This is a genomic window from Hominenteromicrobium sp. (assembly GCF_046974225.1).
Lineage (GTDB): Bacteria > Bacillota > Clostridia > Oscillospirales > Acutalibacteraceae > Hominenteromicrobium > Hominenteromicrobium mulieris.
In genome coordinates this window covers 56,818-160,365 of the sequence record NZ_JBKWAE010000006.1, presented here as the reverse complement: position 1 = coordinate 160,365, position 103,548 = coordinate 56,818, and the positions used below count along the sequence as shown (strand labels likewise).

The 103,548-nt window shown below is 53.5% G+C and carries 100 protein-coding genes, 1 tRNA gene, 1 other RNA gene and 1 other annotated feature (1 of these 103 only partly in view); of the genes, 88 read left to right on the top strand and 14 right to left on the bottom strand.

Annotation, left to right across the window (positions count from 1 at the left end):
- The 5 genes from ACLTX1_RS06725 to ACLTX1_RS06705 all read left to right on the top strand — a co-directional run.
- On the top strand, nt 1–1,131 hold a 1,131-nt coding region (locus ACLTX1_RS06725; protein WP_412330654.1), incomplete at its 5' end, for a CTP synthase.
- 56 nt (nt 1,132–1,187) lie between these two features.
- A complete protein-coding gene (locus ACLTX1_RS06720; RefSeq protein WP_308448184.1) occupies nt 1,188–2,372 on the top strand; it encodes an LL-diaminopimelate aminotransferase in 1,185 nt (394 codons plus the stop codon).
- 115 nt (nt 2,373–2,487) lie between these two features.
- Nucleotides 2,488–3,774 carry a glycoside hydrolase family 27 protein gene (locus tag ACLTX1_RS06715; protein WP_308448185.1) on the top strand — a complete coding sequence of 429 codons (1,287 nt, stop codon included), beginning with the start codon at nt 2,488–2,490 and terminating at the stop codon, nt 3,772–3,774.
- Nucleotides 3,775–3,796: 22 nt separating this feature from the next.
- On the top strand, nt 3,797–4,492 hold the full coding sequence (gene araD, locus ACLTX1_RS06710) for an L-ribulose-5-phosphate 4-epimerase (RefSeq protein ID WP_308448186.1): 696 nt from the start codon (nt 3,797–3,799) through the stop codon (nt 4,490–4,492).
- Nucleotides 4,476–5,714 carry a hypothetical protein gene (locus ACLTX1_RS06705; RefSeq protein WP_412330653.1) on the top strand — a complete coding sequence of 413 codons (1,239 nt, stop codon included), beginning with the start codon at nt 4,476–4,478 and terminating at the stop codon, nt 5,712–5,714. Before araD ends, ACLTX1_RS06705 begins: the two co-directional genes overlap by 17 nt.
- Before the next feature lie 49 nt (nt 5,715–5,763).
- On the opposite strand, the gene ACLTX1_RS06700 is transcribed toward ACLTX1_RS06705, so the two are convergent.
- The gene (locus ACLTX1_RS06700) at nt 5,764–6,252 is read right to left on the bottom strand and encodes an HD domain-containing protein (RefSeq protein WP_412330652.1); all 489 of its coding nucleotides are present in this window, start codon (nt 6,250–6,252) and stop codon (nt 5,764–5,766) included.
- A gap of 99 nt (nt 6,253–6,351) precedes the next feature.
- On the opposite strand from ACLTX1_RS06700, the gene ACLTX1_RS06695 reads away from it, so the two are divergent.
- Nucleotides 6,352–7,764, top strand: coding sequence for a PLP-dependent aminotransferase family protein (locus ACLTX1_RS06695; RefSeq protein ID WP_316686094.1), 1,413 nt, complete (start codon nt 6,352–6,354; stop codon nt 7,762–7,764).
- A gap of 264 nt (nt 7,765–8,028) precedes the next feature.
- On the opposite strand, the gene ACLTX1_RS06690 is transcribed toward ACLTX1_RS06695, so the two are convergent.
- The 3 genes from ACLTX1_RS06690 to ACLTX1_RS06680 form a co-directional block, all read right to left on the bottom strand.
- Nucleotides 8,029–8,115: transfer RNA gene (locus ACLTX1_RS06690), tRNA-Leu, on the bottom strand.
- 81 nt (nt 8,116–8,196) lie between these two features.
- Nucleotides 8,197–8,841, bottom strand: a complete 645-nt coding sequence (locus ACLTX1_RS06685) for a redox-sensing transcriptional repressor Rex (protein WP_176821283.1) — start codon at nt 8,839–8,841, stop codon at nt 8,197–8,199.
- A gap of 137 nt (nt 8,842–8,978) precedes the next feature.
- Nucleotides 8,979–10,199, bottom strand: coding sequence for an NADP-dependent isocitrate dehydrogenase (locus ACLTX1_RS06680; protein WP_308448190.1), 1,221 nt, complete (start codon nt 10,197–10,199; stop codon nt 8,979–8,981).
- Between the two features lie 328 nt (nt 10,200–10,527).
- Between ACLTX1_RS06680 and ACLTX1_RS06675 the strand changes: the two genes are divergently transcribed.
- From ACLTX1_RS06675 to ACLTX1_RS06650, 6 genes are all read left to right on the top strand, one after another.
- The gene (locus ACLTX1_RS06675; RefSeq protein ID WP_373367761.1) at nt 10,528–11,295 is read left to right on the top strand and encodes a ClpP family protease; all 768 of its coding nucleotides are present in this window, start codon (nt 10,528–10,530) and stop codon (nt 11,293–11,295) included.
- A gap of 98 nt (nt 11,296–11,393) precedes the next feature.
- Nucleotides 11,394–12,335: an undecaprenyl-diphosphate phosphatase gene (locus tag ACLTX1_RS06670; protein WP_308448191.1), complete on the top strand. Its 942-nt coding sequence runs from the start codon at nt 11,394–11,396 to the stop codon at nt 12,333–12,335.
- A 29-nt stretch (nt 12,336–12,364) separates the two neighbouring features.
- Nucleotides 12,365–15,259, top strand: coding sequence for a DNA translocase FtsK (locus tag ACLTX1_RS06665; protein ID WP_308448192.1), 2,895 nt, complete (start codon nt 12,365–12,367; stop codon nt 15,257–15,259).
- Nucleotides 15,252–16,154: a ComEC/Rec2 family competence protein gene (locus ACLTX1_RS06660; RefSeq protein WP_308448193.1), complete on the top strand. Its 903-nt coding sequence runs from the start codon at nt 15,252–15,254 to the stop codon at nt 16,152–16,154. Before ACLTX1_RS06665 ends, ACLTX1_RS06660 begins: the two co-directional genes overlap by 8 nt.
- A 42-nt stretch (nt 16,155–16,196) precedes the next feature.
- Nucleotides 16,197–16,418: a DUF3006 domain-containing protein gene (locus tag ACLTX1_RS06655; RefSeq protein WP_308448194.1), complete on the top strand. Its 222-nt coding sequence runs from the start codon at nt 16,197–16,199 to the stop codon at nt 16,416–16,418.
- Nucleotides 16,419–16,431: 13 nt separating this feature from the next.
- A complete protein-coding gene (locus ACLTX1_RS06650; protein ID WP_308448195.1) occupies nt 16,432–17,445 on the top strand; it encodes a sugar-transfer associated ATP-grasp domain-containing protein in 1,014 nt (337 codons plus the stop codon).
- Here the strand turns inward: ACLTX1_RS06650 and ACLTX1_RS06645 are convergent.
- Nucleotides 17,432–17,884 (bottom strand): putative ABC transporter permease, encoded by a 453-nt coding sequence (locus ACLTX1_RS06645; RefSeq protein ID WP_176821289.1) that lies wholly within the window; start codon nt 17,882–17,884, stop codon nt 17,432–17,434. The genes ACLTX1_RS06650 and ACLTX1_RS06645 overlap by 14 nt on opposite strands.
- A 160-nt stretch (nt 17,885–18,044) precedes the next feature.
- Between ACLTX1_RS06645 and galE the strand changes: the two genes are divergently transcribed.
- The 35 genes from galE (at nt 18,045) to ACLTX1_RS06470 (ending at nt 55,436) form a co-directional block, all read left to right on the top strand.
- On the top strand, nt 18,045–19,064 hold the full coding sequence (galE, locus tag ACLTX1_RS06640; RefSeq protein WP_176821290.1) for a UDP-glucose 4-epimerase GalE: 1,020 nt from the start codon (nt 18,045–18,047) through the stop codon (nt 19,062–19,064).
- Complete coding sequence (locus tag ACLTX1_RS06635; RefSeq protein WP_308448196.1) at nt 19,064–19,636, top strand: Maf family protein; 573 nt, start codon at nt 19,064–19,066, stop codon at nt 19,634–19,636. Before galE ends, ACLTX1_RS06635 begins: the two co-directional genes overlap by 1 nt.
- A gap of 59 nt (nt 19,637–19,695) precedes the next feature.
- Nucleotides 19,696–20,289 carry a sporulation protein YunB gene (locus tag ACLTX1_RS06630; RefSeq protein ID WP_308448197.1) on the top strand — a complete coding sequence of 198 codons (594 nt, stop codon included), beginning with the start codon at nt 19,696–19,698 and terminating at the stop codon, nt 20,287–20,289.
- A gap of 92 nt (nt 20,290–20,381) precedes the next feature.
- A complete protein-coding gene (ligA, locus tag ACLTX1_RS06625) occupies nt 20,382–22,391 on the top strand; it encodes an NAD-dependent DNA ligase LigA (RefSeq protein ID WP_412330651.1) in 2,010 nt (669 codons plus the stop codon).
- Nucleotides 22,391–23,062 (top strand): hypothetical protein, encoded by a 672-nt coding sequence (locus ACLTX1_RS06620; RefSeq protein WP_412265020.1) that lies wholly within the window; start codon nt 22,391–22,393, stop codon nt 23,060–23,062. The genes ligA and ACLTX1_RS06620 overlap by 1 nt, the downstream gene beginning before the upstream one ends.
- 18 nt (nt 23,063–23,080) lie before the next feature.
- Nucleotides 23,081–24,319, top strand: coding sequence for a galactokinase (locus ACLTX1_RS06615; protein WP_412330650.1), 1,239 nt, complete (start codon nt 23,081–23,083; stop codon nt 24,317–24,319).
- A gap of 194 nt (nt 24,320–24,513) precedes the next feature.
- Nucleotides 24,514–25,932, top strand: coding sequence for a tRNA (N6-isopentenyl adenosine(37)-C2)-methylthiotransferase MiaB (gene miaB / locus ACLTX1_RS06610; RefSeq protein WP_412330649.1), 1,419 nt, complete (start codon nt 24,514–24,516; stop codon nt 25,930–25,932).
- A 73-nt stretch (nt 25,933–26,005) separates the two neighbouring features.
- Nucleotides 26,006–26,416: a YlbF family regulator gene (locus ACLTX1_RS06605; RefSeq protein WP_308448202.1), complete on the top strand. Its 411-nt coding sequence runs from the start codon at nt 26,006–26,008 to the stop codon at nt 26,414–26,416.
- A gap of 223 nt (nt 26,417–26,639) precedes the next feature.
- Nucleotides 26,640–29,258, top strand: coding sequence for a DNA mismatch repair protein MutS (mutS, locus tag ACLTX1_RS06600; RefSeq protein ID WP_412330648.1), 2,619 nt, complete (start codon nt 26,640–26,642; stop codon nt 29,256–29,258).
- A gap of 27 nt (nt 29,259–29,285) precedes the next feature.
- A complete protein-coding gene (gene mutL, locus ACLTX1_RS06595; protein WP_412330647.1) occupies nt 29,286–31,346 on the top strand; it encodes a DNA mismatch repair endonuclease MutL in 2,061 nt (686 codons plus the stop codon).
- Between the two features lie 70 nt (nt 31,347–31,416).
- Nucleotides 31,417–32,376, top strand: a complete 960-nt coding sequence (gene miaA, locus ACLTX1_RS06590; RefSeq protein WP_308448205.1) for a tRNA (adenosine(37)-N6)-dimethylallyltransferase MiaA — start codon at nt 31,417–31,419, stop codon at nt 32,374–32,376.
- 14 nt (nt 32,377–32,390) lie between these two features.
- On the top strand, nt 32,391–33,701 hold the full coding sequence (locus tag ACLTX1_RS06585) for an HlyD family efflux transporter periplasmic adaptor subunit (RefSeq protein ID WP_308448206.1): 1,311 nt from the start codon (nt 32,391–32,393) through the stop codon (nt 33,699–33,701).
- A complete protein-coding gene (locus ACLTX1_RS06580; protein ID WP_308448207.1) occupies nt 33,682–34,413 on the top strand; it encodes a YggS family pyridoxal phosphate-dependent enzyme in 732 nt (243 codons plus the stop codon). Before ACLTX1_RS06585 ends, ACLTX1_RS06580 begins: the two co-directional genes overlap by 20 nt.
- A 35-nt stretch (nt 34,414–34,448) precedes the next feature.
- Entirely contained in the window at nt 34,449–34,910 is a 462-nt protein-coding gene (locus ACLTX1_RS06575; RefSeq protein ID WP_308448208.1) for a cell division protein SepF, read from the top strand.
- 1 nt (nt 34,911) lies between these two features.
- A complete protein-coding gene (locus ACLTX1_RS06570) occupies nt 34,912–35,658 on the top strand; it encodes a YlmH/Sll1252 family protein (protein WP_308448209.1) in 747 nt (248 codons plus the stop codon).
- Between the two features lie 13 nt (nt 35,659–35,671).
- Nucleotides 35,672–36,610: a DivIVA domain-containing protein gene (locus ACLTX1_RS06565; protein WP_395590585.1), complete on the top strand. Its 939-nt coding sequence runs from the start codon at nt 35,672–35,674 to the stop codon at nt 36,608–36,610.
- Nucleotides 36,611–36,637: 27 nt separating this feature from the next.
- The gene (gene ileS / locus ACLTX1_RS06560; protein ID WP_412330646.1) at nt 36,638–39,439 is read left to right on the top strand and encodes an isoleucine--tRNA ligase; all 2,802 of its coding nucleotides are present in this window, start codon (nt 36,638–36,640) and stop codon (nt 39,437–39,439) included.
- 134 nt (nt 39,440–39,573) lie between these two features.
- Complete coding sequence (gene lspA, locus ACLTX1_RS06555; RefSeq protein ID WP_343284270.1) at nt 39,574–40,083, top strand: signal peptidase II; 510 nt, start codon at nt 39,574–39,576, stop codon at nt 40,081–40,083.
- Nucleotides 40,084–40,085: 2 nt separating this feature from the next.
- On the top strand, nt 40,086–41,006 hold the full coding sequence (locus ACLTX1_RS06550) for an RluA family pseudouridine synthase (RefSeq protein WP_412330645.1): 921 nt from the start codon (nt 40,086–40,088) through the stop codon (nt 41,004–41,006).
- Between the two features lie 12 nt (nt 41,007–41,018).
- Nucleotides 41,019–41,384 (top strand): ComEA family DNA-binding protein, encoded by a 366-nt coding sequence (locus ACLTX1_RS06545; RefSeq protein WP_412330644.1) that lies wholly within the window; start codon nt 41,019–41,021, stop codon nt 41,382–41,384.
- A gap of 57 nt (nt 41,385–41,441) precedes the next feature.
- Nucleotides 41,442–41,612, top strand: a complete 171-nt coding sequence (locus tag ACLTX1_RS06540; protein ID WP_373367762.1) for an integrase core domain-containing protein — start codon at nt 41,442–41,444, stop codon at nt 41,610–41,612.
- A 180-nt stretch (nt 41,613–41,792) separates the two neighbouring features.
- Nucleotides 41,793–42,920 (top strand): dTDP-4-amino-4,6-dideoxygalactose transaminase, encoded by a 1,128-nt coding sequence (rffA, locus tag ACLTX1_RS06535; RefSeq protein ID WP_308448215.1) that lies wholly within the window; start codon nt 41,793–41,795, stop codon nt 42,918–42,920.
- Between the two features lie 101 nt (nt 42,921–43,021).
- Nucleotides 43,022–43,966, top strand: a complete 945-nt coding sequence (locus ACLTX1_RS06530) for a glycosyltransferase (RefSeq protein WP_308448216.1) — start codon at nt 43,022–43,024, stop codon at nt 43,964–43,966.
- Complete coding sequence (locus ACLTX1_RS06525; RefSeq protein ID WP_308448217.1) at nt 43,963–45,735, top strand: hypothetical protein; 1,773 nt, start codon at nt 43,963–43,965, stop codon at nt 45,733–45,735. The genes ACLTX1_RS06530 and ACLTX1_RS06525 overlap by 4 nt, the downstream gene beginning before the upstream one ends.
- 31 nt (nt 45,736–45,766) lie before the next feature.
- Nucleotides 45,767–47,059: a hypothetical protein gene (locus tag ACLTX1_RS06520; RefSeq protein ID WP_308448218.1), complete on the top strand. Its 1,293-nt coding sequence runs from the start codon at nt 45,767–45,769 to the stop codon at nt 47,057–47,059.
- Between the two features lie 24 nt (nt 47,060–47,083).
- On the top strand, nt 47,084–47,920 hold the full coding sequence (locus ACLTX1_RS06515) for a transketolase (RefSeq protein ID WP_308448219.1): 837 nt from the start codon (nt 47,084–47,086) through the stop codon (nt 47,918–47,920).
- On the top strand, nt 47,917–48,861 hold the full coding sequence (locus ACLTX1_RS06510) for a transketolase family protein (protein ID WP_308448220.1): 945 nt from the start codon (nt 47,917–47,919) through the stop codon (nt 48,859–48,861). Before ACLTX1_RS06515 ends, ACLTX1_RS06510 begins: the two co-directional genes overlap by 4 nt.
- Nucleotides 48,858–49,745, top strand: coding sequence for an NAD(P)-dependent oxidoreductase (locus ACLTX1_RS06505; RefSeq protein ID WP_308448221.1), 888 nt, complete (start codon nt 48,858–48,860; stop codon nt 49,743–49,745). Before ACLTX1_RS06510 ends, ACLTX1_RS06505 begins: the two co-directional genes overlap by 4 nt.
- A 69-nt stretch (nt 49,746–49,814) precedes the next feature.
- Nucleotides 49,815–50,174, top strand: coding sequence for an EamA family transporter (locus ACLTX1_RS06500; RefSeq protein WP_308448222.1), 360 nt, complete (start codon nt 49,815–49,817; stop codon nt 50,172–50,174).
- Nucleotide 50,175: 1 nt separating this feature from the next.
- Nucleotides 50,176–50,520, top strand: coding sequence for an EamA family transporter (locus ACLTX1_RS06495; RefSeq protein WP_308448223.1), 345 nt, complete (start codon nt 50,176–50,178; stop codon nt 50,518–50,520).
- 48 nt (nt 50,521–50,568) lie between these two features.
- Nucleotides 50,569–51,480 carry a glucose-1-phosphate thymidylyltransferase RfbA gene (rfbA, locus tag ACLTX1_RS06490; RefSeq protein ID WP_308448224.1) on the top strand — a complete coding sequence of 304 codons (912 nt, stop codon included), beginning with the start codon at nt 50,569–50,571 and terminating at the stop codon, nt 51,478–51,480.
- A gap of 25 nt (nt 51,481–51,505) precedes the next feature.
- Nucleotides 51,506–52,525 (top strand): dTDP-glucose 4,6-dehydratase, encoded by a 1,020-nt coding sequence (gene rfbB, locus ACLTX1_RS06485; RefSeq protein ID WP_308448225.1) that lies wholly within the window; start codon nt 51,506–51,508, stop codon nt 52,523–52,525.
- A complete protein-coding gene (locus tag ACLTX1_RS06480) occupies nt 52,525–54,327 on the top strand; it encodes a hypothetical protein (protein WP_308448226.1) in 1,803 nt (600 codons plus the stop codon). Before rfbB ends, ACLTX1_RS06480 begins: the two co-directional genes overlap by 1 nt.
- Before the next feature lie 18 nt (nt 54,328–54,345).
- Nucleotides 54,346–54,999 carry a hypothetical protein gene (locus tag ACLTX1_RS06475; protein ID WP_395506437.1) on the top strand — a complete coding sequence of 218 codons (654 nt, stop codon included), beginning with the start codon at nt 54,346–54,348 and terminating at the stop codon, nt 54,997–54,999.
- Nucleotides 55,000–55,010: 11 nt separating this feature from the next.
- Nucleotides 55,011–55,436 (top strand): hypothetical protein, encoded by a 426-nt coding sequence (locus ACLTX1_RS06470; protein ID WP_395506436.1) that lies wholly within the window; start codon nt 55,011–55,013, stop codon nt 55,434–55,436.
- 191 nt (nt 55,437–55,627) lie between these two features.
- Here the strand turns inward: ACLTX1_RS06470 and tyrS are convergent, their stop codons facing one another.
- The 6 genes from tyrS to ACLTX1_RS06440 form a co-directional block, all read right to left on the bottom strand.
- Nucleotides 55,628–56,854: a tyrosine--tRNA ligase gene (gene tyrS / locus ACLTX1_RS06465; RefSeq protein WP_308448228.1), complete on the bottom strand. Its 1,227-nt coding sequence runs from the start codon at nt 56,852–56,854 to the stop codon at nt 55,628–55,630.
- Between the two features lie 111 nt (nt 56,855–56,965).
- Nucleotides 56,966–57,215: a binding site (T-box leader), on the bottom strand.
- Nucleotides 57,216–57,244: 29 nt separating this feature from the next.
- Complete coding sequence (locus ACLTX1_RS06460; RefSeq protein ID WP_343284277.1) at nt 57,245–57,838, bottom strand: toprim domain-containing protein; 594 nt, start codon at nt 57,836–57,838, stop codon at nt 57,245–57,247.
- A gap of 10 nt (nt 57,839–57,848) precedes the next feature.
- Nucleotides 57,849–58,901, bottom strand: coding sequence for a DNA polymerase III subunit delta (gene holA, locus ACLTX1_RS06455; protein ID WP_343284278.1), 1,053 nt, complete (start codon nt 58,899–58,901; stop codon nt 57,849–57,851).
- Nucleotides 58,902–58,923: 22 nt separating this feature from the next.
- Nucleotides 58,924–61,089 (bottom strand): ComEC/Rec2 family competence protein, encoded by a 2,166-nt coding sequence (locus tag ACLTX1_RS06450; protein ID WP_412265017.1) that lies wholly within the window; start codon nt 61,087–61,089, stop codon nt 58,924–58,926.
- Between the two features lie 9 nt (nt 61,090–61,098).
- On the bottom strand, nt 61,099–61,803 hold the full coding sequence (locus ACLTX1_RS06445; protein WP_412265016.1) for a YjjG family noncanonical pyrimidine nucleotidase: 705 nt from the start codon (nt 61,801–61,803) through the stop codon (nt 61,099–61,101).
- A gap of 11 nt (nt 61,804–61,814) precedes the next feature.
- On the bottom strand, nt 61,815–62,105 hold the full coding sequence (locus ACLTX1_RS06440) for a DUF1294 domain-containing protein (RefSeq protein WP_316686135.1): 291 nt from the start codon (nt 62,103–62,105) through the stop codon (nt 61,815–61,817).
- An 87-nt stretch (nt 62,106–62,192) separates the two neighbouring features.
- On the opposite strand from ACLTX1_RS06440, the gene ACLTX1_RS06435 reads away from it, so the two are divergent.
- The 24 genes from ACLTX1_RS06435 (at nt 62,193) to ACLTX1_RS06320 (ending at nt 88,586) form a co-directional block, all read left to right on the top strand.
- Nucleotides 62,193–63,476 carry a glycoside hydrolase family 10 protein gene (locus tag ACLTX1_RS06435; protein ID WP_412265015.1) on the top strand — a complete coding sequence of 428 codons (1,284 nt, stop codon included), beginning with the start codon at nt 62,193–62,195 and terminating at the stop codon, nt 63,474–63,476.
- Nucleotides 63,477–64,118: 642 nt separating this feature from the next.
- Nucleotides 64,119–65,384, top strand: a complete 1,266-nt coding sequence (gene yfmF / locus ACLTX1_RS06430; RefSeq protein ID WP_308448235.1) for an EF-P 5-aminopentanol modification-associated protein YfmF — start codon at nt 64,119–64,121, stop codon at nt 65,382–65,384.
- Nucleotides 65,381–66,679, top strand: a complete 1,299-nt coding sequence (yfmH, locus tag ACLTX1_RS06425) for an EF-P 5-aminopentanol modification-associated protein YfmH (protein WP_308448236.1) — start codon at nt 65,381–65,383, stop codon at nt 66,677–66,679. The genes yfmF and yfmH overlap by 4 nt, the downstream gene beginning before the upstream one ends.
- Before the next feature lie 18 nt (nt 66,680–66,697).
- Nucleotides 66,698–67,801 carry a prolipoprotein diacylglyceryl transferase gene (gene lgt, locus ACLTX1_RS06420; RefSeq protein ID WP_308448237.1) on the top strand — a complete coding sequence of 368 codons (1,104 nt, stop codon included), beginning with the start codon at nt 66,698–66,700 and terminating at the stop codon, nt 67,799–67,801.
- Nucleotides 67,785–68,639, top strand: coding sequence for a bifunctional methylenetetrahydrofolate dehydrogenase/methenyltetrahydrofolate cyclohydrolase FolD (gene folD / locus ACLTX1_RS06415; protein ID WP_308448238.1), 855 nt, complete (start codon nt 67,785–67,787; stop codon nt 68,637–68,639). Before lgt ends, folD begins: the two co-directional genes overlap by 17 nt.
- 2 nt (nt 68,640–68,641) lie before the next feature.
- Nucleotides 68,642–70,534, top strand: a complete 1,893-nt coding sequence (gene dxs, locus ACLTX1_RS06410; RefSeq protein WP_412330643.1) for a 1-deoxy-D-xylulose-5-phosphate synthase — start codon at nt 68,642–68,644, stop codon at nt 70,532–70,534.
- Complete coding sequence (locus ACLTX1_RS06405; protein ID WP_412330642.1) at nt 70,531–71,340, top strand: TlyA family RNA methyltransferase; 810 nt, start codon at nt 70,531–70,533, stop codon at nt 71,338–71,340. The genes dxs and ACLTX1_RS06405 overlap by 4 nt, the downstream gene beginning before the upstream one ends.
- 5 nt (nt 71,341–71,345) lie before the next feature.
- The gene (locus ACLTX1_RS06400; protein WP_316518837.1) at nt 71,346–72,194 is read left to right on the top strand and encodes an NAD(+)/NADH kinase; all 849 of its coding nucleotides are present in this window, start codon (nt 71,346–71,348) and stop codon (nt 72,192–72,194) included.
- A gap of 24 nt (nt 72,195–72,218) precedes the next feature.
- Nucleotides 72,219–72,674 (top strand): arginine repressor, encoded by a 456-nt coding sequence (argR, locus tag ACLTX1_RS06395; protein WP_176820049.1) that lies wholly within the window; start codon nt 72,219–72,221, stop codon nt 72,672–72,674.
- 1 nt (nt 72,675) lies between these two features.
- Nucleotides 72,676–74,352 carry a DNA repair protein RecN gene (gene recN / locus ACLTX1_RS06390; protein ID WP_412330641.1) on the top strand — a complete coding sequence of 559 codons (1,677 nt, stop codon included), beginning with the start codon at nt 72,676–72,678 and terminating at the stop codon, nt 74,350–74,352.
- 71 nt (nt 74,353–74,423) lie between these two features.
- A complete protein-coding gene (locus ACLTX1_RS06385; protein ID WP_412330640.1) occupies nt 74,424–74,888 on the top strand; it encodes a hypothetical protein in 465 nt (154 codons plus the stop codon).
- Nucleotides 74,872–75,126, top strand: a complete 255-nt coding sequence (locus ACLTX1_RS06380) for a DivIVA domain-containing protein (RefSeq protein ID WP_395506425.1) — start codon at nt 74,872–74,874, stop codon at nt 75,124–75,126. The genes ACLTX1_RS06385 and ACLTX1_RS06380 overlap by 17 nt, the downstream gene beginning before the upstream one ends.
- A gap of 122 nt (nt 75,127–75,248) precedes the next feature.
- On the top strand, nt 75,249–76,202 hold the full coding sequence (locus tag ACLTX1_RS06375) for a LysR family transcriptional regulator (protein ID WP_395506424.1): 954 nt from the start codon (nt 75,249–75,251) through the stop codon (nt 76,200–76,202).
- A gap of 190 nt (nt 76,203–76,392) precedes the next feature.
- Nucleotides 76,393–77,034: a redox-sensing transcriptional repressor Rex gene (locus ACLTX1_RS06370; protein WP_316686154.1), complete on the top strand. Its 642-nt coding sequence runs from the start codon at nt 76,393–76,395 to the stop codon at nt 77,032–77,034.
- 92 nt (nt 77,035–77,126) lie between these two features.
- Nucleotides 77,127–77,369 carry a (2Fe-2S) ferredoxin domain-containing protein gene (locus ACLTX1_RS06365; protein ID WP_176820043.1) on the top strand — a complete coding sequence of 81 codons (243 nt, stop codon included), beginning with the start codon at nt 77,127–77,129 and terminating at the stop codon, nt 77,367–77,369.
- A 113-nt stretch (nt 77,370–77,482) separates the two neighbouring features.
- On the top strand, nt 77,483–77,869 hold the full coding sequence (locus ACLTX1_RS06360) for a thioesterase family protein (protein WP_308448246.1): 387 nt from the start codon (nt 77,483–77,485) through the stop codon (nt 77,867–77,869).
- A gap of 22 nt (nt 77,870–77,891) precedes the next feature.
- Nucleotides 77,892–79,565: a [Fe-Fe] hydrogenase large subunit C-terminal domain-containing protein gene (locus tag ACLTX1_RS06355; RefSeq protein WP_308448247.1), complete on the top strand. Its 1,674-nt coding sequence runs from the start codon at nt 77,892–77,894 to the stop codon at nt 79,563–79,565.
- Complete coding sequence (locus tag ACLTX1_RS06350) at nt 79,558–80,730, top strand: SpoIIE family protein phosphatase (protein ID WP_176820040.1); 1,173 nt, start codon at nt 79,558–79,560, stop codon at nt 80,728–80,730. Before ACLTX1_RS06355 ends, ACLTX1_RS06350 begins: the two co-directional genes overlap by 8 nt.
- A gap of 105 nt (nt 80,731–80,835) precedes the next feature.
- Nucleotides 80,836–82,284: a 4Fe-4S dicluster domain-containing protein gene (locus tag ACLTX1_RS06345; protein ID WP_308448248.1), complete on the top strand. Its 1,449-nt coding sequence runs from the start codon at nt 80,836–80,838 to the stop codon at nt 82,282–82,284.
- A 313-nt stretch (nt 82,285–82,597) separates the two neighbouring features.
- Nucleotides 82,598–84,058: a nicotinate phosphoribosyltransferase gene (locus ACLTX1_RS06340; RefSeq protein WP_308448249.1), complete on the top strand. Its 1,461-nt coding sequence runs from the start codon at nt 82,598–82,600 to the stop codon at nt 84,056–84,058.
- Between the two features lie 24 nt (nt 84,059–84,082).
- Nucleotides 84,083–84,426: RNase P RNA component class A (rnpB, locus tag ACLTX1_RS06335), an RNA gene on the top strand.
- 515 nt (nt 84,427–84,941) lie between these two features.
- Nucleotides 84,942–85,493 carry a GNAT family N-acetyltransferase gene (locus tag ACLTX1_RS06330; RefSeq protein WP_412330639.1) on the top strand — a complete coding sequence of 184 codons (552 nt, stop codon included), beginning with the start codon at nt 84,942–84,944 and terminating at the stop codon, nt 85,491–85,493.
- Nucleotides 85,494–85,651: 158 nt separating this feature from the next.
- The gene (asnS, locus tag ACLTX1_RS06325) at nt 85,652–87,046 is read left to right on the top strand and encodes an asparagine--tRNA ligase (RefSeq protein WP_176820035.1); all 1,395 of its coding nucleotides are present in this window, start codon (nt 85,652–85,654) and stop codon (nt 87,044–87,046) included.
- Nucleotides 87,047–87,308: 262 nt separating this feature from the next.
- Complete coding sequence (locus tag ACLTX1_RS06320; RefSeq protein WP_316518845.1) at nt 87,309–88,586, top strand: aminotransferase class I/II-fold pyridoxal phosphate-dependent enzyme; 1,278 nt, start codon at nt 87,309–87,311, stop codon at nt 88,584–88,586.
- A gap of 439 nt (nt 88,587–89,025) precedes the next feature.
- Here ACLTX1_RS06320 and ACLTX1_RS06315 read toward each other — a convergent pair whose 3' ends face one another.
- On the bottom strand, nt 89,026–90,072 hold the full coding sequence (locus ACLTX1_RS06315) for an AI-2E family transporter (RefSeq protein ID WP_308448253.1): 1,047 nt from the start codon (nt 90,070–90,072) through the stop codon (nt 89,026–89,028).
- Between the two features lie 181 nt (nt 90,073–90,253).
- Between ACLTX1_RS06315 and ACLTX1_RS06310 the strand changes: the two genes are divergently transcribed.
- The 16 genes from ACLTX1_RS06310 to ACLTX1_RS06235 all read left to right on the top strand — a co-directional run bounded on the left by ACLTX1_RS06310 (nt 90,254) and on the right by ACLTX1_RS06235 (nt 102,317).
- A complete protein-coding gene (locus tag ACLTX1_RS06310) occupies nt 90,254–91,768 on the top strand; it encodes a glycoside hydrolase family 32 protein (RefSeq protein WP_308448254.1) in 1,515 nt (504 codons plus the stop codon).
- Between the two features lie 8 nt (nt 91,769–91,776).
- On the top strand, nt 91,777–92,577 hold the full coding sequence (gene thiD / locus ACLTX1_RS06305; RefSeq protein ID WP_308448491.1) for a bifunctional hydroxymethylpyrimidine kinase/phosphomethylpyrimidine kinase: 801 nt from the start codon (nt 91,777–91,779) through the stop codon (nt 92,575–92,577).
- 215 nt (nt 92,578–92,792) lie between these two features.
- Complete coding sequence (locus ACLTX1_RS06300) at nt 92,793–93,770, top strand: ATPase, T2SS/T4P/T4SS family (RefSeq protein WP_308448255.1); 978 nt, start codon at nt 92,793–92,795, stop codon at nt 93,768–93,770.
- Nucleotides 93,679–94,164, top strand: coding sequence for a stage III sporulation protein AB (locus ACLTX1_RS06295; protein ID WP_308448256.1), 486 nt, complete (start codon nt 93,679–93,681; stop codon nt 94,162–94,164). The genes ACLTX1_RS06300 and ACLTX1_RS06295 overlap by 92 nt, the downstream gene beginning before the upstream one ends.
- A gap of 23 nt (nt 94,165–94,187) precedes the next feature.
- A complete protein-coding gene (gene spoIIIAC / locus ACLTX1_RS06290) occupies nt 94,188–94,382 on the top strand; it encodes a stage III sporulation protein AC (RefSeq protein ID WP_176820026.1) in 195 nt (64 codons plus the stop codon).
- Complete coding sequence (locus tag ACLTX1_RS06285) at nt 94,379–94,768, top strand: SpoIIIAC/SpoIIIAD family protein (RefSeq protein WP_176820025.1); 390 nt, start codon at nt 94,379–94,381, stop codon at nt 94,766–94,768. Before spoIIIAC ends, ACLTX1_RS06285 begins: the two co-directional genes overlap by 4 nt.
- Nucleotides 94,765–95,874: a stage III sporulation protein AE gene (locus ACLTX1_RS06280; protein WP_308448257.1), complete on the top strand. Its 1,110-nt coding sequence runs from the start codon at nt 94,765–94,767 to the stop codon at nt 95,872–95,874. Before ACLTX1_RS06285 ends, ACLTX1_RS06280 begins: the two co-directional genes overlap by 4 nt.
- Entirely contained in the window at nt 95,867–96,325 is a 459-nt protein-coding gene (locus ACLTX1_RS06275) for a hypothetical protein (protein ID WP_308448258.1), read from the top strand. Before ACLTX1_RS06280 ends, ACLTX1_RS06275 begins: the two co-directional genes overlap by 8 nt.
- A 34-nt stretch (nt 96,326–96,359) precedes the next feature.
- Nucleotides 96,360–96,908 (top strand): hypothetical protein, encoded by a 549-nt coding sequence (locus ACLTX1_RS06270; RefSeq protein ID WP_412265005.1) that lies wholly within the window; start codon nt 96,360–96,362, stop codon nt 96,906–96,908.
- 31 nt (nt 96,909–96,939) lie between these two features.
- Complete coding sequence (locus ACLTX1_RS06265; protein WP_412265004.1) at nt 96,940–97,578, top strand: SpoIIIAH-like family protein; 639 nt, start codon at nt 96,940–96,942, stop codon at nt 97,576–97,578.
- Between the two features lie 223 nt (nt 97,579–97,801).
- The gene (nusB, locus tag ACLTX1_RS06260; RefSeq protein WP_316686180.1) at nt 97,802–98,239 is read left to right on the top strand and encodes a transcription antitermination factor NusB; all 438 of its coding nucleotides are present in this window, start codon (nt 97,802–97,804) and stop codon (nt 98,237–98,239) included.
- Nucleotides 98,232–99,167, top strand: a complete 936-nt coding sequence (locus ACLTX1_RS06255) for a peptidase M22 (protein ID WP_412265003.1) — start codon at nt 98,232–98,234, stop codon at nt 99,165–99,167. The genes nusB and ACLTX1_RS06255 overlap by 8 nt, the downstream gene beginning before the upstream one ends.
- A gap of 1 nt (nt 99,168) precedes the next feature.
- Nucleotides 99,169–100,386 carry an exodeoxyribonuclease VII large subunit gene (gene xseA / locus ACLTX1_RS06250; RefSeq protein WP_412265002.1) on the top strand — a complete coding sequence of 406 codons (1,218 nt, stop codon included), beginning with the start codon at nt 99,169–99,171 and terminating at the stop codon, nt 100,384–100,386.
- Nucleotides 100,379–100,582 carry an exodeoxyribonuclease VII small subunit gene (xseB, locus tag ACLTX1_RS06245; RefSeq protein ID WP_308448264.1) on the top strand — a complete coding sequence of 68 codons (204 nt, stop codon included), beginning with the start codon at nt 100,379–100,381 and terminating at the stop codon, nt 100,580–100,582. The genes xseA and xseB overlap by 8 nt, the downstream gene beginning before the upstream one ends.
- Nucleotides 100,583–100,584: 2 nt before the next feature.
- Nucleotides 100,585–101,460: a polyprenyl synthetase family protein gene (locus ACLTX1_RS06240; protein WP_412265001.1), complete on the top strand. Its 876-nt coding sequence runs from the start codon at nt 100,585–100,587 to the stop codon at nt 101,458–101,460.
- Nucleotides 101,460–102,317 (top strand): RluA family pseudouridine synthase, encoded by an 858-nt coding sequence (locus tag ACLTX1_RS06235; RefSeq protein WP_412265000.1) that lies wholly within the window; start codon nt 101,460–101,462, stop codon nt 102,315–102,317. The genes ACLTX1_RS06240 and ACLTX1_RS06235 overlap by 1 nt, the downstream gene beginning before the upstream one ends.
- A gap of 51 nt (nt 102,318–102,368) precedes the next feature.
- Here the strand turns inward: ACLTX1_RS06235 and ACLTX1_RS06230 are convergent, their stop codons facing one another.
- Nucleotides 102,369–102,836 carry a MarR family winged helix-turn-helix transcriptional regulator gene (locus ACLTX1_RS06230; RefSeq protein ID WP_308448267.1) on the bottom strand — a complete coding sequence of 156 codons (468 nt, stop codon included), beginning with the start codon at nt 102,834–102,836 and terminating at the stop codon, nt 102,369–102,371.
- 71 nt (nt 102,837–102,907) lie between these two features.
- Entirely contained in the window at nt 102,908–103,492 is a 585-nt protein-coding gene (locus tag ACLTX1_RS06225; protein WP_308448268.1) for a GNAT family N-acetyltransferase, read from the bottom strand.
- 47 nt (nt 103,493–103,539) lie between these two features.
- Here ACLTX1_RS06225 and ACLTX1_RS06220 point away from each other — a divergent pair, with 47 nt between their 5' ends.
- Nucleotides 103,540–103,548, top strand: partial view of a TIGR01212 family radical SAM protein gene (locus ACLTX1_RS06220; protein ID WP_308448269.1) — the 5' end (the start) only. The gene runs 960 nt beyond the window's last position; 9 of the gene's 969 nt are visible here — the first part of the coding sequence; its start codon is at nt 103,540–103,542; its stop codon lies beyond the right edge, outside the window.

Sequence of the window (103,548 nt, the reverse complement as noted above, 5' to 3'; positions counted from 1 at the left end):
GTTTCGCTCGAGGTCGGTAAGGAAAACTCCCTTTTCATTCACGTCACACTTGTGCCGTACCTCAAAAGCTCCGGCGAGCATAAGTCGAAACCGACCCAGCACTCTGTAAAAGAAATGCAGGGTATGGGCATCTCCCCGGACATCATTGTCCTGCGCTGCGATGAGCCGATCGATCCGAGCATTTTCCACAAGATTGCCCTGTTCTGCAACGTAAAGCCGGACTGTGTTATTGAAAACATGACGATCCCGGTGCTGTACGAAGCACCGATTATGCTGGAGAAAAACAATTTCTCCAGCGTTGTCTGCCGCGAGCTGAACCTCAAGACAAAAGAGCCGGATATGGCCGAGTGGAGCCGCATGGTAGAGAAGATCCGCAGCCGCAAAAAGACCGTCACCATCGGCCTTGTCGGCAAATATATCAAACTGCATGACGCATACCTTTCCGTCGTCGAAGCACTCAACCATGCCGGCTATGAGCACGGCACGAAGGTCGAAATCAATTGGATCGATTCCGAGCTCATCACGCAGGAAAACGCTGCCGAAATGCTCAAGGGCTGCGATGGTATCCTTGTGCCGGGCGGCTTCGGCAACCGCGGTATCGAGGGTATGATCTATGCCGCACAGTACGCAAGAGAGAGCAATGTCCCGTACCTCGGCATTTGCCTCGGTATGCAGATTGCCGTCATCGAGTATGCCCGCCACGTGTGCGGCATCGCGGATGCAAACTCCGGTGAATTCGACGAGTACGGCCTCAATAAGGTTATCGATTTCATGCCGGACCAGTCCAGCACCATCAATATGGGCGGCACACTGCGCCTCGGCAGCTACCCGTGCGAGATCGCGGAGGGCACGCAAATGGCGCGCTGCTATGGCGTTTCCCATATTGATGAACGCCACCGCCACCGCTATGAGTTCAATAACGATTACAGAGAGACGCTCACAAAAGCAGGCATGGTCATCAGCGGCACCTCGCCGGACGGCAGGATCGTTGAGACCGTGGAAGTGCCGCAGAACGACTTCTGCATCGGCGTGCAGTTCCACCCGGAATTCAAGTCCCGCCCGAATAAGGCGCATCCGTTATTCCTCGGCTTTGTCGGCGCATCACTCAATAAGAGGGAAAAGAACGCATAAGAGACGGTAATGAAAATAAAAAAGGTCCAAGTATAAAAAGAAGGGAAGAAACCGGCATGAAACTCAACCAAAACTACGCAAACCTTCAGGAAAGCTATTTGTTTCTGACCATTGCAAAGAAAGTCGCCGCCTATACAGAGGCGCATCCGGATAACCACATCATCCGCATGGGCATCGGCGATGTCACTCAGCCGCTCGTTCCGGCCGTCATCGAAGCCATGCACAAAGCAACGGATGAAATGGCACACAAGGAGACATTCCACGGCTATTCGCCGGATCAGGGCTATGATTTCCTGCGTGAAGCCATTCAAGGCTATTACGCAAAGCGCGGCGTGGCGTTAAAGCTCAGTGAAATTTTCGTCGGCGACGGCGCAAAGAGCGACGTCGGCAATATCGTCGATATCTTCGCAGACGATAACACCGTCCTCATCCCGGACCCGGTCTATCCCGTGTATGTCGATACGAACGTCATGTCCGGCAGAAAGGTGATCTACCTCGACGCAAACGAGCAGAACGGCTTCCTCGGTATGCCGGATGAAAACGTCAAGGCCGACATTATCTATCTCTGCTCGCCGAATAACCCCACCGGCGCCGTGTATAACAGAGCACAGCTCAAAGCGTGGGTCGATTACGCGCTCAAAAACAACGCGGTCATCCTGTTTGATGCCGCATATGAGTCGTTCATCACGCATGACGATCTCCCGCACAGCATTTTCGAGATTGAGGGCGCGAAAAAGTGCGCCATCGAGTTCTGCTCGTTCTCGAAGACCGCAGGCTTCACCGGTGTGCGCTGCGGCTATACCGTTATCTGCGATGAGCTTGTTTCGGACGGCACCAAGGTCAATACGCTGTGGGCGCGCCGTCAGGCCACAAAGTTCAACGGCGTCAACTACATCACCCAGCGCGCCGCCGAGGCCGTCTTCACGGACGAAGGCCAGCAGCAGGTGAAGGACGTCATCAACTACTACCGTGCGAACGCCAAGGTCATGGTCGATGCGTTCAAGGAGATGGGCGTGTGGTTCACCGGCGGCGAAAACTCCCCGTACATCTGGCATAAGGTGCCGGACGGCATGACCTCCTGGGAGTTCTTCGATTATCTCTTGAACGAAGCCGAGGTCGTCGGCACGCCGGGCAGCGGCTTCGGCAAAAACGGCGAAGGCTTCTTCCGCCTTACCGCGTTCGGTACGCTGGAAAAGACACAGGAAGCCATGGAGCGCCTCAAAAAGCTGCTTAAAAAGTAATTCAAACGAAGGCAAAGGGGACTGTGCAAAACCTGCGCAGTCTCTTTTTTGCTCTTGACTTGTGCAGACAAGTTGCTATAATGAAACTGAGCTTATTTCCTACGGAGGATACACTATGCATTACAAAAAAGATCGCGTCGCTTTAAAGCCGCCGCTTGGCTGGAACAGCTGGGATTGCTACGGCCCCGCCGTCAATGAAGTACAGCTTTTGGGCAATGCGCGTTATATGGCAGAGCACTTAAAAGCGCACGGTTGGCAGTATGTCGTGTGCGACATTCAGTGGTACGAGCAGCCGGAGGCCGGGCAGCGCCACTGGGAGTATAACCGTTTCGCAGAGCTGTGCATGGACGGATTCGGCCGCCTCATCCCGGCGGAAAACCGTTTCCCTTCCGCTGCAAACGGCGCGGGCTTTAAGCCCATCGCCGACCAGATTCACGCACTCGGTCTGAAATTCGGCATCCACATCATGCGCGGCGTACCGCGTCTCGCCGTGCATCGCGCCCTGCCTGTAAAGGACACGAACGTCACTTGCCGCGACATCGCTCACGCAAACTCCATCTGCGCGTGGAACACCGATATGTACGGCGTTGACGCTGATCGTGACGGCGCACAAGCGTACTACGACGCTATCTTTGAGCTCTACGCTTCATGGGGCGTCGATTACGTCAAGGTCGATGACATCTGCAACGTGAAGATCACTCCGCTCGAGCCGTATTCCGCGCGCCGCGAGATCGAGATGATCCGCCGCGCCATTGACCGCTGCGGGCGCGATATGGTGCTCAGCCTTTCGCCCGGTCCGGCTGTACTGGAAGAAGCATGGCATCTTGCGAAAAACGCGAACATGTGGCGCATCACGGACGATTTCTGGGATAATTGGGACTCCCTCAAAGAAATGTTCTGGCGGTGCGAGCGCTGGCAGGCGCACGTAAAGCCCGGTCAGTTCCCGGACTGCGATATGCTGCCGCTCGGGCATATCACCATCGCGGCGGACGGCATAGGGCACAATACGAACCTGACACACGCCGAGCAGATCACCATGATGACGCTGTGGGGCATTTTCCGCTCGCCGCTCATCATGGGCGGCGAAATGCGCGATAATGACGCGTTCACGCTGAGCCTGCTCGCAAATGACGAGCTTTTAAACCTCAACCAAAACGGCACCACGCCTTTGCAGCTTTTCCGCGACGAAACAAAAGCCGCGTGGCTCAATTTCGTAGGCAGCACGCCGTATATCGCACTTTTCAACCTCACGGAAAACCGCGCCGTTGTCAGCGCCGAGCTGTCGGAATTCACCGATAAAACGCACGCAGAGGAGATCTGGAGTGGGGAGAAGACCGCATTCACAAAAACGCTTTCCGCTAAAATAGAGCCGCACGGCGCAAAGCTTTATAAACTCATTTGACCGGATACAGGAGGAGAACATCATGCTGGAAAAACTGAAAGAAGAAGTCTACAAGGCAAATATGCTGCTGCCGAAATACAAGCTCATCACGTTCACGTGGGGTAACGTCAGCGGCATCGACCGCGAAAGCGGTATCATGGCCATTAAGCCGAGCGGCGTGGAGTACGACCTTCTGCGCCCCGAGGACATGGTGCTCGTCGATGTGAACACAGGCAAAAAGGTGGAGGGCGACCTTAATCCATCGTCCGATACGCCCACACATGTTGAGCTCTACAAGGCATTCCCGAACATCGGCGGCGTTGTCCACACGCATAGCCGCTGGGCGACCGTGTTCAGCCAGTCCGGCCGCGGCATCCCGGCGCTCGGCACCACACACGGCGATTATTTCTACGGCGAAATTCCCTGCACGCGCAAAATGACGCCTGAGGAGATCGGCGGCGCTTATGAAAAGGAGACCGGCACCGTCATCATCGAGACGTTTAAGGATAAGTCCCCGGACGACATCCCCGCCGTGCTCGTCCACAGCCATGGCCCGTTCACATGGGGTACAGACCCCATGAACGCCGTGCATAACGCCGTCGTCCTCGAGGAGCTCGCGTTCATGGCATGGCACAACCTCGTGCTTGACCCCACAATCCCGCCCATGCAGCAGGAGCTTCTTGATAAGCACTACCTGCGCAAGCACGGCGCAAACGCGTATTATGGGCAGGGGAAATAAAGAGCGCAAGGCTTTTGCTGCGCTCACGCTTTCGCTTTGCCTGCTTCTTTCCGGCTGTGCGCAGCCGCCAAAGCCGGTGACGGAAGCCGAAACGCAGACGATTCTCTATACCGCCGCGGGGCATGAAACAGGGCAATTTTCGTCCTCGTGCGGCATTACGCCTGTCGGCGACATGCTCCTGTTTGACCGCCGTGCGCGGAACGACAATGGCGACGTGACGCGTGTTTCGTACTATTGCAAAGACTTAAAAACCGGCGAAGAAACGCTGCTTGGCACGTTGAACCGCATGTACTATGAGCCGACCGACAGCGCAGAAGCGGTCATCGGCAGCCACGTTTACCGCATGATTCCGCTTGGCAACTGGTGGAATATGCCCGATAAAGACGCCGAACTCGCGCTTTACGACTTCGATTTGAATGCAAAAATCATGCAGCGAATCGGCACCGAAAACTACCGCGTAACCGATACAACGACTGGCATTGGCTTAACGCTCTGCGCCTACGGAGAGCATTTGCTCCTCCAAAAAGGCAGGCAAATTTTGCTTCTCGACCCCAAAACCGCCGAGGTGAACACTGTTTACAATGCACAAAATGGCGCATGTAAAGTGCTCGGTCTTGCTGCAGACGCAAACGCGCACGGGTTTTCTGTGCTCATGCAGTCCGCGGAAACCCCATCGCAGTTGTCGGTTCACATCTATGAGGAAAGCGGTACGCTTCTAAATATTGCCGATCTGTCTGCGTGCTTGCAAAATCCTGATACCGCAAACTGGGAGAACACGAACATCAGCTTCGCTGTGCAGGGTGACTACCTGTATTTTTACGGATACGATTTCGGCGAAGACGCAGGCGAAAAACCGATTTACAGTGTACTCGCGAAAATTGACGGCGAGACCTGCACTGAAGTCGCCGATTTCGAGCAAAGCACAGCCAGTTTTGTGCCGAGTTATACCGCAAAAGCAGACGGATTTCTGTTTGCGTTCGGCGACATTGCCTACCGCTTTTCCACCCAAAACGGCTGGGAAAAGGGCACAGTCCCGCTGCAAAACGAAGCACTTACACTGCGCGAATGGTACTTTGACGGCGAACACTATTGGGTCTCGGCTGTAAACAAAGACGGCAGTGACTGCGCAGGAGACGGCGGCTATGCACAAACTACACGCTATTGCCGCGTGGCAAACGCAGACCTAAACTGGTCGCCGTGCGCCGCACCGAACGAACCATAAAGCAAGACCCGCCGGGGAATATACGCCTCGGCGGGTCAAATTATATTCGTTATTCTTTTATAAACGTGTCGAGCAGGGCGAGACCCGAAGAGGATTTAAACAGTCGCCGCACGGCTTTTGCGTGGGCAGAAGGATCATCTTCTTCCGTGCAGCCCGCAATGAGGTCGGCTTCAACGAGAAGCTGCAGATCCTTGCCGTCGATCTTGTCGTAGCAGTGGTGCAGAACAATCATCTTGGTGATGCGTGGCAGATCTTCTTCCGCGTAGCCACAAGCCGTCAGAAATTTTCGCGCCAACGCAGGTGCTTCCTTGCGCTGATTCGCGGGGCAGCCGTCATCGTACTTTTCCTTGCAAAATTTGATCGCGATATCGTGCAAAATCGCCGCCGCGCGCAGATTTTCCTGCTCGTGGGTGGGAAGATTTTCCAACTCACCCAGCATTTTCGCAAGGCCGTATACCTTTAAAATGTGCTGTGTGCGGCGCAGGTGCCCGTTCTCATACAGGAGCGCGTCATATAAAAGCTTCGCTTCGTTCAGCATGCAATTCCCTCCGTTTCTAGGTCATCATACCATGGCTTTGACATTTGTGCAAGAGTCCGCTATACTAAATTAAAACGCGACAGATCACGGAGAACCTACATGCTCACCTATTCTTTCTCAAAAATCGGCTCCGAAAGCCTTTATATGTACCTGTATAAGTGCATCCGTGAGGACATTCTGACGGGCAAGATCACGCCCGGCACAAAATTGCCCTCTAAGCGCAGCTTTGCGGAAAACCTCGGCGTCAGCGTCATCACAGTCGAAAACGCCTATGCGCAGCTTGTCTCGGAGGGGTACGTCTACGCCTTGCCGAAAAAAGGCTTCTTCGCCGCCAATCTGGAAAAAAGCACCGCGCCGCAGAAAAAAGAGAGTCCCCGGACACAAATGCCCGTACCGCCGAAATATTTTGCGGATTTTTCCAGCAGCCGCACCGACCCGCAGAATTTCCCGTTTGCCACATGGGCGAAGCTCATGCGCGAGATCATCTCGGAAAAAAGCGCCGAGCTTATGGTAAACGCCCCGTGCGGCGGCGTGTTCGAGCTAAGGTGCGCCATCGCCGAGCACCTTAGGGAGTTTCGCGGCATCGATGCCGACCCGAACTGCATCGTCGTCGGCGCCGGAACGGAGTACCTCTACGGGCTTCTCATCCAGCTTTTGGGGTTCGATAAGGTCTACGCGCTCGAAGATCCCGGCTACCGCAAAATTGCGCAGGTGTACGAGAGCTACGGCGTGCAGTACCGTTTCACGCCGATGGATAAAGAGGGGATAGACCCCAAAGCGCTCGAAAAAAGCGGCGCGGATATTCTGCACATTTCGCCGTCGCACCACTTCCCGACGGGCATCGTTACGCCCATCGCACGGCGTTACACGCTTCTCGATTGGGCCGCGCAGAGCGAAAACCGTTATATCATCGAGGACGATTACGATTCCGAGTTCCGCCTCACCGGCAAGCCTATCCCGGCGCTGCAAAGCATCGATTCCGCCGACCGCGTCATTTACATGAATACGTTTTCAAAAAGCCTTGCCAGCACCATCCGCATCAGCTACATGGTGCTGCCCACGGCGCTCGCCGAAGCATTTTACAAAAATCTTGGGTTCTACGCGTGCACGGTCTCGAACCTCGAGCAGTACACGCTCGCAAAATTCATTTCCGAGGGCTATTTTGAAAAGCACATCAACCGCATGCGCATCCGTTATAAGCAAAAAAAAGACCTCATCTTAAAAGAGATGAAGCGCTGCGGTTTGTTAAAGCTTGCAAAAATTGATGCCGAAGATGCCGGTCTGCATTTTCTCCTGCGTGTCTGCGGACCTGTGCCCGCCGAAAAGATCACCCGCCGCGCGGCGGAAAACGGCGTGCGCGTCACCGGGCTTTCGGCGTATTACCATACAGCGCCCGTAAACCCGCAGACCGCATTCGTCATCAGCTACTCCGAAATTCCCGACGCCTGCATCACCGAAGCCGTTAACCGCTTAGCTAAAGCCGTTACGGCTGCGGTGATGGGAGAGAGATGATAAAACCCCGCCGCCCGCAAAGACAAGATTTTGTCTTTATGGGCGGTGGGGTTAGTGATATATTTCGCTTTGCAAAATATGAAAGGAGTGCTACCGTATTTGTGAAGTTTTCCGCGTATGCAGAAAGTGAAAGGAATTTCGCTCTTAACGCGCGCAGCACAGCTCACTGCGAAGTAATTTCACGATAACCGAAGGTTGTTAGTTTACTCGCCGTAAGGCGAATTTCGTTGAAAAAAGACCATTGTCATTCGACAATGGTCTTTTTGGTGCAGGTAACAGGACTTGAACCTGCATGAACTTGCATTCATATGGACCTGAACCATACGCGTCTGCCAATTCCGCCATACCTGCATATTCTTTTTGCCGTCTCGTTTGACGGCTCAATTATTATAGCATGATGCAGCTGAATTGTCAACAGCTATTTTTTGACTTTTAAGAACTTTTTTCGTTTTCGGTCACGCGGTAGCACAGCGTCATCATGCTGTCGTTCAGATGCACGTTTTCCACGATCGTGTCCGGATAGCGCAGGGCAATATCGTAGTGGCTGAAATTCCAGTAGCTCTTGATGCCGATGTCATAAAGCAGCTCCACGACCGATTTCACGGCACTGTCCGGCACGCACAAAATCGCCATCAAGGGCGCGTTTTCCGAGCAGAAGCGGCGGATGCCCGCAGCGGGGAGTACGCGTAGGTCGGCAATCTGCTGGCCCACGACCTGTTCGCTGTTGTCAAAAATACCGATGAGATCAAACCCCGCGAAATTATAAGAAATGTGCGTCGCAATGGCCTTGCCCAAATTGCCTGCACCGATTAAAATGCACTTGTGTGCACGGTCCACACCCAAAATAGAGCCAATCTCCTCGCAAAGTTGGTGCACGCCGTAGCCGTAGCCCTGCTGGCCGTAGCCGCCGAAGCAGTTGAAATCCTGGCGCACCTGCGAAGCCGTGAAACCCATTTTTTCGGAAAGCTCCTTAGAGGAAATACGCGTCACTCCGCGCTTGTCCAAGTGCCGCAAAAAGCGGTAGTAGCGCGGCAGACGCCGAATGACCGGCATGGAAATATACGGTTTCTTCTGCATATCATCACCTCGTTTGACAAAATTTTAGCACATCATAAAGACCTGTGCAAGTGTTTTTTATAAATAAGAAAAGAAAAACGGGCGGCCAGACCCTAAAAAGGAGGGTGGCCGCCCACGCTTTTCAAATCCATGTCGGGTTACAGAAGTTGCTCCAAACGATCGCGGATCGCGAGGAGGAAGCCCTCGGTGTCCACTTTCTTTGCATTCGGCAGGGTAGACATCGCCGCAAGGTCGCCGGTCATGATGCCGTCCTCTTCAATCGTCTGCAAAGTTGCCTTTTCAAGCTTGTCCGCAAAGGCGCTCAGCTCCGGCAGGTCGTCCAGCGCGCCGCGCTTACGCAGCGCGCCCGTCCACGCAAACAATGTTGCGACGGAGTTTGTGGAGGTTGTTTCGCCCTTCAAATATTTGTAGTAGTGGCGCTGTACCGTGCCGTGCGCGGCTTCATACTCGTAAACGCCGTCCGGGGAGACGAGCACGGAGGTCATCATGGCAAGACTGCCGTACGCCGTCGCGATCATGTCGCTCATCACGTCGCCGTCGTAGTTTTTGCAGGCCCAAATGTAGCCGCCTTCACTGCGAATCACGCGCGCAATGGCGTCGTCGATCAGCGTGTAGAAGTATTCAATGCCGACTTTTTCAAACTTCTCTTTATATTCCGCGTCGTAAATTTCCTGGAAAATATCCTTAAAGCGGTGGTCGTAGGTCTTCGAAATCGTGTCTTTTGCCGCAAACCACAGGTCCTGCTTCATGCTCAGCGCGTAATTAAAGCAGGAGCGTGCAAAGCTCTCAATGCTCTTATCAATATTATGTAAACCTTGAATCACACCCGGCGTTTTGAATTCGTGGATGGTCACGCGCTCCTCAGTGCCGTCCGCTTTTGTCACAACAAGCTCAGCCTTTGCATTTTCCGGCACGCGCATCTCGACGTTCTTATACAGATCGCCGTACGCGTGACGCGCAATGGTAATCGGCTTTGTCCACGTCGGAATGTACGGCGTGATGCCCTTCAGCAAAATCGGCGTGCGGAACACCGTGCCGTCCAAAATGGCACGGATGGTACCGTTCGGAGATTTCCACATCTCTGTGAGGTTGTACTCCTTCACACGCGCGGCGTTTGGCGTAATGGTCGCACACTTTACAGCCACACCGTATTTTTTCGTTGCCTCGGCGGAATCAATCGTAACCTGATCTTTCGTCGCCTCGCGGTGCTCCAGACCAAGGTCATAATACTCCGTTTTCAGGTCAACATAGGGGGTCAGCAAAATATCTTTGATCATTTTCCAGATGATGCGGGTCATCTCGTCGCCGTCCATTTCCACAAGCGGCGTTTTCATGGGGATCTTTGTAAAATCGGACATTTCAAAGCCTTACCTTTCTGCGGCTGTACCGCGAAGCTCTGTGTCACGGGGGGAGAATGTGACGCTGTTTCTATCATTATCGGATATTTCGCGAGAAAAGTCAATCGTAAATTGTGAATAAACTGCATGAAATTGCAGGAAATACAGTTAAACCCTGCAAAACGTGCATACTATGTATTTACAGGACATCGGCGGACATGTTTGCGCTTTGCCCTTGCAGGATGCGTAAAAGCGTGCTATACTGATATACGTGAAAGTTTGTGCCGCGTATGATTCCGCATTTTCTGTGAAAACTAAGCGCATCTTAATTCAAAAGGAGCGCTGCGGCATGAAAAGCACAAAGAAACGCTCGTCTTTTTCCATGCAGGAAACGGACGAAGCCGAAGAAGAAAACGAAGACCTTTCCGACCGTCAGAAGCAGATCCGCGAGGGCGGCGCGGTCGTTACCAAAAACCGAAAGCACACCATCCAGTGCCTCACCGTCATCGGACAGATTGAAGGGCATTACGTCGCACCATCGCAGAACAAAACGACGAAGTACGAGCACGTGATCCCGCAGATCGTCTCCGTGGAGGAGGACCCGAACATCGACGGTCTGCTCATGATTTTAAACACGGTCGGCGGCGACGTGGAGGCCGGTCTTGCCATTGCAGAGCTTGTCGCCGGCATGCGCAAACCCACGGTGTCACTCGTTCTCGGCGGCGGACATTCCATCGGCGTGCCGCTTGCAGTGGCGGCAAAGCACTCGTTCATCGCGCCCTCGGCATCCATGACCATTCACCCGGTGCGCATGAGCGGCCTAATGCTTGGCGTGCCGCAGACGCTGGAGTATTTCCAGCGCATGCAGGACCGCATTACGAATTTCGTCACGGCAAATTCCGGCATTTCCTATGAGCGCTTTATGCAGCTCGCCATGAATACGCAGGAGCTCGTCATGGACGTGGGGACGGTGCTGGACGGCGATGAAGCCGTGGCAGAGGGGCTTATTGATACGCTCGGCAGCCTGCACGATGCCATGGATTGCCTCGACAAAATGATTGCCGCAGAGAAGAATAAGCAGCGTGCAAAGCCCAGAAAAGGCAAGAAATCACTCTAAAAACGGCATTTGCCGTTTACATAACTTTTTATTTATCGTATAATTATACCGATAAAACCGAACAAAGCCAAATTATCCGCAGAAAAGGAGATTACATAATGTCTATTTTTGAAGCAATCATTCAAGGTATTGTACAGGGCGCAACAGAGTTTCTGCCCGTCTCAAGCAGCGGTCACTTGTCGCTTGCACAGCACATCATGGGTGTAAAGGTAGACAGCTTGCTGTTTGATATTCTTTTGCACCTCGGCACGCTCATCGCCGTATGTGCCGTCTATTATAAGCTCATCTGGCGGCTCATTAAGGCGTTTATTTCGCTCGTTGCAGACGTATTCCGCGGCAAATTCAAGTGGAAAGAAATGGATCATGACCGCAGACTTTTGATGATGCTCATGATCGGCCTTATCCCGCTGTTCCTTTTGTTCCTGCCGGTTCCGGGCACGGGCATGAAGTTAAAAGATATTTCGGAGCTGTGGGCTTCGGATTCGACGATTTGGATCGAGGGCTTTGCGCTCCTCATGACAAGTGCCCTGCTGTTCCTCGGTATCCGTGCTTCCAAGGGTGCAAAGGTACATCACTTTACGCGTAAGGATGGTAAAGTCGGCGAGATTCGCGGCCGCACAAAGTTCCACACGGCAGACGCCATTTGCGTCGGTGTCACGCAGTGCGCGGCGGCGGTGTTCCCGGGCCTTTCCCGTTCCGGCTCCACCATGGCGGCAGGTCTTCTGCGCGGCATCAATCAGCAGGCAGCGCTCGATTATTCCTTCGTGCTCGGCATCCCGTCCATTTTGGCGGCAGCTGTGCTTACCATTAAAGATGCAATCGGTCAGCCGGTCGACATTGGCGTCGGTGCGATGATTGCAGGCGTTGTTACGGCGGCTGTTGTCGGCTTCCTCGCCATCAAGCTGCTCAAGTGGATTGTCACCACGAACAAATTACAGGTTTTCGCTTATTATACGCTGGTGCTCGGCGTTATAACGCTCATCGTTTCCGTTATCGAAGCGGTCACGGGCACAAATCTTTTCACCGGCATGCCGCTTTGATCCGGTGATTTATAATCCGGAGGTTTATTTTGGCGGGTAAAAAACAAAGTACAGCAAAGGGCAGTGCTTCCAAAGCAAGAAGCGGTGCGAAGTCATCGGCTGCCAAAAACACCCGGAGCTCGGGTTCTAAGTCCAATACAAAATCGCGTGCGTCTTCCGCAAAAGGGAAGAGCACGTCTTCAAAACAGAGCGCGTCCAGCGTAGAGCAGCTGCGCCAGCGCAACCAGACAGAAGCTATCCTCTGGTTCGGTGCGGCTATTTTAACGGCGTGCTTTGTACTCATTCCGGGAGGCAGCGTGTGGCTTATGGTGCACAACGTGCTGCGCGGCGTGTTCGGCGGCTGGGCTATTCTGCTTGCGGTGCTGATGGGGTATATCGCCGTCAGCAAAACGATGGAGCAGACCACCATGCTGCGCGGCGGGCGCTTGGCGCTCATGGTCGTGATTGTCGTGCTGTTTTGCACGGCGGGGCATGTGTTTGGCAGCTTTTTCCCGAAGGAAAAGAGTTTTTTTAAGCTGGTCGGCATCTTATATATGCATGGCGTAGAGCAGGGCGGGGCCGGTCTTGTCGGCGGCCTTGTCGGCGAGCTGCTCGTCAAGTGCGCGGAAGTGCTTGGCGCACGCATCATCACGGGCGTGCTGCTGTTCGTCTCCGTGCTCATCTTTACGGGCACGTCGCTCGCGAGCTTTTTTAAAAAAATTGCAAAGCCGGCGGTCGTCATTCGCGACGTCGCGCGGCAGCGCAAGGAAGAGCGCCGCATTCTGGAAGAGGAGCGCGGTAATGCGGAGGAATCGCCGTTTGAAACGGTTTTGCCGCAGCATCCGGTGCGCTCTGTCCCGGAGGATGGTAAAATGGAATCGAAAAACAAAGGAAAGACGCCGCGTGTGTATTTGGAGCAGCTTTTCGGTGTGCGCCGCACGGAGCCGGATAACGACCCCGTAGTGCTGCACGATTACACCGAAAGCTCTGCACAGATCAACGCATTGATCGACGAAAATCGCCGTGTGCCGGATTTCCGCGTGCCCGGCTTAGAGCGTGAAGCACAGCCTGCGCAAAATGTGCAGCCGACCTATACGCCGCCGGTGCAGGCGGAAGTGCGCCCCGCGCCGCAGCCCGCTGAAACGCCGGAGACCCACGTGCCGGTGGAACGCGAAACGGTGGAAGCGCCGGTGATCATGCCGCCCGTTATGCAGACGGCAAAGCCGGAGCCTGCACCTGTGCAGCAGAGTGCGTATGCACAGCCTGCGCCACAGCCGGCCACACCGACAATCCTTGTGCCGGGGTCGTCCCCGGTGACGCCCGCGCACAGCGCGGAAGCTGCCGCGGACGCGCAGAAGGCGACGGAAGAATTCATGAAAAAGAAGTTGGAAGCAGAACGCATGGAGACCCAGCTTGCGCAATCTGCACCGAAGGAGGAAGACAGCTCATATATCTTCCCACCGGTTACGATGCTCGCTTCCGGCAAAAAAGTAGATGCCGCCGTGGAGACCGAAGAGCTCCAGACAAACGGCAAGCTGCTTGTGGAAACACTGAAAAGCTTCGGTGTGCAGACCAAAATTCTCGATATTTGCCGCGGCCCGGCTGTTACGCGCTATGAATTGCAGCCTGCCGCCGGTGTGAAAATCAGCAAGATCACGAACCTCGCCGATGACCTTGCAATGAACCTTGCCGCGACGGGCGTGCGCATTGAGGCGCCGATCCCGGGCAAGGCGGCCGTCGGCATTGAGGTGCCGAACAAGGTGAAGACCATCGTACGCATGCGCGAGCTTGTGGAATCGAACAGCTTTGTGACCTCAAAAAGCCACTTGACCGTGGCGCTTGGCCGCGACATTGCCGGTCAGGTAACGGTGGCAGACCTCAGCAAAATGCCGCATATCCTCATTGCCGGTACGACCGGCTCCGGTAAATCCGTGTGCATCAACTCGCTTATCGTGAGCCTGCTGTATAAATCCGGCCCGGACGATGTGCGCTTTTTGATGATTGACCCGAAGGTCGTGGAGCTCGGCATTTATAACGGCATTCCACACCTATTGGTGCCGGTCGTCACCGACCCGCGAAAGGCAGCCGGTGCGCTGAACTGGGCCGTTACGGAAATGCTGAAGCGCTACAAAATTTTTGCCGAAAACAACGTGCGCGACTTAAAGGGCTACAACGCCCTCGCGCAGGCGAACAATTATCAGGACGAAAACGGACAGCCCATGCACAAAATGCCGCAGATCGTCATCATCATCGACGAGCTTTCCGACCTGATGATGGCCGCGCCGAACGAGGTGGAAGACGCGATCTGCCGCTTGGCGCAGATGGCGCGTGCCGCCGGCATGCACCTTGTGGTCGCAACGCAGCGCCCGTCCGTGGACGTTGTGACGGGCCTCATCAAGGCGAACATCCCGAGTCGTATCGCGTTTGCGGTGTCCTCTGCCATTGACTCCCGCACCATTTTGGACAGCGGCGGTGCGGAAAAGCTGCTCGGTCAGGGCGATATGCTGTTCTCGCCGGTCGGCGCACAGAAGCCGCTGCGTATTCAGGGCTGCTTTGTCAGCGACAGCGAGATCGAATCCGTCGTGGATTTCGTGAAGAATTCGAGAAGCGTTATTTACGACGACTCCATTGCGCAGGAGATTGAGCGCAGCGCTGTGGAGGGCTCAAAATCGAGCGACAGCGGCAGCAATGACGATGAGGGCAGCGGTGACCCGATGATGAACGAAGCCATTAAGTGCGTTGTTGAAGCGGGCCAGGCCTCCACGTCGCTTTTGCAGCGCAGACTGCGTCTCGGCTACGCCCGCGCGGGCCGTCTCATCGATGAGATGGAGCAGATGGGTATTGTGGGCCCGCACGAGGGCTCGAAGCCGCGCCAAGTACTCATCACCTATGCGCAGTGGCTGGAAATGAACATGCAAAAGCAGGATACCCCCGGTGATGCGTAACACAAAGCGCGGTGCACGGGACGGCAGAAAGCTTGTGCGCACAGGCGCTTTGGTACTTGTTTTGCTTCTTTTGGCGTTCTGTTACACGCCGCCCGGACGGGCGATGTGGACGGAGCTCCGCCGCGCATGCGGCCTGCTGCCGTTTGCACAGAGCTTGCCCGATGCCGATTTGACGGTTTATGTCATCGACGTGGGCAAGGCGGATGCAATCTTAATCGAAACGCCGGAGGGCGCAGTGCTTTCGGACTGCGCGACAGCGGAGCAGGCGAAAACCGTGCTGCGCGTTTTAAAACAGCGAAACATTCAAAAGCTGCGCGCCGTGTGGATCTCGCACGCGGACAGCGACCACGTGGGCGGGCTGACGCAAATTTTGTGGGAGGTGCCCGCAGAGGAGGTGGTCACCTCCATGTACACGGAGCTGACCGGGCTGCCGGAAGATCAAACCGTGCGAACGGTAAGCGCCGGGGAGACGGTCTCTTACGGCGAGGCGGAATTTCGGGTGCTCGCGCCTTCAGAAGATTTAGAGAGCACGAATGAGAATTCGCTTGTGTATAAGCTTTGCTACAAGAAATTTTCCGTGCTATTCTGCGGTGATATTGAGGAGAAAGCGGAAAGACTGCTGCTGGATATGTATGGCGACACGCTGCGGGCGGATGTTTTGAAGGTGCCGCACCACGGCAGCGCTTCGGCGACAAGCGATGCATTGCTTGAAGCTGTGCAGCCGCAGTATGCGGTAATCTCCTCGGGCGAAGACAGAAATTTGCTGCCGCGAAACGAGACGCTGAAACGGCTCGCCGACCACGGCATTGAAATTTTCCGCACGGACGAAAACGGCGGTATTGCGATTTTGACGGACAGCGCTGAAACGAAAATTTACACGGAAAACGGGAAATAACCCGCTGTTATATAAAAGGTATTACGGAAAGGAACAGATGATATGAAACAAATCACCATCGACCGATTTGACGGTATTTACGCGATCTGCGAAGACAAGGACAAGGCGTTTTTCGCCATTGAAACGAGCGAGCTGCCGCAGGGTGCAAAGGCCGGCGACGTGCTGAAGATTACCGATGACGGTGCGCTTTCCATCGACGTGGAGGAGACCGAGCGCCGCCGCGCACGCATTTTAGAGAAGCAGAAAAAGCTGATGGGGCTGTAAGAAGGGGCGGCTTATGGGAAGACTGAAATATATTTTTCACTGCATTCTGCACATGGATTATAAATCGCTGTTCGATACGGTGAAAACGGTGCATGAGGTGAGCGGTAAAAACCGTATTTGGCTGTTTTTTGACATCATCAAGTGCGGCTTTAAGTACGGTGCGGGCTACAAGGATTACCTTTTATGCGCGTTTTATGACCTGAGTGACAAGCAGCGTGCGACGTATGTGACGCGCGGCATCAATAACTCCATTGTAAAAAGCCTCAACGACCCCGCGTATTACCATATTTTTGACAACAAAAGCGAGTTTTACACGACGTTTGCGGAATATTTGCACCGCGAGTGGCTGCATTTTTCCAAGTGCACAAAAGAGCAGTTTTTGGACTTTATGCAGGACAAAGACGAGATCATCTGCAAGCCGGACGACGCTTCCTGCGGCGTGGGTGTGGAAAAGCTGAAAAAGGCCGACTACGCAACGCTCGACGCCATGTATGAGGACTTAAAGAAAAAGGGCGCGGACGTGATTGAAGAGGTTGTCATTCAGCACCCGGATATGAACCGCATCAATCCCGGATCCGTCAACACCATCCGCGTGTACACGGTGCTTTCCGACGGTGTGTCGAACGTGGTGTACGCGTGCATCCGCATGGGCAACAGCGACCGCCCGGTGGATAACATCAATGCCGGCGGCATGTATTCGCCGATCGACCTCGAGACCGGCAAAATCGCGTGCGCGGCGTGCGACAAGCAGCGCATCGTCTATGAGCGCCACCCGCGTTCGGGGTGCTTGCTCAAGGGCTACCAGATTCCGTACTGGGACAAGGTGATGGACATTTGCCGTGAAGCGGCACATAAGGTGCCGCAGATGGGCTACATCGGCTGGGACGTAGCGATCACAAAAGACGGCCCGCTCTTTATTGAAGCGAACAACATGCCGGGTCATGATGCGTTCCCGCAGATGCCGTTGCAGGCACCGGATAAGATCGGCATTTTGCCGGTGTTCCAAAAATATATCAAGGGTCTGTGATGACCGAGGCTGATTTTGTCTCTTTCGGGAAGGCAGAAAGGCGGCAGCAGAGCTTGCACAGGGCGCTTGCGGGGATCGTTAAAACGAACCAGATGAGCGAAAACGGCAGACAGATCTGGCCCATGATGTTGAGCGGCAGGGCGGAGTAATCCCACACATGCAGATGAAGCACGCGGTTTACGAGCAGGCCGAATAAAAATTCCACAACGGTTATGATGAGGGAGCCTATGGCGCAGCGCGCCGGAAGGCTTCTTCTTTTCATTTTTTCGCAGCATACGGCGTTGATGAGCAGCAGACAAACGCCGCCGGCAAGTGCCATGGAGGCGTGGGAGTAGCCGCGCCACAGCACTTCCAAAAGGGGATAAAGGCCGCTGCCGGCGAGGAACAACAGACTGTTTTTGCGGACGGTACGGTTCATGGAAAACGACTCCTTTTTCATGACTTTCCTTTTCAGTATGCCCGCTTTTTGTACGCCTATTGCAAAAGAAGCAACAAAATCGCAATAAATAAGCATCAAAAAAAATACGCGCGCTACTGTACAAAGCAGCGGAAACTGTGTATAATCAGTACAGACAGAAAGACAGAAAGGTCGGTTTCTTATGAAAAGAATTTTGGTTACGGGCGGCACAGGCTACATTGGCAGCCACACCTGCATTTCTCTCCTTGAAAAGGGCTACGATGTGACGATCGTGGATAACCTTGTAAACAGCAAGGCACTGGTGGTAGACCGAATTGAAAATTTGAGCGGCAAAAAAGTGAAGTTCTTTGAAGCGGACGTGTGCGACGAGGACGCGCTGCGCAAGATCTTTGCGGAGGACGAGATTTTTGCCGTTATCCATTTTGCAGGCCTGAAGGCAGTCGGCGAATCCGTGCAGATTCCGTTGCGTTACTATGAAAACAACCTCATTTCGACTTTGAGTCTTTTGAAGGTGATGGCGGAGTTTAAGGTGAACAACTTTGTGTTCAGCTCCTCGGCGACGGTGTACGGCAACCCGGCTTCCGTGCCGATCCGTGAGGATTTCCCGCTTTCGACGACGAACCCCTACGGCACGACAAAGCTGATGATTGAGCGCATCTTGAAGGACTACGCGCACGCAAACCCGGATTTTAACCCGATCATCCTGCGCTACTTCAACCCGGTGGGCGCGCACAAGAGCGGCACCATCGGCGAAGACCCGAACGGCATCCCGAACAACCTTGTGCCGTACATCACGCAGGTGGCGGTGGGCAAGCTGCGCTGCCTCGGCGTTTTCGGCGACGACTACCCGACGAAGGACGGCACCGGCGTGCGCGATTACATTCATGTCGTCGACCTTGCAGAGGGCCATGTGGCGGCGCTCAAGAAATTCGACGATCCGCACTGCGGCGTGAAGATCTACAACCTCGGTACCGGCGTGGGTTACTCTGTGCTTGACATTGTGCACGCGTTTGAAAAGTGCGTCGGCCACAAGATTCCGTATGAGATCAAGCCGCGCCGCGCGGGCGACATTCCGGAGTGCTACGCAGACTGCACGAAGGCGTATGAGGAGCTCGGCTGGAAGGCGCAGAAGACGCTGGACGACATGTGTGCGGACTCCTGGCGCTGGCAGACGCAGAACCCGAACGGCTACAACGGCTGATGGCACGCTTCGTTTTAGCCTCGTCCTCCGTGAACCGCAAGGAGATTCTGGAACGCGCGGGCATCGAGTTTACAGTGATCGTCTCGAATGCCGATGAATCGAACGGGCCGAAGGCGCCAGACGCGCTTGTAAAGGAGCTTTCCCGCCGCAAGCTGGAAGCGGTTTTGCCGAAGTGCGAAAGTGACGATCTTGTAATCGCGGCGGACACGGTGGTGTACATCGACGGCGAAATTCTCGGCAAACCGAAAGACTTAACGGATGCAAACCGTTTCATGCACCTGCTTTCCGGGCATGTGCACACGGTGTTTACCGGCGTGTGCATGGCGTATCACGGCGAGCGCGTTTCGTTCAGTCAGGAGACGAAGGTAAAGTTCTATCCCCTGACAGAAAGCGAAATCGCGGCTTACGTGCAGAGCGGCGAGCCGATGGGCAAGGCCGGCGGCTACGGCATTCAGGGCCCGGCGGCGCTGTTTGTAGAGAGTATTGAGGGCGACTACAACAACATTTTCGGTCTGCCTGCGGCGCACGTGATGCAGGAAGCGAAAAAGCTTTTAAAGGCAGACAAAATATGAGACAGGCACGATCAGTCCTTTTCGGCGTATACTGGCGTATCGGAAAGGACTGATGATTTATGTACCGGTATCGCCGAAGACGGTATAAACGCGGACGTAAACGGCGCGTGTTGGCGTTTTTGCTGCTCGTTTTCGCTTTTGTGTTTGCCGAGCTGCGACTGCCCGCGATGAAAGCGGAGCTGCGCACGGCAGCACTGACGGCGCACGCGCAAGGGTGCATCGCGAAAACGGTGCCGGAGTATCTGCCGCAGACCGTCTGCGAAAAGGACGGGGCAGAGACGGCGCTTTCTACATATGCGCTCGGCGTACTGGAAGCGGAGCTGACGGATGCTTTGCGGAAAAGCTTGAACGGCACGGCAAAGGCGTTTGTGCCGCTCGGAAATTTAACGGGGCTGATGCTTTTGAACGGGCGCGGGATGAAGATACCCGTGCGGTTTTCGGTGGAAAGTGCGGTTTCGGTGCGGTTTGAAAGCGTCTTGACGGGCGCGGGCATCAACCGCACGGCGTACCGAACGGTGCTGCATATTGAAGCGGTGCTGTTCACGGCGGAGCGAGACGGGGCGGAGCCTGTGACGGTGACGGCAGCATACCCCGTGTATGAAGCGGTGCTTGCGGGCGACGTGCCGCAGTACGGCGTGGTGCGCGCAGGATAAAAAATTGTGAATAACCGTTGGATTTTTGCGCGCTTTGTGGTAAGATACTAACAAGTATCGAAATATCTTGAAATGACACGGAGTTTTAACTTATGACGCACGAACAGGCCCGGCAGCAGATTGACGCGCTGCGGGAACAGATCGAGTACCACAATAAAAAATACTACACAGAGGACGCGCCGGAAATCAGCGACTATGCGTACGACATGCTGTACCGCCGCTTGGAAAATCTGGAAGCGGCGTTCCCGGAGCTGAAAACAGAGGACTCGCCGACGAACCGCGTGGGCGCAGCGGGGTACAACACGTTTGCGGAAGTGACGCACACCGTGCCGATGGAGAGCCTGCACGACTCGTTTTCCGAAGACGAGCTGCGCGACTTTGACCGCCGCGTGCGCGCCGTTGTGGACGACCCGGTGTATGTGGTAGAGCCGAAATTCGACGGCCTTTCCGTGGCGTTGGAATACGTGAACGGCGTATACACGCGCGGCTCTACGCGCGGCGACGGCATTACGGGTGAAGACGTGACGTTGAATATCGGTACGATCAAATCCGTACCGAAGACGCTCAAAGAGCCGCTGCCGTTTTTGGAGGTGCGCGGCGAGGTATATATGTCGGACGAAAGCTTTTTGCGGCTGTGCGAGCGGCAGGAGCTTTTGGAAGAAAAGCCGTTTAAAAACCCGCGCAACGCGGCGGCGGGGTCGCTTCGACAGAAAGACCCGAAGATTACGGCGCAGCGCACGCTGGATATTTTTGTTTTTAACATTCAGGTCATCGAGGGTGAGACCGTCACAACGCACGCGGACGCATTGAAGCGTTTGCACGAGCTTGGCTTTACGGTGTCGCCGCTTTATTGCCGCACGGGCGACATAGAGACGGTAATCGAGAAAATCCGCGAGATTGGCAACGAGCGCGGCACGTTCTCGTACCCGATTGACGGCGCTGTTGTAAAAGTGGACAGCTTCTCTCAGCGCGAGGCACTCGGAAGCACGGCGAAGTTCCCGCGCTGGGCGGAGGCGTACAAGTACCCGCCGGAGGAAAAAGAGACGACGCTCCTTGACATAGAAGTTGCTGTAGGGCGCACGGGTGTTTTGACGCCGACCGGCGTGTTTGAGCCGGTGTTCTTAGCCGGTACGACGGTCAGCCGCGCGACGCTGCACAACCAGGATTTCATCACGGAAAAGGATATCCGCATCGGCTCGCGCGTCATTATCCGAAAGGCAGGCGAGATCATCCCGGAGGTCGTTTCCGTGGTCTCGAACCCGGAGGATACCGTGCCGTACCGTTTGCCGGAAACGTGCCCCTCGTGCGGGGAAGTTATCACGCGTGTGGAGGGGGAAGCGGCAGCGCGCTGCACGAATCCGCAGTGCCCGGCACAGCTGATGCGCAATCTCATTCATTTTGCGTCGCGCGACGCGATGGACATTGACGGATTGGGCCCGGCGGCGCTGGAGCAGCTGAGCGCAGCGCTTCAGGTGCACTCGCCGGCTGATTTATACGACATTACGGCACAGGAGCTTGAAACGCTTGATCGCTTCGGCAAAAAGAGCGCGGAAAACCTCGTTGCGACGATCCAAAAATCGAAAGAAAACGATTTATCAAAGCTGCTGTTTGCGCTCGGCATTCCGCACATCGGCGCGAAGGCGGCAAAGCTGCTTGCGGGCGCGTTCGGAAATATGGATGCTTTGATTGCGGCGGACGAGGAGCAGATTGCGGCGATAGACGGCTTTGGCGGCATTATGGCGCAGGAGGTCTACGCATTTTTCAGAAGACACTCGGCGATAGAGCTCATTGACCGGCTAAAAGCGGCGGGCGTGAACATGACGGCGGAAGCGGTCACGACGGACACGAAATTCCTCGGCAAGACGTTTGTGCTGACGGGTACGCTGCCGAATTTGAAGCGCACGGAGGCCGCAGCGCTGATTGAAAAGGCGGGCGGAAAGGTGAGCGGCTCGGTCTCGAAAAAGACGAGCTATGTTGTGGCGGGCGAAGAAGCCGGCAGCAAGCTTACGAAGGCGCAGACGCTGGGCATCCCCGTATTGACGGAAGCGGAGCTTTTGGCGCTTTTAAACGGTGAGGACAACACGGAAAGGAACGAAGCATAATGGCAGAAGAAAGAAAAACGGACGAAGCGCTTGAAAAAGCCGTGGAGACCGATGAGGACATTGACCGCTATATCCGCGAGCTGACGGGAAAGGAAACGCCGAAGGACAAGGAGAAGAAAGCGGAAGAAAAGAAAGCGCCGGAAAAAGAAGAATTCCGCGTGACGAGCCAGATCGGCGAGGACGACTACAAGGCATTCATTTATTACTCTACGCTTGGGCGCTTTAAGTGGCTCATCCCGGCGTTTATCATCGTGCCGCTTGTGTTCTCGTTCCTCTTTGCGTTCAACGCGGGGCATTTTTACGTGGGCAATTTCATTTTATCGCTGCTTATCATGTATGTGGCGATTACGCTGATTATTGTCATTCGCTGCACACGCTGGCTTTCTAAAATTCGCAACAACAATCCTGCCGTGATGCACTTGACGGAAACGACGCTTATTTTCATGACGAACAGCGTCATCAACATGAAAAACGGCAACCGCATCAAGATCGATTACAAGCACATGATCGACGTGGGCGAGAGCAGACAGCACTACATCATGTATTTTGATAACGGCAAATCCATGGTATTCAGAAAAGAAGATATGGAAAAGGAAACGTTGGAAAGGTTCCGCCCGTTTATCGAATCTAAAGTACATAAATTAAAATTTACACAGATGCTCAAAAAATAAACCGGGAGGTTTTTCAACATGGTCATCGATTTGAAAACACTGTACGGCGCGGAAGCGACCGAGCAGCAGAAGCGCTATGAGGAGCTTTCCGCTTACTTTGCGGAGGAGTTCGGGGATGCTAATGCACTTTCATATTTCAGTGCGCCGGGCAGAACCGAGGTGGGCGGCAACCACACCGACCACAACAACGGCAAGGTGCTGGCGGCGGCTGTGAATCTGGACGTTATTGCGGCGGTGAAGAAGACCGAGAACGGCGTGATCCGCCTGAAATCCGTCGGGTTCCCGATGGACACGGTCGATACGGCAGACCTTAACGTGCAGGAAGCGGAAAAGGAGCGCTCGGCGTCGCTCATCCGCGGCGTGTGCGCACGCTTAAAGGCGCTCGGCTATGAAGTGGGCGGCTTTGACGCGGTGACGACCTCAAGAGTTTTAAAGGGCTCCGGCCTTTCAAGCTCCGCGGCGTTTGAGGTGCTTGTGGTGACGATTTTAAGCCACCTGTATAATAACGACGCGATCGACCCAGTGGAGGCGGCACAGATCTCAAAATTTGCCGAAAACGTGTACTTCGGCAAGCCTTCCGGCTTACTCGACCAGATGGCGGCGAGTGTGGGCGGCTTTACGACGATGGACTTTAAAGACCTTTCCGCGCCGAAGATTGAGAAGATCGATTTTGACCTTGACCGTTACGGCTATGCGCTGTGCGTCGTCGATACGGGCGGAAACCATGCTGACCTGACCGGCGAATACGCAGCCATTCCGGCGGAGATGAAGCGCGTTGCGAAGGCGCTTGGCGGCGAAGTGCTGCGCGAGGTAAGCGAGGAGGAGTTTTATAAGAAAATTCCCGAGCTCAGAAAAGAAGTCGGCGACCGCGCGATTTTGCGTGCGATTCACTTCTTCGACGACAACCGCGTGGTGGATAAGGAAGTGGCAGCGCTGAAAGCGGGTGACTTTGAGACGTTCAAGCAGTGTGTGATTGCCTCGGGTTATTCCTCGGCGATGAATTTGCAGAATGTGTTCGCAGTTGTGAATCCGCAGGAGCAGGGCTTGTCCCTTGCGTTGGCACTTATTGCGAAGATCCTCGGTGGCAAGGGCGCGTATCGCGTGCACGGCGGCGGCTTTGCCGGCACGGTGCAGGCGTATGTGCCGCTCGATATGCTGGACGCATTCAAGGCAGAGATGCAGAGCGTGTTTGGCGAAAAGAGCTGCTATGTGCTCTCCGTGCGCAGCGCGGGCGGCACGAAAGTGACAATCGAATAAGTTTAACGGCGGCTTTGGTCTTTAGAGCCGCCGTTTTTGCGTATTGCGGGAAATACGTGTTGCGAAATTGTAAATATTGGGAAACGGTGGATTTCGCCTTGCGAATCATGCCGATTTGTGGTATAGTATACTCTGTATCATTATGACAGCTTACCGCAGACAGCTTGTCTGCGTGCGATAAAGGAGAATGTTTTTTGAAGGATAAAGAAATCACCGTTACGGCAGACGAGCTGCAAAAGCAGAAGCTATACACGGCGGACGTTGCGGCGATCATGCAGGTGCGCGCGATGCACGGCACGCCGAAGGCGCTTGTGCGCACGTATGGCTGCCAGCAGAATGTGGCGGACGGCGAACGCATTAAGGGTATGCTCTCTGAAATGGGCTTTGAATTCACTGAAGATGAAGATGAAGCCGATTTTATTCTGTTCAACACCTGCGCCATTCGCGAGCACGCCGAAGACCGCGTGTTCGGCAACATCGGCGCGCTGAAAAACGTGAAGCGCCGCAACCCGTCGCTGCTCATTGCCGTATGCGGCTGCATGATGGAACAGGAGCGCGTGGCGGAGCGCATTAAGGCGTCGTTCCCGTTTGTGAACATCGTGTTCGGCACGCACGTCATCCACCGACTGCCGGAGATGATGTACACCGCCGTGACCGACTCGAAGCGCGTTTTTTTGCGCGGGCATGAGTCGAAAGAGATCATTGAAGGCCTGCCGGTGCGCCGCGACGGCAACACACGCGCGTGGGTGACCGTGATGTACGGCTGCGACAATTTCTGCTCGTACTGCATTGTGCCGTATGTGCGCGGCCGGGAAAAGAGCCGCCACCCGGATGCCATCGTTGCCGAGTGCCGCGAGCTCATTGAGCAGGGCTACAAAGAAATTACGCTGCTTGGACAGAACGTGAATTCCTACGGCAAGGGCTTGCCGGAGAAAGTGAATTTTTCGGAGCTTCTGCGCCGCATTGACGCGATTGGCGGCGACTACCGTTTGCGCTTTATGACCTCGCACCCGAAGGATGCGACGCACGAGCTGGTTGACACGATTGCGGAGAGCCGGCACATCTGCCACTACATCCACCTGCCGTGCCAGTCTGGCAGCAGCCGTGTGTTAAAGGCGATGAACCGCCACTACGACCGCGAAAAATACCTTGACCTCATCCGCTATGCGAAAGAGAAAATGCCCGATCTGTCGCTGACCTCCGACATTATCGTCGGCTTTCCGGGCGAGACGTATGAGGAGTTCTGCGAGACGCTGAGCCTCATCCGCGAGGTGGAGTTCACGTCGCTCTTTACGTTTATTTTCTCGCCGCGCCCCGGCACGAGAGCCGCCGAAATGGAAGACCCTGTTACGTACAAGGAGAAAACGCAGTGGTTCTCGGAGCTTTTGAAGACACAGGAGGAGATTGCCGCAAAGCGCTGCGCTTCCATGGTGGGCAGCACGGAGCGTGTGCTCATTGAAGAGCGCAACGAGAAAAACGGTTTGCTCAGCGGTCGCACCGCAAGCAGCATCATTGTGGAATTCCCCGGCGAAGACGAATGGATCGGCGAATTCAAAAATGTAAAAGTGACCGAAGCGCGCAACTGGATTTTGCGCGGCGAATGTGTAGACTAAGCAAAACGGGTTTTGACCCATTGCTTTTTCAAAATACAATAAAATTTATAATTTATTTTAAGGAGCTATTACTATGGATATCATGAAACTGACAAGAGAACTCGGCCGCGCTTTGCAGCAGGACCAGACCTACATCAACATGAGCGTTGCGGAGCAGCAGTGCAACGAGGACGAAGCTTTGCAGAACGCCATCGGCGAATTCAATTTAAAGCGCATGGCCATCAACAACGAGGCGGCAAAGGAAGACCGCAGCGAGGAGCTTATCGAGCAGTACAACAAAGAACTGCGCGAGATTTACGGCAGAGTGATGCAGAACGAGCACATGGCGGCGTATCAGGCGGCAAAGAACGAGTTTGATGCGCTGATGCAGCGCGTGACGGGTGTGCTTTCCATGTGCGCGGAGGGTCAGGACCCGGATGGCTGCGATCCCGATGCCTGCGGCTGCACCGGCAGCTGTGCGACCTGCGGCGGTGGCTGCCACTAAGGCAGAATTTTGCAAAGCTTGCACGTGATCTGCTTGCATCTTTTCCGCCATACCGGTCGTAAAGTCCTTGACAGGCGCCAGCCTGCCTGCGGAATTTACTACGCAAGGCGTATACGCTCATGACGAAAAATCTGACGGCGCATCTCGCGCACCTACTTTACAAAAATCTGCCTTTGGTAGTAATTCACTTGTTGACTGAATCTTAACGATATGGAGGCCGGGCATGGCTGATTATTCCCCGATGATGAAACAGTACTTTGAAGTGAAGGAAAAGTACCCGAACACGCTCCTTTTCTTTCGCCTTGGGGACTTTTACGAGATGTTCTTTAACGATGCGAAAATCGCGTCGCGTGAGCTGGAGCTGACGCTGACAGGCCGTGACTGCGGCCAGGAGGAGCGCGCGCCGATGTGCGGCGTGCCGTTCCACAGCGCGGAGACGTATATCGCGCGGCTTGTGGCAAAGGGCTACAAGGTTGCCATCTGCGAGCAGATGGAAGACCCGGCGCTTGCAAAGGGCATCGTAAAGCGCAGCGTTATCCGCGTCATCACGCCCGGCACCGTTATGGAAAGCAGCATGCTCGACGAGGCGAAGAACAACTACATCGCTTCCGCGTATTATCAGGGCGATAAGGTGGGCATCTGCTTTGCGGATATTTCAACGGGCGAGCTGGAGGCGACGACGTTGACGGCGGAGAAGGGCGAGACGCTCTCCCGCGCGGTCATCGACGCGCTGTCGCGATTTACGCCGCGCGAAATCCTCATCAACCCGGATTTTACCGATTTGACGGACGTGGCGAAATTCGTTTCCGATAAGCTTTCGGCGTCACTCGAGTGCATGGATTTTGCGGTTTACGAACCGCTGCACGCGGAAGAAACGGTGAAGGCGCAGTTTCACCCCGAGGTTTTGGAACGCTCCGACGTTTTGAATTTCCCGGAGATCACGGCGGCGCTGAGCGCTTTGCTCGAGTATCTCAGCCGCACACAAATCACGGGTTTGGAGCGCATGGAGGAAATTCGCATATATTCGCAGGCGAAGACGATGCGGCTTGATTTAAACACGCGCCGAAACCTTGAATTACTCGAGACGATGCGCAGCAAGGAGCGCCGCGGTTCGCTTTTGTGGGTGCTTGACAAGACCAAAACGGCGATGGGCAAGCGGCTTATCCGCACATGGCTCGAGCAGCCGCTTTTGAGCCCGGCGGGCATTACGCTGCGGCAAAACGCGGTGGAGGAGCTGTTTGAGAACCGCCCGCTTTTAGACGATGTGACCGAGGCGCTGACGGGCATTTTTGACCTGGAGCGCATTATGACGCGCGTGGTGTACGGTTCTGTAAACGGCAAAGACCTGCGTGCGCTGTGGTCGGCGCTGACGCGCTTGCCGCAGCTGAAAGCGCTTTCTGCGACGTTTAAAGCGACGATGCTGCGCGACATCGACAGCCGCATGGATGTGCTCTCCGATATTTGCGAACTCATCGACCGCGCCGTTGTGGAGGAGCCGCCGCACACGATCCGTGAGGGCGGCATTATCCGCGAGGGCTTCAACGCGGAGCTTGACGAAGTGAAAAGTGACATGACGAACGGCAAGCAGCTCATCGCCGAGCTGGAGGCGCGCGAGCGCGAAGCGACGGGCATTCCGAAACTGCGCGTGGGGTATAACCGCGTGTTCGGGTATTACCTTGAAGTCTCGAACGCGTTTAAGGACAAGACGCCGGAGCACTACGTGCGCAAGCAGACGCTTGCAAACGGCGAGCGGTACATCACGCAGGAATTAAAGGAGCTTGAAAACCGCATCTTAGGTGCGCACGACCGTTCTATTGCACTTGAGGGCAAGCTGTTTGAAGAAGTGCGCAGGACGATTGCGGAGCAGCTGACCCGCGTGCAGGAGACGGCGAAGGCGATTGCGGAGCTGGATGTTTTGGCATCGTTTGCGGCGGTATCTGTGCGGAACGACTACACGCGCCCGACCATTACGGCGAACGGCAGGCTGTATTTAAAGGACAGCCGTCACCCGGTGGTGGAGGCGCTGCTGACGGGCAGCGCGCCGTTTGTGCCGAACGACCTTGAGATGGACCCGAACCAGAACCGTGTGTCTATCATTACGGGCCCGAACATGGCGGGTAAATCTACATATATGCGGCAGGTGGCGGTCATTGTCATCATGGCGCAGATCGGCTGCTTTGTGCCGGCGAGCGCGGCGGAGATCGGCATTGTGGACGGCATCTACACGCGCGTGGGCGCTTCTGACGACCTTGCGGCGGGGCAGTCCACGTTCATGGTGGAAATGGCCGAGGTGGCGGAAATTTTGAAGAGCGCCACGAAGGACAGCTTGCTGATTTTAGATGAGATCGGCCGCGGCACCTCGACGTTTGACGGCATGAGCATTGCGCGGGCGGTCATCGAATACGTACACGACAAAAAGCTGTGCGGTGCGAAGACGCTGTTTGCGACGCATTACCACGAGCTGACGGAGCTGGAAGACCTTTTGCCCGGTGTGCAGAACTTCAGTATTGCGGTGAAAAAGCGCGGGGACGACATCACGTTCCTGCGGCGTATCGTGCGCGGCGGCGCGGACGACAGCTTCGGTATTGAGGTCGCGAAGCTCGCGGGCGTGCCGGACAAGGTGGTGCGGCGTGCGAAAGAGGTGTTAAAGAGCCTTGAGAGCGGCGAGATGGTGAAAAAACCGAAAAACGCAGTGAAAGTGCAGCAGGAGGAACCGATACAGCTGACGATGCTGACAAAGGACACGGAGGTTTTAAACCGCCTGAAAAGCCTGGACGTCAACACGCTGACGCCAATCGAATCCATGAACATTTTGTTTGAACTTGCAAATATGCTGAAATAAATTTAACGCGAAAGGAAGGTGCAGAAAATGCCGAAAATTCACGTTTTGGAAAAGCAGGTCGCGGAGCTGATCGCTGCCGGTGAGGTGGTGGAGCGCCCGTCTTCCGTCATTAAGGAGCTTGTGGAAAATTCCATTGACTCCGGCGCGTCGATTGTCACGGTGGAAATTCGCCGCGGCGGCGTGACGTATATCCGTGTGACGGACAATGGCTGCGGCATTGCGCGCGAGGACGTGGCGACGGCATTTCTGCGCCATGCAACGAGCAAGGTGCGCGAAAAGGACGACTTAGACGCGATTTTGACGCTCGGCTTCCGCGGTGAGGCGCTGGCGTCCATTTCGGCTGTGTCGCGCGTTGACCTCATCACGCGCACGGCGGACAGTTCAATCGGCACGCACTATTCCTCCGAGGGCGGCAGCAACGTGGAGATCGAAGACGCGGGCTGCCCACTTGGCACGACCATTACGGCGCGCGACCTGTTTTTTAACGTGCCGGCGCGTATGAAGTTTCTGAAGAAAGACACCGCAGAGGGCAACTCCGTGGCGGGACTGATGGACAAAATTGCGCTTTCGCATCCGGAGATCTCGTTCCGCCTCATTCGCGAGGGCAAGGAAGTGCTGCACACGCCGGGCGACGGCAAGCTGAACTCGGCGATTTATGCGGTGTTCGGCAAGGAGTTTTCCGGCGCTTTGCTGCCGGTGGATTATACCTTGGGCGGCATTCGCGTGCACGGGTATATCTCGTCGCCGATTGCGAGCCGACCGAACCGCAGCATGCAGAATTTCTTCATCAACGGGCGTTTTGTGCGCAGCCGCACGGCGTGTGTGGCGCTGGAGGAAGCGTACAAGGGCGCGATTATGGTGGGTAAATTCCCGGCGTGCGTGCTGCACATCGAGCTGCCGTCATCGGTCGTCGACGTGAACGTGCATCCGGCGAAGCTGGAGGTGCGCTTTGTGAACGAGCGTCCGGTGTTTGATGCGGTGTACCACGGGGTGAAATCCGCCGTGACGGCGAGCCGCGATATGAAGTCCGTTGACCTTGCGCAGCACGCAAGGCGGCCCGTTGACCCGTATAAGCCGGATGTGGTCGTAAAGCCGCAGCAAATGGTGCTGAATCCGCCGCCGAAAACGGAGACGGTGAAGCCGATGCCTGCGTCGGTCGTGAAGTCTGCGCCCGTTATCAACACGAGCAAAAAAGAGGCGGAAGCGCCGTATGAGCCGCCCGTTGATATGCCGCCGATGCCGCATACGTTTTCGGACAGCGCAGAGCGGGAGGAAAAGCCGCAGCTTGAAAGTATTCGTACGTCGATCGAGCGCGTTTTGGAGGCGGAGCCGCAGCCGATGACAAAGCCGGAAGTGATAACGGAAGAACCGCCCTTACCGCAGCCGCCCGAGACGGAGCCCGTGCCGCCGGCGTGGGAGGAAACACCCGTGCAGACGGAAGCGGTGCAGGAAAATCCGGAAAGCAACGCACAGCCGGAAACATGCATTGTGCCGGAGACGGAGCGGGATTTACCCCGCATGGCGCATAAGGTGATCGGCGAGGTGTTTGACACGTATATCATCCTTGAATACGACGCGCAGACGCTGATGTTTATTGACAAGCATGCCGCGCATGAGCGACTGCTGTACGAAAAGCTCAAACGGCGCGAAGAAGCTGCTATGGCGCAGACGCTGCTTGTGCCCGTGACGGTGACGATGGACAAAAACGAGTACACGGCGGTTTTGCAGAATTTGAGTGTTTTTGAGCAGGCGGGCTTTGACGTGGAGGATTTCGGCAGCGGTACCGTTTTGGTGCGCAGCGCGCCGCTTAATTTGAACGGTGCGGACATCAAGGACTCCGTGCTCGAAATGGCGGGATACCTTGAAGAAAACAAGACCGACGCGACGACGGAGCACATGGACTGGCTGTACCACAACATTGCGTGCCGCGCAGCCATTAAGGGTGGGAACGCCTCGAAAAAAGAGGAGCTCATTGCACTTGCGGAAGAGCTGGAAGCGAACCCCGATGTGCGCTACTGCCCGCACGGCAGGCCGATCTACGTGATGCTGAAAAAGCGAACGCTGGAAAAAGAATTCGGCAGAGTTTAACGGTTTGCTCACAAACACGGATGAAAGTTGTGTTATTATAAAGTTATGTAAACAAAAAGGGGGCGCCGGAATGACGGAAGTACAAGAGAAAATCAAGGTATTCGCGGTGTGCGGGCCGACGGCCTCCGGCAAGACCTCGCTTTCCGTAACGCTTGCGAAAAAGCTCCATGCGGAGGTGGTTTCGTGTGACTCGATGCAGATTTATAGGGGCATGGAGATCGGCACGGCAAAGCCGACCGCGGACGAGATGCAGGGTGTGCCGCACCACCTGATGGGTTTTCAGGATCCTGCGGAGCCGTTCAGCGTGAGCGACTATGTGGCGCTTGCAGGAAAGGTGATCGAAGACATACGTGCGCGTGGCAAAAACGTGTTGCTTGTCGGTGGCACGGGCTTATATGCGCGCTCGCTTTTAAAGGCGGTGCCGTTTACGGAAAACAGCCGTGACGATGAAATCCGCGGTAATTTGGAAGCGGAATTTGCGGCAGACGGCATTGAACCGCTTTATGCGCGGCTAAAAGAGCTTGACCCCGAGGGGGCCGAGGGTATCCATCCGAATAATATGCGTAGGGTCATCCGCGCACTTGAATACTGCATGGTGACGGGCGAGCCGTTCTCGAAGCAGGCGAAGGACTCGAAAGCGGTGGAATCGCCGTATGACGGGAAAATGTTGGTGCTGTCTTTCAGAGACCGCGAGACGCTTTACGGGCGTATCAACCTGCGCGTGGAGCAGATGTTTGCAGACGGCCTATTAAAAGAAGCCGAGGATTATTTTAAGCGGTATGGCACGCCGGGGCAGACCTCCGTGCAGGCCATCGGCTACAAGGAGCTGTTCCCGTATTTTGAGGGGCAGTGCTCCTTAGACGAAGCAAAGGAAAATATAAAAAGGGAAACACGGCGCTATGCCAAGCGCCAATTGACGTGGTTCCGCCGGGAGGAAGATGCCGTGTGGCTTTTTGCGGATGATTTTGATGCCCCGGCAGACCTGATAAGCGCGGCAGAGGACATAGCCCGCGCGCATTTTGAAGACTGAAAGGAAGCCCCGCTATGGGAAGCAACACATTATTTCGTAAAATCAGTTCGATCGCCGTGGCGATTTTGCTTTTGATATATGTAGGCTACCAGATTTACAGAAGCCAATACACCGGATTTAAAACGGAAACGGCCATGTACGCTGACCTTTCCGCATCCATCGACACCACGGGCTTTATTATCCGCAATGAGGAGCTTGTGTACTCGCGGTACGACGGCGTTTTGAACTACACGCTCGACGACGGAGAGAAAACGGCGTTCGGCGGCACGGTAGCAGAGCTGTACCCCGCGGAAGAGGACGCCGCCGCACACAACCGCATGCTGCGCATCGACGAGGAGCTTACGCGGCTAGCCGTGCTGGAGAACCCCACAGAGGTCGCGTCCTCGAACCCGAAGAACATCGGCAGCCAGATCAATAAAACGGTCACAGGGCTGCTTTCCGATTTGAAATCCGGTGCGTTTTCGTCGATCTCGAACGATAAAAACGACCTGTACCTCTTGATGGGCCAAAAGCAGATCGTGACGGGCGCGGAGGATTCCGCGAGCTATGTGGCGCACATTGAGAATTTGAAATCGGAACGTGCAACGCTGGAGACGACGACCTCTTCAAGCACCGGCACGGTAACGTCGCCGGCTTCCGGTTATTTTATCCATACGGTGGACGGCTACGAAAACGCGGTGGACATCGACGATGTGGAGCAGCTGACCGTAAGCGATGTGCGTGCGCTGGAGGAAGGCGAAGCGGGCAGCAATGCGGACAGCACGGTCATCGGCAAGGTGGCAAAGGAATTCAACTGGTACATTGCGTGCATCATCGATGAAAACGACCTTGTGCGGCTTGACCGCACGACGAATGTGAAGGTGGAGATGCCGTTTGCGACGGCGGAGACAATCCCGGCCGAGGTCGTGAAGATCAATAGGGACGAAGCGAGCGGGGACGCAGTGGCCATTTTGAAGTGCTCTTACATGAACACAGACCTTGCCGCCGCGCGCAAGGAGCCGCTGCGCATCGATTTACAGTCGTATGCCGGTGTGCTCGTGAACGAAAAGGCCATCCACTTTGCGGATGTGACCGTGACGGATACGGACACGGACGGCAATGTGACGGAGCATGTGGAACAGAACGTGAAGGGTGTTTACATCAAGTCCGGCAGCCGCGTGCGCTTTGTACAGGTATTCTCCGATGCGACGATCGACGGCTATGCCGTGTGCAAGCTGAACCTTTCCTCCTCGGAAAAAGAACAGCTCGTCACCTCGAGAACGATACAGCTTTACGATGAAGTCATTGTGGAAGGGACGGATCTTTATGACGGAAAAATGCTTTGAGGAGCGTTTTAGGGACGTAGAGGAAAACTATAAGGTCATCACGAACCGCATTGCGGAGGCAGCGGTGCGCTCCGGCAGAAAGCCCGAGGACATCACGTTTCTTGCGGCGACGAAGACCGTGCCGGCGGAGGTCATCAACCACGCCATCGGCTGCGGCCTGCGCTTCATCGGCGAAAACCGCGTGCAGGAATTCATGGACAAATATGAAAAGATCGATTGGGACAAGGGCGTTTCCGGCCAGATCATCGGGCGCTTGCAGACGAACAAGGTGAAATATATCATCGATAAGGTCGACTGCATCCAGTCGGTGGATTCCGTAAAGCTTGCAAAGGAAATTTCCCGCCTTGCGGAGAAAATAGGCCGCAAAATGCCGGTGCTCATTGAAGTGAATATCGGCGGGGAAGAAAGCAAGGGCGGCATCGAAAAAGCTGCGCTGCCCGAGTTATTGGAAGAAATTGCCGTGCTGCCGGGCATTCAGGTAAACGGATTGATGGCAATTCCACCAATTTGTGCGGAAAAATCCGCGCTATGCAATTATTTTTCCCAAATGCATCAATCTTTTATTGACATCCGCGCCAAAAAAATAGATAATGTATTTATGAATTGCCTTTCGATGGGTATGTCTTCCGATTACGCGGAGGCCATCGAGTGCGGCGCCACTATGGTGCGCATCGGCTCTTCGCTTTTCGGCCCGCGCGACTACACGCGCTGACCGACCCTGTTATGCAGAAAATGGAGGTATAATATATGGCAGGCATTGTAGAGAAGCTTCAGAAAATGTGGAACCCGCCCGACGACGAGTATGATGAATACTACGAGGACGAGGCCACGGAGCCCACGGCAGACAGCCGCGAGGAGCAGCCTTCCGCACGCCGTTCGTTCTCCTCTTCAAGCTCGAACCGCGTTGTGAACATTAACCACGCACGCGCAGGCGCACAGGTGGTTGTGTTTAAGCCGAACTCTTTCCGTGACGACACAAATAGCATTGCGGATGAGATCAACCAGGGCCATACGGTTGTTGTGAATTTTGAAGAGACGAACGCGAGCGAGGCGCGCTATATTCTGGCGTTCCTCAGCGGCGCTTCTTACGCGAACCACGGCGAGGTGAGACCCATCGCCGCGAAGACTTATATTTTCACGCCTGCGGGCGTGAGCCTGAGCGGTGCGGAGATTCGCGATGATCTTGCACAGAACGGCGTAACGTTCTGATATGGCCGCACAGGAAGACAAGCTTTTTGAAGCGAAAATAGAGGATTGCCTGCGCCTTGGCGAAAAAAGGCCGGCGTTCTTGGGCTTTTTGGATCTTTCCGAGCGCGCGTACGCAGAAGAATATTTGCGCCGTGCACATGCGGAAAATTACCGATTTTTCGGTGGCTTTCCCGAAGCGGAGCGAACGGTTTTGGGCGTGTTTCCTGACTACATGGAACCCTTAGATGAGGAGTTCCCGGTGACGGGGCTCACGGTGAAGTTTCGCCGGCAGGATGCGCTTTCACACCGCGATTTTATGGGCTCATTTCTGGCACAGGGCGTGGTGCGTGCATCGCTCGGCGATATTCTGGCCGAAGAAGGGCGCGCCGTGCTGTTTGTGAAAACAGAGCTTGCGCCGCACTTTCTTTCGCAGATCGATAAGATCGGTCGGGTGGGGGTGCAGATTACAAAGGGCTTTACAGATCCGCTGCCGCAGGCGCACAGCTTTCAGCCGATGGGCGGCGTGGTCGCTTCGGAACGCTTAGACTGCTTGGTTGCCTTTTTGGCGGGCACCGGCAGGGAAAAAGCCGCGCAGATGGTGCACGCGGGTTTGGTTTCCGTCAACCATAGGGAGACGGATTCCGTTTCGCACCGTGTAAATGAAGGAGACATCATCTCCATACGCCGCTGCGGGCGATTTATTGTTGATATGCTCGGCCCGGTCACGAAAAAGGGCCGTTTATCTGTGAAATGCAGAAAATACATATAGGAGGCTTACACACATGTTATCGATTAAAGACATCAATGAAGTCAGCTTCAGAAAATCAAATTTTTCCGGTTACAATTCTGATGATGTCGATCAGTTTATTGATGAAGTTTTGGAGACCGTAACGGCGCTCACAAAGGAAAACGCAGAGATTAAAACGCGCAAGACGGATGATTCCGCCGCTGTGCAGCAGTTACAGGCGAAAAACGCCGAACTGCAGGAGAAGCTTTCTATTTTGGCTGCAAAAATTGAGTCTTACCGTGCAGAGGAAGACGGTATTAAGGACGCCATTCTCAGCGCACAGCGCCTTGGCAATGCTTCCATCCGTGAGGCAAAGGCGAAGGCCGAGAAGATTGTGAACGACGCAAACGCGAAGGCAGACGCTCTTGTAAAAGATGCGAAGGGCCGCTCCGAAACGCTTGTGAAGTCCTATGAAAAGCAGATCGCCGCAAAAGAGAAAGAGCTGGAGAACATGAAGCGCGAGGTGACAAACTTCCGCGCATCGCTCTACGGCATCTATAAAGAACACCTTGCCGTGATTGAGAAGATTCCGACGTTTGACCTGCCGGAGGAAGAGCAGGAGGAAAAAGCGCCCGCCGAGGAACCGACGCCGGTATACACCGAGCCCGAAGTGATTGAGGAGCCGGAAGAAGAGATCCCGGTGCCTGCAGCACAGCAGGTCGAAGAGGAACCCGCACCGGCCCCCGCAGAGCCGAAGCCCGCTCCCGCACCTGTCCCGGAGCCGATCCCCGCACCGGCGCCGGTACAGCCGCAGCCTGTTTACGACAAGGACTCTTATATTAAGGAGCAGTTCAGCGGCATCGGTCTTGATCTGAACGCTTACGCCGACATCCCGGAATCTTTGCAGAAAGAAAAGGATGCCCTTTTCAGCACGCTGGAGTTCGGCGTTGAAGACGAAGGCGACAAGAAAAAGGGTAAATTTAAGAGAAGATAAAACCAGCAGAAAGGCACGGATCAATATATGGATTACAAAAGCACATTGAACCTCCCCAAGACCGACTTTGCCATGCAGGCCGGCCTACCGAAGCGCGAGCCGGTAATGCTCGAAAAGTGGTATGAAGACAAGGTTTACGAGACCGTTCTCGAAAAGAACGACGGTAAGCCGCTTTATGTTCTGCACGACGGCCCTCCGTATGCAAACGGCGATATCCACCTCGGCACGGCGCTGAATAAGACGCTGAAAGACTTTATCGTTCGCTACAAGAATATGTCCGGCTTTAAGGCACCGTACGTTCCTGGTTGGGATACCCACGGCTTGCCGACCGAGCTGAAGGCCAGAAAGAAAGCGGGCGTTTCGAATTCCACTGCAATCTCCGACATCGAGCTGCGCAAGCTCTGCCGCGAGTTTGCCCTCGGCTACCTCGATGAGCAGCGCAACTCCTTCAAGCGTCTTGGCGGCATCGGTGAATGGGACAACCCGTATGTCACTCTGCGCAAGGAATTTGAAGCAAAGCAGATCGAGATCTTCTCCGAAATGGCGACGAAGGGCCTCATCTATAAGGGCTTAAAGCCGGTTTACTGGTGCCCGGAGTGCGAGACTGCACTGGCGGAAGCCGAGATTGAATACGCAGAGGATCCCTGCCACTCCATCTATGTGAAGTTCCGCGTGACGGACGACAAGGGCCTTTTGACCCCGATGGGCGCAGACCTGAGTAAGACCTACTTCGTAATCTGGACGACGACGACCTGGACGCTCCCCGCGAACGTCGCGATTTGCGTCGGCCCGGAATTTGAATATGCACTTGTAAAGTCCGGCGACGAATACTATGTGATGGCAACGGCCCTGACCGAATCTGCCATGCAGGCGGCGGGCAAGACCGATTACGAGATTCTTGGCACCTTAAAGGGCAGCGATCTTGAGTATATGAAGACGGCGCACCCGTTCATCGACCGCACATCTCTCGTCATCGTGGGCGACCACGTTACGTTGGAAAGCGGTACCGGCTGCGTTCACACGGCTCCGGGCCACGGCGTCGAAGACTATGACGTCTGCCACAATCACTATCCCGAAATTCCGATTGTTGTGCCGGTGGACAGCCATGGCAAGATGACCGAGGAAGCGGGCCAGTTTGCAGGCCTGACGACCGAGGAAGCGAACAAGGCGATTGCACAGCACCTTGAGGATACAGGCGCACTGTTCGCTTTACAGAAGATCATCCACCAGTATCCGCACTGCTGGCGCTGCAAGAAGCCGGTTCTGTTCCGTGCGACCGAGCAGTGGTTCTGCTCCGTGGACGCTATCAAGGATCAGGCTATTGAAGCCATCAAGGGCGTAAAGTGGATCCCGGGTTGGGGCGAAGACCGCATTTCCTCCATGGTCCGTGACCGCAACGACTGGTGTATCTCCCGTCAGCGTCGCTGGGGTGTGCCGATTCCGATTTTCTACTGCAAGGACTGCGGCGAGCCGCTCATCGAGAAGGACGCAATGCACGCAGTTTCCGAGCTGTTCCGCGCAGAGGGCTCCGATGCTTGGTACATCAAGGAAGCGGAAGAAATTCTGCCCGCAGGCACAAAGTGCAAGAAGTGCGGCTGCACCTCCTTTACAAAAGAGCGCGACATCATGGACGTTTGGTTTGATTCCGGCGTGACCCATGCTGCCGTTTGCGATACACGCGATTATCTCCATTGGCCGGCTGACCTGTACCTTGAGGGTGCAGACCAGTACCGCGGCTGGTTCCAGTCTTCGCTGCTCACGTCCATTGCATGGCGCGGCAAAGCGCCGTACAAGGCTGTCGTCACACACGGCTGGGTTGTGGACGGTCAGGGCAGAAAGATGAGTAAGTCCCTCGGCAACGGCATTTTGCCGCAGGAGATTGTGGATAAGTACGGCGCAGATATCCTGCGTCTGTGGGTCGCTTCTTCCGACTACCATGCCGATATCCGCATCTCCCCGGAAATCCTCAAACAGCTTTCCGATGCATACAGAAAGATCCGCAACACAGCGCGCTATATGCTCGGCAACCTTTCCGATTTTAATCCGGATACCGACAGTGTAGAGGTTTCTGAGATGCTTTCCATCGATAAGTGGGCGCTGAACCGTTTGGATCGGCTGATGGTGAAGGTGCGCGAGGGCTATGAGTCCTTCGAGTTCCACCAGGCTTACCACGCCATCCATAACTTCTGCGTTGTGGATATGTCGAACTTCTATCTCGACGTCATCAAGGATCGTCTGTACACCGAGAAGAAGGACTCCGCTGCACGCCGCGCCGCACAGACTGCGATGTATATCATTCTCGATGCGATGACCCGTCTGGTCGCGCCGATCTTGGCGTTCACCTCCGACGAAATCTGGCAGAGCATGCCGCACGCTTCCGATTGCGATGCACGCCACGTTGTTTACAACGAGATGCCGAAGCCGACGAGCGAAAAGTACGGCATCGACGTGACGGAAAAATTCATCGCACGCTGGGACAGAATCCATGCAATCCGCGATGTTGTGAAGAAGGCGCTTGAAAACGCACGTGCAGAGAAGACGATCGGTGCATCGCTCGATGCAAAGGTCACGCTGTTCTGCACCGGCGAGTTGTATGCGTTCCTCAAGTCTGTGGAAGACGAGCTTGCAACCGTGTTCATCGTATCTCAGGTCGAGATCGTGGACGGCGAGGGCGGCACACTTTCCGACGATGCACTTGGTCTCTCCGTGCAGGTCGATAAGGCAGAAGGCTGCAAGTGCATGCGCTGCTGGACATATTCCTCCACGGTCGGCAAAAACCCGGCATACGTGGATCTGTGCGAGCGCTGCGCAAAAGCACTTTCCGAATAATTTCGGACACATTGAATTTGTTTTAAACGGTACGTGCTTAATGACGCCGTGCTGTTGAATAATTGAACCGAACCAAGGTGCAAACCGGTTTTGCCCGGCTTGCGCCTTTTTCGGGTTATAAGGGGATATTTCTTTTGTCCATTCTCATTCTTTTGCTGATCGCCGTGCTGACAGCTGTCGATCAGTTTATAAAAATGACGGTTATCACAAACTTAAAGCCCATCGGCAGCGTGACGTGCATTCCGGGCCTTTTGGAGTTCCGTTACCTTGAAAACAACGGCGCGGCATTCGGCTTTTTTGCCGGGCTTTCGTGGCTTTTGATCATACTGACGATAGGGCTTATGGCAGCGTTGCTCGTGTTTTTGTTCCGCTATAAGCACCACACATGGATGTCGCGCACGTCGTGCGTGCTCATCATCGCGGGCGGCATCGGTAACCTCATTGACCGTTTTATTTTCGGCTATGTGGTCGATTACATCCATGTGCTGTTTTTTCCGTATGTGTTCAACTTTGCAGACTGCTGCGTGGTGGTCGGTGCGATTTTGTTTGCCGTGTGGTACTTATTCTTTAAAGACAAAAAAGAAGCGGCAGATAAAAAAGTGAACGAGCCGACGGAAACGACTGCCGACGGGGTCGGGAAATAAGTATGGCGGAGCTGCATGAGATTGAGGTCACAGCGGCGGGCTGGCGCTCTGATAAGCTGATTGCGGAGGCGCTGCCGGAGCTTTCCCGCTCTGCGGTGCAGAATTTGATCCGCGACGGGCATGTGACCTGTGATAATAAGATTGTGCAGAAAAGCACGAAGCTTGCGCCGGGGAGCGTTTTGTGCGTGGAGGTTCCCGAAGCGCGCCCGCTCGACGTGAAGGCGGAGAACATTCCGCTTGACATCGTATATGAAGATGACGACCTACTTGTGGTGAACAAGCCGAAGGGTATGGTGGTGCACCCGGCAGCGGGCAATTATGACGGCACACTTGTGAACGCGCTGCTGTACCACTGCGGCGATTCGCTTTCGGGCATCAACGGCGTGATTCGCCCGGGCATTGTGCACCGCATTGACAAGGACACGAGCGGGCTGCTCATCGTCGCGAAGAACGACACCGCGCACCGGCACTTGGCGGAGCAGATTAAGGCGCACAGCTTTACGCGCGAATACCGCGCCGTGGTGTACGGGAAAATTCGCGAGGACGGCACGGTGGATGCGCCCATCGCACGTCATCCGCAGGATAGAAAGCGCATGGCGGTACAAAACACGCCGAACGCGAGAAACGCCGTGACGCACTATTTTGTCACAAAAAATTTTACGGGATTTACACAGCTGCGCCTGCGCCTTGAGACCGGACGCACGCACCAGATCCGTGTGCACATGGCGTATATCGGGCATCCTGTCGCGGGCGACCCGGTCTACGGACCGAAAAAAGTCATCACGCAGCTGCATGGGCAGTGCCTGCACGCGGGGCTCATCGGGTTCATACACCCGCGCACGGGCGAATATATGGAGTTTGAAGCGCCGCTGCCGCCATATTTTACGGATTTTGTGAAGACGCTGCACGCGGAGAACGAGTAAGGGGGAGCGCTTGTGCGCGCGGGAAGTCAACGGACAATTTTACTGTTCGCGCTGTTTTTAATGGCGTGTGCGGCGGTGCTGTTCTGCGTTTCCTTTGAGAATACACCGCTTGAACCGTACAGGGTGACATCGACAGGGCAAAGCGAAGCAGCCTCGAGCGCGCCGGCTGCATCCGCTTTAAGCGAAGAAAAAGTCAACATCAACAACGCGTCGAAGGAAGAGTTGATTGGCCTGAACGGCATCGGAGAGGTACTCGCCGACAGAATCATCGAATACCGCGAAGCAAAAGGTGGATACAAAGATGTGCGCGAGCTCACGAATGTAAAAGGCATCGGCGAAAAGCTGCTTGAGAAACTGCTGCCGTATGTGACGGTGTAAACAAAAAAGGCATACGTTCCACTCTGTCCGTTTGACATTGCTTTGAAGAACGCCGGTGTGCAGCACAAGCTGATTCCGCCCAGAACACCTTGGCACAACGGCAAGGTAGAGCGGAGTCATCGAAACGACCAGCGCTATTTTTACAACTGGGAAAAGTTTGTAAGTGTAAAAGATCTAAACCGAAAGTGCAAAGATCATTTGCGCTGGAGCAACAGAAAGCCCTCTTGATCTCCTCTGTGAAATTCTTTCTAACGCCTGATTCTTTTCTATCCCTCTTTTCTTTACCTTCTGTGGGTCGTATCTATCTACAACGCAGAGAAAGGCATTAAAAATACTTCATATCGGTTGCAATATGTCGAATTATATGTTAAAATGTAATTAAACAATTAATTTGGAGTGGGAAGAAACATGGTTCCTTTTAATAGACCGCCTTATATAGGCAAAGAGATGGAGTATATTTCCAAAGTAATCAGAGCGCATAAAATTTGTGGTGATGGACAGTTTACAAAGAAATGCCACCAATTGCTGGAGCAGATGACAGGAAGCCAGAAGGTGCTCCTGACTACCTCTGGCAGCCACGCACTGGAGATGGCTGCTCTTCTTTGTAATCTGGAGCCCGGGGATGAGGTGATCCTGCCCAGCTTTACTTTCTCGTCTACGGCCAATGCCTTTGTGCTGGCTGGTGCAAAGCTTGTATTTGTGGATATTCGTCCGGATACCATGAACATTGACGAGACCAAGATCGAGGCAGCCATTACCGATAAGACCCGTGTGATCGTTCCGGTTCACTATGCGGGCGTGGCCTGTGAGATGGATACCATCATGGAAATCGCCAGAAAGCACAATCTGAAGGTGGTAGAGGATGCGGCGCAGGGCGTCATGAGTACCTACCATGGCAAGGCGCTGGGCACCATTGGCGATTTTGGCTGCTTCAGCTTCCATGAGACCAAGAACTACTCTATGGGCGAGGGCGGTGCACTGCTGATCCGCGATGAAGAGAAGAATGAGGCTGCGGAGATCCTCCGGGAAAAAGGCACCAACCGGAGCCGGTTCTTGCGGGGGCAGGTGGATAAGTATACTTGGGTGGGCTATGGTTCTTCATATTTGCCCTCTGACATGAATGCGGCCTACCTGCTGGCACAGCTGGAAGAGGCCGAGAAGATCAACAACGCTCGGCTTGCCAGTTGGCACCACTATCAGGAGCGTCTTGCGCCGCTGGAGCAGCAGGGAAAGTTGGAAATCGCCCACATTCCGGAGGGCTGCGGCCACAACGCGCACATGTTCTGGATCAAGCTTCGTGATCTAGAGGAGCGTACGGCCATGATCGCCTATCTGAAGGAGCATGATATTTACTCCATGTTCCATTATGTCCCTCTGCATTCCGCCGAGGCTGGACTGAAGTTTGGCCGCTTTGCGGGCAAAGACGTTTATACCACCAAGGAGAGCAACCGGCTGACCCGCCTGCCTATGTATTACGGGCTCACGGAGGAAGAGGTCAATACAGTGGTGGAGACTGTAAAGGGGTTCTGGAGGTAAGCGCACAGCAGCGGGCTACTATTCGCTGCTGCACTGCGGCAACGAAAGCCCGCTCAAAATAAATAACGGTAAGGTAACTCGCCAAAAGGGGATTGTGATTTATGCTTGTGACTGTGGCCATACCATGTTACAAATCGGCCAAGACACTGCCGCATGTTGTGGCAGATATTCAAAATCAGTTTTCACTCCATAAGGAATATGAATATCAGCTGGTACTGGTGAATGACGGTTCTCCGGATCAAGATGCAACGTTTCAGACAATTGAGACGCTTTGCAGGGAGGATCCTCGGATCGTAGGAGTAGAATTGTCCAAAAACTTTGGTCAGGCGGCTGCAAAGATGGCTGCGCTGCGCTATGTGCAGGGTGACGTACTGGTGTATATGGATGATGATGGGCAGCATGACGCACGAGGAATTTTTCCACTGGTCCAGGCGGTTGAAGCCGGAGCTGACATGGCAATTGCGGAGTTCCATGGGAAAAAGCATACGCTGTTTAAGCGCTTTACCAGTTGGCTGAACACAGAGATGCTCTGCCTGACACTGCAAAAGCCTAAGAATATCCATACGTCTTCTTTTGCGGCGTACAGTAAATTTCTGATTGAACGATTAAAAGAATATGATACCCCGTTTGTCTCGATGTTTGGCTACGTGCTTCAGCATACAAGAAAAATTGTAAATGTTCAGCTGGAGCATCATGAGCGGCTGGAAGGCCAGTCGGGCTATACGCTGAAAAAGCTTTTGAAGCTATGGAGTGATGGCGCTTTAAGCTTTTCCACAGTGCCGCTTCGTCTGATTGGAATGTTTGGAATCGCATCCTGTGTGGTAAGCCTTGTTATGTGGACTTGCGCAGTTGTAATGGATGTAATGGGAAAGTCGGCAGCGGTCTGGGCGGTTCTTGGGGCAATGTTCTTCCTTGGGGGATGCCTTTTTTTTGCACTTTCCATTTTGGGTGCATATATTGGAAGGGTGTTCCTGATTCAATGTGAACAGCCGCAATATGTGGTTCGGACGGTGCTGAATTATGAGCGGGAAGGAGTCCGGGCGTGACAAAGACATTTGCAAGCTGGCTGAAAAAGCACAGAGAGATTTTGTGTGCGCTGGGAATAAATTTACTGTTTTTACTGATTTGCCGGTGCTTTAGCCATATGCAGTTTGGTACGAATGATGATCGTGATATCAGCAATTTGCTGGCGAATGTCTATGGCGGCGAGGACGGATACTATATTGCTTTTGTAAATGTGTTTTTATGCAAGGCATTGGCTGCACTTTACAAGATTACGAATAATGCTGCCAACTGGTATGTCATAATCTCTGTGGGAGTTTCCTTTATTTCGCTGGCAACAGCATCCTATATCCTGATGCACCGGGCAAAGCGCTTTCCGGCTGGGGCTGCGTTGACTATAATTTTTGTGGGAGCGCTTTGCGAGAGTCACTATATTGTGTTTCAGTTTACCCAGAACGCAGCGTTATATGTTGCGGTGGGGGCAGTTCTGCTGGCCGATATGCTGCAGGAGACATCGAGAAAGGGCAAACTGTTCCGTGGAATTGGCGGGTGCGTGCTCATGTTGATGGGCAGCATGCTGCGTTATCAGTCCCTATACTTTACATTGCCGTATCTTGCGATGTTTGCGGGATATGAAGTGCTGTTTGCGCACAAGGACATGCCGTTACTTTCGTGGCTGAAGAAGAACTGGAAAACACTTGCGGTTATGTGTATCAGTGTTTTGGTAGCGGTTGGAGTTCGCACGGCAAATATGGCGTATTACCGTAGTAATCCTGCTGCGCTGGATTATTATGAGGAAAATGCAATGCGTGCGGAACTGCTGGATTACGGTGTTCCAGACTATGATGAAAATGCGGAGGCATTGATGGCTTTGGGAATATCCAGAGAGGATTTGGATATGTTCGCGAACCAAAGCTATCTGGATAAAGAGGTGTTCAACCGGGATGTTGTGGAAGCACTGGTTGGTATGAAATCAGAACAGTCAGCTTCCTATTCCGCAGTGAATCTTAAAACAGAAGCAATTGCAGCGGTTTTTCAGGTACCAGATGATGTTCGGCAGCGGCAGTTTTGGCTCCTTTTCTTTGGGGTTGTGCTGTTTCTGCTGTTTTGTATGGATTGGAAGCGCTTCCTGTTGCTGCTGGGCACCCTGGTTGTGGCATTTGTGATGATGTGGTATTTTGTTTCTGTGGGACGAATGCCATACAGAGTCTGGTATTCGATCACTGCGCCGGCGCTGCTGTTCTGTATTTATCTTGGAACCCTGAGCTGGCGGAAACGAAGTGTCGTGGATCAGGCAGATAAAAATATCTGGACAACATTGGGCGGTGTTGGGCACGATATGGGCTGCACACTGCTGATTCTGACCTGCGCAGCAGTGTGTGTCCTGACGATTTGTCATGCGGCAGAAGATGACACAGCTGAGATTACCGATACCTATCAGAAAGTAATTGAGTATGCGGAATCATATCCTGATGATTTTTTCCTGCTGGACAGGCCAACGATTTCACGTCTGACCTATACCAGCACGGCAACACCATTTACCTGTTTCTCCAGAACTAGCCACCAGAATGTATGCATTCAGGGGGGGTGGGTGTGCTGGACCCCTGCCAATCTTTCTGTTTTGGAACGATGGGGGATGCCCAATGTCTATCAGGCAATTGGTGAGGGCACGGTGGTATACATGATATGTACGGTTCCGCCAGAGCGGGAACTGGCATTCATTCAGTGCCATTACAATCCCAATGTTACAATGGCGTGGGTGGACAGCGTGAATGACCTGATGGTATATGGGTTTTATATTGCGACGGAATAACGATGGAATAACAATGAAAGAAGCTGAGACTATGGAAAACCAGAAGAAGCTCCTGTTTCTTGGCGGAACAGGAGCCATGTATGATGCGGTTGAACGTGCGAAACGCATGGGTATCTATACGATTGTAGTGGATTATTATCCGAATTCACCTGCAAAGCGGATTGCGGACCGCTCATATTTGGCCAGCACGACAGATATTGATCGGGTGTTGGAAATTGCAAGGGAAAATGAGATAGACGGTGTGTTTACTGGATTTTCTGATGCGAACTTGATGCCTGCATGCCTGGTGGCGGATACGCTTGGACTTCCGTTTTATGCAACGAAAGAGCAAATCAATGTAACCACCAACAAACTGCTGTTCAAAGAGACCTGCAGAGAATATGGGATCCCGGTGGTGCCGGAGTTCCATTTGGATGGTGACCTGAAACGGGAAGATCTGGAGCTGATCCAATACCCGGTGATCGTGAAGCCATCAGATGCGTGGGCTAGCAAGGGTGTTTCAATCTGTGAAAATGAGAAAGAGCTTTGCGAAGCGGTTCCGTATGCACTGAAATTTTCGCAGAATCAGTGCGTGATCGTGGAGCGGTATATGGCTGCCTATCCGGATGTGTGCATGTACTTTAATCTTCAGAATGGTGTACTGTCGTTGTCTTCCATGTGCGAGCGTGACATGAATCAGGTGCAGGAGGGGAAGGCCATGCAGCCCAATGCGTTGTTTTACCCCTGCCGGTTTATTCCGCTCTACTATGAACAGCTGGAGGAGAAACTGAAAAATATGACAGCAGGTCTCGGCATGAAGGACGGCACGATGTTTATGCAGTGCTTTGTGGTGGATGGCATGCTGTTGCCTTTTGAAATGGGCTATCGCCTGTGCGGCGCACAGGAATATATTCTCTGCGCAGCTGAGAATGAGATTGACAGCTGTCAGATGATGCTGAATTATGCGCTGTTCGGTGCATGCACAGGCTGGAATGCGGCAGAGAAGAATAAGCCGATGTTTGACCACAGTGATGTAATTCTGCTGGCACTGATGAAGCCGGGAAAAATCACCCGGATTGATGGATTGGAAGCGCTCCGTGCAATGCCGGAAATCCTCAATATCATTCAGTTCTACTATGAAGGCGATGAGATCGGAAAAGGGTCTATGGGAACGCTGAACCAGACATTTGCAAGAATCTTCATTCAGGGGAAAGATGCAGATCGTCTGCTGGCGTTGATTGATCATGTGCAGAAAACTCTGAAAGTGCTTGATGAAAATGGCGAGCAGATGTTGATCTCGGGCTATGACTGTAAAAAGGCACATGTGCTGAAGCAGTTTGACTGATACGGGTCGGAGGGAAGAAAAGATATGGAAAAAAAGAACGAGTTTACAAATGAAGAGCTGGCACAGGCGGTCAGGTGGGATATTATTGAAATGATCTATCGGGCAGGAATGGGTCATCCGGGTTCATCGCTGTCTTGTGTGGAAATTCTTGTAGCACTCTATTTGGGCGGTGTAATGAATGTGGATCCGCAGAATCCCGATTGGCCGGAGAGAGATAGATTTGTGCTTTCAAAAGGCCATGCCTCGCCGGCATTGTATTCGGTGCTGGCACGCCGCGGATTTTTCCCCCGTGAAACGCTGTCGACATTCCGTAAAACCGGCTCTATGCTGACGGCATATCCGGATATGTCTACGCCGGGCGTAGATATGGAGTCCGGTTCTCTAGGTAATGGTATTTCCACTGCTGTTGGAATGGCGATTTCTGCAAAATTAAGAGGTTGTTCTTATAAAACTTATTGCGTTCTTGGCGATGGAGAGTTACAGGAGGGTATTGTTTGGGAGGCTGCAATGTGTGCAGCACACCATAATCTGGATAACTTGATTGCTTTTGTAGACCGGAACCGACTTCAAATCACCGGAACAGTAGCAGATGTTATGGATATTTCTCCCTTGGAGGAAAAGTGGCATGGGTTTGGGTGGAACGTCATTACCATTAATGGGCACAACTTTGATGAGATCTATGCGGCTATTGAACTAGCACAGCGCCATCAAGGCTCTCCGACGGTCATTATTGCAAACACCGTAAAGGGAAAAGGCGTTTCCTATATGGAAAATGTGCTGAAATGGCATCGGAGTGTTATTTCCGATGAGCAGTATCAGCAGGCGATTACTGAAATTCATGCAAGGGAGGAATTGATATGAGCCAGCTCCCAATCAGAATTATTTTTGGCAAGGAGATCATTCGGCTTGCCGAGGAATATGGTTATTATGCAGTGTGTGCAGATACCAAGTGCTGCTCATTTGAGGATTTTGGAGATATTTATCCGGAACGTCAGATTTCAATTGGAATCGCTGAACAAAATTTGATTGGAGTAGCCAGCGGCTTGGCCAGCTGCGGACATAAGGTTGTGCTGGCAACGTACAGCGTATTTGCAACGATGCGTGCCTGTGAACAGCTCAGAACGTATATTTGCCATCCCAAACAGGATGTTATAGTCATGGGGACTCATGCAGGGCTGCAGACTGGCTCGGAAGGCGTCAGCCATACAGCCATTGAGGACATTGCGATTCTTCGTGCCCTGCCGAATATGACCATTATTCAGCCGTCAGATGCTGTTTCTGCCAGAGTGTTGGCAAGAAAGGCACTGGAGTTCCATGGCCCGCTGTATGTCCGGCTTCCTTTTGACGCTGTAGAGGATATCAATGACGAAGCAACCTATCATGTTGAGATCGGCAAGGCAAATTGGGTAAAGCGTCGGGGAAAAGATGTTACCCTGATTGCCACGGGAATTATGCTGGACCGCACTGTAAAGGCCGCGAAAGCACTGGAAGCCCGGGGAGTCAATGCGCAGATTATGGAGATTCATACGCTCAAGCCCATTGACCGCGAGGCAGTTATTACAGCGGCCGGAGAGACCGGCGCAATTGTGACGGTCGAAGATCACTCTGTCATTGGCGGGCTTGGCGGAGCTGTAGCAGAGGTGCTGGCTACGAATTTGCCGGTTTCTATGCGTATGATTGGTATTCAGGATTGCTTTGCAAGATCCGGAGACGCAGAGGCACTGTATGAGGCAAATCATATGACGGCTGCTGACATAGTAGCGGCAGCAGAAGAACTTGTGGAGCGGAAGAAAATCAGATGAAGCAGTTAGGAATCATTGGGCTGGGGGCTATGGGAGCGCCCATGGCAGGCAAACTACAAGAATGTGGATTTCAACTTTTTACGACAGTGCGTAGTGCGTATAGTCGCCAGAAGGCAGAACGCATGGGAATCCAGGTCTTGGAGACTGCCGGAGAAATTGCGGAGCGAACGGACCGCATTTTGCTGATGGTTTCAAATTATGAGCAGTGCCGCGGTTGCCTGCAGGGGACTGATGGGGTGTTGGCTGCAATGAAAAAGGGAATAATCATTGTTTCCAGTACCATTGCGCCGGAACAAATGCGCCTGCTCAGTGAAATGTGTCCAGAGGGAATTGCACTTTTAGACGCACCGGTAAGCGGTGGCGTAACCGGTGCCGAACAGGGAAAACTTGTAACGATGGCAGCGGGTGACAGTCAGGTATTTGAGGTATGCAGGGATATATTTCAGGCCTATTCCAAGAAGATCGTTTATGTGGGCGCTAAGCTGGGACAAGGCCAGATGCTCAAGGCAGTCAATCAAATGCTGGTTGGAATCCATATTGCAGCAGCAGCGGAGGCAGTGTCTTTCAGCGAGTCTATGGGGATCGATCCGCAGGTATTGCAGGATACAATCTCTGAATGTGCAGGTAATTCTAATATGTTCCAGAGTAGAGTGCCCAAGCTGATGAAGCATGATTTTTCGTCTCGTGCGGCGCTTGAAACGATGGAAAAGGATTCAAAAATTTGTATTGATTTGGCGGAGAAGGCAGGGGTTCCGTGCTATTTGACGGAACTCTGTCATGACTTGTATAGGAAAACGCCTCGTTCCGAGACTGTACAAGAGGATGCTTGCGCGGTAATTAGAGTGTATCAGCAGGCAAACGGAAAGGACTCGAATCTGACTTGAAAAAATGGAACGCAAGCAATAACGTAGAAATAAGTGGGGAGCTGCTGCAAATCAGAGGTGAAAATCGGCATGGATGACAAGGAAAAAGCTGGAATTGGTCAAATCGGTTTTATGCAGGGCACTGTGATTGTATACTCCTTTAGCGGAGTGTTTCAGAAATTGGCGTCCCGATACCCGATGATTTCAATTCAGTTTCTGCTGTTTTATGGATGCTCTATCGGAATTTTATTTGTATATGCAGTTTTATGGCAGATGATTTTGCGCAAGGTCCCGCTGACAACGGCGTATAGCAATCGTGCTGTGTCCATGATTTGGAGTATGGTATGGAGTGTACTGCTGTTTCAAGAGAGTACCAGTTGGAATCAGATCCTCGGTGCGATAGTGATCTGCTACGGGATATATAAGGTTATGGCATCGGGGGATAAGTAACGTGTGGTTGTATTTCCTAATTGCGATCAGCTCTGTTCTGATTGCGGATATTTCACAGATTATTCTGAAAAAAGCAGCAATGAAGCCATATGATGCTTGGTATAAAGCGTACTTAAATTTTTCTGTTATCTTTGCATACTTCCTTTTTGTGGTATCAACAGTCTGCTCGGTGATTGCGCTGCGTAAACTTCCGCTTTCACTCTCGCCCATGTGGCAGTCTTTGGGACAGATTTTTGTAGTGATACTTAGCTATTTCTTTCTGCATGAGAAAATTACGAAAGGAAAACTAAAGGGAATCGCAATTATTGTATTGGGAATCGTGATTTTCTCACTTCCCCTTGGATAAATAAAGGTTATATTTTAACACCAAAGAGTAAAACGGAGGATGCAAACAGTGAAAGGAATTATTTTAGCCGGCGGCGCCGGCACGAGACTTTACCCGCTGACCATGGTAACATCCAAGCAGTTGCTGCCCGTATACGATAAGCCGATGATCTACTATCCCCTGTCTACCCTGATGCTGGCGGGGATCCGGGACATTCTGATCATCTCTACGCCGGAGGACACCCCACGCTTCCACGATCTGCTGGAAGACGGCAGTCAGTTTGGCATCACTCTTTCTTATGCTGTGCAAGAAGCGCCGGAAGGGCTTGCGCAGGCGTTACTCATCGGTAAAGAATTCATCGGTGACGAACCGTGTGCAATGATCCTCGGCGATAATATTTTCTACGGAAACGGTTTCTCCCGCATTCTCCAGAACGCAAGCAGCAGAGCCGAAAACGGCATATCCACGATCTTTGGCTATTATGTAACGGATCCAGAACGCTTCGGTATCGTGGAATTTGATGATGCAGGCAAGGTGATCTCTGTGGAAGAGAAGCCAAAGCATCCAAAGAGCAACTATGCCATCACCGGCCTGTACTTCTATCCCAAGGGTGTGTCGGATCTGGCCAAGAGGGTGGAGAAGTCGGATCGCGGCGAGCTGGAAATTACCACGCTCAACGAAATGTACTTAAATCAGGGTAATCTGGATGTGGAGCTGTTTGGACGTGGCTTTGCGTGGCTGGATACTGGTACAATGGATAGTCTTGTAGATGCAGCAGATTTTGTGCGTATGGTCGAAAAACGTCAGGGCGTAAAGATCTCCGCACCGGAGGAGATTGCTTACCGCTTCGGCTGGATCGATAAAGAAGAACTGCTGCGTTCTGCGGAAAAGTACGGTAAATCCCCGTATGGCACGCACTTGAAAATAGTTGCAGAAGGTACGATCAGAAGTTCCGTTCGCAGTACGAAGACCCAGGAGTAAGTTCCACAGCACAAGGAGTTAGATTATGACGATCATCGTTACCGGCGGCGCCGGATTTATTGGTTCCAATTTTATTTTTCACATACTGAAAGAATACCCGGATTACCGCATTGTCTGCCTCGATAAGTTGACCTACGCAGGCAACCTGTCTACGCTGGCGCCTGTCATGGATAACCCAAATTTCCGCTTTGTGAAGGCCGATATCTGCGACCGCGAAGCTGTAAATAAACTGTTTGAAGAAGAGCATCCGGACATTGTGGTTAACTTTGCGGCAGAATCTCATGTTGACCGTTCTATCGAAGATCCGGGCATCTTCCTCCAGACGAATATTATGGGTACCGCAACGCTGATGGACGCTTGCCGCAAGTACGGCATCCAGCGTTATCATCAGGTCTCTACCGACGAGGTTTACGGCGACCTGCCGTTGGACCGTCCCGACTTGTTCTTCACCGAGGAGACACCGATCCACACCAGCTCTCCGTACAGCAGCTCCAAAGCTGCCGCTGACCTGCTGGTTCTGGCTTACCACCGTACCTACGGCCTGCCTGTGACCATTTCCCGCTGCTCCAACAACTACGGTCCTTATCATTTCCCGGAGAAGCTGATTCCGCTGATGATCGCGAATGCTCTGGCAGACAAGCCCCTTCCTGTTTACGGCGAGGGTCTGAACGTCCGTGACTGGCTGTATGTGGAAGACCATTGCAAGGCCATTGATTTGATTATCCATAAGGGTCGTGTGGGCGAAGTTTACAATGTCGGCGGTCATAATGAAAAGCAGAACATCGAGATCGTAAAAATCATCTGCAAGGAGCTGGGCAAGCCGGAGAGTCTGATTACCCATGTTGGTGACCGTAAGGGTCATGATATGCGTTATGCCATCGATCCGACCAAGATTCATAACGAGTTGGGCTGGCTGCCGGAGACCAAGTTTGAGGACGGCATTAAAAAGACCATCCAGTGGTATCTCGATAATCGTGAGTGGTGGGAGACCATCATCAGCGGTGAGTATCAGAATTACTACGAAAAAATGTACGGTAATCGCTGATGACAAACGATGTACAGCAGATTCGAAGCGCTCCGGCGATCGATTTGCAGGAGCACTTTGGCAAAAAGAAATTGTTTTTCGTCTTAGCAGCAGCGCAGGCGGTTCTGCTGTTGTGCATTCTTCTTTTTTGCAGTATAAAATATGAGGTTTCGGATGATTTCATCATGGAAATGGTGGTTTCCGGTGCGTATACCGGCCACCCAGATGCCCACATGATGTTCTCCAACATTTTCATTGGCTGGCTTTTTGTGCCGCTGTATAGTCTTTTCCCGGCAATAAGCTGGTATTTTTGGCTGCAAATGCTTCTTTGCTTTTTGTCTTTTCTTGCGCTCACTTATGTACTTGTGCAGAAACTTCGTCTTGGCACAGCGGTTCTGACTGTTGTCTGGATTACAGCCTTTGCCGCACGTGATCTGTATATCTTGCCACAGTTTACAAAAACAGCGATTGTGGCATCTATGTGTGGATGTCTGTTGTTTGTTTGGGCGCTGTTTGAACAAAATAGGAGGAAATGCTGTGTATTAGGAGCTTTGTTGGCTATAACGGGATGTTTGGTTCGTAGAGACGCTTTCTTTATGGCGATAGCGTTTTCTAGTGTACTTGTTGTTTATCATATAGTGATTTGTTTTAAGCAAAAACAGATGAAGTTATATGAGTTTTTTCTTAAAATTGCTGTACCAGGGATAGTTTTTATAGTTACTATCTTTTTGTTTAATATTGTAAATGCACTTACATATACAGCCAATCCAGATTATACAGAATACTATACATTTACGAAAATCCGCTCCCAGATATTAGATTACACCTGGTGTGATTATGAAAATCTGCGCGACGAACTTACAGCAATCGGCGTATCGGAAAACGATTATCAAATGATTCTGCATTGGGATTTTGCAGATCAAGCGGTGTTTAGTACAGAGAAGATGCAGCAAGTATTGGATATTATCAATGCACATCGTGTGAATCTGCATCCGAGTATTCGCGAAGCGCTCAGCATGATTCGGTTGCGCCAACTCTATTATCCGATGACGCTTTGCTGTGTGCTGCTCGGATTATTCTGCGCCATTACAAATCCCAAAAAATTTTGGGTACCGGCGGTGTTGGCACTGATGGTGCTTGGATTTCTGGTCTATTTTTACAGACTTGGACGGTGGGTCTATCGCGTAGAATTTGGTTTTCTGTTCTGCGCCGCCGTATTGATCGCGTATTTCTGTGAGCCGTTTTTTAAGCGCAGCAAGGCGACGGAAGCTCTGTTGTGTGCCGCCGCGCTCCTGGTAGGCGGATGGCAGGGGATAAACTATCTGCCGGACAATACTGCACCTATAGAAGACGCTGTAGCATATCGCATGTATGTAGACGGTACATTTTATTATTCGGCAAGCTATTCTCCGGAAAAATACACGAAAACTGTAATTCCCGGCAAACTGCGCCCCGAATTCTTAGCACAAGTGAACGAAACGCCGGAAGATTTATATGTTTTAGATTTTGGCACGGCGATTCAGACGCTGTACTATGATTTTAGTGTGTTTAAAAGCAGCCGAGCCTGCTTTCCGAAAAATGTATTGTTTTTGAGTGGTGTGACGCAAAGCCACCCAAGTGTGCAGGACTACATTGAGTCCCTCGGCTTTGAAAATACGCTTGCAGCTCTGCCAAGCAAAAACGTCTATTACGTCAGCAATACGTCGTCTGAAACGCGTATTTTAACATTTTTTCATGAGCATGGCCATTCCGATATGCAGGTGACCGCCTGCGGCACTTTTGATGATTATACGCTCTGGAAGTATACGGAAACCGTTAACTGAAAATGAGGGGGCTAAAACTTGTTTACAAAAGCGGAAACGGCTCGGGTAAAAGGGATCGGTATACTTTTACTCCTGTTTCATCACTTGTTTTATAATGTGGATTTTGTTGAAAAGACAAAAATGGAGTTTCTTTTCTTGTCGGAAGATAGGATCCAACCAGTTGCCGTCATGGCGCGTGTATGCGTTTGGCTGTTCGTGTTTTTATCCGCGTACGGTTTATCTCTGCAATACCAAAAACGCGGGGGTGCAAATTCTGAAAGTACTTTACAATTTCTGATCCGACGTTGGTTTTCCTTGATGAAAGCTTTTTGGCCGGTCTATGTATTTGTATTTTTCGGGTATTGGATCGTTAGAGGCAATCCGATGCGTGTTTATGAAAACAGCGTGATTCGAATGATTGCGGATGTGTTTGCTGTTTCGGATTTTTTCCAAACCGGATTGCTCAGCGGCGTATGGTGGTATATGTGTCTGGCACAGATCATCGTGCTTCTGATCCCGCTGATAGACAGCCTGTGTGAACGGCTCGGAATGGCAGTGGTTCCGATTGGCTTTTTACTGCCTCAATTCATTCCCGATTCGATCCACTCCAAATATGGCGGCAGCTATTTGAATTATTTCTTAGTCATTCTTCTGGCAGCTGCATGTGCCAAGGGAGACGTGCTGAATAACTGATGTCTCGAAAAATGAAACACGGTAAATGGTCGGAAGTCGTGTTTGCGACGGTATTGTTCTTGGGCGCCGCGGGACTTTTGGTTTTGCGCTTTAGTATCTCGCAGAACGATCTGTGGCAAATCTGCGGTTTGCTCAGTGCGCTGGCTGCGTTTCTGATCATTGTTCTGGTTGGACGGTATTTTAAGGCGCACGTTATTTCTGCTCCTCTTGAGTTTTTAGGAAAACACTCAGGAAATATGTTTATGGTCCATGCTTTCTTTTACGGACCGTGTTCCGCTTTGGTTTTTTGGTCACATAATGCAATTTTGAGCTATTTTACGCTTTTGGTCATGAGTTTGGCCTTCTCCATCTCGATCGAAGCGATCAAAAAATGGTCAAAGTATAATAAACGGATGACAACGGTCACCAATTGGGTAACAAGTAAATTACATGCTTGATTTCTCAAAATAAAAATCCCCGAGTTCGCCTCGCAGTGCTCTGCAAATTGAACTCGGGGGTTCTTCTATCGCGTTTTATTTACTTCCCCAAAAATTCTCTCAACGCCGCATAGTCCACATTCTCCGGCTTCACTTGGTCGAAGAACGCAAGCAGCTTTTCGGCCAGCACGCGTTCGCCGCCGCTTTTTTACTTACTTCAAAACGACCTTATGGAAGACCTTTTTGCCTTTTTTGATGATGACATGGCCTTTTTCAAAATCGGCTGCGGTGCAGGTCTTGGCGATATCGGTGACCTTTACGTCGTCGACGGAAACACCGCCCTGCTGCACGAGGCGGCGGCCCTCACCCTTAGATGCAATGAGGCCGGCTTTCTGCATGAGGTCGAGAATGTTGATTGCGCCGTCGGTGAGGTCGGCTGCGGTGATCTCGGTGGTCGGCATGTTCTCGGAGTTTGCGCCGCTGCCGAACAGTGCACGTGCGGCTTCCTGTGCCTTCCGGGCTTCCTCAGCGCCATGTACCATCTGTGTAAGCTCGAACGCGAGGATCTCCTTTGCGCGGTTCAGCTGGCTGCCTTCCCAGCTTTCCATCTTTTCAATCTCGTCAAGCGGCAGGAACGTCAGCATCTTGATGCACTTCAAAACGTCGCTGTCGTCTACGTTTCTCCAGTACTGGTAGAAATCGAACGGGGAAGTTTTGTTCGGGTCAAGCCACACGGCGTTGCCGGCGGTTTTGCCCATCTTCTTGCCCTGAGAATCGGTGAGCAGGGTGATGGTCATGGCTGCGGCATCCTTGCCGAGTTTTCTGCGGATGAGCTCCGTGCCGCCGAGCATGTTGCTCCACTGGTCGTCGCCGCCGAACTGTAAATTGCAGCCGTACTTCTGGAACAAGGCGTAGAAGTCGTAGCTTTGCATGATCATGTAGTTGAACTCAAGGAAGGAGAGACCCTTTTCCATGCGCTGCTTATAGCACTCGGCGCGCAGCATGTTGTTGACAGAGAAGCATGCGCCCACTTCACGCAGGAGCTCGACGTAATTGAGCTTTAAGAGCCAATCGGCGTTATTGACCATGAGGGCCTTGCCGTCGGAGAAATCGATGAAGTTTTCCATCTGGCGCTTGAAGCAGGCGGCGTTGTGCTCGATGTCTTCCATCGTGAGCATCTTGCGCATGTCGGTGCGGCCGCTCGGGTCGCCGATCATCGTGGTGCCGCCGCCGATGAGGGCAATTGGCTTGTTGCCCGCCATCTGCAGGCGCTTCATTAAGGTCAGCGCCATGAAGTGACCAGCTGTAAGGCTGTCTGCGGTGCAGTCAAAGCCGATGTAGAACGTGGCTTCGCCGTTGTTGATAAGGTTGCGGATGCGCTCTTCGTCCGTGACCTGTGCAATGAGGCCGCGGGCCTGCAATTCTTCGTAAATACCCATGTTGTTTCGTTCCTTTCGATTTTCAGGTTTTGGGCTTTTGGGGCAATAAAAAAGCCCCCTTGATCTTCAAGGAGGGGAATTTTGAATATAAAAAAACACCCTCACTTGATCTATGAGGGCGAACACGTTTCGTTTTGTGGTTCGCGGTACCACCTCAGTTTATTTCAGGCTCACACCTGAAACCTCAACGGGTACAAACATACCCTTGCGCTGTAACGTGCGCACACGGACTTTTTTACTGGGAACCCGTTCAAAAAGACAGCTCCGGAATGTATTTCGGCGTTTTTTCGCACCTGCTTACACCACCCGCAGGCTCTCTGTGCCGATGAAAACGCGTACTTCTTTCTTTCACAGCCATTGTGCTTATTATAGTCGGCGCTTTTCGGTTTGTCAAGCACCGTTTTTGATTTTTTCTACGGCGGCTAAAAGCTGCGCCTTTTTTTCTTCGCTCGTCACCCAGCGCAGGAGCATTTTGGTCGTGAGGTTTTCGGGGAGATCAAGTGCTTTCAAAACGCCTTGGCGCAGTGTGGCGCTGTTTACGCCGCCGGTGAGACCGAGAGGCATGAGGTCTGCCGGGGTTAAGGGCTGAAAATCGGTTGTGCTGCCCTCAACGGAAGCGCCGGCTTCTTTTAAAATTTCCAGTAAAATTTCCGAGGAAATGCCCTCCACGCCGAGCTTGCCTTCTTTGGAAGGCGCCGCTTTGCGCTTTTCTTTGCCGTAAATATCCGGGATATACGCGTGGCGAATTTGATTTGACGGCACGAAAGACGTGATATACGCGCGGATCTGCCGGCCGGCGTTGTCACTGTCCGTCAAAATGACGATGCCGCGCTCTTTGGCGAGCTTGCGGATGAAATCGCGCTTTTCAGCATCCTTGTAGATGCCAAAGCCGTTCGTTGTGACGATGATAGCGTCGGTCAGCGCGGAAAGCTTGCTTTTGTCATACCGGCCCTCGACGATGAGGGCTTCGTTCATGTGGATCATAAGAGCTCCTTTAGGCCACGCTGCCGCGGTGCGCGACGTACAAAAGCTGGGCGAAAAGCTTTTCGAGTGCGATTCTGTCCATGTTTTCACCGCCCGAAAGCTTGATGGAAAGATCGCAGTTGAGTAAAAGCGAAAGGCATTCTCGCAGCATTTCGATAGAAAGGTCGCGCACGTCGCGCTCGGCATATTTTAATCTAAAATCGCGGCCGCGGTAATCGCCGTATTCCGTCGGCGCCATGGACGTTTTGCCCGCTTCGATCGCGGCGCGCACGCGGTACATGTCGATGTAAGCGCTGCTTAAAACGGCCAGAATCGTGTACGGTTCTTCGCGCTGGGCCATCAGTAGATCAAGCAGCGCATACGCTTTGCTGTAATCGCCGCGCACGAGGGCATTGCTCAAGAGAAACACGGTTGTTTCCATGTTTTTCGTGACCGTTTTTTCCACCTGCTCGGCGGTGATCTCGCCGCCGCCCGCAAAGGCGCAGAGCTTTGTCACTTCGTTTGTGAGGGCGTTTAAGTCGTTGCCGACGTACTGCACGATGCGCTCGGCAAGCTTGCGGGAGAGCAGGCAGTTTGCCTTTTCGGCCTCGCGGCAGACGTATTTTTCAAGCTCGTTGTCTTTCAGGCGCAGCGAGGGCAGGGAAAAGCCGCGCGTGTCGAGCTTCTTTAAAAACGTGCGCCACTTTGCGCTCTTTTTCGGATCAATCTCGAGCGTGGGCAGATAAAGAATAAGCACGGTCGTTTCGGGAATAGTATCGAGCAATTCGTAGAGCTTATCGAGCTCCGCGGTGTTCATGGCTTCCACGTTGAGGTCGGAGACCGTGACACACTTGCGCTCTGCCATAAACGGCATGGCGACAACGGCGTCCGCAATGCTGTCTACGGGCGCGTCGTGCGGGAATTCCTGAAAGTTGAATTCCGGGAAGTTGCCGTCCAGTTTTTTTAACAGGCGATTTAAATTTCGGCGCACGAGCAGCTTTTCGTCGCCGTACAAAAAGTAAAGGCTGCCGATTTGCTCTTTTGCAATCTGCTCCTTGAGTTTGGTTTCCGTAATCTCGGGCATAGTGTTTTCCTTTCGTTGCGGCTTAGCCGCCGTATACCGTGTACGTGCCGCGCTCGTCAAAATCGAGCCGGATGCTTTCGTGCTCCGTCATAAAGAGGTATGCGCCGGGCGAAAGCGAAGCTTCGGTATCCTCTATTATACCATTTGTTTTTAAAATCGTAAACGGGGCAGAGACTGCATTTTGCGGTTTTTCTGTCACCAAAATATCTGTGTCGTGGGAAAGCGACGTGCTGCGTTTCGTTTCAAGGTAAATTTCCGTGCCGTTTACGGTGACCGTGACGGTCTCGCCGCTGTCCGTGACCGTGAAGCTGCCGGAGGGAAGCACGCCGACATAACTGAAATCGTAAAACGCAGCGTTTTCCGCAGGGTAATATACGGTGTCCGGCACGAGAATCTGCTTGACCTCGAAAAGCTGTGCAAGCTTTTCGGCGCAGCGGATGCTTTTTTCATCAGGCTGCACGAGTAAAAGGGTGATCTGTTCCGCACCGTTCGCGCGCAGGGCGGTCTCAACGGAAGCGGCATTTCCGCTGCACCCGAGCACCTCGGCGGAGGTGTTTGTGATAATCGCCGTGCAGGCGGCGTAATCGGTGCGGAAAACGACAAGGCGTGCGGCGCTTTGGCTCAAAAGCGCGTTTGCACTCATGCCGCAAAGCAGGATACACACCGTTAAAACGCATGGCAGCGCTTTATTTTTGCGGCGGTAGAGAAGCACGGAAAGCGTGAAGAAAAGGACGCAGATTACGACGGTTACGGGCAGATATTTGCCGGAGATACGCAGCGTACCGGGAATGTGCTCTGCGATAAGCGTGATGATGAAATTCTGCGCCTTCACGCAAATGCCGCTTAAAAACACGAACGGTGCGGCGCACGGGGAGAGAACGGGGACGGCGAGCAGCAAGGCGGCGATAAGCCCGAACCGCAGCAGCCACGCGGAAATTTCCAACACCAAAAGCGATGTGAGCACCGAAACGAATTGCACTGTGCCGTATAAATAAAGCTGCAGCGGCGCAGTGAAAAGCACCGCCGAAAATGAGACGGAAAATGCAGAAACAAGCTTTGCAAGGTGCGCTTTCCGCTGCGGCTTGCGAATATTTTTCGTGATTGCTTTTGTGATGCGGGGCGCAAGCAGGATGATGCCGAGCGTCGCCGAAAACGAGAACAACAGGGAGACATCGCCCGCGCAGAACGGGTTTAATAAGCTCATGGTCAAAACGGCGACCGCAAGGGAGTTGAGCGGTTCCGCCTGGCGACCGAGAAGAATGCCGAAAAGCAAAATGAGCTGCATAATGCCGCTGCGCACCACAGAGGCCGAAAGCCCCGAGACGAACATAAAAAGCAGCGTAAACACCGCGGAAACGAGCGCGGCCGGGCGGCGTTTCAGTCCGAGCAGACCCAGAAAACCGAGGGTGAACTGCGTTAAGATCGCCATGTGCATGCCGGATATGGCCAAAATGTGCGAAGCACCGGCCTTTTTGTAGGCGGAGATAAGCTCGGTTTCCATATCGTCCCGCAGGCCGAGCAGCATGGCGGAAAGCACAGAGCCTTCGACTTTGGGGTAGTTTTCCAAAATCAAATTGTGAAAATGCGTGCGGATTTGGTTTACATAATATGAAAACGGGCGCTTTTCGACAGGCGTGACCTGCACGGATTCGTAATCCGTGACATAGGCGGATAAGACCATGTTATCCGCAAGCCACGAGGTGCGCGGGGAGAGCCCGAGGCTGTCTTCAAACGCGAAGAACTTCGCTTCGCACGTGACCGTGTCGCCAATCTCTGCCGGGAAAGCCTCGCTGTGGGAGAGGCGTACCGAAAAATCGACATCCTGTACAGGCTCGTCGATGTGCGTCACATGCAGCTTGTAATAGAACCGCCCGTTGCTTTTCGTGAGGAACGACTCTACGTTTCCGGTGACGGTATATGTGCCGCCGTCATAGCGCTCTGTGGGCAGCACGAATAGATTCATTGCAACTGCAAACACCGCGAATGCGGCTGCGGTGGCGATGAGGGAAAGCACGAAATTCGGCCGTTGTCGATGCTGCTTAAACAGCAAAAGCAGAAAAACGGCGGCGAACAGCAAAACCGCCGAAACGGCGGCAAACGGCGCGCCGAAGAAAGAGGCGACAAACAGCGCCGCGAAAAAGGGGAAGCCGATGTGCACGGCCGGGCGGTCGATGTCGGGGTTCTCCATAAAAGCTCCTTACAGCAAAATTCTTACGATATCTTCGTAGCTTGCGGCTTCAAAGTTGGGCGGTATGGGAAGGGTGTTTGCTTTGCGATTAGGGTTATACCATAAGCTGTCTAAACCGGCGTTCTGCGCGCCTTTGATGTCTGCCGAAAGCGAATCGCCGATGACGAGACAGTTTTCGGTGCTCGCGCCCGGTATGTGCGCAAGGACATAATCAATATATTTTTTATCCGGCTTTGCCGCGCCAATCTTATCGGAAATAAAGCAGCCCTTCATAAAGGCCGTGACGCCGGAATTCTTGAGGCGTCCGGGCTGCGAGATCGGATTTCCGTTTGTGGTGATGTAGAGGTCGTAACGCTCTGAAAGCGCACGCAGCATATCTAAAGCGCCCGGCAGCGGCGTGCCGGTTTTCGCTATGCCGGAGACATATAGGTCTTGCAAAAAATCGATGCTGACCGGTGTGAGCCCCGCGACCTCGAAGAAATCGACGAAACGGTTGCGGTACAGCTCCGCTTTGGTGCAGAGCTTTTGCTCAAAACGCCGCCACCAGCTTTCGTTGCAGTCGTTATAAAGGCGCAGAATCTCTGCGCTGTATGGCTTTTGCTTTGCAAGCCCCGATTGCTCGTACATATATTGAAATGCGAGCGGCATGTCCTTTTCAAAATCGATGAGCGTCTGATCGGCATCAAACAGCAGATTTCTATATTTTGTGTTCATTAAAGTCTCCCTCAAAGCAAAAAAATCCGATAGAAAAGGACGATGTGCAGTACGATGAAAACGGGCATGGAGATCACAAATTTCAGGTGCTTTGTTTTGTGGCGGATACACAGCATGGCGATAAATTCGCCGAGTGCGCCGCCTGCCGCACCGAGCAAAAGGAGCGTGCGCTCCGGGACACGCCACTGCTTTTTCTGTGCGCGGCGCTTATCGGTAACGGTCAGGACTGCGGCTGTGATATTGATGATACAATAATAGGTCAGCAGTGTGAACTGCACGGGTTCCAGTTTAAAATCCATCATATTTTCCTCGCTTGTCTCATACTTATGATTATCTTACCGCAAATCCGTTTGGCGGTCAAGGGAACGCAGAGAGAAAGGAAAAAGCGTATGATCGTAATTAAAAAGTATCATTATGTCATCGCGGTTTTAATTTTGGTTGCGGCCGTATTTCTGGCGATGAAAAGCGCGGCGGGACGGGAGAAAAACGCAGAGCCGCGTGCGGCGGAAAACTCCGTTGAAGTCGTATTCTCAAGCACTGCGCCGGAGCATGAGGATAGCAACGCCGCAGAAACGACCGCAAAAGCAGAAGAACCGCTTGTCGGCGTGTGGATTCCGTATATGGCGCTCGATGTGACGGAGAAGACCGAAGAAACGTTCAAGGAGAATTTTGATGCCAAGCTTGCGGCTGCGAAAAGCGTCGGCGCAAATGCGGTGTTTGTGCATGTACGGCCGTTTGCGGACAGCCTGTATCCCTCGGAGTACGAGTCGTGGTCGCACCTTTTGACCGATATGCAGGGGAAAGACCCCGGCTATGACCCAATGGAATACATGGTAAACGCCGCGCACGAGCAGAATATACAGTTTCACGCGTGGATCAACCCGCTGCGCATTGCGAGCACGACAATTCCGCCGGAGCTTGACGAAAATGGATTTTATATGCAAAATTATGTAAATCACCCGGAATATTTTATGGCGTACAACAGCGGCATTTATTATAACCCCGCAAGCGCGTATATCCGCAACCGCATTGCGGACGGCGCAGCGGAGATCGCCGAAAAATACGACGTGGACGGCATTCATTTTGACGACTATTTTTACCCCACGGACGACGAAAGCATCGACGCCGAGCAGTACACGGCGTATGTAAAAGAAACGGAAGAGCCGCTCACGCTGCACGAGTGGCGCACCGCGAATGTGAACGCGCTCATCGCCGCCGTGTACAGCCGTGTGAAGGAAGCGAATGAAAATGTGCAGTTCGGCATTTCGCCGCAGGGCAATTTAGAAAACAACGAGATGATCAATGCTGACGTGTACACGTGGTGTGCGCAGGCGGGGTATATCGATTACGTTTGCCCGCAGCTTTATTACAGCTTTGAAAATGAAGCGCTGCCGTTTGAAACGGCGCTCCAAAATTGGTGCGCATTAAAGCGCCTGCCAAGCATCAAACTGTATATCGGGCTTGCGGTGTATAAGGCGGGCACGGATGCGGACAACGGCACATGGCTCAACACGACCGACATGCTCGCAAAGCAGATCGACCGCGCAAAGGAAGCGGGTGCAGACGGCGTGGTGCTGTACGCCGTAGACCACCTGACAGGCGAAAACGCCAAAGCCGAAATGGCGAACGCCGTGCCGGAGCTGGAAAGGTTTAAAGAAGCACAACAGAATTGACAAATTATATAAAATATTCCACAGATTAAGAGAAAATATTGCGCCTTGCCATCACTTTTGATATACTGAAGCTGCGGCTGATGTATGAAAAGCGGTGCAGAATGTGTCCGTCCCGCATTTTGCGCCTGTCGCACGGGGCGATATTCGAAAACGTCCGACCTGTTTGTTTTAATGCGGAACGAGGACGGCTATAAAGCCTGTGTAACCTTTATACTCGGCGGCTGCGGCGCAGTTTGACGGCGCACTCAGCTTATATGCAAAGGAATACGAAAAAGCGGGGCTCAAACCGAATGTGTTTGACAGCATAGAGGCGTTTGAAAAAATGTACCTCGGTTGAGGTGGATTTCAAAAGGAGAACGCCTCATCATTACGAAGCGGGTATATTATACTTCGGGGGAAGAATTCACGGACATCGAGATCAATTTGAATACGGTCGAGGAGACCGCAGCTTCAGCCGGGTGCATCGAAAAGTGTTGCGCCCGGTTTTTTGTGCGCGCGTAAACTGAATTTTTTGTGAAAAAGCCGTCTTTGGCTTTAAAATTGAAAAAAGCTGTGCTATAATACGAATACGAAAGCATATTTATGCAACTATACCTTTTGAAAATTCGGTTTTAAACTATTTCAGGAAGGAAAATTTCAGAGATGAATAATCATTTTTTTGAACAGAAGGACTGCGGCTTGCAGGCGTTCTGGAGCAGCACGCCGCAGTTTAAAACGGCACGCGTTTCCGCACACCTTGTGCTGCCGCTTACCACGCCGGAAAATGCGGCTTTATATGCACTCGTCCCGAATATAATCTCCCGTGCGACGCGCGAATACCCCGATTACACGCAGTTCGGCAAGCGCCTTGCGGAGCTGTACGGCGCTTCGGTGCAGCCGGGTGTAACGCGTGTGGGCGATAACCAGATTTTAACGCTTGCCGCAGCCGGCATTGCGAACCCGTATGCGTTCGGCGGCGAAGATGTGCAGCAGGCGCTTTCCGAAATGCTGGAGAGCATTCTGTTCACGCCGCTGTGCGATGAAAACGGTCTGTTCCCGGAGGACGGTTTTTTGCAGGAACAGCGCCAGCTTTTGGAGACGCTTGACGCGGAATATAACGATAAGGCGACGTATGCCATGCAGCGCTGTGTGCAGACCATGTTTGCGGGCGAACCCGCAGGTGTGCCGCGCATCGGTACGCGCGAGGCGATCTTGAACGCGACCCGCGAGGGCGTGAAAGCGGCGTGGGAGTATGCCGTAAAGCACGCGCAGATCTGCCAGTTCACGATCGGCGACGGTGCGGACGACCGCTTTGCGCAGCAGCTTGTAAAGCGCCTCGGCATGCGCGACGCGGTGTCCATTGAAACAAAGCGCCACACAGCATCGGGAGACGTAAAGCGTGTGACGGAAGAAATGCCCGTTGTGCAGTCTAAGCTCGTCATGGGCTTTGCCATCGGCACCACGCCGGAAGAGCGCCTTGCGGCAAAGCTGATGTCCGTTGTGCTCGGCGGCACACCGAGCAGCAAGCTCTTTATGAACGTGCGCGAAAAGCAGAGCCTTTGCTACTACTGCGCCGCGCGCCACGATACGCCGAAGAACGTCATGCTCGTGCAGAGCGGCGTGGAAACGAAAGACCTCGACCGCACGGAAGAAGCGATTTTAAAAGAGCTCAACGATATGAAAAAGGGCAATATCACGGACGATGAGATTCTCTTTGCAAAGCTCGCCATGTGCAACAGCTACAACGCCGTGGCAGATTCCGCGGCATCCATGGAGACATGGTATCTCAGCGGCATGCTGCAGGGCAAGCTCCACACGCCGGAGGAATATGCGGAGTGTATCATGAACATCACGAAGGACGAGATCGTCAGCGCCGCCGAGCGCGTCACGCTCGATACGGTCTATAAGCTGAAAGGAGCGGCAAAATGAGCGCAGAAATGAAGAATACCCTTGTGGAAAGTAAACTTCTTCGGGACGGCTACCGCTGCGTCAAACACGCAAGCGGCCTGACCGTGTTTATATACCCGAAAGCGGAAATGCGCAGTACGTATGCGGTGTTTGGCACGCGCTACGGCTCCATCGATAAGGTCTTTAAACGCAGCGACGAGGATAAGGCAGAGACGACACCCGCGGGCATCGCGCATTTTTTGGAGCACAAGCTTTTTGAAAGCGAAGACGGCGACGCATTCGGCCGCTATGCCGAGATCGGCGCTTCCGCAAACGCGTATACGTCGTTTGAGACGACGCGCTACCTGTTCTCCTGCACGGAAAACGCAGAGCAGGCGCTGGAGATTTTGCTCGACTTCGTGCAGTCCCCGTATTTTACAAAGCAGACCGTTGAAAAAGAGCTCGGCATCATCGGCCAGGAAATCAAAATGTATGACGATGATCCGCAGTGGCGCATGATGTTCAGCCTGCTGCGCGCCATGTACCACACGCACCCGATCAAGGACGACATTGCGGGCACGGTGGAGAGCATTGCGGAAATCACCCCGGAGTACCTTTACCGCTGCTACAACACGTTCTATAACCTCAACAACATGGCACTGTGCGTCTGCGGCAACTGTACGGAGGAGGAAGTCCTCGCGCTGTGCGACAAAATGCTGAAAAAGAGCGAGCCCGTTGAGGTGGAACGCGTTTTTGAAGAGGAGCCCGATACCATCGTGCAGCCGCTCGTCGAAGAAAAGCTGCCTGTGGCGTGCCCTATGTTCCAGTTCGGCGTGAAAGAGGCCGTAACCGGTGCGCACCGCACGGAAAAAGACCTTGCCGTCACCGAGGTGCTGCTCGACATTATGGCGTCCGACAGTTCGCCGATGTTCCGCAAGCTCTTAGATGCGGGCCTTGTGAACGAAGCTTCCTTCAGCTACGAGTATTTTGAGGGCACGGGCTACGGTGCGCTGCTGTTCGGCGGCGAATCCGGCAACCCGGAGGCCGTGTGTGATGCCATCCGTGAGGAAATGGCACGTTTAAAGCGCGAAGGTGTCAAGGAGGAAGACGTGCGCCGCAGCGCGAAATCCCTTTACGGCGCGAATGTTTCCGGCCTCAATAGCCCGGATGTCATCGCGAACGCCGTGATGACCATGCACTTTAACGACCGCGAGCTGTTCCGCTACATTGAGTGCTTCTCCGAGATCACCGCGGAAGACGTGAACGCGCGCATTCAGACGCTGTTTGATATGGACAAAACGGCGGCTTCCATCATTCGTCCGTTGGACGAAGCTTAATCGAAAGGATATACAGTCATGACGCATCAAGTTCAGTTCCCGAATCTCGGAATTTCGGTGGAGGTCAATCCCATCGCGTTTCAGGTCGGTAATTTCACCATTTACTGGTATGGCATCATCATCGGCATCGGTTTCCTGCTGGCGGTGCTGTACGGTTTTTCCTCCTGCAAAAAAATGAATATCAATAAAGACCACCTGCTCGATGCCATCATCGCCGGCTTGCTTGGCGGCATCATCGGCGCGCGTCTTTACTACGTCATCTTCTACCCGGGCGACAAGTACATCACGAACCCGATGGAGATTTTCAACATCAAAGAGGGCGGCCTCGGCATTTACGGCGGCATTATCGGCGGCCTGCTGTGCGGCGGCATCGTCGCGAAGATCCGCAAGATGAACCTGTTCGCCGTGCTGGATGTCGCGTCTCTTGGCTATCTCATCGGTCAGGGTGTCGGTCGCTGGGGTAACTTTGTGAACCAAGAAGCTTTCGGCTGCGCGACCGACCTGCCGTGGGGCATGTACAGTGACCGTACCGCCGCAGAAGTGGTAGGCAATGTGCACCCGTGCTTCCTTTACGAATCGATTTTGTGCCTTTTAGGCTTTGTTTTACTGCATCTATTCACGCGCCACCTGCGCCGGTATGACGGCCAGACGTTCTTATTATACATCATCTGGTACGGCGTGACGCGCTTCTTCATTGAAGGTCTGCGCACAGACAGTCTGCTGTTGCCGGGTATCGATCTGCGCGTTTCGCAGGTGCTTGCTGCGGCTTCTGCACTCGTCGCTGTTGTTTTGCTCATCGTGTTCCGCAACTGCCATAAGCTTACGGGCTGCGGCAGCCGCAAGGCGATGGAAGCTGCCGGCCTGACAGTTGAAGACAAGGCGGAGAAGGTCGAGATTGACGACACTGCCGAAAGCACCATTTTCTCCGGCATGAGCGCCGAAGAAGCACAGGAGCACATGACAGTCGGCACCGGCGTAAAGAAAACTGCCGAGGCGGAAAATGAAAAAACGGAAGGAAATGCGGATGCGAACACTTCCGAAGAGCCGTCTGATGAAGCCGAAGAAGCGAATGAAACGGCAGAAGGGGAAAGCGAGGAGAAGAACGATGGCAGTGAGAATTGACGGCAAGGCCGTTGCGGCAAAGGTACGCGGCGAAATTGCCGAAGAAGTTGCCGCTTTAAAAAAGCAGGGCGTTCAGACCGGCATGGCGGTCGTGCTTGTCGGCGAAGACCCCGCGTCTAAAATCTATGTGCGTAACAAAGGCAAGGCCTGCGCCGAGACCGGCATTTACTCCGAGGAACACGTCCTGCCGGAAAACACCACGCAGGAGGAGCTTTTGGCGCTTATCGAAAAGCTGAACGCAGACCCGAAGATCAACGGCATATTGGTGCAGTCTCCGCTGCCGAAGCACTTGAACGAAGCACTCATCGTGGAGCATATCGATCCGAAAAAGGACGTGGACGCGTTCCACGCCGAAAATGTCGGCCGCATCATGATCGGCGATTTCGCGTTTTTGCCGTGTACGCCCGCGGGCATCATCGAGCTCATCCGCTCTACCGGCGTCACAATCGACGGCAAAAACTGCGTCGTCATCGGCCGCAGCAACATCGTCGGCAAGCCGATGGCTATGCTGCTTCTGCATGAAAACGGCACGGTGACGATCTGCCACAGTCACACGAAAAATTTGAAAGAGATCTGCAAAACGGCGGATATTCTCGTTGTCGCGGTCGGCAAGGCGAAATTTGTCACCGGCGATATGGTAAAGCCCGGTGCCGTGGTGATTGATGTCGGCATGAACCGCGATGAAAACGGCAAGCTGTGCGGCGATGTTGATTACGAAAGCGCCGAGGCGGTCGCCGGTTACCTTACGCCGGTGCCCGGCGGCGTAGGTCCCATGACCATCACAATGCTGATGAAAAACGCCGTAACGGCAGCAAAAATACAGAACGGACTGGTGTAAGTATGAGCAGATTGCTCAGTAAAATCAAGGCCCCGAACGATGTAAAAAAGCTTGCGGCAAACGAGCTGCCGGAGCTTTGCGATGAGATCAGGGAAGAGATCATCAGCACGGTGGCGGACAACGGCGGCCATCTTGCCTCCAATTTGGGCGTGGTGGAACTCACTGTGGCGCTGCACCGTGTGTTCACCTTGCCGGAGGATTGCATCGTGTGGGACGTGGGGCACCAGTCCTACGCGCACAAGCTTTTAACCGGCAGAGAAGAAGCGTTTTCCACGCTGCGCCGCGAGGACGGGCTTTCGGGCTTTCCGTCGAGAGAAGAAAGCGACTGCGACCCGTTTACAACGGGGCACAGCAGCGCGTCCATTTCTTCGGCGCTCGGCCTTTCCGTTGCAAAGGCACTTGCGGGTGACCCCGGCCATGTCATCGCCGTCATCGGCGACGGCGCGTTGACCGGCGGCCTTGCGTATGAGGGCCTCAACAATGCGGGCCGCATCAACCGCAATATGATCGTCATTTTGAATGACAACGCCATGTCCATTTCCCGCAACGTGGGCTCCATTGCGCGCTACCTTTCCTATGTGCGCGCAAAGCCGGGGTATTTGAACGCAAAAGACAGCGTCGAAGCCGCACTGTGCCGCGTGCCGAAGGTGGGCGAGCACATGGCTGCCGAAGTGCGCCGCGTGAAAAACCAAATCAAAAAGAATATTTTCAACACCACGATCTTTCAGGATCTTGGCTTTAATTATTACGGCCCGTTCGACGGACACGACCTGCGCACCTTGACGTCGGTTTTGACGATGGCGCGCGATATGGATAAGCCGGTGCTTATCCACATCCGCACCTATAAAGGACGCGGATATAAATACGCGGAGAACGCTCCGAGCGTTTACCACGGCCTTGCGGCGTTTGACCGCGAAAAGGGCGCGGGCGAAGCCATTGCCAAGGGCTTTTCGCATGCGTTCGGCGAGACGATGTGCACGATAGCCGGTGTAAATGAGAAGCTGTGCGCCGTTACGGCGGCGATGGAATCCGGCACCGGTCTGACGGATTTCCGCGAAAAATACCGCAGCCGTTTCTTTGATGTCGGCATTGCGGAGGAACACGCCGTCACGTTCTGCGCCGGTCTGGCGCGCGGCGGCATGATTCCGGTTTTTGCGGTATATTCCACGTTTTTACAGCGCGCGTACGACCAGCTCATCCACGACGGCGCCTTGCAGCATCTCAAAATTATTCTGGCCGTGGACAGAGCCGGCGTGGTCGGCGAAGACGGCCAGACGCACCAAGGTGTGTTCGATGCCGCGTTCCTGCGCACCGTGCCGGACATTCATGTGTACGCGCCGACGTATTACGATGAGCTTTCGGACAATCTTGATGACTGTATTAAGGGAGAAAACCACCTTTATGCTATTCGCTACCCGCGCGGCAAAGAGCTGTATCGCCCGGAAAACTACACGCTTTCCGGCAAGCCGTTTTATGTGTTCGGTACGGAAGATGCTTCTGTCACGCTTGTGACCTACGGCCGTATGTTCTCGTTTGCGTGCGAAGCGGCGGAAACGCTCGAAAAAGAGGGCATAAAGTGCCGCATCGTGAAGCTCAATCGCATCGTGCCGATCGATCCGAAAGCGGTGGAAGCGGTCTTAAGGTGTCCCACGGTGCTGTTCTTTGAAGAGGGCGTCCGCCAAGGCGGCATTGCGGAGGAATTCGGCGCCATGCTGTTGGATCGCAATTTCAGAGGACACTACGAAGTGCACGCTATTGAAAACGGATTCATCAAGCACGCGCCTATGTTCCGCACGCTGCATAAGCTCGGTCTTGACGTAGAGGGCATGGTGAACGCCGTACACACGGCGCTGCAAACCGCAGAAAAGAAAGATGGAAAGGCAGTTTCTATATGAAAAAAAGGATAGACGTCCTGCTTTATGAAAAAGGGCTTGCGCCCAGCCGCGAAAAAGCGCGCACGCTCATCATGGCGGGCTGTGTTTACGCGGATAACCAGAAATTCGATAAGCCCGGTGACACCGTGCGTGAAGACGCAGTCTTAGAGGTGCGCGGCAACACGCTGCGCTATGTCAGCCGCGGCGGCTTAAAGCTTGAAAAAGCTATGCAACTGTTTCCGATCAAACTCGAAAACACCGTATGTATGGACATCGGCGCATCTACGGGCGGCTTTACGGACTGCATGCTGCAAAACGGTGCCTCCAAAGTATACAGCGTAGACGTCGGCTACGGGCAGCTCGCCTGGCAGCTGCGCACCGACCCGCGCGTGGTGAATCTGGAGCGTACGAACGCCCGCTATCTCACACGCGAGCAAATTCCGGAGGAGATTGACTTCTTCTCCGTAGACGTGTCGTTCATCTCGCTCAAAATTATTTTGCCCGCCGTGCGTCCGCTTTTAAAGGACGGCGGCAAAGCCGTGTGCCTTATTAAGCCGCAGTTTGAAGCCGGCAGGGAAAAAGTGGGCAAAAAGGGCGTTGTGCGCGACAAAGCTGTGCACGAGGAAGTGGTGCAGATGGTCTGCGATTTTGCAGTGGAAAACGGATATTCCGTACTGGGACTTACGTTCTCGCCGGTCAAAGGACCGGAGGGCAACATCGAGTATCTTGTGTTCCTCCAAAAAAGCGACGCGCCGGTGAATACGGCAGAAAGCACGCCGCATGAGATCGTGGAAGCATCTCACGCGGCGCTGGACAAAAAGGACTGAGGCTTATGAAAATTGCGGTGATTCCAAATCTGGATAAACGCGATGCGGACACATACACCCGGGAAATTCTGGCGGTTTTGCAGGAAAACGGTGCGGAAACACTCATGCACGAAAAGCACCGCGGGCAGTATGAACACGTCACGTTCTGCAAAAATCACGCCGCACTGGCGGAAAGCTGCGACCTTATCGTTGCGGTCGGCGGCGACGGCACCATCATCCACACGGCAAAGCACGCGTCCGTTGCAGGTAAGCCCATCCTTGGAGTGAACCTTGGGCGGCTGGGCTTTTTGGCAGGTGTGGAGAAGGACGAGCTGCACAAATTAAAGGCGCTCTTTACGGGCGATTACCGTGTGCGTCGCCTGATGATGCTTTCCGTTACCGTGCACAGCGTGAAGGGGGATACAACCTACCGCGCTTTAAACGACGCGGTCGTCTCCGGTGCACAGTCCAGAATTTACGATTTCGGCTTTTCCGTCGACGGTTCCAAGCTTTATAAATTCCGCGCGGACGGCCTCATTTTGGCTACACCGGCGGGCTCCACGGCGTACTCGCTCTCGGCGGGCGGCCCGGTGGTAGACCCGGAATCGGAATGCGTAATCTTCACGCCCATCTGCCCGCATGCGCTCTTTAACCGCAGCACGCTGTTCTGCGCAGATAAGACCATCACGGTCAGCACGGACAGCGATTATTCCGGCGAGGTATATCTCACCATAGACGGTGGCGCACCCATACGCATTCATAAGACGGACACGGTTTCCGTCAGCCGCTCGACCTATTACACTGAGCTTATTCAGACCGACGAACGCAATTTTTACGATATTGTAGACAGCAAATTTATGCAAAGCAGAAATTAAAAGGCAGGAAGGAAGGCAGAAAGCATGAAAACAAGACGCCACGCTAAAATTCTGGAGCTCATCAAAGCACAGGATATCGACACGCAGGAAGAGCTCCTGCGCAACCTGCGCGCTTGTGGCTTCGACGTGACCCAGGCAACCGTTTCCCGCGATATCAAAGAGCTTCGGCTCGTAAAGAGTCTTTCCCCGAACGGAAAGTATAAATATTCCACCGGGCGCGACAATGCCCGCGACATTTCCTCCAAGTTCTATTCGCTGTTCGGCGATTCTGTTATGAGCGTGGAGGCGGCCGGCAACATGATCGTTGTCAAGTGCATGACCGGCATGGCGCAGGCGGTCTGCGCCTCTATGGATACGCTGCATTTCCCGGATTTCATCGGCACGTTGGCCGGTGAAGACACCATTCTCATCATCTGTAAAACGGATGAGATTGCGGAGGAAAAGCAGAACGAGCTCAGAAAGCTGATTGGCGGGGTCTGATATGCTGACGCAGCTTTACATTCAGAATATCGCCGTCATCGAGCAGGCGTCTATCGATTTTGAACCGGGCTTCACCGTTTTGACCGGTGAGACCGGCGCGGGCAAATCCATCATCATCGACGCGATCTACGCCGTGCTCGGTGAGCGTACCTCAAAGGAGCTTGTGCGCACAGGTGCGGAGCAGGCGAGTGTTTCGGCACTTTTTACGGATGTTTCTCCGCAGACGCAGCAGGTCTTGCGCGAGCTGGATATTCCGCTTGAAGACGATGGCAGTTTGCTTATTCGCCGTGAGATTCGCCCGCACGGTCGCTCCTCCTGCAAGCTCAACAACATCCCGGCGACCGTTTCCATGCTGCGCGCCGTCGGCGGCACGCTCATCGATATTCTCGGCCAGCATGAAAGCTACAAGTTGCTTTCACCGGAAGTGCACGGCACGTATATCGACAGCTTTGCGGGCGCATATGGTCTGCTTGCGGAGTACCGCGCAGCGTATACGGCGCTGCGCCGCATCAAAGGCGAGCTTGATGCGCTCGAATCCGACGAGGGGCAGAAGTCCCGCCGCATGGATATTTTGCGCTATCAGATCGAAGAATTAGAAGTTGCACAGCTGCGCGTCGGCGAACAGGCAGAGCTGACCGAGCGCCGCGATGAGATCCGCAACAGTGAGCGTATCGTGCGCGGTGTGGGCGAAGCTGTCACGCTTTTGCAGGGCGATGAGGACAATGGCGGCGCCATCACGGCCGTATCCGTTGCGGCAGAGTCGCTCGAGCAGGCGGCGCGCTATGCACCGTCGCTTTCAAACGTCGCCGAGCATGTCCGCGACGCCGAATACGCACTGACAGATGCCGCGGCGGAAATCTCCGATTACCTCGATAACGCCATGTTCGACGCAAACGAGCTTGATGAGATTGAAAGCCGTCTGGAAATTATCTACCGCTTGAGCCTCAAATACGGCGAAACGGAGGAAGAAATGCTTTCGTTCCTCGACCGTGCCCGTGCGGAGCTTTCGGACATCGAATTTTCCGATGAAAAAAAAGAACTGCTTTTGCAGCAGTATGAGCAGAAGAAAAAAGAAGCGGTGACGCTTGCAAAGCAGCTATCCGCGAAGCGCCGCGCTGCGTGCGAGAGTTTTTCGCGCCGTGTGCGGCAGGAGCTTTCAGAGCTCAACATGCCCGGCGTCGTCTTCACCGTGGAGCAGGAGCGCACACCGTTGACAGCCTTCGGCTGCGACCGCATCCAGTTTCTCGTCTCCGCAAACGCAGGTGAGGATCCGAAGCCTATGTCGAAGATCGCGTCCGGCGGCGAGCTTTCGCGTATTATGCTCGCCATCAATACCGTGCTGTCTGAGGATTCCGGCGCGGCCGAAACGCAGATCTTCGATGAGATTGACACCGGCATCAGCGGCGAAGCGGCGAATAAGGTCGGCATCAAGCTGCGCTGCGTCTCCAAAAACGCGCAGGTCATCTGCGTCACGCACCTGGCGCAGATCGCCGCCATGGCGGATAACCACCTGTTTATCGTCAAAAAGCAGGAGAACAACAAAACGTACACGGCGGTGCACACGCTGACGAAAGACGCGCGCGTCCGCGAGATTGCCCGTATTATCGGCGGCGATGACATCACGCCGTTAAAACTCAAAATGGCTGAGGAGATGCTCGGCCGGCCGCATGAATCATGAATGCTAAGCTTGTAAAGATAAACAGCCTTACAATCAAAATATGTAAAGCTATATCACTTGTCAGCGCACTCGTGACAATTTACATCCTGCTTTTGCTTTCGCCGATTCTGTTCGGACAGAACGTATTTGCTGTAAAGCAAGCCGACTGTACAGGCTATCCCGTGAATTCGCTTGCATATTACGCATATATGCCGGCCGAAGATTATTTCCCGGGTGACTGCGCGGCGATTCAAACCGAACGCGGTCTATTGCTGCTGACGCTGACCGAAAACGACCCTGAAGCCCGCGTTTGGCATACGGTGGGGGACTTTAAAGTCTATGCCGAAGTGCCGTATGAATATTTAGAGGGCAAAGTGAGCGCATTCTGCCTGCCGCATATGGGCTTCGTCGCGGATGATTGGCCCGTTCTGCTGCCTATATTTGCAGGGGGCGCGGCGCTTTTCTATGCATTCTCGCGCGTTCTGCCGAAAAAACTATATCAGCCAAAGTACGGCAGAAAGCCGGGGGAGGAGGCCGAAAATGGAGCTGACGCCTGAATATATAAAGGCTGTTCGCTTTACAGTAAAGCGCGGCAACACCTACGATGCCGCCGAGGTGGACGCGTTCTTAGACGAGCTTTTAGAAGCTGTCACCGCACGGCAAAACACTCCGGATGCCGATACCCTTGCAGCGGTGTGTACCATACGCGCCGAGATGACGGAGCAGATCACCCGTGCAGTACTCGAAGCCGAAAAGCGCATTGCACCCCTGCTTTCGGACGAAAATGCGGTTTAGCCGCCGATTTTTTCGGATTTTACGCTGTTTTTGTGCACAAGTATTTGACAAGAGAGCGGGATATGTTATAATATAATCAAAATAGTGTTATGCCCTTTCAAATATGTCCGTAGGAGAACGCAATGAACATCGCACATCTGAAATATGCGGTGGAAGTAGAGAAGACCGCATCCATCACTAAGGCTGCCGAAAACCTTTTTATGGGGCAGCCGAACCTCAGCCGCGGGATTAAGGAGCTTGAGGAGACGCTCGGCGTCAAGATCTTTAAGCGCACCTCAAAGGGTATTGTGCCCACACCGCAGGGAGAGGAGTTTCTCGGCTACGCCAAGAGTATTCTGGCACAGATCGAAGAAATGGAGTCGCTTTATAAGCCCGAAAAGAATAATAAGCTGAAGTTCAGCATCTCGGTGCCGCGCGCCAGCTATATTGCGGATGCGTTTTCCAAGTTTGTCCGTGAGGCGGATATGTCAAAGGAAATCGAGTTTAGTTTCAAAGAAACGAACGCCATGCGTGCCATTCGCAACGTGGTACAGGAAAACTACGGCCTTGCCATCGTGCGGTATCAGACGATCTTTGAGAGCTTTTTTACGAACATGCTGCGCGATAAGGGCATGAAGTCGGAGAACATCTGGGAATTCGAGTATCAGCTTCTCATCTCCAAAAACGACCCGCTCTCGCAAAAGAATGTTGTGGATATAGAAGACCTTTCCGGCTATATCGAAATTTGCCACGGCGATCCGTTCGTGCCGTCGCTGCCGATGTCCGACATCAAAAAGGCAGAGATGGACGAAAACGTCACCAAACGCGTGTATGTTTACAGCCGCGGCAGTCAGCTCGACCTTTTGGCGACGGTGCCGCACACATATATGTGGGTCTCGCCGACGGATGTGGAACAACTTGAACGCTATGAGCTTGTGCTAAAACCGTGCCGCGGCAACAAACACCGCGTGTATAGAGATATTTTGACGTCCAAAAAGGAATATAAATATACGGCGGTCGATAAACAGTTCATCGAAAAGTTGTATGAGGAGCGCGATTTATTGAGCGCAAAGTTCGGCACGCCGCATGCGGAGTAGAAATCCGCCGAAGTTTGTATTTGATTTAGTTTGTCTGTTTTTTAACGTGTCGTTGGGGCTTTTTTGCTTTCATATCGATGAAATTATATCGATATTTGAAAATGGGTATTCCATTTGGTCGTTTCTTGTGTTAAAGTATTAGATGTTTGGTTTATTTTGATTTTCTGTTTGGATGGGGGTTGGCTGCGTCATGGTGAATCGCAGCATTTCAAAACAAACGCTGCTCAGGTTACCGCTTTACCTGAATTATATGAAGCAGCTCGGCGAAAACACGCCGGAACACATTTCCGCCACGACCATCGCAGAGGCGCTGCGCCTCAACCATGTCGTTGTGCGCAAAGACCTTGCAGCGGTCAGTTCGGCCGGCAAGCCGAAGGTTGGTTACAACACAGAGGCGCTCATCGCAGAGCTTGAGGAATTCTTAGGCTACAATGATGTTGATGACGCCATCATCGTCGGCGCGGGCAAGCTCGGCAAGGCGCTTTTGACGTATGGCGGCTTTAAAGACTGCGGCATGAACATTGTGGCCGCGTTCGATATCGATGAAGAGGTATGTGAGGAAGATTACGGCGGCAAACGCATTCTGACAATGGATAAGCTGATGGATCTGTGTGAGCGCATGCGCGTGCGCATCGGCATCATCGCGGTCCCGGCAGAAAATGCGCAGGCCATCTGCAACTTGCTCATTGAAAGCGGAATTCTGGCTATCTGGAATTTCGCGCCCGTGCATCTCGATGTGCCGGAGGGCATATTGGTACATAACGAAAACCTCGCCGCGTCGCTTGCGCTCTTATCTAAGCAGCTCAAGGAGAAATTTGACGCCAATACCTAAGTTAGCTTGGCAGAAAAGGAAGATCCCTTTTCTATGCCATTAGATAAACAAATAAGTAAAAACCAAAAACTAAGAAACGGAGTTTGATTAGAATGAAAGTTATCATCTGCATCGGCAGCTCATGTCATCTGAAAGGTTCCCGCCAGGTCGTGGAAAAGCTTCAGGCGCTCGTAAAGGAAAACCACCTCGAAGATAAGGTAGAACTCGGTGGCACTTTCTGCATGGGTGACTGCGTAAACGGCGTCAACGTCACCGTAGACGGCGAGAAGCATTCCGTATCTCCCGACACCACCGAGGAATTCTTCCAGAAAGAGATTCTCGCAAAGGTTCAGTAAGCATAAGAAACAAAAATTTAGCCGGTGCAAGAGCCTTTTTGCATCGGCTCTCCGTGCGTAAGCTGCTGTGTGCGGCAAAACGCAGCAGAAAATAGGAAGTAAGGGTGATTAAGTTGTTGACAGCCGGAATGAAAGGCAAAGCCGAGACCGTTGTTACAGAGAAGAACACAGCCAAAGCCATGGGAAGCGGCACGCTGGACGTTTTTGCAACGCCCGCTATGGTCGCGCTGATGGAAGAGGCGGCTTGGAAGTGCGTTGCGCCGGAATTAGAGCCGGGCATGGGCACTGTGGGCACGCTGATGAATGTGCAGCACACGTCCGCAACGCCGCTTAGCATGCATGTTACGGCAGAGTGCGAACTTACCGAAGTGGACAACCGCCGTTTGGTGTTCACGGTTAAGGCGTTTGACGAGGTCGGCCCCATCGGCAGCGGTACCCATGAAAGATTCATCGTCAAGGATGAAAAATTCGTAGCGAAAGCGAACGCTAAAAGAGGATAAGTTAAAGAGAGGATAATAGGGTATGCCAGACTACCTGAAGCTCAAAAAGTCTAACTGTCAGAACTGTTATAAGTGCATCCGTCATTGCCCTGTCAAGTCCATTCGTTTTCAGTCCAGTCAGGCGCATATCGTAAAAGACGAGTGCATTCTCTGCGGTCAGTGCTTTGTCGTATGTCCGCAGAACGCAAAAGAAATCCGAAATGACGTACCGATTGCGGAGATGTTCGTCAAGGGTGAATGTCCCGTGGCAGTCAGCCTTGCGCCATCCTTTGTAGCAAATTACCCGGGCGCTACCATCGAAACGATGCGTGCGGCGCTCAAAAAGCTTGGCTTTGACCGTGTAGAGGAGACCGCCGTAGGTGCGTCCGTCGTCAAGACCGAATACGAAAAGATCATTAAAGAGCGTCGGCAGAGCGTCATCATTTCCACATGCTGTCACTCTGTCAATACGCTTGTGCAGAAGTATTACCCGGAGGCTCTGCCGTACCTTGCACATGTTTTGTCGCCGATGCAGGCGCACTGTAAGATGCTGAAGGAGGAAGACCCGGAACTGAAGACCGTTTTCATCGGGCCGTGCATCTCCAAAAAGGCAGAGGCCGACGAAAGCCCGTATGTGGACTGTGTGCTCACGTTCGAGGAGCTTTCCGCCTGGTTTGAAAAAGAAGGCATCACCGTGGAAGCAGGCGAGGATCACACGGAAGAAAGCCGTGCGCGCCTGTTCCCGACGACCGGAGGCATTCTGCGCACCATGGTGTGCGATGACCCCGAGTATACATACATGGCGATCGACGGCGTGGAAAACTGCATCAACGCGCTTGAAGACATCAAGAGCGGTAAAATGGAGAACTGCTTTGTCGAGATGAGCGCCTGCTTCGGCAGCTGCATCAACGGCCCGGCTATGGATCAGGGCCAGCGTCAACCTGTGCAGGATTTTATCGCGGTTAATAAGTATGCCGGCAAAAAGGACTTTGTGGTGCCGCAGCCGGCTTCCGAAGAGCTCAAGCACGATTTTGATTATATCAGCCTGTATCACCTCATGCCGGGCAACATCGAGATTGAGGCTATCCTCAAAAAGATGGGCAAGACTCGCCCGGAGCAGGAATTGAACTGCGGTGCCTGCGGCTATAATACCTGCCGCGAAAAGGCCATCGCTGTTTATCAGGGCAAGGCGGAGATTTCCATGTGCCTGCCGTATCTGCTCGGCAAAGCGCAGTCGTTCTCCGATACCATCATCAACAACACGCCGAACGGCATTTTGGTGCTGAACGAATCGCTGGAAATCCAGCAGATCAACGCTGCCGCGCGTAAGATCGTGAACGTGAAGCATACATCCGAGGTGCTCGGCAAGCAGGTCATCCGCATTCTGGACCCGCGCGTCTTCATCGACGTCATGCAGTCCGGCCGCGGCGTGCGCGACGAGCGTGTGTACCTTGCGGAATACGGCAAGTATGTCGACCAGACCGTGCTCTACGACCGCAACTATCACATTATCATGTGCATCATGCGTGATGTGACGGATGAAATGAACGAACACCTGAAAAAAGAAAAAATGGGGCAGCAGACGATTGAAGTCACCAACCGTGTGATCGAAAAGCAGATGCGCGTCGTACAGGAGATCGCATCGCTGCTCGGCGAGACCACGGCAGAAACGAAAATCGCGCTCACCAAGTTAAAGGAATCGCTGCAAGATGAATAATCTCTGTACAGATATTGGCTGGATGAGCCTCAACAAAAAAGGTGAACAGCTTTGCGGCGATCACGTTGACATCGTTCCGCAGGGAGAAAATTCCACGGTGGTTGTGCTGGCAGACGGCATGGGCAGCGGCGTTAAGGCGAACATTCTTTCCACGCTGACCGCAAAGATCATCTCTACCATGATGGCGGAGGGGCTGCATGTCGAAGACTGCGTGGAGACCATTGCGTCTACACTGCCCATCTGCGCGGTGCGCGGCGTGGCGTATTCCACGTTCACCATCATCCGAATCATAGAAAATGAAGAAGCGGAGATCATTCAGTATGATAACCCGTTCGTGGTTCTGCTGCGCAACGGCAAAAACTGGGAATACCCGCGCGAAGCCGTCGAGATCGGCGGCAAAACGATCTATAAGACCCGCATCCCGATTCAGAAGGATGACACGTTCATCGCGTTCAGCGACGGCGCCATTCATGCCGGCATCGGCATGTCGCTGAATTTTGGCTGGGAGCGCAAGGACATCATTGACTATATGGAGATGATGTACGACGAAAGCTTCACGGCAAAAACGCTCAATGCGCTGCTGCTCGATGAGTGCAACAAGCTCTACGGCGGCCAGCCGGGCGACGATACCACCGCGGTCTGCGTCAAAGTGCGCGAGCGCTGCTGCGTGAACCTGATGATCGGACCGCCGTCTAAACCCGAAGATCTCGCGAAAATGCACGAGGCGTTCTTCTCGGCACCCGGCAAGCGGATTGTCTGCGGCGGTACCACGTCTACGCTTGCGGCGGAATACCTCAAAAAGCCCATCATCGCACAGCTCGATTACCTCGATTCCGATATTCCGCCCACGGCGAAGGTCGAAGGACTCGACCTTGTCACCGAAGGCGTCATCACCATGAGCAAGGTCGTCGAGTACGCGAAGGATTACCTTGAGGAAAACCGCAAGTACAGCCAGTGGGGCTATAAGCGCGACGGCGCGTCTATGATCGCCCGCATGCTGTTTGAAGAAGCGACCGATATCAACTTCTTTGTCGGTCGTGCGGTAAACCCGGCGCACCAGAACCCGAATCTGCCCATTAACTTCAACATTAAGATGCAGTTGGTCGAAAATCTCTGCACCTCGCTCGAGAAGATGGGCAAAAAAGTTAAGGTATCTTACTTCTAAGCGCAGAAAAGCTTCTGCGTATAGAGTGTCTCGGCACTCTAAGGAAGGTTTGAAAATATAGAAAAGGAAGTCTCTGTCCAAAGCAAGAAAGGTTTGATGTGAAGAATGAGAAAGTTTGATACGAAAATCCAGTATTTGAAGTATAAGGTCCTGCGCGAGGTCGCACGTTACGGTTTTGAGGATAACCTCGACGCCGCATACTATGAGATTCCGAAGCTGATCGTCAAAGAAAAACCGACGATGCGCTGCTGCATCTACAAAGAGCGCGCCATCGTTGAGGAGCGCATCAAGCTCGCTATGGGCGGCGACAAGAAAAACCCGAACGTCATCGAAGTCATCGAGATTGCCTGCGACGAATGCCCGGTCAGCGGCCATGTCGTCACAGAGTCCTGCCGCGGTTGTCTTGCACACCGCTGCGAGGACGTATGCCGCCGCGGCGCCATCACGTTTGATGAGCAGCAGAAGGCGCACATCGATAAGTCGAAATGCGTAGAGTGCGGCCAGTGCGCAAAGGTATGCCCGTACAGCGCCATCATCAACCAGAAGCGTCCGTGCGAAAAGGCCTGCAAGATTAAGGCCATCAGCATGAGCAGCGAGGAGCATCGCGCAGCGCATATTGATAACGAAAAGTGCATCTCCTGCGGCGCCTGTGTCTACCAGTGCCCGTTCGGCGCAATCGTCGATAAGTCCTTCATTCTCGATGCTGTCAACCTTATCAAGGGCAGCCACGAGAATCAGGACTACAAGGTTTACGCGGTCGTAGCACCGTCCGTTTCCAGCCAGTTCAGCTATGCAAAGCTCGGCCAGGTCATCACCGGCATTCAGCGCCTCGGCTTCTATCATGTCATCGAAGCGGCGCTCGGCGCAGATATGGTTGCGTATAAGGAAGCGGCAGAGCTTGCGGAAAAGGGCTTCCTCACAAGCTCCTGCTGCCCGGCATTCGTTTCCTACATCAAGAAGAACTTCCCGACCATGGTTGATAAAATCTCGCACAACCTGTCTCCGGCAGCTGAGATCGGCCGCTACATCAAGGAGACCACTCCGGGCGCAAAGGTCGTTTTCATCGGGCCGTGCACCGCGAAGAAGATGGAGTTCAAGGAAGGCGAGCCGGCAAGCCGATACATTGACTGCACGCTGACCTTTGAAGAGCTGCAGGCGCTGTTCGACAGCCGCAACATCGACCTCACCACGCTCGAAGAAGGCGTGCTCGACAACGCCTCCTACTACGGCCGTATCTTTGCGCGCAGCGGCGGTTTGTCCGACGCGGTTGTGGAAGCGCTCAAGGAGCAGAACAACGAAGACTTCAAGCTCAACGCCATCGCATGCGACGGCATCGAAGCCTGCAAGGCGGCTTTGCTGCGTGCCTCCAAGAATGTTCTGCCGAACAACTTCATTGAGGGCATGGCGTGCACCGGCGGCTGCATCGGCGGCGCAGGCTGCCTGACCCACGGCGAAAAGAACAAGGCAGATGTCGATAAGTACGGCAAGCAGGCGATGGAGAAGACAATCCTCGACGCCATCTCCGTGACCGATGTCGGACCGGAAGCCGAATAATTAACCGAAATGAGATCCGGTCTGCTGTGCTTGCAGGCCGGATTTTGTTCTGTTCCGAAAAAACGCGTAAACTGTACGTGGTGCTAAACTTTTAACAAAACATTTTGCAAAGACGCGCCGTTTTCCGTGCAGATGCAGATTTTTTCGGTTTGCCGTGAGTTTTCATTGTACTTTTTAAAAAATTGCGGTATAATAATACAAATCGGCTTAAAGCGCTGCTTTTGGCCGTGTGTGGTAAAAAACAAGACGTATGAGGACACACCTCACTCCCGGGGAAAGGAATGCTTTCATTTCAGAAAGCGGTGGCTGAATTATGGCACAGAATCTCTCTAACGATCATATTAACCTGACCATGCTGACGGATTTCTATGAGATCACTATGGCAAACGGCTATTTTGCCAACGGTTTTAAGGATACCATCGGCTACTTTGATATGTTTTTCCGCAAAGTGCCGGACGGCGGCGGATTTGCCATTATGGCAGGCGTGGAGCAGCTCGTCAATTACTTGAGTGAGCTTTCTTTCACGCAGGAGGATATCGATTACCTGCGCTCCAAGCACATTTTTCGCGAAGAGTTCCTCGATTATCTGAAGAACTTCAAGTTTACCTGCGATGTTTGGGCTGTGCCGGAGGGCACGCCGATCTTCCCGGGTGAGCCGATCGTCACCGTGCGCGGCCCGGTCATTCAGGCACAGTTTGTGGAGACCATGGTTTTGCTGTCCATCAACCACCAGAGCCTCATCGCAACGAAGACAAACCGCATCGTGCGCGCTGCGGACGGCAGAGCGGTTATGGAGTTCGGCTCCCGCCGTGCACAGGGCTTTGACGGCGCCATTTATGGCGCGCGTGCCGCATATATCGGCGGCTGCATCGGCACTGCCTGCACCATCAGCGACCGCCGTTTCGGCGTTCCGGCGCTCGGCACCATGGCGCACAGCTGGGTACAGCTTTTTGACAGCGAATACGAAGCGTTTAAAGCGTATGCCGAAGAATATCCGCACAACTGTACGCTGCTCGTCGATACATACAACGTATTGAAATCCGGTGTGCCGAACGCCATCCGCGTCTTTAACGAAGTACTCGTGCCGCAGGGCTTCCGCCCGGCCGGCATCCGCATCGACAGCGGCGACATCACGTATCTTTCCAGAAAAGCGAGAAAGATGCTCGACGACGCCGGCTTTGAAGACTGCAAGATCTGCGCATCCAATTCCCTGGATGAATACATCATCCGCGATATGCTCATGCAGGGCGCAAAGGTTGATTCTTTCGGCGTAGGCGAGCGTCTCATCACGTCTTCCAGCGAGCCGGTGTTCGGCGGCGTTTATAAGCTGGCGGCTGTTGAAAAACCGGACGGCACTATCGTTCCGAAGATCAAGATCAGCGAAAACGTAGCAAAGATCACCACACCGTGCTTCAAGGAGGTTTGGCGTATTTTTGACCGCGAGACCGACAAGGCCATTGCGGATGTCATCACGCTGAACGACGAGGTCATCGATGACGAGAAGCCGTATACGATCTTCGACCCGAATCACACGTGGAAGCGCAAGACTGTGGAGAATTTCCGCGCCGTGCGCCTGCGCACCCAGCTGTTTAAAAACGGCGAGTGCCTGTATCAGCCGCGTGCCTTAAGCGCTATCCGCGCGCATTGCCTCGCGCAGGTCGATACGCTGTGGGAAGAAGTAACGCGATTTGAAAACCCGCACAGCTACTATGTGGACCTTTCTCAGAAGCTGTGGGACGAGAAAAATCGCTTGCTTTCCGAAAACCAGTATTAAAATCCAATCATTTCACAAATTTTGCGAGTAAGCCGGACAGCTGCGGGTGTACGCCGAAAGGCCGCATCTGAGGAAAGTCCGAGCTCCACAGGGCGAGAATAACGGCTAACGGCCGCCGGGGGCGACCCCAGGGAAAGTGCAACAGAGATATACCGCCTGCATTGCAGGTAAGGGTGGAAAGGTGCGGTAAGAGCGCACCGGCGCGCAGGAGACTGCGCGGCCATGTAAACCCTATTCGGAGCAACATCGTGGAGAAACATATACGTCGGCCCGGCGGTTTCGAGGAGATGGCTTGAGCTGCACGGCAACGTGCAGACGAGAAAGATGGTTGTCCAAGACAGAACTCGGCTTATAGGTTTAGTCGCAATCTTGAATAAAGGGGGACAGAGAGTGCAATCTTTCTGTCCCTTTTACTTTTAACATCGGGAGAACGGCTGCGGTCGTTCTCTTTTTGCGTATTCGCGCGCTTTACTGCTCGATAAAGCACAGAGGCAGGACCCGAGCGATGAGGTGAACATTCGCATCAACGCGGTGCGCTTTTACGGCGAAAAGGACCGCAAATTGCTCAAACACGCGCCTTTGGGCTGATTTTCCGGAGAATTTCAGGAAAACAGAATTTTCCTCTTGCAAAACCGAAAGAACTGTGGTAGAATAGTCAAAACAAATTTGAAAGAAAGGGGTATGACAATGTTCCGCTTTGTCCGCGTTATGATGAATATGCAGTCCGCAAATGCCATGGGTAACGGTACTTGCTGCGGGCTTACATTGTCATACGCTTTTTGAGAGTTAGAAAGAACCTAACCGCATAAATCGCAATGAACAGTGCAGGCTGAATGAACGGTCTGCACTGTTTTATTTTCAGGAGAAATCAGGAGGAAACACAATGGAACACAAGGGGACTGTCACACTCGAAACGCCAAGACTCATTTTGCGCCGCTTAACGCTTGCGGACGCAGAGCCGATGTACCGCAACTGGGCGTCCGACCCTGGGGTCACAAAGTTCCTCACATGGCCCACGCACAGCAGCGTAGAGGTAACAAAGCAGATCCTCGCGCTGTGGGCATCGCACTATGAGGAGCTCAACTATTACCAGTGGGGCATTGTTGTAAAGGATGAAAACGCGCTTATCGGCACCATCGCTGCGGTAAAAACGGATGATGAGATCAAAGCGGCAGAGATCGGCTACTGCATCGGCCAAAACTGGTGGCACAAGGGCTATACGAGCGAAGCACTCGGTGCCGTGATTAATTTTCTGTTTGACGAGGTCGGCCTCAACCGCATTGCGGCGCGCCACGATGTGAACAACTCGCACTCCGGCGGCGTGATGAAAAAGTGCGGCATGCAGTTTGAGGGCATCATGCGCGAGGGTGCAAAGAACAATGGGGGACTGTGCGACATCGCAAATTATGCGATTTTGAAGAAAGATCGCGCATAAATCGCGTTTTCGGGGAGAAAATTCAAAATTTTCCTTGCTAAACCGATAGCGTTTGTAGTATGATAATAAAAGTGATTATTTGCGGAGAAATGCCGCATGCCAAAGCGTAGGTTTTGCGTGTGCAGTTTAAGTGCCGCACGGAAAGGAATGTGGTCATCATGAAAAGAACAGAAATCGCGGCCCTCTACGGATCGCCGGAGACCTTTGGCGATACGCAGGTCACGGTCTGTGGCTGGGCGAGATCGATCCGCGACTCCAAGGCGCTCGGATTTATCGATCTGAATGACGGCAGCTGCTTTAAGGGCGTACAGATCGTCTTTACGGCGGAAAAACTCGAAAATTACAAGGAGATCGCTTCCCAGAATGTCGGCGCTGCGCTGCGTGTCACCGGTACGTTGCTGCTCACGCCGGAAGCGAAGCAGCCTTTTGAAATTCAGGCGGAGGAGATTACCGTTGAGGGTGCGTCCTCGCCGGAATACCCACTTCAGAAGAAGCGCCACACAGTGGAATACCTGCGTACGGTTGCGCACCTGCGCCCGAGAACGAACCTTTTCAACGCGGCGTTCCGCGTGCGTTCCGCTGCGGCGTTCGCCATCCATAAGTTCTTCAACGAGAACGGCTTCACCTACGTGCATACGCCGATTGTCACGGGCAGTGACTGCGAGGGCGCGGGCGAGATGTTCCAGCTGACAACGCTCGACCTCGACAATGTTCCGAAAAACGAGGACGGCACGGTCGATTACAGCAAGGATTTCTTCGGCAAGCAGACATCCCTCACCGTTTCCGGCCAGCTTGAGGCGGAGTGCATGGCCATGGCGTTCGGTAAGGTCTATACGTTCGGTCCCACGTTCCGCGCAGAGCGCTCCTACACGCAGCGTCACGCGGCAGAGTTCTGGATGGTCGAGCCGGAGATCGCGTTTGCCGATCTCAACGACGACATGGATCTCATGGAGGCCATGATCAAGTACATCATCAAAGACGTTATGGCGCGCTGCCCGCAGGACATCGACTTCTTCAACCAGTTTGTCGATAAGGGTCTCAAAGAGCGTCTGGAGCACGTGGCAAACTCCGATTTCGTCCGCATTTCCTATACGGATGCCGTAAAGCTCCTCGAGAAGAACAACGACAACTTTGAATATAAGGTCTCCTGGGGCTGCGACCTCCAGACCGAGCACGAGCGCTACCTCACCGAAAAAGAGTTCGGCAAGCCGGTGTTCGTCACCGATTACCCGAAGGAGATCAAGGCGTTCTACATGCGCCTCAACGACGATGACAAGACCGTTGCGGCGACCGATCTGCTCGTGCCGGGCATCGGCGAGCTGTGCGGCGCAAGCCAGAGAGAAGAGCGCTATGACGTGCTTCTGAACCGCATCCGTGAGCTCGGCCTTAACGAGGAGGATTACTGGTGGTACCTCGACCTTCGCCGTTTCGGCGGCAACAAGCATGCGGGCTTCGGTCTCGGCTTCGAGCGCATGGTCATGTACCTTACGGGCATCTCCAATATCCGCGACGTACTGCCGTTCCCGCGCACAACGGGCTCTGCGGAGTTTTAAATTTCATAAAAGCAAGTCTTTTGCCGGTGCAGTTCGCTGTGCCGGTTTTTGCTTTGTTATACGCTTGTCAGAATGAACGGAAAAGCAGGAAAACACGTCGTACAATCGTGCAAAACGGGAAAAAAATGCAAGATTTACAAATAAAGCTTGCATTTTTAGCTTATTTGCATTACAATAAGAATTGTTTCAGGCGCTATTGGAGCGTAAAAATGAATTGAATACTTATTTTTCAATTCAAAATCTTATTTATGGAGATGTTTTCGTGGCGTACGCAAACTTGAGCAAAGCAGAATTACAGAAGGTTTTCGATGAGCTTTCCGCAGAATATAAGGGCTATCAGGCCAAAAATCTTTCGCTGAACATGGCGCGCGGCAAGCCCAGCGCAAAACAACTGGAGCTCGCCCTCGGCGTTTTGGAAGCGCTGAAAGCGAGAAGCGAATTTGCGAATTCCAACGGTGATGACTGCCGTAACTACGGTCTTTGGGACGGTCTGCCGGAGATGAAGCGCATTTTCGCCGATATGGTCGGCGTACCGGCTTCGCAGGTCATTCTCGGCAACAACTCAAGCTTGATGATGATGTTTGAGGTTATTTCCCGCGGCTTCTCGCACGGTTACAACGGCTGCACGCCGTGGTGCAAGCTGGATAAGAAAAAATTTCTCTGTCCGGTGCCGGGCTACGACCGCCATTTTGCCGTAACGGAGTATTACGGCTTCGAGCTCATTAACATCCCGATGTATGCTACCGGCCCGGATATGGATCTCATCGAAAAGCTCGTCAAGGACGATGACTCCATCAAGGGTATTTGGTGTGTGCCGAAGTATTCGAACCCCACGGGTGTCACGTATTCCGATGAGACCGTCCGCCGTTTCGCCGCATTAAAACCGGCTGCAAAGGACTTCAAAATCATGTGGGATAACGCCTATTGTGTGCATGACCTCACCGATACGCCGGATACGCTGCTCAATATCTACGATCTCTGCGTTGAAAACGGCACGGAAGATCAGATCTTCATTTTTGCCTCTACGTCCAAGATCTCGTTCCCGGGCGCCGGTGTGGCCGGCCTCGCTACGAGCGATAACAATATCCGCGATTTCAAGGAGCACACGCTCACGTCTACCATCGGCCCGGATAAGCTGAATCAGCTGCGCCACGTGCTGTTCCTGCACGACATCAACGGTGTGCGCGCCCTCATGAAGGGCCACCGCGCCATTTTGGAACCGAAGTTCCGCCTGTGTGAGCTGATGTTGGAGGAAAATATCGGCGACCTCGGCATCGCCGAGTGGAATAAGCCGAACGGCGGCTATTTCATCAGCGTCGATGTGCTTGACGGCTGCGCAAAGCGCGTCGTGCAGCTGTGCAAAGAAGCGGGCGTCATCCTGACCGATGCCGGCGCGACGTTCCCGTACGGCAAAGACCCGCACGACAGTAACATTCGTCTTGCGCCGTCGTTCCCGCCGCTTGAAGAGCTCGAACAAGCCATGGAAGTTTTCTGTTGCTCCATCAAGCTTGCCGCTGCAGAAAAGCTGCTGAACGCGTAAAATTTTTATACAAAATACAGAGCAAGAGAGGGATAGACCGTCCTTCCCTTGCTCTTTTGCATAAAAGCGGACATCTTTTCAAAATCGCTTTGACTCCGAACGTAAGTTTTGATGCTGGCAGAAGACAAACTCGTTTTGCACGCTTGCGCCGCTTGACGACGTACAGCCGCTGCCAAGGCGCAGGCGCTGTTCATTCATAAGCACGGCAAGGAAGAGTTTTTCAAGCTGCAAAACGTCATGCACAAAGCGCGTGATTTCAAGAAGATACAGGAAATCTTGGGTCAAAACACGCAGGAGTGTTTGCGCATTTTAGAAGGCTTTATGAAAACGGAAGCAGATGATTGACGGACTTTCGATTTTTGAATGTATTTTTATCAAAATACAATAATTTTAAAATGGTATTTTTGGATTTTGCTTTTGCAAATTTGCGATTTTTAATCTATATTGATTCTGATTTTGCTGTTAGTATTCCGGCTTTTCTCAACATGCCAATCAGCATGAAAAAGGTGCCGGTGTAGGGGATGAGCCAAAAATTGCGGCTGATAAGGCTGCAATACACAGCGAAAAGCATCACGGCAGGCGGGGTGCGCGTCATTTTGGCGAGCAGCTTCGGCTCAATAATCTGCCGGATGACGCTTAGAATGATCCACCCGATGAAGAGCCCGAGTGCTTGCGCCGCGCTGCCGCATAACAATCGGTAAACGGCGAGCGGCAGCAAAACGGTTCCCGGCCCAAAGACCGGGAAAATATCGGAGACCGTCACAACGGCGGCAGTCATCAGCGGGTATTTCATGCGCAGCAGGTGGAGCATCACAAAACTTTCCGCAAACGTGATGGTGTAAATGAGTGCATAGGCGGAAACAAACCCGACGGAAGATTCGCTTTTTGCGGATTTTTGCAGGTTTTCTACGCACTTTTCACCGATGAGCTTTTTTAAAAGAGACAGCAAATTTTCACGGTACAGCAGGGTGAGATACGCAAAAACCGGGATGAGCGTGAGCGTTAAAAACACGGCAGGCAGCAGCAAAATCGCCTTTACGGTACCTTGCAGCGCGGGCATGGCGGCACCCATGTTACCCGAAAAATTCTTCTGCGCAGCGGAGATCCACTGCGGCAATTCCTGCCATGTGCGCTCCAAAAACGACCGCACGGCGGGGGCAAGTGCTTCGTAGCGAAAGTATCGCCCGGAAGCAAAAAACGCGGCGCTTTCCCGGATGAGCCGCGTGAAAAGCAATGCAAGAAGGACGAGTGAAACGGTATAAACGGCGACAGCAGTGCAAAGTGCGGCGCGCTTATGGGAGAGATGCAGCCGTTTTTCCAGCAGGCGGCATAGCGGTGTTGTGACCCATCCAAGCAACCCGCCAAGCAAAATCGGGAGAATATGAAAAATAAATCGAACCGCCAAAACAAAGACAACTGTATATGATATTAGTAATATGATAAATATCTTTTGGCTTTTTACAAATTTCCAAATGTGTTTTGCCACCTTTGCACCGCCTTTCCTTTACACATCTGCAGCGCACATAGTTTGGCTTTGCGCGGCGGAAAAATTCGCAAATTTAAGCAAAATATGCATGACATTTTTCGCGCGGTGTGCTACAATATCCTCGAATAAATGTGGTGCATGCATTTTAATGCACCGATAACGGCTAAAGGAGCTTGAATTTATGGAAATTACAGTCAGCAAACGTTTTCTACGCGTGCCGGTGAAATTTGACGGCACTTCGCAAAAATTTACTTTTTCTGAAAACGGCACACCGGTTTATAAGTTCGATGCCGTTTATACGGAAGAAAACGCAGATGCGATTTATTATGCCGACCTGCGCGATTACCTTGGTAAGACGATGACTGTCACGGTGGAGCCGGAGTGCGCATTTACGCCGGTGTTTGAGGATGCTATGACGCCGCTTACGGCGGAAGAGACCGTCTTGCGCCCGCAGCTGCACTTTACAGCGGAGCGCGGCTGGATCAACGATCCGAACGGTCTGTGCTTTTACGGCGGACAGTATCACCTTTTCTACCAGCACAATCCCTACGGCAGACTGTGGGGCAACATGCATTGGGGCCACGCCGTGAGCTCGGATCTTTTCCACTGGGAATATAAGGAGGAAGCGATGTTCCTTGACATGGATGGCGCAATGTTTTCCGGCTGTGCGGTAGTCGATCACAACAATGTTTCCGGCCTCAAAGAAGGCGATGAAACGCCAATCTTGTTCTTTTACACCTGCGCGGGCGAAAAAAAGAGCACACAGTGCCTTGCGTACAGCACAGACGGCGGTAAAACGCTGAAAAAGTATGACAAAAATCCGCTGATCGACGAGATTGCACCCGGCAACCGCGACCCGAAGGTTATTTACGACGCAAAGCGCGCGCGCTGGCTGATGGCACTGTATTTTGTGGAGCGCACCTACGCAATCTTCACGTCGCAGGACTTACTGCACTGGGAGCTTTTGCAGAAATTTGACCTGCCCGGTGATGACGAGTGCCCGGATCTCTATCCGCTTACAGCAGATGACGGCAGAACGCTGTGGGTCTATTCCGGTGCGCATGACATGTATTTTGTCGGTGATTTTGATGAAAACGGCCTTTACCAGCCGATTCAGTCGGTCGGGCAGCTTTCGTATAACTCGCAGTCGTATGCGGCGCAGACGTATTACTACGAGCCGGGCAAGCCGGTCATCCGCTTTGCGTGGAACCGCAGCGATATTCCCGGCGCACCGTTCAACGGCTCCATGTGTACGCCGACCGAAATGACGCTGAAAAAGCACGGCGACCGCTACTATCTCTCTGCGCTGCCGATCAAGAGCACAGAAAATCTGGTTGTAAAATCTGACAAGCTTGATGACTTTACATTGACACACTGCACGCACGAGCTCGGCAGCAAGACCTGCCGCATCTCCTTTACTGTAAAGGAAGGCGACCTTACATGCAACTTGTACGGCCTTGAGATGAAGCTCGACAAAAACGGTCTGACCTGCGGAGAATCCATATTGCCGCGCCTGAAAAACGAGCCGATGAAGGTGGACATCATTACCGATACAAACAGCGTAGAGATTTATTTGAACGGCGTTGCAAACACGGTCATCGCGCATGTGCTGGATGAGACGAAGCCGACGTTCACGATCCACGCCGAGGATCCCGTTGAGGTGCAGAACCTCACAGTTTCCGAGCTTTCGCTGTGATGAGTGCAATGAAGCGCGTGCTGACCATCGCCGGGTCGGATTGCTCCGGCGGCGCGGGTATTCAGGCGGATATCAAGACAATGTCCGCACACGGCGTGTACGCGATGAGCGTGATCGTGTCCGTTGTGGCAGAAAACACCGTGCATGTGCTGAAAAAGCAGGATATTGCGCCGGAGATTGTCCGCGCGCAGGTGGACGCAATCTATGAAGATATCGGTACGGACGCCGTGAAGATTGGCATGCTGCCGACGCCGGAGGTGATGTCTGCTGTGGCGGAAAAGCTGCGCAAATACTGTCCGAAGAACGTCGTTGTTGACCCTGTGATGTATGCGAAAGACGGAACGGCACTGATGGCTCCGCAGTCGATTGAGACATTCAAAGCGGAAATTTTGCCGCTCGCCGACGTGCTGACACCGAATATTCCCGAGGCGGAGGAAATCACCGGGATGCACATTGAGACGGAAGACGATATGTGTGCTGCAGCAAAGTTGATTTACACAATGGGCTGTAAAGCTGTGCTTGTAAAGGGAGGACACTTTGCAGGCGACCCGATCGATATTCTGTTCGATGGTGAACAGCATATAAGCTTTACAGCGAATCGCATTCAAACGAAGAACACGCACGGCACAGGGTGCACGCTGTCTTCCGCTATTGCCTCGAATTTGGCGCTTGGATATGCACCCGCTGAAGCGGTGAAACGTGCGAAAGACTACATGACGTGCGCCATCGAGCACGCGCTCGAGCTCGGGCACGGCGCGGGGCCGACAAATCACTTTTACAGCTTGTATCAAAGCGGACTTCCAAAGTAAATAGCTTGCTCCATAGAGAAAGCACCTTGTAAAGCTTTTGACCTTGCAGGGTGCTTTTCATGTTTGAAAAATCGCGGCGGATTTCGGGCACACTTTTCAAAGGCATAAAGGCACGTTTATAAAAAGGGCGATGGCCCTTTTTTTCCACTTTGGTTCTAAACCCGGCGGCACGTCCATAGAATTGGGCATACGGAGCGGAAAGAAAGGTGTGTGCGATGGATTTTGAAAAGGCGATCCGCCCGCTCGGGCGCTTTACACCGATGCTTGAAAAGGTGCCGCAGGCGGTGCGCGACGCGGTGTTTGACATTCGTATCAGTGTGGATAAGCCTGTGCTGCTGTGCTGCGGTGACCGCATTTTGTTTTTGCGGGAAGACGGCGACACGGCGCAGTATTTTTCGCAAAACAATGTGACAGCGACACGCGAGGACGTGGAGGAGATCTTTTTGCGGCTGTGCGGGTATTCCGTTTACAGTCACATGGAGGAGATTCGCGGCGGATTCGTCTCCGCAGACCGCGCGTTGCGGGTGGGCATCGGCGGTACGGCGGTGATCGAAAAGGGCGGCATCAAAACGGTGCGCGACGTGACGAGTCTTTCTGTGCGTATCCCGCGAGAGAAGCGCGGCTGTGCAGAGGAGGTGCTGCGCTACGGCGTAGACCTCAGCCGCGGGCTGCTGCTTGCTGGCGCGCCGTCCTCGGGCAAAACGACGCTGCTGCGGGATATTGCACGATATATCGGTACGGCGGGGCATCGCGTGGTGGTGCTTGACGAGCGGTTTGAGCTGAGTGCGGACGGGTTTGATCTCGGCGCGTGCACGGATATTTTGCAGGGCTACCCGAAGCAGGAGGGGCTTTCGCACGCGGTGCGGTGTCTTTCACCGGAGTACATCGTCTGCGATGAGCTCGGTGAAAACGATTTTTCGGCGATACGTGCGGCATCGTTTTCAGGGGTGGCGCTGATTGCGAGCATCCACGCGGGCAGTGTACACGAACTGTGTTGCAGACCGCTGTGCCGCGGGATTCTGTCGCTCGGCGCGTTTGAAACGGTGGCACTGCTGCACGGGCGAAGTGCACCGACGAAAGTGGAAAAGCTGTTTTTGGCGGGTGATCTTCTTGAAAACAACGGCGGCGATCCTGATTGTTCTGTGCGCGGCGACCGCCGGGTCATCGGTATCTGCGCGGCTAAAAATGCGTGAAAAAGAACTGAACATCTTTTTGGAAGCGCTTTTTGCGTTGAAAAACGCCGCGGCCTATACGGCGGGCGACCTGTACGCGCTGCTCTCTCTGTGCCGCGAAAACGCTTTTTTGAGGCGCGTGTGGGTGCTTTCTGAAAACATGGATTGCACAGCGGCGTTTAAAGCGGCGGCACATGCATTTTTTACATACCGCGGGGATGAAGCGCTGTGCGCCGCGTTTATAGACGGGTTCGGCAAGACCGACCTCGATGGGCAGATGGCGTACTTTGCGCTGCATGAAGGCCGCGTGCGCAGCGCACTTTTAGCCGCCGAGCAAAGTCTTGCCCAGAAAGGCAGATTGTGCGTGGCGCTGGGGTTATTTGTCGGCGTTTCCGCCGCCCTCATTTTGCTGTAACAGCCGGAAAGGAAAGCAAAGCTATGGATGTAGATCTGATCTTCAAGATCGCCGCCATCGGCATACTTGTGGCCGTTTTGAACCAGCTGCTCATTCGCTCCGGGCGGGAGGAGCAGGCTATGATGACGACGCTTGCGGGGCTCATTGTGGTGCTGACGATGCTCATCACGCAGATCAGCACGCTGTTCGATACGATTAAATCGGTGTTTGGACTATGAGCACGGTGCTTATGGTATCGGCAGCGGCGGTGTTTGCAGCGGTGTGCGGCGCGCTTTTAAAACGCGGGCAAAAGGAAATAGCTCTGCTGTTTTCGCTTGCGGCAGCGGTACTCGTTTTTCTGTGTATTTTGCCGCAGATCGAAACGCTGACTTCGACATTCCGCGAATGGGCGGAGCTTTCCGGCATGCCGGAGGTGTTCGGAGCGCTGTTAAAAGCGCTCGGCATCGTGCTCATCGGGCGCATAACGGCGGATCTTTGTAAGGACGCGGGGGAATCAGCAATAGCAAGCGGTGTGGAGCTTGCCGTAAAAACAGCGGTGCTGCTGACGGCGCTGCCGTTGCTGAATCGACTTCTCTCGCTTTTGCAGGAAGTGCTGTTGTTATGAAAAAACGGATTTTGCGCGTTTTTTTGGCTTTGACGGTGTTTATCCTGCTACTTTCGCTGCCCGTGCGCGCGGACGAAGCGGAACTCTACCAAAACAGCGGGGCGGATACACTTATGGAGGCGCTGCCGGAAGAAGCACAGTCGCTTTTGCAGAACGTCGGGGCCGACCCGATGGAAACACCTGCGCCCGACGCGGCGACAAAGCTGTTTTCGGCGCTTTCCGAGGGCTTTCGTGCGGAGTGGACAGCACCGGCGCGGGCACTCCTTACGCTGCTTGCATCATGCGTGCTGTGCAGACTTGTGCAGGAATTCGCCGCAAAGGAGCTTTCCTACGCCGTTTCCGTATGCGGGGCGCTGTGCGCCGCCGTGACGCTGTTTTCGCCGATGGCTTCGCTTTTGGAGCAGGCCGCGCGCGTGACGGATGCTGCTGCCGTTTTTCTGCTTGCCGCGGTGCCCGTGTATGCGGGGCTGCTTTTCACGGCGGGGAACACCGTGACAGCACCGACCTACGGCGCGCTGTCGCTTACGGCGGCAAATGCCGTCTCGGTTTTGAGCAGCGCGGTGCTCATCCCGGTTTTGCGTGTGTTTTTGGCGTTTTCCGTGGCTTCTGCCGTGACATCGTTTGATTTAAAGCGGCTGACGGACGCGCTGTATAAAGCTATCAAATGGGCTTTGGTGCTCGCCGTCACGGTATATACGGGCGTTTTGTCCGTACAGACAATTGTTGCGAACAGCGCGGAGATGGCGGGCGGCAAGGCAGCGAAAATGCTTGTCTCCGGCGCGATCCCCATTGTGGGCAGCGCGTTTTCCGATGCGTTTTCGGTCATCGTTTCCGGCGCGGCGCTTGTAAAAAACGGCGTGGGGGCATTTGGGTTGCTTGCATCACTCGCGATTTTTCTGCCGCTGTGCATAAAGGCTGCCGCGTGGCTTTTGATTTGCTTTTGCGCGGGGCTTACGGCAGAGGTGTTGGGTCTAAAGCCGCTTGCGTCGTTTTTAAACGGCTGTGCTGCGGCGCTGCGGCTGCTCATTGCGGCGGTATGTAGTGTGGGTGCGGTGGCGGTGGTCTCGGCGGCTGTGGTGCTTTGTGTGCGAGGTGCTTATGCGTGAATTGTATGCGCTGGTGTTTTCGGTGTGCATGGTGCTCATCGGGACGGAGATGATCGTGCGGCTGTTCCCGGAAAAAAGCGGGTCACTTATCCACGCGCTTGCAGCGCTGATGCTGCTTGTGGTGCTTGTAAACGGCATTTTAAAGCTGCAAAGCGGGGTCTCGCTCGATTTTGACTTGACCGAAACGGGCGAAGCCGAATCGACGATAACGCAAAGCTACGCGGAAAAGGGCACGGCGATTTTGAAAGAGCGGCTCTCGGCGCTTTTGAAAAGTGCGGGGATGGACGTGCCGGCAGCGAATATCGACATTTGGTACACACAGGACGATGACGGCGCGGTGACGGTGGAACGTGTGCGGGTACGGGTGCGGTTTGCGACAGACATCGACCGCGCGGACGCGCTTTTGCGCAGCGTGCTGACCGAGGCCATCCCGGTGGATGTGTACGTGTAGGAGGTGAGGCGAGACGGATAAACTGAAAAGCCTTTTGAAAAACGGTAAGCTGACGTATATGCTCATTGCAGCCTGCGCGGCGCTCGTTTTATTGATGCTCCTATGGCCTATGGACACAAAGAACACGGAAAATGAAGCGCCGGAGACGGTGGAACTGACGGCAGGAGACTACACCAGAGCGCTTTCCGCGCAGATCGCGCAGATGGTCTCGGCTATCACGGGGGAAAGCGAGCCGCAGGTGACGGTGACGCTGCGTACAATGGGCGAAACGATGTATGCGACCGAAGATAAGCAGAGCGAAAAAAGCGCCGAGGAGTACAGCGGCGAAAGCCTCAACCGCACGCAGACGGACGGCGACACGCAGAAGACGTATATCCTGGTGAAGGCGGCGGACGGCTCGCAGAAGCCGCTCATCGTGACGAAAACGGAGCCGGAGATCCGCGGCGTGGTAGTCGTGAGCCGCGGGGGAGGCGACCCGAAAATGCGGGAGAAGATTGTGGAGGCCGTGAAGACTGCGCTCGATTTATCCTCTACGCAGGTATGCGTGGTGGGGTACAGCGAATATACATATGGCAACGAATGAAACCATTCAGTGAAGATCGGAGGAACACGGAATGAAATACGGTAAAAGACAGCTGATCTTGGCATCGCTTGTGCTGGCCCTTGGTGCGGCAGTGTACTTAAATTGGCAGTTTGCGGGTACAAAGGTGCAGAGCGCGGGCGATGTCAGCGAGGAAAGTGCGTCTTCCGCTCTCGGTGCGGCGCAGCTTGTGAACAACGCCTATGTGGAGACGGTCTCCGACACGCTTATGAACGAGGACGGTGTTCTGCCGGAAACGGAGCCCGCAGATGGTGCGACGGAAAGCAGCGCGGCAGAAGAAACAGCGGCTGCGGTATCGGCTTCCGCAAAACTTTCGGACGCCCGCTTGACGCGCCAGACCGCACGGGATGAGGCCGTGGAGCTGCTGGAGGACATCCTGAAAGACGACAGCGCCGAGGTCGCCGTAAAGCAGGCCGCCGTGGACGAAGCCGCGGTTATCGCGCAGAACATTTTGAAAGAGACAAACATAGAGTCCCTCATAGAAGCGAAGGGCTTTACGGAGTGCGTGGCGTACATCAACGGCGAGAGCTGCACGGTGGTTGTAAACGGCGACATGGAGGACGAACAGAACGCGCTCATCGTGCGGGACATTGCAGTTTCCGAAAGCGGCGTCAGCGCGGAAAACGTGAAGATCATTTCTGCGGCGAAATAAAAGATGATTTCTTGCATTTTACCGTTTATCGTGGTATACTATTCCAGAACATATCGGCGTGTATGTCTGGAGCTTGAAAACTGCACATCAAACGGCACCGGTGAAACCCGAAAGTGCCTGATTTCTGCTCAAATTGCCTGCCGATCCTTCGGCGGGCTTTTTTGTTTATATCCGCCATGAATTACGCAATGAATTTTATTGAGATAAGGGAAAGGAACCGAGTATGACGAAAAGAAGAGAATCGAGAGAACAGGCTTTTACGCTGCTTTTTGAAAAGACCGTGACGGGCGACAGCATGGAAGACATCATTGAAATGGCGAAGGAAGCGCGCGATGTCGTTATCGATCCGTACTGCGAAAAGCTGACCGCTTTGACGGAACTTTATTTAGACGAGATCGACCACACGATCGAAGAAAATCTGCGCGGTTGGAGTTTGCGCCGTCTTTCTAAAATGACGCTGACGATTTTGCGCGTTGCCGTGTGCGAAATGCAGTTTATGCGGGCCGACGATGTCCCGGTGAGCGTTTCCATCAACGAGGCGGTGGAGCTTGCAAAAATTTACGGCAACGAAAAGGACGCTTCTTACGTAAACGGCGTGCTTTCCACAATTGCAAAGAAGCTTGAGGGAGCGAAGAACGAGACGGAGAGCGAAAATGCCTAACATCAGCGCGCTCGGTTTAGACACCAGCAACTACACAACGAGCGCCGCGTTTTTCGGCGACGGCGAAATGGACAGCCGCGGCATGATTTTGCCTGTGAAAGAGGGCGAGATCGGACTGCGCCAGAGCGACGCGGTGTTCCACCACACGCGCCAGCTGCCGGAGGTGCTGTCCATGCTCGGTGATAAGATTAGCGAGGCGAAGGTCATTGGCGTTTCGGAGCGCCCGCGTGATGCGAAGGACTCCTATATGCCGTGCTTCTTGGTCGGCATCGGCGCGGCGCAGATGCTTGCGCAGGCGTTAGGGGTGCCGCTGCGGCGCTTTTCGCACCAGCAGGGGCACATTGCGGCGGCGCTTTACTCTGCCCAACGACTGGACTTGCTGCACGAGCGTTTTTTGGCGTTTCACATGTCCGGCGGCACAACGGAAGCGGTTTTGGTAGAACCTGTGGAGGGTGACAAAATGTTTCGCACGCGCCTTGTTGCGTCTTCACTCGATTTAAAGGCCGGGCAGGTCATTGACCGCATCGGCGTGATGCTCGGTCTGCCGTTTCCGGCTGGCAAGCATTTAGACCCCATTGCGTGCAATTATACGGAAAGACTGCGCGTGCGTGCTTCGATGAAAGGCGCGAACTGCTCGCTTTCCGGTGTGGAAAATAAATGCCGCGAGCTGATGAAAAAGGGTGCGCCGAAGGAGGAAATCGCCGCGACGTGCATGGCGTATGTCATTGCGGCATCGGACGCGATGTGTAAGGCGCTTATCGAGACATTCGGCGATTTGCCCGTGGTGTTTTCGGGCGGCGTGTCTTCAAACTCCATGCTGCGTGCGCACATGAGCGAAAAGTACGGCGCACTGTTTGCAGAGCCGCGCTTTTCGGCGGATAACGCTGCCGGCATCGCCGTTTTGGCGTCACTTTCGCAGGAGGCCTGATATGCGCGTTTTATCGGTTTCGCAGATCAATTTTTTTATAAAGTCGCTTATTGAGGGTGACGGCCGCATGCGCGATATTTACGCGCGCGGCGAAATTTCCAATTTTACCGATCACTACCGCTCCGGACACCTGTATTTTTCGCTGAAAGACGAAAAGTCCGTTTTGAAGGCGGTTATGTTTTCGTCTGCCGCGCGGCGGCTGCGTTTTTGCCCGAAAGAGGGCATGCGCGTTATCGTGCGCGGGCGTGTGGCCGTGTATGAGCCCGGCGGGCAGTACCAATTCTATGTGGAGGAAATGCAGCCGGACGGCGTGGGCGCGCTGAGCTTAGCGTTTGAGCAGCTGAAAGAAAAGCTTGCTGCCGAGGGACTGTTCGCGGAAGAACACAAGCGGCCGATCCCGCCGTTTCCAGCGCGCATCGGCGTCATCACGTCACCGACGGGCGCGGCGGTGCAGGATATTCGCAACATCCTCTCGCGGCGCTGGCCTGCGGCGGAGATTGTGTTTTGCCCGGTGCTTGTGCAGGGCGAGGACGCAGCGGCGCAGCTTACGGCGGCGGTGAAATTGATGAACGCCCAAAAGGCGGCGGATGTCATCATCATCGGGCGCGGCGGCGGCTCCGCGGAGGATTTGGTCGCATTCAACGACGAGACGCTCGCAAGGGCAGTGTTTGCGTCGAAGATACCCGTCATCTCCGCTGTGGGACACGAGACGGATTTTACGATTTGCGATTTTGTCGCGGACTTGAGAGCGCCAACGCCGAGCGCGGCGGCAGAGCTTGCCGTGCCGGACAGGGAAGAAATGCGTGCGGCACTTGCGCAGCTGACGCGCCGTTTGTGCGGCAGCGTGCAGGCGGGGCTTGACGATCGGCGGCAGATGCTCGATGCGCTTGCAAGCGCAAACGTGCTGCAAAACCCGTCCGCGTGGCTTTCACCGCGTAGGCAGGCGCTCCGAAACACGGTGCAGAGCCTGACGCACAGCGCCGAGCGCAGAATTCTGAATGAGAAAAACGAGCTTGCTGCGCTTTCCGCACGGTTAGACGCAATGAGCCCGCTGAAGGTGCTTTCACGCGGATACGCGATCGTGTCCGACGAAAACGGGAAAGTGATAAAGCGCACGGAAGACGCAAAGCCGGGCGACGTTTTGACAGCGCGCGTAGAGGACGGCGCGATCACCGTGCAGGTGCAGAAAACAGAAAAGAGGGAAATGACCGATGCCTAAAAAAACCATGACCTTTGAAGACGCGATGCTGCGCCTTCGCGAGGTGACCGAGACGCTCGAAAAGGGAGATGTGACACTGGAGGAATCTGTGAAGCTTTTTAGCGAGGGCGCGGAGCTTTCCCGCTTTTGCTATGAGAAATTAAACACTGCCGAACAGAAAATTACGGAGCTGAGTGCTGCGAAAACGGAGGAATAAAAATGGAAGACAGGGTAAAACGCATTGAAAAAGCCTTAGATCATTTTTTGCCGGAGCGCAAGGGCTCGCTTTCCGAGACCGTGACCGACGCCATGCGCTATTCGCTTTTAAACGGCGGCAAGCGTGTGCGCGCCGTTTTAACGCTTGCGTTCTGCGAGCTGTGCGGCGGCGATGAAGACATGGCGATGCCGTTTGCGTGTGCCGTGGAGATGGTACACGCGTATTCGCTCATCCACGACGATCTGCCGTGCATGGATAACGACGATATGCGCCGCGGTAAGCCCTCTAACCACAAGGTCTACGGTGAAAATTACGCATTGCTTGCGGGCGACGGCCTTTTGACAAAAGCATTTGAAACGGCGCTGAGCAGTGAAGCATTCCGAAATGTCGGCATGGAGCGCGCTGCGTATGCGGCGGCGGTGCTTGCGCGTTGCGCGGGTGAGTACGGTATGGTGGGCGGCCAGTGCATTGACCTTGCAACCGAAAACCGCACCGTTTCGCTCGATGAGCTGTGCGAAAAAGACACCGGCAAGACCGCAAACCTCATCATGGCAGCATGCATGATGGGTTGCATTGCGGCGGGGGCGAACGAAACGCAGATCAATGCAGCAAAGGAATACGCGCTGCACATCGGTTTGGCGTTCCAGATCCGCGACGATATTCTGGACGTGACCGGTGACGCCAAGGAGCTTGGCAAGAACATCGGCGTGGATGCACAAAACGCGCGCTGCACGTATGTTTCCATTTTGGGCGTGGAAAAAGCACAGGCGCTCGTCGATGAGCATACCGAAAAGACGCTTCATGCGCTTGACGCGTTTGACGCGGACAGCACGTTCCTGCACGAGTTTGCGGAAAAGCTCGCAACGCGCAGCAAGTAATGAAACGCACACTGGAGTTCGTCATCGACTGCGGACAGGAAAACATGGACGTGCGTACGTTCGTGCGGCGGTACTTAGGGTTTTCCGCACGCATTTTAACGGCGCTGAAATACGAGGGAGAGATGCTTAAAAACGGCGAACCCGTGCACAGCAATGCCGTTTTGAAAGCCGGCGATACGCTGACTTTGACGCTGCTTGAGACGGGCGAAGCGTATGAAAAAGCCGACCTGCCGTTTGCGGTTTTATATGAGGACGAGGATTTTTTAGTGCTCGATAAGCCGTACAATATGCCCGTGCACCCCTCGCCGGGGCACGACCGCGACAGCGTTTTAAATGCGGCGGCGTGGTATTTTCAAAATACGCCGGACTTTGTGTTTCGGCCGTTGTACCGCTTAGACCGGGATACGACCGGCGCGCTGGTGCTGGCGAAAAACAAATTTGCCGCAAACGCAAAGCTGACGAAAATGTACCGCGCCGTGTGCGAGGGCGAAACGCCCGAAAGCGGGTGTGTGAATGTGCCCATCGGGTTAAAGCTGGGGCATAAGGTGGAGCGCTGCGCGGGCATCGGAGACGAAGCCGTGACGGAATTTCAAACGGTGAGAACGAGCGGCGGGTACAGCCTCGTTGACTTCCATTTGAAAACCGGGCGCACGCACCAGATTCGCGTGCACATGGCGCACCTTGGGCATCCCGTGGCGGGGGACGACCTTTACGGCGGGCATTTGGACAGAACGGAGCACCAGATGCTCTGCTGCCGTGCAGTGCATCTTTTATGCCCGGCGCTCGACATCGATAAAACGGTCGAGACGGATTTTTCGGCGGAACAAAAGGCGTGCTTCCCGGAGCTTTTTCAATGAAAAACACCCCGCAGCTTTAAAACTGCGGGGTAGTCCATATCAAGTGAAATTTTACTCCACGTCCGTATGGATGAGGCGGTCTAACAGTGTGATGAGTAAAATGCGCTCTTCATCGGAAAGGTCGCGCGTGACGCTTTTGGCCCAATCCTGCAAAATCTCGCGGATGACGGGCACGAGATTTTCGCCGCTTTCTGTGACGTAGAGGTTGTTTTCGCGGCGATCTTCCTTGCCGGTTTCGCGCGAAATGTAGCCGAGCTCTTCAAGGCGTTTTGTGCGGCGTGCTACGGTGCATTTGTCGATATACATATGCGAGACGATGGCGTCCTGCGTGGTGCCGGGGTGGCGGTTGATGTAGAGCAGGATCATCGGCATGCCACCTACAAAGCCGTAGCCGCGCAGACGGTCATCCATATATTTTTTACGCTGGCGGTGCAGATAGGTGAAGCTGCGGCTTAGATCACGCGGAAAATCCGCAAGGCGCTCCTGTTCGGTTTCTGCTGTTTTCTGTTCTTCCGGCATGCTTACACCTCCGTATGGTTTATGGCTTTATTATATGGCTTTTGTGCGAAAAAGTCAATTCAAAAATCTGCCTATTCCGCGATAAACGGGTGACAGACGCGCTTATACAGCTCGTCGTCGAACATAACGTGATAAATGTTTTCGAGCTCATGCAGCACGACTTTCGCTTCCGGTACGGGCTGCGCGATGGGCAGCACAAGTATATTGAAATCCACGCCGTACAAAAGGCTTTTTGCTTTTGTCATTTCGCACCCGCAGCGCTCATAAAACGCGATGCGGCGGCGACGGATGTTGACTTCTTCTTCGGCTTCGGCGCTCTCAACGCTTTCCACTTCGAGCAAAAGACCGTCACGGTCTTTCATTTCTGTGCGCAGCAGGGGAAAAGTCTTGCTGCCGATGCCCGTGCCGCGCAGGTCTTTTTTGACGGCGAAATAATCAAGCAGGGCGTATTTGCCGTTTTCCGTGCACGAAAAATAGGCGTAGGCGCAGAGTGAATCGGTTTCGTCGTAAAAGCCGTAACACGGGTAGCAGTTTTTATTGTAGAGCATTTCCATGCTTGCAAAGGGGCGCAGCTCGCTCGGCGGGAATGCCTCGTGCATATATGCGTTGTAAATTTCGCGAATTTCGTCTAAATTCAGCTTTTTAATGTGTAACAAATACTCAACTCCTATTATTATTTTGGACCAAGCAAAGGAGCTTTACTTTGAATCCA

Excerpts from the sequence above, each read along its gene's own strand:
- ACLTX1_RS06720 (WP_308448184.1), top strand. The coding sequence starts at position 1,188 with ATGAAACTCAACCAAAACTACGCAAACCTTCAGGAAAGCTATTTGTTT.
- ACLTX1_RS06715 (WP_308448185.1), top strand. The coding sequence starts at position 2,488 with ATGCATTACAAAAAAGATCGCGTCGCTTTAAAGCCGCCGCTTGGCTGG.
- araD (WP_308448186.1), top strand. The coding sequence starts at position 3,797 with ATGCTGGAAAAACTGAAAGAAGAAGTCTACAAGGCAAATATGCTGCTG.
- ACLTX1_RS06705 (WP_412330653.1), top strand. The coding sequence starts at position 4,476 with ATGGGCAGGGGAAATAAAGAGCGCAAGGCTTTTGCTGCGCTCACGCTT.
- ACLTX1_RS06700 (WP_412330652.1), bottom strand. The coding sequence starts at position 6,252 with ATGCTGAACGAAGCGAAGCTTTTATATGACGCGCTCCTGTATGAGAAC.
- ACLTX1_RS06695 (WP_316686094.1), top strand. The coding sequence starts at position 6,352 with ATGCTCACCTATTCTTTCTCAAAAATCGGCTCCGAAAGCCTTTATATG.
- ACLTX1_RS06685 (WP_176821283.1), bottom strand. The coding sequence starts at position 8,841 with ATGCAGAAGAAACCGTATATTTCCATGCCGGTCATTCGGCGTCTGCCG.
- ACLTX1_RS06680 (WP_308448190.1), bottom strand. The coding sequence starts at position 10,199 with ATGTCCGATTTTACAAAGATCCCCATGAAAACGCCGCTTGTGGAAATG.
- ACLTX1_RS06675 (WP_373367761.1), top strand. The coding sequence starts at position 10,528 with ATGAAAAGCACAAAGAAACGCTCGTCTTTTTCCATGCAGGAAACGGAC.
- ACLTX1_RS06670 (WP_308448191.1), top strand. The coding sequence starts at position 11,394 with ATGTCTATTTTTGAAGCAATCATTCAAGGTATTGTACAGGGCGCAACA.
- ACLTX1_RS06660 (WP_308448193.1), top strand. The coding sequence starts at position 15,252 with ATGCGTAACACAAAGCGCGGTGCACGGGACGGCAGAAAGCTTGTGCGC.
- ACLTX1_RS06655 (WP_308448194.1), top strand. The coding sequence starts at position 16,197 with ATGAAACAAATCACCATCGACCGATTTGACGGTATTTACGCGATCTGC.
- ACLTX1_RS06650 (WP_308448195.1), top strand. The coding sequence starts at position 16,432 with ATGGGAAGACTGAAATATATTTTTCACTGCATTCTGCACATGGATTAT.
- ACLTX1_RS06645 (WP_176821289.1), bottom strand. The coding sequence starts at position 17,884 with ATGAAAAAGGAGTCGTTTTCCATGAACCGTACCGTCCGCAAAAACAGT.
- galE (WP_176821290.1), top strand. The coding sequence starts at position 18,045 with ATGAAAAGAATTTTGGTTACGGGCGGCACAGGCTACATTGGCAGCCAC.
- ACLTX1_RS06635 (WP_308448196.1), top strand. The coding sequence starts at position 19,064 with ATGGCACGCTTCGTTTTAGCCTCGTCCTCCGTGAACCGCAAGGAGATT.
- ACLTX1_RS06630 (WP_308448197.1), top strand. The coding sequence starts at position 19,696 with ATGTACCGGTATCGCCGAAGACGGTATAAACGCGGACGTAAACGGCGC.
- ligA (WP_412330651.1), top strand. The coding sequence starts at position 20,382 with ATGACGCACGAACAGGCCCGGCAGCAGATTGACGCGCTGCGGGAACAG.
- ACLTX1_RS06620 (WP_412265020.1), top strand. The coding sequence starts at position 22,391 with ATGGCAGAAGAAAGAAAAACGGACGAAGCGCTTGAAAAAGCCGTGGAG.
- ACLTX1_RS06615 (WP_412330650.1), top strand. The coding sequence starts at position 23,081 with ATGGTCATCGATTTGAAAACACTGTACGGCGCGGAAGCGACCGAGCAG.
- ACLTX1_RS06605 (WP_308448202.1), top strand. The coding sequence starts at position 26,006 with ATGGATATCATGAAACTGACAAGAGAACTCGGCCGCGCTTTGCAGCAG.
- mutS (WP_412330648.1), top strand. The coding sequence starts at position 26,640 with ATGGCTGATTATTCCCCGATGATGAAACAGTACTTTGAAGTGAAGGAA.
- mutL (WP_412330647.1), top strand. The coding sequence starts at position 29,286 with ATGCCGAAAATTCACGTTTTGGAAAAGCAGGTCGCGGAGCTGATCGCT.
- miaA (WP_308448205.1), top strand. The coding sequence starts at position 31,417 with ATGACGGAAGTACAAGAGAAAATCAAGGTATTCGCGGTGTGCGGGCCG.
- ACLTX1_RS06585 (WP_308448206.1), top strand. The coding sequence starts at position 32,391 with ATGGGAAGCAACACATTATTTCGTAAAATCAGTTCGATCGCCGTGGCG.
- ACLTX1_RS06580 (WP_308448207.1), top strand. The coding sequence starts at position 33,682 with ATGACGGAAAAATGCTTTGAGGAGCGTTTTAGGGACGTAGAGGAAAAC.
- ACLTX1_RS06575 (WP_308448208.1), top strand. The coding sequence starts at position 34,449 with ATGGCAGGCATTGTAGAGAAGCTTCAGAAAATGTGGAACCCGCCCGAC.
- ACLTX1_RS06570 (WP_308448209.1), top strand. The coding sequence starts at position 34,912 with ATGGCCGCACAGGAAGACAAGCTTTTTGAAGCGAAAATAGAGGATTGC.
- ACLTX1_RS06565 (WP_395590585.1), top strand. The coding sequence starts at position 35,672 with ATGTTATCGATTAAAGACATCAATGAAGTCAGCTTCAGAAAATCAAAT.
- ileS (WP_412330646.1), top strand. The coding sequence starts at position 36,638 with ATGGATTACAAAAGCACATTGAACCTCCCCAAGACCGACTTTGCCATG.
- ACLTX1_RS06550 (WP_412330645.1), top strand. The coding sequence starts at position 40,086 with ATGGCGGAGCTGCATGAGATTGAGGTCACAGCGGCGGGCTGGCGCTCT.
- rffA (WP_308448215.1), top strand. The coding sequence starts at position 41,793 with ATGGTTCCTTTTAATAGACCGCCTTATATAGGCAAAGAGATGGAGTAT.
- ACLTX1_RS06530 (WP_308448216.1), top strand. The coding sequence starts at position 43,022 with ATGCTTGTGACTGTGGCCATACCATGTTACAAATCGGCCAAGACACTG.
- ACLTX1_RS06520 (WP_308448218.1), top strand. The coding sequence starts at position 45,767 with ATGGAAAACCAGAAGAAGCTCCTGTTTCTTGGCGGAACAGGAGCCATG.
- ACLTX1_RS06515 (WP_308448219.1), top strand. The coding sequence starts at position 47,084 with ATGGAAAAAAAGAACGAGTTTACAAATGAAGAGCTGGCACAGGCGGTC.
- ACLTX1_RS06510 (WP_308448220.1), top strand. The coding sequence starts at position 47,917 with ATGAGCCAGCTCCCAATCAGAATTATTTTTGGCAAGGAGATCATTCGG.
- ACLTX1_RS06505 (WP_308448221.1), top strand. The coding sequence starts at position 48,858 with ATGAAGCAGTTAGGAATCATTGGGCTGGGGGCTATGGGAGCGCCCATG.
- ACLTX1_RS06500 (WP_308448222.1), top strand. The coding sequence starts at position 49,815 with ATGGATGACAAGGAAAAAGCTGGAATTGGTCAAATCGGTTTTATGCAG.
- rfbB (WP_308448225.1), top strand. The coding sequence starts at position 51,506 with ATGACGATCATCGTTACCGGCGGCGCCGGATTTATTGGTTCCAATTTT.
- ACLTX1_RS06480 (WP_308448226.1), top strand. The coding sequence starts at position 52,525 with ATGACAAACGATGTACAGCAGATTCGAAGCGCTCCGGCGATCGATTTG.
- ACLTX1_RS06470 (WP_395506436.1), top strand. The coding sequence starts at position 55,011 with ATGAAACACGGTAAATGGTCGGAAGTCGTGTTTGCGACGGTATTGTTC.
- tyrS (WP_308448228.1), bottom strand. The coding sequence starts at position 56,854 with ATGGGTATTTACGAAGAATTGCAGGCCCGCGGCCTCATTGCACAGGTC.
- ACLTX1_RS06460 (WP_343284277.1), bottom strand. The coding sequence starts at position 57,838 with ATGATCCACATGAACGAAGCCCTCATCGTCGAGGGCCGGTATGACAAA.
- holA (WP_343284278.1), bottom strand. The coding sequence starts at position 58,901 with ATGCCCGAGATTACGGAAACCAAACTCAAGGAGCAGATTGCAAAAGAG.
- ACLTX1_RS06450 (WP_412265017.1), bottom strand. The coding sequence starts at position 61,089 with ATGGAGAACCCCGACATCGACCGCCCGGCCGTGCACATCGGCTTCCCC.
- ACLTX1_RS06445 (WP_412265016.1), bottom strand. The coding sequence starts at position 61,803 with ATGAACACAAAATATAGAAATCTGCTGTTTGATGCCGATCAGACGCTC.
- ACLTX1_RS06440 (WP_316686135.1), bottom strand. The coding sequence starts at position 62,105 with ATGATGGATTTTAAACTGGAACCCGTGCAGTTCACACTGCTGACCTAT.
- ACLTX1_RS06435 (WP_412265015.1), top strand. The coding sequence starts at position 62,193 with ATGATCGTAATTAAAAAGTATCATTATGTCATCGCGGTTTTAATTTTG.
- yfmF (WP_308448235.1), top strand. The coding sequence starts at position 64,119 with ATGAATAATCATTTTTTTGAACAGAAGGACTGCGGCTTGCAGGCGTTC.
- yfmH (WP_308448236.1), top strand. The coding sequence starts at position 65,381 with ATGAGCGCAGAAATGAAGAATACCCTTGTGGAAAGTAAACTTCTTCGG.
- lgt (WP_308448237.1), top strand. The coding sequence starts at position 66,698 with ATGACGCATCAAGTTCAGTTCCCGAATCTCGGAATTTCGGTGGAGGTC.
- folD (WP_308448238.1), top strand. The coding sequence starts at position 67,785 with ATGGCAGTGAGAATTGACGGCAAGGCCGTTGCGGCAAAGGTACGCGGC.
- dxs (WP_412330643.1), top strand. The coding sequence starts at position 68,642 with ATGAGCAGATTGCTCAGTAAAATCAAGGCCCCGAACGATGTAAAAAAG.
- ACLTX1_RS06405 (WP_412330642.1), top strand. The coding sequence starts at position 70,531 with ATGAAAAAAAGGATAGACGTCCTGCTTTATGAAAAAGGGCTTGCGCCC.
- ACLTX1_RS06400 (WP_316518837.1), top strand. The coding sequence starts at position 71,346 with ATGAAAATTGCGGTGATTCCAAATCTGGATAAACGCGATGCGGACACA.
- argR (WP_176820049.1), top strand. The coding sequence starts at position 72,219 with ATGAAAACAAGACGCCACGCTAAAATTCTGGAGCTCATCAAAGCACAG.
- recN (WP_412330641.1), top strand. The coding sequence starts at position 72,676 with ATGCTGACGCAGCTTTACATTCAGAATATCGCCGTCATCGAGCAGGCG.
- ACLTX1_RS06380 (WP_395506425.1), top strand. The coding sequence starts at position 74,872 with ATGGAGCTGACGCCTGAATATATAAAGGCTGTTCGCTTTACAGTAAAG.
- ACLTX1_RS06375 (WP_395506424.1), top strand. The coding sequence starts at position 75,249 with ATGAACATCGCACATCTGAAATATGCGGTGGAAGTAGAGAAGACCGCA.
- ACLTX1_RS06370 (WP_316686154.1), top strand. The coding sequence starts at position 76,393 with ATGGTGAATCGCAGCATTTCAAAACAAACGCTGCTCAGGTTACCGCTT.
- ACLTX1_RS06365 (WP_176820043.1), top strand. The coding sequence starts at position 77,127 with ATGAAAGTTATCATCTGCATCGGCAGCTCATGTCATCTGAAAGGTTCC.
- ACLTX1_RS06355 (WP_308448247.1), top strand. The coding sequence starts at position 77,892 with ATGCCAGACTACCTGAAGCTCAAAAAGTCTAACTGTCAGAACTGTTAT.
- ACLTX1_RS06350 (WP_176820040.1), top strand. The coding sequence starts at position 79,558 with ATGAATAATCTCTGTACAGATATTGGCTGGATGAGCCTCAACAAAAAA.
- ACLTX1_RS06345 (WP_308448248.1), top strand. The coding sequence starts at position 80,836 with ATGAGAAAGTTTGATACGAAAATCCAGTATTTGAAGTATAAGGTCCTG.
- ACLTX1_RS06340 (WP_308448249.1), top strand. The coding sequence starts at position 82,598 with ATGGCACAGAATCTCTCTAACGATCATATTAACCTGACCATGCTGACG.
- ACLTX1_RS06330 (WP_412330639.1), top strand. The coding sequence starts at position 84,942 with ATGGAACACAAGGGGACTGTCACACTCGAAACGCCAAGACTCATTTTG.
- asnS (WP_176820035.1), top strand. The coding sequence starts at position 85,652 with ATGAAAAGAACAGAAATCGCGGCCCTCTACGGATCGCCGGAGACCTTT.
- ACLTX1_RS06310 (WP_308448254.1), top strand. The coding sequence starts at position 90,254 with ATGGAAATTACAGTCAGCAAACGTTTTCTACGCGTGCCGGTGAAATTT.
- thiD (WP_308448491.1), top strand. The coding sequence starts at position 91,777 with ATGAAGCGCGTGCTGACCATCGCCGGGTCGGATTGCTCCGGCGGCGCG.
- ACLTX1_RS06300 (WP_308448255.1), top strand. The coding sequence starts at position 92,793 with ATGGATTTTGAAAAGGCGATCCGCCCGCTCGGGCGCTTTACACCGATG.
- spoIIIAC (WP_176820026.1), top strand. The coding sequence starts at position 94,188 with ATGGATGTAGATCTGATCTTCAAGATCGCCGCCATCGGCATACTTGTG.
- ACLTX1_RS06285 (WP_176820025.1), top strand. The coding sequence starts at position 94,379 with ATGAGCACGGTGCTTATGGTATCGGCAGCGGCGGTGTTTGCAGCGGTG.
- ACLTX1_RS06280 (WP_308448257.1), top strand. The coding sequence starts at position 94,765 with ATGAAAAAACGGATTTTGCGCGTTTTTTTGGCTTTGACGGTGTTTATC.
- ACLTX1_RS06275 (WP_308448258.1), top strand. The coding sequence starts at position 95,867 with ATGCGTGAATTGTATGCGCTGGTGTTTTCGGTGTGCATGGTGCTCATC.
- ACLTX1_RS06265 (WP_412265004.1), top strand. The coding sequence starts at position 96,940 with ATGAAATACGGTAAAAGACAGCTGATCTTGGCATCGCTTGTGCTGGCC.
- nusB (WP_316686180.1), top strand. The coding sequence starts at position 97,802 with ATGACGAAAAGAAGAGAATCGAGAGAACAGGCTTTTACGCTGCTTTTT.
- ACLTX1_RS06255 (WP_412265003.1), top strand. The coding sequence starts at position 98,232 with ATGCCTAACATCAGCGCGCTCGGTTTAGACACCAGCAACTACACAACG.
- xseA (WP_412265002.1), top strand. The coding sequence starts at position 99,169 with ATGCGCGTTTTATCGGTTTCGCAGATCAATTTTTTTATAAAGTCGCTT.
- xseB (WP_308448264.1), top strand. The coding sequence starts at position 100,379 with ATGCCTAAAAAAACCATGACCTTTGAAGACGCGATGCTGCGCCTTCGC.
- ACLTX1_RS06240 (WP_412265001.1), top strand. The coding sequence starts at position 100,585 with ATGGAAGACAGGGTAAAACGCATTGAAAAAGCCTTAGATCATTTTTTG.
- ACLTX1_RS06235 (WP_412265000.1), top strand. The coding sequence starts at position 101,460 with ATGAAACGCACACTGGAGTTCGTCATCGACTGCGGACAGGAAAACATG.
- ACLTX1_RS06230 (WP_308448267.1), bottom strand. The coding sequence starts at position 102,836 with ATGCCGGAAGAACAGAAAACAGCAGAAACCGAACAGGAGCGCCTTGCG.